Source organism: Bacillus sp. FJAT-49711, from assembly GCF_018343715.1.
Taxonomy (GTDB): Bacteria; Bacillota; Bacilli; order Bacillales; family Bacillaceae_C; genus Lederbergia.
This window is the reverse complement of sequence record NZ_JAGYPL010000001.1, coordinates 749,729-832,829: the sequence shown is the minus strand read 5'-3', so window position 1 is coordinate 832,829 and position 83,101 is coordinate 749,729. Positions and strand designations below refer to the sequence as shown.

Below are 83,101 nucleotides of genomic sequence, written 5' to 3'. Positions count from 1 at the left end.
GCCTTGGTCAAAAATGATTAAAGCAGAATGTAGCAAATAATTGAAGTAAGCCGTATTTCGATTGAAAAAATCGGGTCATACGGCTATTTGTGATGTGTACCGGATAGGTACGCTTATTTTTTATAATTCGGGCTTACGGTGATGATATAAACAATATAGGGTTTTATATGAATAAAGATGGAGAGATAGTTGGAAGTACGCTTTATTCTACATATATTTTATTAAATACTGAAACATTGCCACTTTTGGGTGAAGAGTCCAATACAACAGATGGCATATTTTATTTAGTAAAATATATAGGTGAAGCCTCTACTTTCTTGATTAAATACCTCGAAAATAAGTATGGGATATCTCCAAATATTTTCATTAATAACGTTAAGAAGATACCCTCAAATCCATATAAATGGTGAGATATTAATCATCAAAAATTATTAAATTATAAAAGTGATGCAAGTAACACATTTATTCTTAGACTGATCTTAAGCTTACAAGAAATTAATGATGCTATATGGCTAAAAGACAATTATGTATCAAAATTAATTAATCCTAATTTTTTAGATGACTATATTCTTATAAGGTTGATAACGTTAAAAACAGATGAGATTATTGATAATCTATTGAACTTAAAAACTTATTCAAAAGTTGATTTTGAAAAATAGGATAAAATAAGTAACGGGAGAGTTAACACTCTTCTAGAGGATTTTGAAAAAGATATAAAAGAAGAATGTTCAATAATGAGAAACATGATACATTACGATATTACATCAGAAGAGGAGGACAAAAACTTCTTAGGTTATTTAAATAAAGCAGTAGGTCTTAATACTAATTTCATACAACAATTAACTAATAACATAGTTACTAACTACCTTAAACCTATTAGATCTGAGATAAATGATTATCTTCAGATTGATACCATTAAACCATATTCAGATTTAGAATTGATTATAAATCGTATTTATAAGCTTATGAGAGACAAAGGATAGTTCCATTAAAAAGTGTGAAAGACTGTATGTCCTTCACATTTTTTAACGCACTCATTAGTCTATTTATTAGCATATTTAATGTCGTCTCTTATTTCGTTTTTTATGTCTTTTTTTCTTCTTGGGTTTATTTGTAGTTTTATTGCTAATCTGTTTAGGTTGTTTCTTAGATATTTCATTTACAGAAATAGGATTTTCTTTTAATGAAAAATCCATAAAGGCAATTCTTGGATCATCTTCGTCAAAAATCACTAATGGGCGCGGAACTTCTTCTAGCTTTTTATAAAAACCTTTCATTGCAACAGGTGTTTTTAAATAATCTAATAGATCTTCAATGTCAGGTTCAGTTCCTTTCCAAAGACTTTCAACAACTACATTATTTAAGGGATTATTTTCTTGGTTAGTATGTGATTTAATATTTGGATCCACAAAAAACTTTGAGAATGCTGAAAAATCAGTTATGTATACATCATTTTCAATTCTGCCTGTAAAGTCAAAAATGTTTAAACACACAATTTTAATTACTTTTTCAGGTGGATCATTAGGTAATTTGATATCGGATTGCTCTTTTATTTTATCCCATTCTCTTTTTACAATTTCTTCTCTTCGTTTTGCTTGTTTTACACCTTCAATAACATCTGCTTCCCTTTGACTTATTTCTTTTGGAGAAAATGGTCTCTTTAAACATTTAATTTCAACTATTAATATGGCATCATTAAACATACCAATAAAGTCGAATTCTACTTCTTTTCCATCTAATGCAGTAAAAGTTATAGGTTTAGAATTAACTGAAAGAAACGGGGCGAAACGAAGTAAAGAACGCATCGTGCTTTCATACTCTGTACCTTTTTTAGAAACATCAACTTCCCATTTAGAAATATGCATCTCTATTATTCTATTGTCATTCATTTGACTTATTAACTGTGGAGTAAAAATTATATGTCCTTCTCCAACATAAATTAGTGGTTGAGAGAATATATCAAAAGATGAATTAGGATAAAAAATGTATTGCTCTAGAATTTCCTGTGCTTTCTCATTTGAAAAATTATATCTTTTCGAGAAATCTTCTACTAAATCACTTATTAAGAATATAGGTGCTAGATATTTAAAGGTATTTTCATCTTTATCATTAAATTTAGTATGGGAGACGTCACGATAGACTAATGCTAATACTTTTAAATATTCCCCTCCAAATAAAATATCTTTTATTGTGATATTTTTTTTTGGACCAATCTTGATATTTTCTATAGTAGAACCCAAGTTTTCTTTCTGCATTTGATATGCAACATCAACGTATATTTTCACAAAATCAGTGTAAGTATCAAAGACTTCTTCATTAATTAGGAAAATAGAGGTAGGATCATCAAGAGATATGTCCTCATTTACACTTGTGGAATTAACCTTCTTTATAATCTCTTTTGATTTATTAATAGATTTATTTGTATATATATGATCTTTATATCGATACCTAAGAGTAGCAGCTCTTTCTTTTTTGAAATTATCTATATTTTGTGGTTTAAAGTATAATAAACTTTTTCCTTCTTCATCGTATACATCCAAATCCCAGAAACCAAATTTTATTTTTTCCCATATACGATTCAATGCAAACCGATTAGAGGTCAATAATAATAACTTTTCAATAGAGGGCAAATAGTAAGGAGATATTTGTTCGTAAACACTAAATTGTTCATCGATTTTACCTCTGTTTTTAAAGTGTAATAATTTAATTAGTGTATTTGTGTAGTCAATCATTGCTTCTAAATTATCAGCAATGGAAATTTGTTCATTTTCAGCAGGAATTTCATACTCTAAGCCAGTAATATAATCTTCTTTATAATTCTTCATAACAACATCTTGTGAATAAATAGATTGGCTTTCAATAAAGGTACAAAGCATTTGAATTTGTTTAGTAAAAGGATAATCAAGAAAGTCAATTTCAGTTAAACTTTTCATATTTTTTTTGTTATTTTCAGCAATTATATGAATAGCTACAATTAATTTATTACATACTTTCTCAAAGTCATCTGCTAGATCAGTATCTAAAACCTCTAAATTTGTTTTCGTTATTTTAACTGCCTCTATGAAAAGATTTAATTTTTTTTTGTCATAATTTCTACTTAATGGTTCAGGTAAACACCCTGTTTTAATCAAACTTTTCCGAAAACCCTCTTGATTTAAAATAAATAGTGGCCCTAAAACCTCCACTATTCTTATTAGGTCTTCTTTATTAATAGCACTTTTTAAGTCTTCAAATGTATAACTTGACATTAAGCTTTCAATCTCAGCATTCATTATCTTTACTCCATTCAATTGTTATAAAATTTCTTTATATTACTATTTATTACCTAATATTAGCATAAATGGAATTTAACTTAATTTATTTAAAGTCAAAAAGAAGGGGAAATATGAAATAAAACGTAATATTATGTTAAAATTTTTATGTGAGAGAGGAGTGTATAAAATGTTAAAACCAGACAAGTCATTACATAAATTTTTGCTTTCAACACCCGCTAGGTTTACAGGTAGATATTTGTCAGAGGATATATCTATTTCAATATCTTTTCCTACAGACGATACAGCATTAAAAGTTGATGATAATCCCTTTTCAAGAACATATCTAGTTGTAACAATTAGACAAGAGCCGGTAATAGCACCTGGCGTAATATTAATGCCAAATCAATCATTTTATGGTGAAGTATTTTGTATCTTATTATCAATCTTATACGGTAAAGAGTTCAAATTTCATGGAATGTTAGAGTCTCATGGAATAAATATGCTTCCCAATTTGAGTAATAGTCCTAATAGTTGCTATGGGCAACCTCAATATAATTCAAATCCAAGAAAAGATTTAGAAATATCTTTGTCCTTAGATCAATATGGACTTATTGAGCCACTTTTATTAGAGGAGGCAAATGTTGATGAAGAGTTCAGAAGAAGAATAATAGCAGCGGGTAAATTTTATAATAGAGCGCTAAGTATATTTCCTTCAGAGCCTGAACTTGCATATCTTGACTTAATAACCTGTGGAGAAATATTATCCAATTTTAATGAGGATAAATACACTGATGAACAATTATATGATGAAAACTTACTTAAGAATTTTGAGTTAATAAATACGTTAGAAAGAGGTTCATCAATTGTTAATGATTTAAAGAGTAGATTATATCAAGTTAAAAGAAAGTACACATACAATTTATTAGGACTTCTTAATGAAAATTTCTTTAATGGAAATGAGACTAGCCAAGATATTGGAGTATTGACTAAAGATCAATCTGAAACTATTATAAAGTCTGCTTATGATTTAAGAAGTCTATATGTCCACGAAGGTCTTGAATTTGGAAGTTATATAAGTCCTCACCGTAACTATAATAATGAAATAGTAATTGGACAACCAAGTGAAATAACGGTAGGTAAAAGAGCAGCTAAAACTATAAGTCAGTCTCCTACTTTTTTGGGGTTAGAAAGAATGATAAGGTTTGCATTATTGTCATTGTTAAATTCGAATAAGGTACCTATAAGTAAGTTATTAGATTAATTAAACCATTCCTAGCTAAGCATTTTATTATGAGTTAAAAAAGCTATTACTTATAAAAAGATAATAGCTTTTTTACTTTCTATAAACATTAAGATTGATCATATAATTTAAATCCAAAGAACCTTTTAGAATTATCATCAGTACGTTCTAATTTTGCAATAATATTACCATTCTTCTCAAAAAAATCTATGTCCTTCTTGAGAACTTCATCTTTATTAATAGTGACAAAATACTGTCCTTTACTTAATGACTTAATCTTGGTATCAACAAACTTTAGTATCTTCGCCTTTACTGAGGGGTTTGGTTTAGAATAAGAGCCATCGTGAATTAAAAAATTAATATTGTGTCCACTTTCTCCAGATAAAGAAGAAAGAAACCATGTTAGATCAAACATGTTGATCTTCATATAATTAATACCATGTGAACGGTCATCAGGAAGACTGCATTCAATAATCACTCTTCCTGTAATGGAATTTTTTCTATCGTTTACATTATTATCAAATTCTATATTTAAAATCCCATCTGTGTCATAAGCTAATTCAGATAGTGTTTGAAAAAGAGTTTCTAAACTTAGGATGTGCTGCTCATATGAAGTGAATTCATCAGTCTTTTTCTGTGTAACAAGTAATCGTTCACTTTTCAAAGAATTTATTTTATTAGTAAGATTTTTTAATCTATCGTGATTATTGATTTGAATATTAATTTCAGCAATTTTTGTATTTAAATCTTCTCTATTAGAAATCATAGAATTTATATCTTCTACAATGTTACTACTTTTAAGTATCTTGTAATCTTCTTTTAATTTTTCTTCATAACTTGCCTTTAAAGTATTAAGTTCTTCTAGGTCATTATCAATGCTTTCTATTTTTCCCTCATAAAATTTTCCTCTGTTGTCTACCATGAAATCATAGAATTTTTTTACATTCTCATAGTTATGCGATACTTCATTTGGGAATGTTCCCAAGAGCTGTTTATAAAAAGGTTCAATGTCGTTTAATCCCTTTATATCTTCTACTTTTTGTTTTAAATTCTCAATATTTTGTTGATATTGGTTTTTAACATGAAGTAATTTAAAAATCTTGTTTTGAATTTTATTCAACTCATTTTTATTTTTACTATATTCTGAGACTTTAATATTGTATTGTTTATTAATATTTATTGAATTAATATCTTTTTCCAATTTTTTAATTTGGTTTGTATATTTAGACTTTTCGGATCTTAACTCCGAAATAGTTTTACCTATTGTAGTTGAAAGTGCTTTTTTCTCATCTTTAAGTTCAGTTATTCTTTTAGTAATTTTCTTTATTTCACTTTCAGAATTATAGGGTAAGTTACATAAGAAGGCTAAAACTTTATTTTGAGTTGTGGCATTTCTGCCTGAAATACCTAAAGTATCTTTAATAAAACCATTTTGTTCATCTCTAATGATATATTCTCTGATGGAGGCAAAAGATATTTCTTCAACTTTATCACCTAATATAATCTCTTGTATTTTTGTTTTATAATCCTTATCTTCATATGGTTCCCAACAATTTAAGTCAAAATTTGCTTTTTTATCATAAAGAATATACCCTTTTTCTGGAGTGTTAAAGTAGCGGCCTAAAAAATATATTATGCCATTAGCAGAGATTTCGAGTGTAATCAAGATATTTTTGCTTATCAGTATTTTATTATTTTTATAGTATGGATGTACTTCTTCGCCCAATAAGAAAGAAAGACATTCCACCATAGTTGTTTTACCTACACCATTTGCCTCATCTGCCTCATCCTTCTTTTCTCCAAGTATGATATTTAATCCAACATCATTAAACCTATAACTATTTAACACTTTTTTCTCATTAAATGAATAAATACTTAATTCTTTTAAAATCATAATTTTACCTTCTTTATCATATTACTATCTGATGTAATCACTCCTGTTGAATATAAGAATGAAAGAGATAAAAATAAAATTCTTTCAATACTAATACTAAGTGCAATCCCTTGTTTTTGAGCAAATTCTGAGAAAAGTTCATCTATATGCTTTGATTTATTTTCTTCTAGTAAAGAATACAGAACTTTAGCATCATATAATAAATTTTCTTCTATACTTTGGTATTTGTGCATCATAAAAAAATTCATGAATTCACCTTTTTCCGCTTATCTTCATTAAAAATGTCACAACCAATAATTGTCCATGCTACTAAAATTTTGATATAAAATTTCAATAAGGCTTTGCTATATTTAATTTCATTGGAATATTCTTTATAGATCTCATCAACAGTAGCTTCAAATATACTCTCACCATTTTCATAATTATTATGAACTCTATTATAGCTAGACATTATTGTGCTAGTAATAATCGTCTTCTTGTCAAAATCCATATAGCTAGGAGACATCATAATTTCATCAATTGAAGGGAAATATGAAGAGTATCCTTCAATTTCTTTTCTAAAACTTTCACTACATACCATATTTTCATATTTATTTTCAATTTCTTCTTCATTAAGATCTGGAACAATAGATGCTCTTTTCTTATTTTTATTAAAATCTAAAATAAAACTTTTTAATTCGTCTTCGTCAATTTCAAATTCTACAGGTTTTATTTTTTTAGACTCTGTAGTCAATGTTTCGTGTAATTTATCAAGAAATGGAACTATTTCATCATAAGTATTTAAGTTAATATTTTTAACATTATATTGTGAAAAATCCTCATTATTAATAGTTATTATATAACTTTTTTCATTATATCCCTTGTATAGTTCCTTAATATATCTAAACAGGTTACTTACATAAGGGTCACTTAAGCTAAATCCTAAAAAAAGAACAGTATTATTAGTGATAATATTTTTAAATTGGGCAAGAGCAGCATTATTATGTTTATATAAGTTCTCATAATCTTCTTTTAACAATACACAATTTTCTGCATCTTCATGATCTCCGTGAATTTTTAAAATAAAAGAGTCACGATTGGAGATTTGACCCATTAAATGGTTGTTTGTGTAAATAATTTTTTCAATGATTCCCTCTCCAGCTCTTTCCAATAATTGATCATAATTTGTAGTAATAATTTTAGTTGAGATACTCAATAGTTTTTTATGTTTCTCAAGTAAAATAGTCTTTTCGGTATCAAATTTAAACTCGTTATATATTGTATCCCTAATAATCCTCTTTTCATTTTTTATGTGTTCTAAGATTTCTAATACACCTAATTTTTTACTCTCAAGAAGATCTAAAAATGGGCTATAGCTTTTATCATCATCAATAATTTTTTCTAAAATTAATTTTACTAAACCATGCCAATCAGGGAAGCCGAAATCTCTTGAAAAACCAGCCCCAATAAAGAAGACCAATTTATTATCGTTGGCATTTTTTATTAGAGATTTTGGTATGAATATATCTTTATTCATTAGATCACCTTTTTTATTCTTTATCTTTCTAGATTATCACAATGCTATTGTGAATTGGGAAAATTTGTCGAAAAAAATGGTTTTCTATTGAAATACCATACCTAGTAGCGATTGTTTTAGGTGTCAATAATCCTTCAAAGGTGAACTGATGAGCAATTTTCCTCTTATATTAATAGCTTGTTGCCTCTGCTTTTTATGTCACAACTATAACCTTTTGTCCTACATCTAACTTACAGAGAAGAAAATTATATATATCACATAATAAAATAAACCTTTATAAACCCTACTCTACCACTACCGAATGAATTAGTTATATTCTAATCAATAACCGCAGCCCTTGTTCCCTCTGTACCAAATTTTAATAAATTTAGCTTGTACGTCATCCCCAACCTATCTCAATCATTTTTTCCGAATACCCTCTTTTGTTCTGTTACTATCTACAAAGAATTATACTTAAATACCTTCAATATTCTATATAAAATACCTACGTTCGCTTCCCCTCAACGCCTAAAATATCTTTTCTTTTGACGTCATCTCCCCTATTAGTTAGCACAATTTTCTTCAGAATTAGAAAGATATATTCTGTTTTACATTCTTTGTTATTTTTTTATTTACCTTTCTTATATTGTTAATGAACATAACATTGAAAGTATGGAACAAATGAAAATACTTACTGTTACCGATGTAGCTGAACTACTCAAACTATCAAAATGCAAAGTCTATGCACTTGCTAAGAGCGGAGAAATTCTAACTGTTAAAATCGGTGGCTCAATCAGGGTTATTCAAGAAGGATTAGAGAGTTTTTAAAAAGGTGGTGAAGTCAAGTGTTAATAAAAAATTCATCTCACACTCTTACCCTCAATCAAGCTTATTGAGAAGTTTAGAATTGTTTTCACAGTAGAGGGGGTTAAGGCAAGGATACAACTGCAACAACTAACTGCCATTTCTAAGCCTTATGAGGATAGGAGATATTCAGGTTATCCCTACTTAGTTCTAATCAGTTCTTTAGTAGATTACCTGAGAGATAAAGGCTATACAGATGACTACATAAAGGACGCTTTACCTTATGGTGTTGAAATCTATTCCCCACCTATTCGGTGGATTTTTTAATGCAACAACCTTTTAGTAATCATATTTCGCATATTTTAACAGAATTATACAAGGAAATTAAGAAATTCCAAATTAAGAGATTGTAAATAAAAGTTTTTTAAAGCTTTAAATTAATGCAAAAAACCGGTCAATTAGAAAGACCAGTTTTAGTAACCCCAACAGGTTAAACTATATAGTGCAATAAAACATTTCCATATTTATCATATTTAAGTTAATAAAATATACAAACCACTAGTAAGTAATCAGTTTAAGGAGAATTTATTGTGTAAATTTAGTGTAAAATGATTTCAAATCCTATCTCAAAACAAAAAAACCATAAACATTGATATATCAACATTTGCGAGTGTTTTATCGTTTCATAAATAAACTCGTTTTTACCTAAAGATACTGGTGGACGGGGTCGATATTACAATGGGATATAATTTATTTTTCCCACTCCTAGTTGATGTTTTAACATTAAAAAAATGCAGGTGAAGAACCATTTGTCTACCCTCAAATAAACAAATCCATACCATTTTACACAGGCAATTCATGAAACATCAAAACAAATACAAATCCTACCTCTTCCATTCTTTTTCCAACATAAAAAAACACCTACAAACATTGATATATCAACATTTATAAGTGTCATATCGTAAAAAATCACATTGGGGATCGGCACCAGAATTCAAAAATAAAATCCGTGTTCCATCGATTTCGGGATGGACCATAAAAGACAGGGTCCGTAATTCTCATTTACATAAATTCCAAAACATTAAATAACTTAAAATGATGATTACCCGTATCCTTTATCTGTCGGACAAATTCGCTATCATGGTCTGAAATAAAATCGGCCAACACCTTTGAGCCGTTTGATATTGGCCGACCTTTTATTTTCTGCTAATATCCTTTATTAAACCTCCCCCTTGTCCCAATACACGATTGACTCATAAGGTCTCAACGTTATTTTGTGCAGTCTTTTGTGTGAATTAGCGTAATTTGATAGTAGGATTTGCGGGTTTTCTACGCCTTCTACAGGAAGTTCGATCGAAACTTCTTTACCATAAAAATTATTTACGACAATTAATTTTTCATTTTTCCACTCTCTTGTATAGACAAAGATTTGAGGGTCATTTTCTAAAAGCAGATGATAGTCCCCATACGTTATGATGTCATACGTTTTACGTAACTCAATTAGCTTTTGATAATGACTGAAGATCGAATTGGGGTCATTCATTGCTTTTTTAGCGTTAACTTCATTGTAATTTCGGGCTGGTTCAATCCACGGTACACCTGTTGTAAATCCAGCATTTTCTTCACTCGACCACTGCATAGGTGTTCTGGCATTATCACGTGATTTTTGCCGCAGTATATCTAGTATATCTTGCTCCGATTTTCCCTTTTGATTTAGAATCTCATATGTATTCAAAGATTCCACATCACGGTATTGAGTAATCGAGGTAAAGTTAGGGTTTGTCATCCCGATTTCTTCACCTTGGTAAATATATGGGGTTCCCTGCATCATATGGATTGTGGTTGCAAGCATTTTTGCCGATTCCTTATGATATGTTTGATCATCGCCAAATCGAGATACAGCACGTGGCTGATCATGATTGCACCAAAACAGTGCATTCCATCCCGCGCCTCTATGCATTCCAACCTGCCAATCGGAGAGGATTTTTTTTAATTCAATAAAATCAAATGGTGCCTTTGTCCATTTATCCCCATTCGGATAATCTACCTTTAGATAATGAAATTGAAAGGTCATATCCAATTCTTTTCGTTCCGGTTTTGTATAAAGGATGCAATTTTCTATTGTCGTCGAAGACATTTCACCAACTGTCATCATTTTATAAGGCGCAAAAACGGCATGATTGATTTCACGTAAATATTCATGGACTCGTGGACCATCGGTATAGAACCTTCTGCCATCACCGGTATGATCATTTGGGAAATGCTGATCCTTTGATATTAAATTGATTACATCAAGGCGAAACCCATCAATTCCTTTTTCTGCCCAGAAGCGAATCATCTCAACCAATTTCTCTCTAACCTCGTTGTTTTCCCAGTTAAGATCTGCCTGTGTTACATCAAATAAATGCAAATAATATTGACCCGTTTTCTCATCATATTGCCAAGCTGGACCACCAAATTTTGATTCCCAGTTTGTAGGCTCCTTTCCTTCAACAGCATCCTTCCATATATAAAAATCACGATACTTATTTGTTTTAGATGAGGCTGCTTGTTTAAACCATTCATGTTCCGTCGATGTATGATTAATGACTAGGTCCATAATTAGCTTCAAACCGCGTTTATGTGTTTCATCCAATAATTGCTCGAAATCAGCCATTGTCCCATACATTGGTTCAATGTCGTAATAATCGCTAATATCATACCCATTATCTTTTTGCGGTGATCTATAAATAGGTGTTAACCAAATTACGTCCACGCCTAGTTTTTTGAGATAATCTAGCTTTTGGATAATTCCCTGTATATCACCAATACCATTACCGGTTGTGTCATTAAAACTTTTTGGATAAATTTGATACACCGTTGCCTTTTTCCACCAAGCTTCACTCATTATTTTCACTCCCAGGCAATGATAATCTCCGCTTAGCAATAAAATACGTAACGATAAACGGAAAGACAATGACGATAAGCATGCCAATTAAAAACGATACCCAATTAGACGCCACAATCGATAATATCGCAGGAATGCCTCCAACACCGATTGAAGTTGCTTTTACTCCTTGGAATGTGATATATGCTGCAGCAATCGCTGTACCAGTGATTGCTGCAAAAAAAGGATATCGATACCGCAAGTTTACACCAAACATTGCAGGCTCCGTAATTCCGAGCCAGGCAGAAATACCTGATGTTCCTGCCAGCCCTTTTAACTTTTCATCTCTTGCAACAAGCATCATGGCAAATACAGCTGCACCTTGGGCAATGTTAGATAAAGCAACAATGGGCCACAAGAATGTCGTCCCCGTACTACCGATCAGTTGCAGATCTACCGCCAAAAACGTATGATGCATTCCGGTTATGACTAGTGGAGCATATACTGCACCATATACTAGTCCTCCGATGACTGGCACGACATCAAAGACGTATACCAATCCTTCTGTAATCCAATTTCCGATTTTAAATGTAACAGGACCGATTAAAACAAATGCCAAAAAGCCCGTTACCAATAACGCAACTGGTGCAACCACTAATAATTGAAGTGAATCAATGACACGTTTCCTTAGGAAAATCTCTATTTTAGCTAGTACCCATGAAGCAAATAGTACTGGAAGTACTTGTCCTTGATACCCAACCTTATTTATTTCCAACCCAAAGATATTCCAAGTAGGGATTTTACCTTCCGCAACTGCTGAGCCATATCCCCATGCATTCATTAAGTCTGGATGGACAAGAATTAAGCCAAGGACAACACCAAGTAATTCATGGCCCCCAAACCTCTTAACGGCTGACCAGCCAATTAATGAAGGTAAGAATGTGAAGGCTGTATTCGCAATGATATTAATCATATCCGCAATACCAGCCCATTGTGGGTATGTCTCGATAAGTGCAGGTGCACCTTTCCCAAAGATTCCCGGATTCGCTAATATATTATTAATACCCATTAGTAAACCAGCAGTTACAATGGCCGGTAAAATCGGAATAAAAATATCCGCCAATACTTTAATTGCTTTTTGCAGTGGATTTAGTTTTTCTCCACCTGCTGCTTTAACATCCTCCTTCGATGCTTCCGCGATACCTGTCTCGTGAACCATTGCTTTATAAACCTTATCAACAGTACCTTGACCAATCACTATTTGATATTGGCCATTTGCTGAAAACGTACCTTTTACGATTCCCATTTTATCTAGGTCCGCTTTGTTAACCTTGTCTTCATCCTTTAGCGCAAAACGCAAACGGGTCACACAATGAGTGGCTGCATTTATATTCACCACACCGCCGACTGCAGCTACAATTTCCTTAGCCTCTTTACCATACTGAATCTCATTTGTTGAGGAAGTGATTTGTTCATTATCTTTAGACTCGCCCCCTCCCTTGGGTGCTGTTCCCAAAAGAACCGAGTCTAATGCAATAACATCTTTCTCATGTGTTTTATGTAATTCTTCGAACTGGTCTCCGTTCGTAACAATAATCGGAGTGACATGACTTTTCGCATTTTCCTTAATAAAATCCAAGTCAAAAGTGACCAATGGGTCTCCGTCTTTTACATTATCTCCTTGCTTAACATGTGCTTCAAAACCTTCTCCATTTAGAGAAACGGTCTCTAGACCAATATGAATCAATAATTCAAGTCCGAAATGGCTAATAAGCCCAATGGCGTGCTTTGTTGGAAAAATTTGAATAACCTTACCATCAAATGGAGCGACCACCTTCCCATCCTTAGGTTCAATCGCAATGCCATCTCCCATCATTTTTTCAGCAAATGTCGGGTCTGGAACATCTTCTAAAGCCACGACATTCCCACTTATAGGAGCATATATTAAAATCCGATCGGCTTCTTCAATAGTTGCCATTCAATGTTACCCCTTTCATAAAAATCCTAGCTTGCTCAAATCAAAAGTCATAATATATGACTTCCCTGAAAGCCGTGGGTCAAAACAAAATATACACATGGATAAGTTTGGACAATTTATTTAAACCCACAGAAAAAAACATAAGGTTATATCTTTTGTTATATTTTTATAAAACGAATTAAATCCTACCTTTCAAACTATTTATTACAAAACAAAAACACCCTAAAAATGAATCGATAGGAAAAAGGTGCCTGACCCGCAGTACGATATCGTACCGGGGGCAGGCACCAGAATATAATATTTGAATAGGAACATTGTAAATTTAACTTAATGAATTATTTTACTGTTTAATCTTTCCTTCATTTATTAGCCTTTGTTTGTCATCTAAATTAAATAAACCTAGTGTCCAACTAGGAAGCAAGCCGTGACCACCAATGATCTTTTCTTTTTCTTCATATATGATTGCATTCAAACGTTTTCCTTCAATATCTTTTTCCTTTAATTCGTATATATATTGCGTAACTTCCTTACCTAGATATTCATTGAAAATTGTAATACTGTTTGCTTCAAAACCACTTAGAAGTTCATCTGGAGTTTCTTCTAGTATAAAGGTTTCTACTTCGATAATTCCTTTTATTTTCCACCCTTTATTTGTTAAGTATTGTTGGTGTCGTTCATTAAGACTTTTTTGACCACAACCAGAAATTATTAATATACCAACAACTATCATTATAAATTTTCTAATATTCATTACTCCCCCCCTAACCAACCTTAAACAAAAAGTTCAAAGTATTTACACTTCAGTGTGCTACCCTAGCCGTTAGTATAGGAAACTATTATGCAACCCTTTTCACACTTTAACATAAATATCCATTTCGCTTACTTATTATAGGTGAAATTTAGTGCAGGAATTAGTAGAATTTTAGCAACAGAGTTATTTATTTGATAAGATGTTGTGCCACCTAGTAATAATACCAATTAAAGATAGCTAGGTTTATATAATTGGATAACCCCTTCAAAAGTAATTTTGTGCCTTGACAAAGGATTAAATCACACGAAATAATGTAACTATTGCGACACATAAATATAGAAAGGTATTGATACAGATGGAAACACTACAAACATTTTTAAAAGATATCAATAACCAAATGCAAGTATTATATAAAGATGTAACTCAATCAAGCTGGATGGCACAAACAACTGGAGACCCTGAGTGGGCTGCTAAATTAAGTGAAGCTGAAACGAGGTACAATCTTTTATTCTCTTCAAAAGATACATATGAGAAAACCAAACAATTTTTAGTAAAGGAAAACTTAACTGAGATCGAAAAACGTCAGCTTCAACTTCTATTAAACGAAATGGAAGGTAATCAATTACCTGAAGAAGTGATTTCTGATCTATCTAAACGGTCTTCTGAACTGAACTTATTGTTTAATACATACTCACCTGAAGTGGATGGCAAGAAGTATTCTGCCAATGATATTCGAGATATATTGGTTAATAGTGATGATCAAGAATTACGTAAAAAGGTATGGTTTGCAAGTAAAGAGGTTGGTAAAGTCGTAGAAAAAGACCTGCTTGAGCTTGTTAAGAAGCGCAACGCAGCTGCAAAACTACTAGGATTTGATAACCATCATCAAATGGGCTTTGCTCTTCAAGAACTTGACCGCGAAGAGGTATTCGCTATTTTCAACGAACTGATTGCTCAATCAGATGAGGCCTACCGTTCAATGAAGAAAGAACTAGATGAACGCTTAGCTGCTAGATTTGGAATTAATCGAGAGGATATACGCCCATGGCATTATATCGATCCCTTTTTCCAGGAAGCACCACCATCTGATTCTACCAATCTAGATCCTTTTTACGAAGGAAAGGATATAGTTCAAATCACGACAGATACGTTTACCTCAATGGGAATCGAAATAGATGACCTATATGCAAAAAGCGATTTGTTCCCTAGAGAAAAGAAAAACCCAACAGCCTTTTGCATGGACATTGACCGCGGAGGCGACGTTCGTGTCCTTTGTAACTTAATGGAAGATTCCTATTGGATGGAAACGAACCTGCATGAGTTTGGCCATGCGGCTTATTTTAAATATGTAGATTCTAGCCTACCATTCGGATTACGTACACCAAGTCATACTTTAACAACCGAAGCAATCGCGATGCTATTTGGAAAAATGGGCAAAGATTCTCGTTGGTTAAAGCGCTTCTTACAAGTTGATGAAGAAACAGTAAATGAGCTTGCTCCTGAATTAGATAAGTACCAGCAGTTACAAATGCTTATTGCAGTAAGATGGATCATTACCTTTGTATATTTTGAAAAAGAACTGTACGAAAATCCCGATCAAGATTTAAACGCTTTATGGTGGAAAACAGTCAGTGAAGTTCAGCTAGTCACTCCTCCTGATGAAACCAATAATCCTGATTGGGCTGCAAAAATTCACTTTACACTCGCACCTGTTTATTACCAAAATTATTTACTTGGAGAATTAATGGCAGCACAGCTTCTTCGCCATATTGAAACGAAGATTTCTCCAGAATTTTTCACAAAAGAAACTGGGGAAATGCTCATCAATCAATTCTTCAAACCAGCTGCACTTTATTACTGGAATAAAAAAATTAGGCGTGTAACCGGCGAAAAATTAAACCCTGCCCACTTTGTTGATGTTTATTGCAAAACTCAAGCGAAAAGTTAATATTTTTAAAAAGGATAGCTATGACTTTGGTCAGGGCTATCCTTTCCTATTTCTATTTTTTCACTTTCTTCTGTTGACGATTATCAATCCACCAACGGTTGCAATGACACTATTCTTCATTCAATTGACACCTTACCTAGTATTATTAGTTGATATATTCTCGTTATAGTACTTAAAGCTTGTATGAATATAAAGAAATTAATAGAAAATAAGTTCTTGAAAGGATTTCATCTATGAAAAACATCAAAGAAAAAAATCAAAATGAAATATTATCTATTCTATCTAAATATCATGATGTCATCGTATCCATAGGAAATGGAGAACCTGATTTTATTTTGAACATGATTGACGAAAATCCCAACGCTTTCCCTTCCTTAAGGATTCATCAAATCTTAGAAATGAAAAATCGGCAATACATTCAAGGGGAGTTTCCAAATATCCAGTATATCTCTTACTTTATGAATGGTTTTGCTAGAAAGGCATTTTCAAATGGGAAATGTGATTTAATGCCGAATCACTTTCATCAAATGCCACAACTTTTAGAGGAAATAACAAAAAATCCAGTCATTGTTTGTCAAACATCTCCAATGGATGAAAATGGTTATTTCTCCTTAGGGACAGGGGCTGATTATACTGCTAAAGGCACCTTTTGTTATTCAAGTCAATGAACAAGTGCCACGAAGCATTGGAGAAAATAAAATTCATATTTCTCAAGTTGAGGCATTCATTCATCACAATCAGCCTCTCCATGAGCTGCCGGAAATACCCGTAAGAGATATTGACCAAAAAATTGCGGAGTATGTTGCCGAAAGAATTGATCATGGCTCTACTTTACAGGTAGGAATTGGCGGGATTCCGAATGCGGTTGTTGGATTATTAAGTAATCATCGAAACTTAGGCATCCATACGGAAATGCTAACGGATGGGATTTATCATTTAGTTCAACAAGGCGTTGTCACAGGTGCAGAAAAGAAGACGTATAAGGAAAAAATGGTAGCCACCTTTGCTTTAGGATCAAGAAATTTATACGATTTTATGGATAACAATCACAGTATCGAAATGTTAACTGTTGACAAAGTCAATAACCCAAGAATTATCGCCCAAGAAGATAATATGGTTGCCATTAATGCCACAACCGAAGTTGATTTTTATGGTCAGTGTGCTTCTGAGACAGTTGCCGGAAAATATTATAGCTCTACTGGTGGACAAGCAGATTTTGGAACAGGAGTCCGCTTTGCGAAAAACGGCAAAGGCTTCATTTGTCTCTATTCAACAGCAAAAAATGATACGATTTCTAGAATCCAGCCAATACTAGCACCAGGATCTGTCGTCACCACTTCAAAAAATGACGTTGACTACGTTGTAACAGAATATGGAATTACCCAATTAAAAGGCAAAAGCATCTATGAAAGAACAAATTCACTTATAGAAATAGCCCATCCAAAATTCAGGGATGAACTTATCTTTGAGGCTAAGAGAATGGGTTTTCTCATCTAACAATGTTAAAGCAAATGCTAATGAAGGAGCACCAAGTGCCGGTACTTTCGTGGATGTCTTTCTTAGTTTTACCGTTAGGTTAGGTAACCAGTAATATATAAAATAAGCGGAGATTTTCCGGTTAGTCCGTAGAAAAGAGCTCGGTTTTGGGGATATAAGGGTATGTTTTCCGATTAAGCAACTCAAAATTACCCATTTTGACGTTTTTCGAATCAATAGTCGGAATCATTCCGTCTATTTGATCTATTTTCTGTGCTATTTTCCTATTTAAGAGAAATTTCTCCGCTTATATATCAAAGAATGCTGATTCTCTAAAATGGATATAAAATGCTGTACAATTTGGGATGCATTTTCGATTACATTTTCGGGTTTGACGACAGGAATCGGAACCCATAAAAAAAAGTTTGTTTTCTCCACTAAAAAGCTCTTAATAGAGCTTTAGGCACAATGTTGATTGTAGCGGAAGGTGTGAGACTCCTGCGGGAATACGGAACTGGGGAGATCCCACAGGCGCTTTAGCGCCAAGGAAGCTCCCCGTACCGCCCGCGGAAAGCGAACACCTGCAGCGGAAATCAACAGTCAAGGTTAACAAGAGCATTAAAATCATGGCTCCAATTTTGTTTTTTTTACTCTTTAGTATTCATCTTTTCATATAAAGGGCTGCCTTTGACAGTTTTCCCAATATAACTAAGCACAAATTCACTAAACATCGTGTTGGACCATGCAAACCATTCACGAGTGAATTCTTCTGGATTTGATGCGTTGAATCCTTCATGCATGAATCCAGTTCCTCCATCCGTATTTAGAAGTGTATGCAAGATTTTTTCTTTTTCCGTTTCCCTCAAACTAGTCATTCCCTGAATAGAAAGAGCGATATGCCAAATATAATGATCCGGTGTATGAGGGCTGCCAATTCCTCTTGCCGATTTTCCTTCATAATAATATGGATTGTTTCTACTTAAGATAAAGTTTCTTGTATTTTGATAGACTTCATCATCAAAATCGCAGTATCCGAGATATGGTGCTGAAAGCAGGCTTGGTACGTTTGCGTCATCCATGAGTAGATAGCCGCCCATTCCATCCACTTCATACGCATACATTTTTCCATAAAACGGATGTTCAATTGTCCCGTATTCTTCAATCCCCTGACGGATTTCTTGACCAAGTATCCTGCATTCCTCCGCTAACTGTGAATCCTTTAATACTTCTTCACTAATTTCAGCTGCGTATCCCATGACAACTGAAGCAAACATATTAGCTGGCACAAGATAACCGTAAGTGCAAGCATCATCACTTGGACGGAATCCGCTCCATGTCATTCCTGTTGGTGCAACCTTTCCACCTTTTCCGTTACGTTTTAAAGTTTCAGTATGTAAGCTCGTTTCACGTTCAAAACGGTATGGTGAATTATTTTCATGGTCTTGTTCTGTTCTCCATACTTTTATGATCGTTTTTACTGCCACTTGAAACTCTTCCCCTAAATGTGTTGTTTCATCTGTTGTTTTCCAAAGCAAATAGGCAAGCTGAATTGGATAGCATAAAGAATCAACCTCATATTTGCGTTCCCAAAGCCATGGGGTCATCTCCGTTTGATCTTCATGGTATCTATCTCCGCTTGGAGAACTATTAAATGCATTCGCATATGGATCATGAAGGATAAATCGGATTTGTCTATTTACAACACCAACTAGCATCTTCTTAATCTCTTCATCTTCATTCGCCGCCAATAAATAAGGGCGAACTTGTGCAGCTGAATCACGAAGCCACATCGCGGGAATATCTCCAGTTATTACAAAGGTAGTCCCATCTTCCATTGGATGTAAAGTCGTTGAATACGTATTAACAAAGCATTGAGAAAACATATCATGTAACTTTTTTTCTCCTGGAAAAGCCACTTTAACTTCCTCAATAATATTTTGAAGTGATGCTGGCAAATTTGTCATTGTTCTTTTTCTCCTTCCATCCCTACTGTTACGATTTTATAAGCATCTACAGGAATATTTTGATATGTATTACCTGCCTCCGCTATTTTTTCTTCTATTATATTACTCTCAAAATAATGTACATTCGTCAATGAGTCAACAGTCATTGTTTTTTTCAGGTTAGAAGGATTATAAACACGGAAAAAGAGATTGTCGTTCGTTTCCCCCTTTTTCAAGCTTGAAAAAACGAGTCCGTTATTTTCCCATGCGAAAAATGATCCATTTGCCGGTAATTCACCAATATGTTCAGTTGATTGAATACATATTGCCGGGATTTGGAAATCATAGGCTGCTTCATAAGCTTTAGCTGTAATGGCATCGTCTTCATGTGGGATGACAAACCATTCCGCCGTTTGTTTCCCTTGGCATTGGGCTTCAGGTGTTTGAAAATACCCCCAGTCCCCTAGTTCAGCAACCGCCCTTAACACTGTAATGGATAAGGTCGTGTCTTTCTCAACAATTTCATATTCCTGTAAGCCTTTTGTAGCAACCGTTAAACCATTTTGTCCATCTGACAAGGACGCAAATGAATGTTGATGGTGGTCAAAGCTCGGATTCGTCCATTCTAATTCCGGCTTATTCGGTCTTTTTACTATTTCAAAAACACTTTCGGCTAAATGATGGTCTGTTGCAAAGCCAGTTGGATAAACAACTCTTAATCGATGATCTTTAGCTGTATTGTTTAGATCCAATTTTACAGCCAAACCTTTTGCATGCTGATTAAGTGTCAAGGTCGTTTTTAATTCCAGTGTTGTTAATACATCTGAACGTCTTGCCTCACGAAATTTATGCCAAACAAGCTTGTCTTTTATATTTTCCAATTCCACATGAGCTGCTTCAGGAATATCGAATTGATGAATAATTTCAATGACTCCTCTTGAGGCATTACTTTCCACTATGTTCACATGGGCTTGTAAGTCTTTTGTTGAATAAGCTTTCTCCCCTGTTGCTTTTTTAAACATATATTCATTGCCAATATCGCTTGTATCTTCATAACTGCCAATATGTTTATATTCTTTTCCAGTTGGTTTATAAAGAATGTCATACGTTCCATCCTTATGAACTGTTACACGAAGATCATCATTTTCAAGAATATGATTGTCTTTCGCAATTCCGTTAACATGATGGTTGGATTCTTTTTCTACTAGAAAGTATGTGCCATATCCGAATTCAGGCAGCTCCTCTGTTGCAAAAATGACCTTTATCTTTTTTGTATAAAAGGGTTGCCTAAATTTATTATCTGGCAAATCGTAACCAAATTCTGCACCAAGATCTTCTATTGTGGCTGACATATCTTCACCATTTGAGTTTACGATCGCAAGCTGTGGCAAGGCTTTATCCTTTAAATGTCCATGTATTTCTTGTAATGGCATTTCGCCAAAATATATCTTTTCAAAATCAACAATTTTTTCGATGACGGTATTGCGTTTGTAGCCAGATGTATTCATAACGATTAGTGGAATCGCTTTTTCATATCCCGCAGGTACGGAAGTATTGATTTTTTCTGCAAGTTTATTCGTTTGATCCTCAATCAGCATATCAGCTATTTGATCGACCTTTTTAAAACGGGTGACCATTTCTTCATGCACTTCATCTACGGAACAACCACAAATGCTGTCATGTGGATGGTTTTGCATAAGCTGCTTCCAAGCGAAATTCAAATAGTCTTCCGGATACTCTTCCCCATTCATAAAAGCAAATGCAGCAAGTGGTTCTACTAAACGTTCGAGCTTTGTTTGCGCGGAATGGTTCATTTGTTTTAAATAAATCCGAGCGGATGCCGTATTAACAAGTGTAGACCATCCATCTGTACGTTGATTGCGCAACTCTCCTTTAACGACTTGCAACTTTTCGGGAAGATTATTTCTCACATTCGCCATATATTCATCAAAATTCGAATGCTTTAATTCAATATCCGGATATAGCTCATTTGCCAATTTCAGTGCTTCTGGAAGGTCTTTTTGCAAAGGTTGATGATCACAGCCATTCATAAAAAGCAAATGCGGTGTAGAAGCATATTTTTTCGCATCTGCAAGCTTCTGTTCCCAATATTTTTCCGCTTCTTCTTGTGCAACCGGAATCTCATTTCCGTTTGAATACCAGTTGGCAAATAAAATACCTAATACACTTGAGCCATCTGGTGATTGCCACTCCAATTCTGAATACGGCGATTCAAAATTTTCCGAGTCGCTGACCGTGTTATTAAATCCAGTTGGTTTAACGCCTCTCCCAAATGCTGCTTCATTTATTCCCGCTTGATTTAATAATTGAGGTGCCTGTCCATAAATTCCAAATGTATCAGGAAAATAACCAAGCTTAGAAAAAGGTCCGAATTTTTTTGCATCTTTCATGCCAATGAGCAAATTACGTACATTCGCTTCAGCACTTGTTAGAAAAGCATCTTGCAAAATATACCAAGGGCCGATGATGATTCGTTTTTCTTCAATATATTTTTTCAATAGATTATATTTTTCAGGTTTAACTTCTAAATAGTCATCTATTATGATTGTTTGTCCATCTAGATGAAAGCTTTTATATTCAGGATCATGTTCCAATTTTTCTAGTAACGCATCCATTAGTTTTATTAAATAGTAACGATGCTTCTCAAATGGAAGATACCATTCGCGATCCCAATGTGAATGAGAAATTATATGTGCAGTCGTTTTTTCCATAGTATTCTATCCTTTCTCTTTATCTCAATGAAAAAACCCACTAATTATTTGATATTTTAGTAAAAAACAACCACCGTAATAATACCGGTGGCTGAAATTTTATGTGTGTCACTCTTACGATTTTTGGATATTTAACTATTAATTTTGTGCAAAACGATCATACGCGTCTTGATAAATTTTAACAAGCTCGTCGATTTTCATTTTATTGATCGTATCTGCGTATTTATCCCAGTTCGATAATGGCTCAACACCAGTTATGAATTTCGCTTCCATTTGCTCTACATAGGATTTTAAATCTACTTCAATTGTATTTATTTTTTCTTGTTCTTCATCAGAGAAATATACTAACGGATATGCTGTTTCTGCAACAGGATCAATTTTTGCTTTTGTTTCTTCTTCAATAAACAAATCGAAATCTGATCTTGGTGCACCTTCAACTAAATCAACAAGCATTGGTACAGCAATACCATAAGCTGGAGTTAAAGTTCCACGATAATCTTCACTGCTTGCAAATTCTTTTGGAACTTCAAGGTATTCTCTTTCGCCATTTTCGCCTTGCTTCCATAAATATCCTTCAGGGCCTTGATCAAAGAAATCTCTACCTTCTTTTGAGTATAGGTAGTCTACCCATCTAATAGATGCTTCTGGAGACTTATTATTTTTTGTAATGGCAAAAGCGCCTCTACTAATTCCAGGATTTCCAGGTAAAACAATTTCAGGTGAAATAGAGCTTGTTAAAGGTTGGAACATAGGGTTATTCATTGCCACTTCTTCTGTTTCACCAGTTGTAAAGAAGGAGAACCAATCAGGGAATAAACCAAGTCTATTTTCTTGTCCTTTAGCTTTTTTCTGTTCATCAGATTGAGAGAAAGTCTCTGGATCTAACAATTCTTCTTTAAAAAGTTTATTCATATAAGTTAAATATTCTTTGTAATTATCAGAAGTTGGTGCATATCTAACTTTTCCGTCCACTTCTTCAATGCCCCATTTTTTCATACCAAATGCTGCTAAGAACCATGTACGGCTGCTGTTCATTTTAACGTCGAGTAAAGGAATTTCATCTGCTTTGCCATTACCGTTAGGATCTTCATTTTTAAAGCGAACTAATAAATCGTATAGCTCATCTGTCGTTTTAGGAACTTCTTTCACGCCAAGAGCATCAAGCCATTTACCGTTATACCATAGTGGACCTGCTGGCCAAGCTGAAGTTGGATGCTGGTTAATGACTGGCAATGCATAAATATGACCATCTGTCGTTGTAATAGATTTTTTTATTTCAGGATTGTTTTCCATTAACGCTTTGAAATTAGGAGCATATTCATCAATTAAATCTTCTAATGGAAGCAATACGCCTTGTTTACCGTATTTTACTTCCATACCAGAAGTTAAATTGTCAGAGCCTGCAGCGAAAATAATATCAGCAACATCTCCACTCGCAAATGCAAGATTTAACTTCGTTTGGAAGTCGCTTAATGGTGGAGTATCATATTTAAAATCGATATTCGTTTTTTCGGCATACTCTTTTAGAGTTGGCATGTCTTTCCATTCCGCCATACCCGTTCCAGGCGCCATTAAAGAGAGTGTGAGTTTTTCATCAACGATTGGGAAACCTTCTTTATTTACGGTTACTTTGTTTGCTGAGGAATCTTTTCCGCCATTATTGCCATCTGAATTTTTTCCGGAGCTACAAGCACCTAGTAAAAGCATGGCTGCAATTGATATTGACAAGATCTTCGTAGTCTTTTTCATCTTTTTACCCCTTTCAAATAATGGATATGTTTAGTTAAAAGATAGTGATCCTATAAGTGTAACCACCCCCTTAAAATTATTTGCAAATACTTAACCTTTTAAGGAACCAATCATTACTCCTTTAACAAAGTAACGTTGTAAGAATGGATACACGATTATAACTGGTAATGTAGAAACAATCATTACTCCATATTTAATAATTGCTGCTAATTGTTGTTTACTATGCATCAATTGAGCCATTTCCCCTGTAATATTTGTATTGTTGGAAGACATATCTTGTAAAACAAGAATTTCCCTTAACACTAATTGCAGTGGATATAATTTTCGATCAGATAGATAGATTAACGCATTGAAATATCCATTCCAGTGGCCTACACCGTAAAATAATGCCATAACAGCGATAATTGGTGCAGACAGCGGCAAAATAATTTTAGTGAAAAGTTTTAAGTTGGATGCTCCGTCAATAATTGCTGCTTCTTCTAATCCTTTCGGTATTGTAGATTGGAAGAATACTCGAGAAATAATAATATTCCATACAGCTGCAGCATTTGGTAATACCATCGCCCAAACAGTGTTAATCATGCCTAAGTTTTTTACAACTAAATAAGTTGGAATCAAACCGCCGCTAAAGAACATTGTAAGAATGAACATACCGGTAAAAATGCCTCTACCAAAAAAGTCTTTGCGTGATAGTGCATATGCCGCTGGGATTGTGACAATTAGATTAATTAAAGTTCCCAATCCTGTATAAAAGAAAGTCATTAAATACCCTTGCCAAATTTCTTTATTATCGAAAATTAGTTTATAGCCTTCTAAAGTAATATCTTTAGGGAAAAGCCACATTTTACCGCTGTTTACGTATGATGGATTACTTATTGAAGCACTAATAATATAAATTAATGGGTACAGAACAATCAATAGCGCAAAAGTAATACATATATATACAAACACGTTAAAAAGTTTGTCTGTTCTTGTTTGAGGTATATGTGAACCCATGATTTTTCATCTCCTTACCATAGACTCGTTTCACTAGTTTTTCTAGCTATTTGATTCACTACGACTAGTAAAATTGCATTTATGACGGAATTAAATAGCCCTACGGCTGCAGCAAAGCTATACTGCGCATCTAATAAACCTGCTTGGTACACAAACGTTGCGATAACATTGGACGATTCAAGGTTCAAAGGGTTTTGTAATAGTAATATTTTCTCAAACCCTAACGCCATAATATTTCCAAGACTCATAATCAATAGGATGATCATCGTCGGAACGATAGTAGGAATATTGATATGACGGAGCCTTTGTAAACGGGTCGCACCATCCATAATTGCTGCTTCATGTTGCTCTGCATCGACACCAGAAAGTGCGGCAAGATAAATAATCGTTCCCCAACCTGTACTTTGCCATACGCCAGATAGTACATAGACAGTTTTAAACCATTTCGGATCAGTCATAAAAGATATAGGTTCAAATCCTAAAAACTGAAGAGCATGGTTAATAATACCGGTTGTTGGAGATAGGAAAGCAATGATCATTCCTGATAAAACGACTACAGAAATGAAGTGCGGTGCATATGTAACTGTTTGTACAGTTCTTTTATACAACCCATCTTTCGCCTCATTTAATAATAAAGCTAAAATAATAGGCAGCGGAAACCCAACTATTAATTCATAAACGCTTATCCCTAATGTATTTTTTAATAGATCCCAAAAATAATATGAATCAAAAAAACGTAGGAAATGTTTAAAACCGACCCACTCACTGCCAGTAAAACCTAAAGTGGGTATATAGTCTCTAAACGCTATTTGAATTCCATACATAGGAATATAGTGAAAAATAAAAAAGTATAAAAATGCAGGAAGTATAAATATGTATAGTTCCCAGTTTTGTAATATCTTTTTAACTTTCGACTTTTTCCTTTGATTAGGTAGAACTGCACCCTTGCTTTTTAGTAGAGCGGTTTCAGTATTCGCTTTCATCGATGTCCCTCCTTCGTTTGAAACTGCTTTCAGCTTATCCCTTTCATTAACCGCTATCAATATGTTGTTTTTTTCACCAGTTCTTGATGACAACCCTTACATGTAAATATCCTTTTGTATATTGTTCATGATGAAATATAACGATGTGTCATTTTTGATGCAATGTGTTTTTTATTCATTACATAAAACCTTGATAATATTAGGTAATTCACACTGTGCAAACAAAAATTTGGCAAATAAAAAAGAAGAAATGCCTGTTGCTATTTAGACAATTTCTTCTTTTTCGATATATTTAATTATGCTGCGGTTTTTCCTTTAATTTTAGTTGCTTACTATCTTCTACAGCAAGAAATGCTCGATAAGCGAACCACATGATTGGAAAAACAATTAATGAAGATCCACAATAAAAGAAAAGGATAGGGATGTAACTTAACAATATATAGAGAAGGAGTAAACAAATAAGAATGGCAATTGTTTCAAATGGCCGGGCTAGTGAAATTAGGAATGCTTGTTTAAAATATTGCCACCCTTTTAATTCATAGCGAACAAAAACAGGGAAAAAGTATAGTGCAATAAGCCCATACAAAAATATAATAATTAATAGAAAAAGGTGAAGTGGATAAGATTGAATTATATTTTTAGATATGGTTAAATCAAATCGCAAAAACACTCCAACCGCAGCTAATAGCAAACCTAATACATTGGATTTTATAAAAGATTTCTTATACATATTAAAAAAAGATTGGAAGATAGGAGCTTCTCTTTTTTTATCCATTGTTTGATGTGCGATTGAAAAAAGGGCAGTTGTTGCCGGAATCACACCTAAAACTCCAAGTCCCAGCAGAGTAAATAGAATCCATAATAAATGTAGGTACATAGCCTTTGCCAATCCATTCCCTAACTCGTACAACCATCTAAAAATACCTTGAATATGATGCATTATTATGTTTTCCTCTCTGGTGCAATAATTTTTGAAAAAATATTAATGTATTGGATGAATCACTATATGAATCACATTAACTTACTATTAAAACTGTTTCAAGTGTGTCGATGGAATTGCCTCCTACCATTATCCTTATTTGCCCACGTTCAACTATAAATTTCATTTTATTATTCCAAATGGCAAGTTCTTCTTTACTTAAATAAAGATTTACCCTTTTTTCTTCACCTGGTTCGAGCCAAATCTTTTTAAAGGCTTTTAATTCTTTCACTCTTCTTGTCACACTAGCTTCTAAATCCTTTATATATAACTGGACAACTTCTGCACCAGCTCGCGTTCCTACGTTTTTAACCATAACTGATACTTCTACAGCTTGCCCGTTATTAATCTCCTCTAAAGTCATTTCAGTTTTTTCCAAACGTAAATTACGGTAATGGAAGCCCGTATAACTCAATCCATAACCGAATGGGTATAAAGGTAATGCTGTTTCATCTATATAGTCTAGTTGTCTACCTTGATCTTTTTGATTGTAATAGACTGGTAGCTGGGCGGAAGATCGTGGTAATGAAACCGATAGTTTCCCACTGGGGTTTACTTCTCCAAAAATCATTTCCGCCAATGCTTGTCCACCTTCCTGTCCAGGATACCATCCACATATAATGGCATCGCTCTCATCGACTATATTCGTTATGGCGTGTGGTCGACCTTGAATTAAGACAGTAATGATTGGCTTTCCTGTTTCAGCAATTGTTTTTACAAGTTCTTCTTGCATTCCACCAAGTCGTAAATCTGCTAAATCAACGCCTTCTCCGCAATCCATGTCTGTTGGATTTCCTGAAATAATGGCAGCTCCATTGGAATCATATTGGATATCGAAATTGCGCATACTGCTTCCTCCGAGGACCATAACAACGACATCAGATGCTTTAGCAGCCGTTAATGCTTCGGCAAAACCATCTTTAGATTCTCCCCTTACTGAACAACCTTTAGCATAGAGGATTTCGCTTTCAGAAAATTGCTTGATGCCTTCAAGAACGGTAACCCCTTTTCCTTCATTTTGTATTGCAGTATAATCACCTAATTGATTATAAATTTGATCTGCATTTGGGCCAATCACCGCTATTTTTGTTTTTTTATTTAACGGAAGGAGTTGTTGAGAGTTCTTTAACAATACGGCTGATTCTCTCGCTACTTGTAAATTAACTTTACGAAATGATTCATTTCCCACTATTTGAAGTGACAATGTTTCATCTGTATATGGTTGATCAAATAAGCCTAATGTAAATTTAAGTCTTAGTACCCTTCGAACAGCACGGTCAATCAATGCTTCAGATGTTTTCCCTTCTTGAACTGCCCTTTCCAACGTTGTAAAAGCCGTATCCCAAAGACTCAGATCAACTCCAGACTCAAGCGCCATCGCTGCAGCACTTTCGTAATCACCGGCTAACATTCTTAAACGATCAATCGCTACACCGTCTGCCATGACGATTCCTTCGTATCCCCATTCTTCGCGGAGGATTTCGGTTAAAAGTCCAGAATTTGCGTGGCAAGGAATTCCATCAATTTCATTATAAGCTGCCATACAGCCTAAAGCTCCTGCTTTAACTCCCACTTTCATAGCTGGTAAATGAATTTCACGTAATTCCCTTTGACCAATATTGGCGGGAGCAGCATTATGACCACCTTCGCCATCCCCTTGCGCCGCAAAATGTTTTAGTACAGCAATGATTTTGTTCTGTTTATCCAGCTCCGTACCATCTCCTTGCAGTCCTTTTACGGCTGATTCCGTCATTCTAGCTGCTAAGTAAGGATCTTCGCTATAACATTCTTCGGATCTTCCCCATCTCGGTTCGCGTAAAATATCTAGAGTGGAGATTAAACCTAAATGTGCTCCTCTTGACCTTACTTCTCTTGCCACGTATGAATATGCTTCTTCAAGCAATTCCGGGTTCCATGTGCTGCCCGCTCCAATATTCGTTGGAATAATCGTACCATCTAGTGCTTGGTGGCCATGTGGACATTCTTCCGACAATAATACTGGAATACCTAGTCTCGTATGTTCTTTTATATATCGTTGAATCGTATTGGCGATATGTGCATTTTCATGAGTTGGAATACCATTTTCATATGTAACAGCAGACCAAGGGTCAGATCGAAATAGGCCATATAAGGCACCCATTCCATCTCCAAATGCAACATGATCTTTGAAAGCTTCAGTCAATTCAATGCCATTTTCCGTTTTTTTATACGCATTCCATCCGTACATTTTTTGATTCAGCTGTCCAACTTTTTCCTTAAGTGTCATTCTTGATAATAAGTCTTCTACCCTCTCATCAATCGGTAAAGAAGAATCTTTATATTTCATTTATCACACATCCATTCTTTGATGTTAAAATACCAATCCAACAAGTAGTAGTTGAATTGGTATTTCATTATATATTACAGAGTTACACGTACTGTTTTTATCTCAAATGGGTTACAATCAATATTAATTTGATTATTTTCCGCTTTCATATTGACGATCGTTTCTTCTAATAGATTTGTTTCTTCCACTGTTCCGATCGAATCCTCTAATTGAAGATTCACCTGCTCTCTTCCCCCAAAGGATTCATATAGCCTGAAAATGAATCCGGTATGATTTTCGGCATGTTTTACCGTATCGATTACAACTGATTGCGCATCTGTTTTAATAAAACTATGACAATTTGGCAAAGTGCCTGTATGCGCATGGGTCTCAAGGACACTTACTTTATGGTTTAGTTCATATCCCTCTCTCGTTACATTTGCTGCCTGCCAATTACCGCGATGTGGATATATAGAGTACGTAAATTGATGTGTACCAATATCGGCACCCGGATCTGGCCACTTTGGAGCACGTAATAACGATAATCTAAGGACATTGCCTTTTACATCATAACCGTACTTACAATCGTTCATTAAGCTTACACCATAATTGCTTTCGGATAGATCAGCGAATCGATGACCGCAAACTTCGAACTGGGCTATTTCCCAGCTTGTATTATTGTGCGTTGCCCGATCGACGGTGCCAAATGGGATTTCATATGTTGCTTTATCCGTTACAATATCAACAGGGAAGGCTACCTTTAAAAGCTTATGTTCCTCTTTCCAATCGACATTTGTTACAAAATCGATTCTTGGTGAATGATGATAGAAAACGACATCTTGCTCGATAAAGGAATGTGAAACAGACCATTTAAAGCGAAGTACATCTTTCGTTTTTCCTTTTTGAACAACTTCTACTGATTGTAGTTTCACTTGTCCAGCTAGCTGAGCTTCAAATCTCGGATCGATATCCCAAGCATCCCAATATGTTGGGCGATCATGGTAAAACTGAAGTTGATTTCCGGCTTCACCTGATTTGATTACTTCTCGTTTCGCTTTCTTATCAAATAAACGTACGATTTCGCCATTTTCATTCCATTCCACTAAATAATACTCTGTCTCCCAGCGACCATTAAAATCAATTACTTTCAGGGAACTTTCACGATGGTTGTTTCTTAGCCATATTGTGCAATAACCCATTTCGGGAATGTTTGGAACAAACACAGACATTTCTACTTTTTGGTCACCGATCATTTTTATATCACTCTCTAGCTGATTGCCGTTTTCATCATATGCTTCCATATTTACAAGATCGTTGCCACCCTTAATCGTAACAATTTCTGATCTTGCCCATGACAGACTATTAAGAATGATGATAGGTGTTCCATCCCCGTTTGTATCAATTTGTTTTTCTAATAATTGAATTGCCTCATCTTTAGCAGCATATCCTATCCTAAAGATTTCATTGTAATCGGATTCAGACTTTTCATAGACTTCTGGAATAGATGTCCCTGGGATGATGTCATGAAATTGATTAAATAATAATAATTTCCAACCCTCCTCCAAAGAATCAAATGGTTGCTGCCCATTGACCCATGAAGCAAAGCTTCTCCATATTTCGGCATCACGATATAGTATTTCGGCTTTACGATTCCAACGTTTATTTTTTGCATGTGTTGTATAAGTGCCGCGATGAAGCTCGAGATACATATCACCATGCCAAGAAGGTAATGTACGATAATTAGATTTTTTAATGCCATCAAAAAATTCATGGGCTGTACTAAATTCTGTTGTTGGTAATGCCGGCAAACTTTGGGATCGTTCCACGTATTTAACCATTTCCCTCGTAACACCGCCGCCGCCATCACCATGACCATACAGAAGCATCTGTTCCGGATGCACCGTCTTTTGTTTATAACTGTCCCAATGGTCTTTAATCTCTTTCGGATGTGTATGCTCGTTCACACCATGATTTAAGTAAGCAAGAATCGTTGTGCCATCAATTCCCACCCAATTAAATAAATCATAAGGAAATTTATTTGTATCATTCCAATTCATTTTAGTTGTCATGAAATATTCTAGACCTGCTTTTCGCAGGAGCTGAGGCAATGATGCACAATAGCCAAATGTATCAGGAAGCCATTCGATACGAGGTTTTACACCGAATTCTTCTTGATAAAACTTCATCCCATATACAAGCTGTCTTACAAGTGATTCACCAGATGGGATATTTAAATCTGGCTCTACCCACATACCGCCAACTACTTCCCATCTGCCTGAAACGATATGTTTTTTTATTCTTTCATACAGATCTGGATAATGTTTTTTAACGAAATCGTAAGCCTGTGGCTGACTTTGCGCATACATAAAATGAGGAAATTGATCCAATAATGTACTCATCGTTGAAAACGTACGACTAGATTTCCGGACCGCTTCCTTAGCAGGCCATAGCCAAGCTAAATCTATATGCGATTGTCCTACCATATGAATTTTTCCTTGAGAATAGTTTTCTAGATCTTTAAGTGAGTGTAGTAGATTCTGTTCGATTAATGATACCCATTGTTGATCTTTTAACTTATTATGATCTTCGTTTAGGAACCTATCACTCAGCTCAGTTAAGGCTTTAATAATTTGATCCTTCTTTAAATCCCCTTCAGTCAACTGTATTGCTGTTTCAAAATAAACTTTCACTGTGAACAGTAAATCTTCTACCGCTTTGTTCATACGGACCAAATTGCTTTGTAATAGTGAAAGAGGTGCCGGACTGTGTTCTGCAGGTTCATTTTGGAAGTTTAACTGATCCACTACTTGCGCCACTGGATTAAATAATTCAATTTTAATGTCATAATTAGACGTTTTTCCATGATCATCCGGGAGTGGAACTAAACTACGATTTCGATCAATTCCATGATACGGTACCCCGTTTATATATAATAGCGCTTCATGGTTTGTTTTAATTTCAGGTTGTCCAACATGAAAAACTAATCCGACAGAACTTTCATTCCATTCGGTTGGGATTGTAATAGACTTTTCTAAGAACATCGTTTCACCGGTAACAATTAAGTGATCCCCAACATTAATGGTTTCGGGATCTTGGCTTTGATTCTCATATTTTACCGGTTCAGTGTATATGGCACGTGTAGCATGCCAGTTTTCAAGTTTAATAGATTCCGATATTTGATGCCCGCTTAAATAATTTATAAAGCGATGAATTCTGTTCAAAATGAATAACTCCTTTTGTCTATTTAGATGACTTAATTAAATCGAAAAACATGTGCTATAGGTGCAGTATTTTGTTTTACCGATTCAGGCAGTCGAATAATGATTCCTTCGTCTGTTTGTGTAAACGATATTTCTTCCTGACCACCAACGAGGTCAATTCGGTTTACTTTTTCCGTATACGGAATTTTGATTTCATCATTTACTTCGCTATTCTCATCTTCGTACAGATAGAAACAATAAATGGTGTTATTTTTCTTTGTAAAACCAATGTTTTCTGTATAAAATGGCGCACACATTCTCGTACCATAAACTGCTTCACCATATATTTTCAACCAGCTGCCCATTTCTTTCATTCTTTTAATAGCTGCACGTGGAAGCCTTCCATCCGGTTGAGCTGCTACATTTAAAGCGAGGTTTCCCCCTTTTGAAATAACTTCAATTAATAAATGAATGAGCTCCCTTGTTGGTTTGTAATCATCTTCGTACCGAAATGAGAAAGCGGTTCCCATAGTAATACAGCTTTCCCATGGAACTTCCATTGGTTTTTCCGGAACTGCTTGTTCTGGAGTGATAATATTTTCAAAAGGCCCTCCAATAAGTCGATCAGCGGAAAGCAGCCATGGTTGTTTTTCACGAGCCTTATTAATTAGCTCTCCGAGTCGAATATCTTGCTTGTTTTTCGGTGATACCCAGCCTGCATCAAGCCATAGAACTTCAATTCTCCCGTATTCGGTTAATAGCTCCATCATTTGTTCATGAGTAAATTTGACGAATTTCTCCCACAATTCCGGATATTCTTCCGTATTATACGACGGGCCTCTCCACATGTTTGTCCCACGTTCCATTCCCTTCGCCCAATATGTCGGGGTATGCCAATCTGCTTTTGAAAAGTAAGCCGCAATGGGCAATCCTTTCGCTCGGAATGCATCAAACGCATGTTTGACAATATCGGCGTATTTATGTGTGTGAAAAGGACAGCTAGAATCTGTTATTTTATAATTCGTTGTTTTCGTATCCCACATACAAAAACCGTCGTGATGTTTTGTCGTAAATAAAAAATATTTAAAGCCGCCTTCGTGAGCTAGTTCCGCCCATTCATCTGGTTGAAATCGAATCGGATTAAAGCTTTTATTTAAATCAAAGTACTGTTTCTTAAATACTTCTGGGTTTTGTTCCCAATCAATATCTTCCCTAGACCAATCAGCATCTTGATCACTTAAAGCCCATGATTCAACTATCCCTAATTGAGAGTAAGGTCCCCAGTGCATCATAAATCCTAACTTTTGATCTTTAAACCATTCTATTTGCTCTAAAAGTATCGGATTATCTGGTTTGACCCATTTCTTATCATTACTAAACTGGTGGACGCCATTCATAACTTCTTTTTCTGATTGTTCCGCTTCGTGTGCAGACATATCCTTCCTCCAATGTTTTTCAGACTTTTTATACTTCCATCTTACGATTTAGTTCTTGTATTTGTATATGTGTAGAATATCAACTAGTTATGTAAGACCTTTTTATGTATGATTTCAACAAACAAATAATACATATCTATTGAAAATAATACACATCGTAAAGCGCACTCATTTAGAAGATTCGTTAACTTGACAATCTTTATATTCTTTTCTACTATTAAATTACACAATAATAAATAACTTCTAAGAGTAGTAAATTTAAAGGGCTTACAAGACAATTTTGCTAAATATCAATGTGGATATTGATATTTCATGATTTACGTTAAGTATTTTTTCACTTAGAATACTTTAAATCATGCCGCTAAAGTAAGCGGTTTTTTTCTGTTTAATTGATAAGGAAAAAAGAGAGAGACACATTTAATAGTTAGGAAAAATGTTCGAAGGAGTATAAAGCGATGAAAAAAAATTCCAGCCACAGATTATTGTTATCATACATTCTTTCATACTTATTGATTTTCCTAGTACCCTTTTCAATTATATCCACGATTTTTTACTATAACTCTGTGAAGAGTTTACGTGAAGAGACAGAATTCTCTAATATAAACAATCTCAACAACGTAAAAAATATGGTTGACGGACGAATGAGAGAATTAAATAATATAGGGGCTCTCGTTTCGATAGACTGGAAATTAACTCCTTATCGAGTCAGCCGAAATGAAACCCTTCCTGAAGCAACAGCTGAGCTTGAAAAATACAAACAAAATAGTGCAATTATTGAAGATTTATATCTTTATTATTTTCAGCAAGACACTATTTATTACGGTAAAGGGCAAATGTCCATGGAAGCTTTTTTGAAATTCAAAGCGAATCAAAAAACAATCTCGAAAGAATCATTTGTCAGCAATTTGAAAAACATTGATTATGCTGGTATATCTACTGATATTAAACCATTTGGTTCAAATCCAACTTACGTATACCCACTTCCGCCTGGGTCAGCAGGCACTTATGGTATTGTCTTTATGAAATTGGAAAATTCCTTTTTTGAGAACATGATTAATAACATTCTGGGTAGTTATGAAGGAAATGTATTTATTTATGATCAAAATAACCAACCTGTTTCTACCTTTTCAAATAACAGTACTAATTTTAATACCTCTATTATAAAGAAAATTCTTAAAAACGATTCCAGAATCCAAGATATGAATATTGATAACGTTAATTATTCCATCGTTAAAGTGAAATCAACTGTTAGCAATTGGTCTTACGTAATGGCAATGCCTACAAATCAATTTTTCAGCAAAGTGTCTAAATTTAAAACTTTTATGCTGCTAGTAGTATTATTTATTGCCATTGTTGCTTCTGGCATTACGATCTATACAGCTCTGAAAAATTTTCATCCTATCCAAAAGATGATAGATATTATAAAACGCAAGGAAACTTCTATCGAATTTAAGAGTAAAAATGATTTAGATAATTTAAGTGTGTTGATCGAGAATTTATATATTAAACACGACGACTTAAATAACAAGTATATAAGGCAGAAACCCTTAATACGCGACCAATATTTAACTACTCTTCTAAAAGGTCAAATGAAAACGATTAACAAGTCTGATGAGTTATTTGAATCTATTCAATTGGGCTTGGACGGCTCTCATTCCTTTGTCATGGTGACAGCACTATCTAAAAATCAATTAAGTAGACTTGATATGGAAGAATTGGAGGCAGCCGCGGGGAAATTATTGAATTCTGCCAATATATATGGAGTCGAATTAATCAATGATAAAATAATTGCGTACATTATTAACGGTAAACTCAACTCCAAGGCAGAGAAAAATCAGTTCCTCACTCAGTTTAGACAATTACTGACAGATGATTCATCAATGTTTATCGGGGTTGGTAAGACATATTCAGGCAAGAATTTTATCAATCGTTCATTTATAGAAGCTTCTGCGGCATTTGAATATGGCAAGACAAATCATATTCATGATATTGTTCATTTTGATGAAATAAAGGAACAACAAGAAACGGATACTATCTGGCTTCCAAAATCTCATATACTCAAGTTAACTCAGAGCTGCAAACAAGGAAATTTAGAAATTGCAGAGGAAGCAATCCATTCACTTATTATTTGGCTGCAAAATAATGAAGCTCCAAACCATTTACTCAAACATCTGAAGTACGATATTGTCAATACGTTAATGAAGATTGCGAGTGAAACAGGAATTTCGTTAAACCCAAGTACTATTTATTATCAATACGATGAAGCAAACTTACAGCAATTCCAGAAAATATTATCAGAATTAACAAAGGAAATTTGTATAAAAATCTCCGAAAAGAAAGAAGCACAAAATAATCAGTTGCAGCTTGATATTTTAGAATATATAAACACACATTTTCAAGACTATAATTTAAGTTTAGAAAACATTGCAAAAGATTTTAATTTATCGGCCTCCTATTTAAGTCGATTCATTAAAGAAGAAACGACAAAAACCTTCTCTCAATATGTATGGGAGCTGCGATTAGGAGAAGTAAAAAGACAGTTAATAGAAACAGACTTGCCAATCAAGAACATTATTTCTAGCGTAGGATATATTGATGCTCCCAATTTCACAAGAAAGTTTAAAAAAACTTTAGGCTTAACTCCAACTGAATATAGGAATATCCACGCCAAAGGTTGGGGAAATGACCCTGAAAAATCATTTTAGGAATGTCTTATGCACATTCTTTACACAATAAAGAGGCTCCTTTTAGAAAAAAGCATTTTAGCTTATCATGTAAGATGATAGCTACTATGCTTTTTTCTATGGCTACTCACCTCCCTAAGAACATAGCTGAACTCCCTCCATCCGTTTCCTTTTTATCGCATTGCCCGCCTAATAACCATTACTTTAATCATATTTATGGTTCTAAAATCTTTTTAAGCATCTGGAGAATGTTTACCTCGTTTTTTAGTCCCAATATAAAGGATAAGAATCAAAAAAACACATGGCACGATACAGTACCATGTGTTGAAATATTTAAAATTAGTTTATAAATTTTGCTTAACCTTTCACTGAGCCTTGAGTTGCCCCTTCTACAATATACTTTTGGAAAAAGGCAAACAGGACGAGTGTAGGTATAACGGATATAATTGTGGCGGCAGACATGGCCCCCCAGTCGATATCAAATTTTGTTATAAATGAGTTCATTGCAACCGGTATGGTTTTAGCTGATTCATCATCAATAAACATAATAGCCAGGAACAATTCATTCCAACATTGTACAAATGCAAATATGAAAGTAGCCGCTATTCCTGGCAGCATAACCGGAATAATAACTTTGAATAAAGCTTGTAGCTTATTACATCCGTCAATCATTGCTGCTTCTTCTAAACTGGCTGGAATTCTTTCAAAGAATCCCCTCATCATAATGGTACAAAACGGAATCATCATTACCGTATAAATTAATAGCAAAGAAGTCAATTTATTTAATAAATGCATCTTTGACATTAATGAATAAAGTGGCGCAAGTGCTATAAATATAGGAATCATTTGAGTAACAAAAAACGCTAAAATGACTTGGCTTTTTCCTTTAAATTGGTATCTTGCCAAAACATAGCCGCTAAAAATGGAAATAACAAGCGTAAAAAATCCTGCGACAACCGACACTACTAAACTATTAATAATATAGACTTGAAAATTTGAAAACTCAAACATGTTAATATAATTTTCAAACGAAATATTTTCTGGCCAATACTGGATCGGAACAGTAAAAATATCCTTTTGTGATTTTAATGAAGTGATAAAAATCCAGTATAAAGGAAATACAGTAATGATTAGAAATATCCCTAGAAAAATGACCTTTGTCGTAAGCCAAGAGATTCGTTGTATTTTTCTACTCACTTAAAAATCCCCCGCTTTCCGATAATTTGTCACAAGAAGGAAAAACACAGCAAACATAAGAAGTAGACCAATTATTATTACTCCTACAGCTCCTGCTTGTCCATAATCTTGAGCATAAATTACTTTTTCAATCATGAATGTGGACAGTATATGTGTAGAACCGGCTGGTCCGCCATTTGTCATTGAATAGATCAAATCAGGGAAGTTCAAAATCCATATAACTCTCAATAGAATTGTAGACAATAAGGTCGGCATAATATAAGGAATGGTAATTTTCACTAGCTGCTGGACTTTATTTGCTCCATCCATATCTGATGCTTCATATAGTTCTTCAGGTATTGATTGCAGTGCAGCCATAATCATAATGGCAAAAAATGTAACTCCATACCAAATATTCGCAATAATGACGGATGCCATTGCCCATTTTGGATCCGATAGAAATGGGATTTGTTGATCAATTAATCCTACTTTAAGCAGTAAGTCATTGATCACACCGTTTTGACCGTTAAACATCCATCTCCATATTAAACCAATTAAAAATCCTGACATCGCCCATGGAAAAAATACAAATGCTTGATATATTCCTCGTCCACGAAAAGACTTTCGCAAAAATAGTGCCAAAGTAAATCCGATTGTTAACTGAAAGAATAAGGAAACTACTACCCAAATCAAACTGTTCCACAAAATTTCCTTGAAATCTGGAGACGTAAAAATTTCCTTGAAATTTTTAAAACCAATAAAATCGGTATTACTCATATCAAACAATGTATAATTTTGAAATGCCATTATTACTCCTCGAAACAGCGGGTAGTATATAAAAGCGGTAACTAGAATAATAGCGGGGAGTAAGCAGAGTAAGATAAACTTTCCTTGTTTAGAAAAACTAAAAAATGGCTTATGTGATCCATTGAGATTTTGCAATGTTGGTACCTCCTTTGGGTAAGGGCAGCCTTTAAGCTGCCCTCATTGTTACTTATTCTTTTTCTCTTCATCCCAATATTTGGACCATTTATTTAAAAAGTCATCTACTGACGTTTTACCTAACAAAAATGATTGGATATCTTTGTCAGACTGGCCTTTATATTCACCCCATCCTTTATAATCAAGCGGGCGATCTACTGCTCTAAATTTATCAGTTTCACTGTTCATCGTAATATAAGATTTAAAATAACCTTCATTAAAGAATGGATCATCTGCAGCGGTTGTATGAATTGGAATTAGAGAATTATTTTTTGCGAAATAAAGATTTTCCTCTGGGTTAGACAAAAATTCAACTAATTTCCATGCTTCTTCTTTATGTTTTGAGAACGATGTGATTCCCCATCCTGCAGCTCCAGCAGTTTGTTGAGCAATTCCTGTTGGGCCAAGTGGTAATGGAGCAGTATCCCATGTCCCTTCTTCCATACTTTCATCAGCAGTTACAATTACTTCAGGGTCTTGGATCAGCATAGCTGTTACTCCAGATGTAAATCCTTGAACCATTTCTGGATAGCTCCAGCTAATAGAATCTGGAGGAGAAATATCTTTATAAAGTTTTACAAACATATTTAAAGCTTCTTTTGCTTCGGGAGTGGAGAACATTGATTTTGCATCAGTTGTAAAATATCCATCATCCGGTTGAATTTTTTCAGCTACATATGCCCATGTCATAAACTCAACATAGTCTGAAGTTCCGGCTCCCCCTCTAAAGCTATAGCCAAAACGGTTTTTTGAAGGATCTGTAAGTTTTTTTCCAGCCTCATAAAGTTCATCCCATGTTTTTGGCACTTCGATACCAGCTTCTTCAAACCAGTCTTTGCGATAGAAAAGCGTTTTTTGATACAAACCATACGGAATGTAATAAGCCTTGTCATCTACATACATTGCATTTCTCTTTGCATTATCGTTCACTGTGTCCCAATGTTCCCATTTGTCAGTATAAGGCGTAAGGTCTTCAATGTAGTTGTTAGATGTAAATTGCTTCAATGTATAGTCCCTTACTTCTAAAACATCAATATTTTCTTTCGCTTGGAGCATTTGTGTTATTTTTTGATCGGCACTTTGCAGTGGCGGTGAAATAAGTTCAACTTTAATTCCTGGATTTTTTTCCTCAAACTTTGCTAGCATATCTTTTAATAGTTTTGTTCTTGCAGGACTAGTGATGCTTTCAATCATTTTTATAGTAACTTGCTTGTCCTTCTCTTTGCCGCCGCTAGAATTACTTTCGTTGCTATTGCAACCAGCAAGTAAACCTAAAACGAGTACAAATGCTGCCATAATTACTGTTAATTTTTTCACGAAATGACTCCCCTTTGTTTTTTCTTTATTCAGTCAATTTTCCTTACAAAGCTTGATCAAGATCTTCTATTAATTCTTCTGTACTTTCCAAACCAACTGAAATACGAATTAATCCAGGATCCAGCCCCTCTTTTGCAAGTAAATCTTCGTTATGACCATGATTAGGTGATAATACTAAACTTTCATATCCTCCCCATGAAACACCAATATTAAATAGTTTTAGTGAATCTATTACATTTTTAACATCTGAAAACTTATTGTTCTTTATTTCGAAGCTAAGCAATCCACTATAGCCAGTAAGCATTTTCTTCCCTAACTGATAGTCGGGATGACTTTCTAGCCCAGGATAATTTACTTTTTTAATTGCAGGATGTTTTTCTAAAAACTGTGCAATTTGTTTTGCACTTTCTTCATGTGCTTTCATCCTAATAGGTAATGTTCGCAGCCCTCTAAGCAATAACCAAGCTTCAAATGGCGGCATTACTCCACCTAATAAATGGTATTCATTATAAAATATCTTTTTCATGATGTCCTTATTTGTAATAAGTGCACCGCCTATAATGTCACTATGACCGCCTAAATATTTTGAAGCTGAATGTACAACTACATCAATTCCAAATTGAAGCGGTTTTTGAAATATTGGCGTCGACCATGTATTGTCAATGATCGTAGTAATCCCTTTTGACTTTGCCAATTTTGCTACTGCAGATAAATCGACAAGATTAAAGGTCATCGTCGTTGGACTTTCTAAATAAACGATTTTTGTGTTCGGTTGTATAGCAGCTTCTATATCGGATAGGTCCGTAGACTGCACTAGAGATGACTGTACATCAAACTTACTCAAATACCCTAAAAATTTCTTTGTAGGACCATAAATATTACTAACACAAACAACATGATCTCCTGAAGAAAGAAAGGTTAAGAGAGCTGATGAGATTGCCGCCATTCCTGATGAAAATAATTTACACTTTTCGCCGCCTTCAAGGGCTGCTATTTTATTTTCTGCGATCTCAACAGTTGGATTCATTCCTCTTGAATACACATAATTTCCTTGCTCATCTTTCATCGCTTCGATAAATGATTCGAAATCCTTATATATAAATAAGGAATTTTCGTGAATCGGCGGAACAACAGCACCATTGAATTTTTCGTAAATATCTCCTAGATGGGTACATATATTCTCTGCTGTTTTCAATTCATTCAAGGTTGTATCTCCCCTTCAATAAATACGTTTCGGATTGTGTTCTCGACTGAATCCATTAATGAATCAAAATGTCTTCTAGCTTCTTTTTTATCATTGTTTTTTATAGCGTCTAACAACAACACATGAATTGGATAGGTATCGTCGAAAATCGTTTCGATCCCAAAGGGTTTCTCCCAGAACTTTATGAAGGCATCCGACATCGAGTAGATTACTTTTTCTAATATTGGGTTGTGAGCAGCCTCGTAAATGGTTTTGTGAAAACCTAAGTCCGCATTTGATTTATCTTCACCCAACTCTCGAAGTCTATCGTATTCGATTAAATACGCTTCCATCTTATGTATTTGTTCTGGAGTAGCTCTTTCGACTGCCAATTCAACTGCCATGCCTTCAAGAGCCCGCCTTACTTCACACATTTCAAGCAGAAACTTTTTCTCGTGTTCTACTTCGATATTTGTCAAGATTTTAAAAGGCTCAATTTCTTTAACAAATATTCCTTTGCCATTCTTTACTTCTATCTCACCTATTGCTTCCAAAAACCTTAAGGCTTCCCGTACAGAGGCTATACTGACACCATATGTTTTAGCTAAATTACCTGCTGAAGGGAGCTTTTCTCCATTTTTGAGTTCTTTCAATTTTATGTGCTGTCTAATCTCCTCTGCAACAAGCTCATGTAACAATACTTTTCGTATTTGTTTCAAAACTTTCTCCTTCCTTTTCAAATTAATATGCTATCTTGCTACTGAGCTATCAACCTATCATATAGGTATTCTATTTCAAATGTTTAAATAAATCAATATAATATGTCGATTTTTTCCCTTCAAAATTTTGTATTCAATTCAAAAAAATAAAATTAGTCATAATAAAAGCATTAATTCTCGAAGAATCAATGCTAATAATTGGGCTTTAAGTGGAATACTCTTAATATTTTTGGATCAGAAGCTACATTCAACTACCTTTTATAAAAAATATCTCTATTATTGTAAAAAACTGTTGAAAAAATATCTTTTAATTACTTTCTTAACAAGTTGCATCTCCATATTTGCACCTTAGGAAAATCTTCTTCGTTCTCTAGCTCAAGTCCTAAAGCAAATTCCTCTGAATATAAACATCTGGACAATGTCGTAACTTTTCCTTTAGCAGTATCCAGTTTATGCCACCTTTTTTCTTCTTCTATCCAGATCATCGCTTGTCCTGATCCAGCTAAGATAAAATCCGTTTCCGAGACACATAGTATTTTTGGCGAGGAATAGGGCCGTACATCCGTCAAACTCGTATTGAATTCTGTCGTATCGAGATTTATATTCAGAATGGAGTGATTAAATAAAAGTGCAATGAATCTATTGTTATAAACATCCCAAGCTACAACGTGTTTAACGACTAATGTTACTTCAGAATTATCTTCAGTCCATTGATAAATATTTCCGGAATTCGTTTGGAATAATAGATTTTTCCCAACATCTCTTATATTGATAATTTCTTCTTTTAAAGAGATAAAAGGTTCGATAGACCCGTCTACATGTATATAAATACTCTTACCTGAACAGATCCATATCCCTCCTTTGCTGCGAGGAGTAATAGCATGAATTTCATGCGGCATTTCCGTTACATTCGCTGGCAATTCATCCGATTTTCTGCGAACGAAGCTGGATGGTGTGTTTGCAGGTAAACCAATAAAATAGCGATCCCACGCCTTCCAAATGGTTTCATCCGAATAGGCAATACTTGTCAGACTTTCTCCAATATGATAAGTCCCTAAAACACCATTCACATCGGTATCCAAATCCCACAAAAAACCATCTTTTGTAGCGACTAATAAATGGTTTCTTTTAAATGGAATCATTTTTAATGGACTGCCATTTTTATCCCCAACAGAACAACTACTTATGAGAGAGACGGGTGTTTGGTGCTCAGTAGTAGGATGTACGTGTGATAACTTTTCAAGATTATTCTTTTTTTGGTGGACAAGCTGTTGCCACGAACCGTCAAATGACCAGTCGTGTTGATCTAAGATTCTTTTATTATTATGATCCAGCGTTGAAACGGAAATTTTCCCTGCCTCTAAATCTATTATTCTTGATTGTCGCTTCATGTCCCTTGTGGCGCTGCCATGCACTCCAGTCGTAAAAAATGTTGTCCCGTAATTTTCCACATGGGAATCTTTATACTGGTGACTGAGGTGAAAGTGAGCGGAAAACCACATGACGATTTGAGGATTAGATTTTATTAAATCTATCCAGCGATATGGATCATGATTTTGATCTAAAAATGCATTTGTTGCCCTTACATGAACACCTGGAACCGTTCTCAATCCCGAGCCGATCGGAGGAGCATGAGTGAACATTATGACCGGAATATTCGGCCTTTTAGACAAAATATCAACCAACCAATTATATTGTTCATCGGAAACATAGCATTCTTGTATTTCATAGCAGGAATGCTTTGGTTGGGGGTCAGTACTAATAAAAATGAGCCTAAAATCATTGAATTCTAACACACCATATGTATTTTCAAGATTATATAACTTTTTAAATTCTCGCTGTATGATTCCTTGTTCACTTTCCTCTTTACCGGACTCTCTTTCGAGATCATGATTCCCCAATATCGGCCTGATCTTTTTATTTAAAATAGAAAAATATTCAAATGATTGTATGAGTCCTTCAGGCGATCCAATATTTTCATAGCTGCCAAAATCTCCTAAAGGAATTATAAGATCAGGTGAACAATTCGCAATATCCTCTATGGCCTGTTTTGTTAAGTCAAGCTCATTACTCTTAATATGAAAATCCCCAACTACCACTATCCTCATAATCCATTTCCCCTTCCCTTTATAAATTTGAATTATTAACTATTCGACTTCTTAACTTCTCATCAATAAATCTCCCTCTTCGATACTGAAAAGGGAGATCTGACAAGTTACTATATAACAAACTGCATATTATACAATTGAGCATATGTCCTATCTAAAGCGAGCAATTCTTCATGTGTACCTTCTTCACTGATCCCGTTGTCTGTTAAAACGATAATCCGCTCGGCATTTCTTATTGTCGATAAACGATGGGCAATGACGATCGTTGTGCGATTTTTGGCCAATATTTCAAGTGATTCTTTAACTATTTTTTCACTTTCATTATCTAGTGCGCTTGTTGCTTCATCAAATATTAAAACAGGAGGATTTTTTAAGAATACACGCGCAATGCTTAACCTTTGCTTTTGCCCCCCTGATAATTTGACACCGCGTTGACCGATATCGGTGTCGTATCCATTTGGAAGTCTCATAATAAATTCATGCGCATTGGCATTTTTAGCTGCCTCAATAATTTCCTCCCTCGTTGCAGAGGGTTTTCCGTAGCGAATATTTTCGATTACGGTACCGGCGAAAAGATAAACATCTTGCTGAACAACTCCGACATTTCTTCTTAACGAATCTAGACTCATATCCTTTACGTTCACACCATCTAGCAAAATTTCCCCTTCATCAACATCATAAAAACGGGAAATTAATGAACATAGTGTAGTTTTTCCTATCCCTGAAGGCCCAACTAGAGCAATATAATCACCAGAGCCGATATGAAAAGAAATATTATTTAAAACACGTCTGTCATTTTCATTATAACGAAAACTAACATTATTAAACTCGATATTCCCTTGTACATTATTCAAATCAATTGCATTAGCTTTATCTTTAATATCAGGATCTATTTCCATGATTTCCATAAAGCGATCAAACCCAGTAATGCCATCTTGAAATTGCATTGTCACATGAGCAAGCTTTTGGATTGGCTCAATCAAAAACGCAATATATAGCAAAAATGTAATTAAATCTGGCAGATCTAATGAAGCGTGGACAATATTAATACTGCCAAATACGATGACTGTGATTGTAATAAGTTGTACGAAAATATCCATTCCTGTAGAGAAATACGCTTCACTTTTATAACCGTTTTTTCTACTCTCAAGAAAACGATTATTTTCAACATTGAATTTTTCTACTTCAAATTCCTCATTCGCAAATGACTTAACAACTCTTACGCCTGAAAGACTATCTTCTACTTGAGCATTGATGTCAGCAATACGATCCTTATTTCTTCGAAGTGCAATATTTACTTTTTTATTAAAATAAAGCGCAAACAAAACCATGAATGGCAAAAAGAGAAAGATAGCTAACGTTAATTTAGCATTGATCCAAAACAAAATAACGAAAGCACCAACAAATTTAATAAAATACTTCATATAATCTTCAGGTCCATGGTGGTACAGCTCTGACAAGAGCAATAAATCATTCGTAACTCTAGACATTAATTGCCCCGTTTTTTGTGTATCATAAAAATTGAACGATAGTTTTTGATAATGCTCAAATAATTCTTTTCGCATATCGCTTTCCATCATTGCACCCATTTTATGACCATGATAATCCACAACAAACTGACATAGATTTTGAATGATCACCAAGACAAGCATGATTCCGCAAACAATATAAATTTGGCTTAATGAGTTTGAAAGATTATTTTCTAAAATATCCTTTGTGATGTATCTTGTTAACAGAGGATACAAAAGCGCAATGCCAGAACCGACTAAAGCACAAGTCATTAAAGTATAAAATAACTTCAAATACGGTTTGTAATAAGATAAAAATTTCTTAATTCTATTATTCACGAATTTACCCCTCTAATGTTAGATTTCTTAAATGCAATCTAAACATATAAGGGGAGTACATTAATGATTAACTTAATGTTTCACCCCTATATGTTATTCCTAAGGTTGTTTGATTTCTCATTGATATGTCCTCCTTCAAGTTTCGTTGGGTAAATTATACAAAATAAAGCCAATATTTAAAAGATAAAAAACTCCTTTATAAAAATTCCCCTCAGGAAACACAAAGATAAAAGCCCAATTTCTCGACAAACAAATTGAGAAATGGACTTTACTCTGAGACATTATAGTCTAAATACTTGGCGCTATAATTCAAAAAACGAAACTTATCAACTTATTGTATTAAAAAGATCGTGTCATTCAGGATTGTTCATAAATTGAATGATTTCAAACACTGCCTGTTCAGCTGATTGCAGCGCACCTTCGAGATGTCCGCCAAAATGTGGACTAGCCTCCGTGCCAGCAAAAAAGATTTTATTTTCCCATCCACCTGTTATTTGCGGTTGACCATAGCTCGGAAAATCTTTAAGCAGATCGAAATCTTCTTCAACAGCTGTTTCAGAATCTCTTGACCAATCCTTATAAAGAACAGCATTTACGTTTTTAGCTGAGTGCCCAAAGAGTCTAACTAATTGATCAATGACCAATTTTAAAAGTTTATCCTCGCCTAGCTCCGTGCGTGTTTTTGCTGGTATTCCGAAAAAACCAAATAATGCGCCTGAACCTGTTTCTGGAGATGCATCATGGATTTCTTGCAAAGGACCGACCCAGCTCGTTGCAAATCCAGAAAGTTCCGATTCCCTCCAAAAAGGTCGATCATAAATGGCAACTGCCTTCGCATGTCCCGCCATCCACGTAGGCTTGTTCATAAGGTTAGTAATAAGATTTGGCTGTAGAGAAGGAGAGAATTCAATATGACGTGCTACAATACGAGGTGGCAATGCAAGGATAACGGCACTTGCAGAAATCATTTTTCTCTCACCATTAGCAGAGTTTGCTTCAAGCGTTATTGTACCAGCTTTATCTAGCCGAATGGCTGTAACACGCATTTCTAAATCTATCTCTTCTGTGGGAATCGTATCTGCTAGGGCATTAATAAGGGACTGCACACCTCCTCTGAATCGAACCGAACCTACATTGGCATTTTCCGGTAGCATATAACGTTTTGGTGGTTCGTTTTGTAATCTTTCTACAAGCATTGCCCCTTTCGTGTATTGGTCAAAAATTTCTAAATTCAGTTCTTTAACAAGATTAGCAATTGTACTCTCATACTGCGGCCAAAACCATGTCGGTCCAAGGTCAAAAATTTCTAGGTTGGGGCTGTTTGGATCAGAAGTGCTCAAGACTCTGCCGCCTATCCTGTTTCTAGCTTCTAGAACCTTGCATTTGATGCCATGTGCATTAAGCAGCGTTGCAGCCCGAAGGCCACTTAAGCCAGCTCCAACAATGACAATTGGTTTATTCATATCTCTTCCTCTTTCATTAAGCATGTTTGCTGTCTGATAGAATAAATCTCCCTAAGTAAAAAATGCCTCTTTGATACGTTCTTATGTTTTTCAACCTTTGTACATGCCTATCATATAGAAGCATTTTTTATAAAGCAAAAGTCATTCATATCCACAACAGGCTTGTTAACATAATAGCGATCACCATTATAAATATATCTGTCATATGGTAAGAGGTAAAACCTTCATTTATCATTTTTTCGCAGTTATGATGAAAAACACAGTACTTCCTTCGACTATGCTACTACTTCTTTAACTTTAGGTAATTGTTGAAGAAATAAATCCATCCATAATGCTCACTTATCCTAAAGAAAACCTCTATTGTCTGTATTCCAGTAATATTAGAATTCTGATCATTAAGTGCTTTTATTTATACCTGCCCAAAAGATAATTGGAATAAGAAGTAATGAAAGGACAGCACCAGCTAAGGACAGGATTCCATAACTGGATTGTGCTACAACGATTCCAGATAGACCTCCCCCTAGTGCTCCAGATAAAGCAATCCAAACATCAATCGAACCTTGCGTCTTAGCCCGAGTAGAAGCGTGAGTTGCATCTACAAGGATTGCTGTGCCACTAATTAAACCAAAATTCCAGCCAAGTCCTAGTAAAACAAGTGCCGTAATGAGTACTGTCATTGAATCAGCAGACCCCATAGCAGCTACTATGCCAGAAGCTATTAATGTCACAACAGAAGCAATGACCATTACAGCGCGGCCAATTTTATCAACAAGAAAACCAGTTACTAATGAAGGCAAAAACATAGCACCTATATGAAATCCAATGACAAGCCCTACTGCATTCAAACCATGTCCATGGTGTCCCATATGTATGGGTGTCATCGTCATAATGGCCGTCATCACAAATTGAGTAAGAATCATTACCATAGCTCCTGCAAAAATACCGCGCCTATTTATAGATAATGAGGTAGCATTTTCGTCTGAAGATAATTTACTAGTTGCTCTTTTAGCATCTGATATTGCTTTTGCAACAATATAAGGATCTGGCCTAAGAAAAAATAAAAGAACCAAACCAGCAAGTATGTAAGCTGCAGCAGCTAATATAAATGGTCCAGCTAAAGCAGGAACACTTATAGATATAGCGAACTTCCCCATAACATCCACCAAGTTTGGACCAGCTACGGCACCGAATGTTGTAGAAACCATAGCCATACTAACAGCTTTTGCTCTTTGGGTTGGACTTGCTAAATCTGTTCCCGCATAGCGCGCTTGTAAATTTGTCGCCGATCCTGCACCATAGACAAGCAGTGAAACAAATAAAAGTGGAATGCTATTCAAGATTGCCGAAATAACTACTCCAATAGCGCCGATGCCTCCAGCTACAAAGCCGGTTGCAAGTCCAGTGCGCCGGCCAAACGCTTGAGAGGATCGTCCCACAAGCAGTGCAGCTGCTGCTGAACCTAATGTAAATAACGCTGTCGGTATTCCAGTTACACTATCTGCACCTAACATGTTTTGCGCAAGTAGCGCACCTACAGTTACGCCTGCTGCAAGTCCAGCTCCGCCAAAAATTTGGGATATAACAATTACGATTAATGTTCTTTTATATAAGTGTTGTTGTTTTTCTGAAGAAATAATGTAGCTTTGCATCCAAGCTGATTGAGTGTCTGACAATTTCACATTATCCTTAGCTAACATTATTTAACCTCCCTTTCTAGAAAACTATTTCTTTTACTATATTGCAACTAGATTTAAATCATCATAGCACGCACTAAAAAACCATACAATGTTATAATTGTATGGCGAACAATGTTAATTAATATCGTTTAGCAAACGGTTAAGAATAATCATTCCTTGCTCAACCTCCTCAAGAGTTTCTGGAGCACAAACAGCAATTCTCACTGCCCGATCTGGACAACTATTTCCAACTACAAAACGTTCAGCTGCATACACTTGCACTCCTTGCTTTGCAGCTAACGTTTCAAATTCAGCCCCTGTTATCTTTCCAGGTAATAGCAGCCAACGAAAAATACCTGTATCATCACCTAAACACATATAGTCTGTTAAATATTGATTGATAACCTTGTTTCTGAGAATGTTTTGTTCCCGATGCCTCTCGATTAAAACTTCGAATTGATTCGATACAATCGTACGTGCTGCTAGTTCTGCTAGTAATGGAGAAACGGATACATTTAAATTATATAGTGCCCTTGATATTGACTCTTTATATTGTCTCGGAACTGATACATAGGCTAGCCGTAGTCCTGGTGCAATTGATTTAGATAAACTTGCAATGTATATAACCTGTTCTGGTGCAAATGATGCAACTGCTCGAAGAGGATTTTCGTGGAGGAGATGATATGACGCATCTTCAATAATGAACTGATTATACTTTTTAGCAATTTCTGCAATCACTTTTCGCTTCTTGACAGACATAAAGGAAGCTGTCGGATTATGATAATCTGGGATCAAGTAAATGCCTTTAATGTTTTCATTTTTACATGCTTCTTCAAAGGCAGATGGACTCATCTCATAGTTCTCCGATTTTATCGGTATTATTTGCACACTGAGCATCGCTGCAACAGTTTTTAAGCCTGGGTATGTATGTTGATCAACACCAATGCGATCACCAGGTTTACAAAGACTTGCCAGTGTAGCAGCAATCGCATTTTGACCACCGTTTGCAAATAAAATGTGATCAACGGATGTTTCGAATCCACCTCTACGAATTAGCTTTATAGCAGCATCCTTTTGCCAAAGGCTTCCGCCTGCTCGACCATATGAAAACCATTTTTCATAATCTGTATCTTGAATCATACTTTTCAGTTGAAGTAGCAGTGGCTCGTAAGAAGCATTATCTGGCAGGGTTGCTCCCATTTCAATTAAATGCTTTGGTTTTGTATCTTCAAGTAAATAAGCATTCGATAATGCATCATACGATACAAATGTTCCGCTTCCAACGATCGCACTTAATAAGCCCTTTAACTCACAAGCTTTAAATGCTTTTGAAATCGTACTCAAGTTTAAATCTAAATAATCAGCCAATTCTCTCTGCGGAGGAAGCTTTGTTCCGGGTAATAACAATCCATTTAATATATCCTGTTCTAATTTCCTTGAGAGCTCCTTGTAAATAGGCTTTTTAGTTTTATCAATTGATGGCTTCCAGCTCATTGGATAGTTTTCAAAAGAATTAATTGGCATAATACGCATCCTTTTCACACTACATTTTATTAACAATGTATATCTTCTTTTTATATAAATACCCGAATTTTTCTATTGACAGTTATTTAATGGGATATCGTCACTTATCGTTTTAACAACTATAATAAACGAATGAGGCTACTGTCAAAAGGTGCTCTTTTCCTTTGTTAAACAGTTCACTAATATATTATTTGTAAGAGATTTTGAATGGTGCTGCTACAATTAAAGCTTGTCGATGCACACGTTTCTGGTATATCTTCATTGTTAAGCAAATTGAATATGATTTCAACCTGCCGCAGTATCAGACAATGCTAATCATATTTGTGTGATTATAAGTTATACATTAAAAAGGATTTTACTAGCTTTATACGAATATATAAGAAGAGTGTGATTTCCAAACAAATGAGGTGAAAAAATGTCTATAAATATCAAGACATTGTTTTTAATCGATCAAAAGGATGATTTGAGCGCAGAATTTAGTAAACTAGTTTCAATGATGAACTATACAAGAGTGATGACGCTTGAAGAAGTAAAGGAATTAAGTGTAGAGGAACTGGATTTCCTTTATGATGAGGAAAACGCTAATTCAATTGGGATGTTGCTTGCACATATGGCAGCAGTAGAAAAAGCATATCAAATAGAAACCTTCCAAAATCGTGAGTTAACAGAAGCTGAAATAAATAGTCTGAATCCAGCTTTGGATTTAGGGAGCATAGCACGCGAACAGATTAATGGTCATAGTATAGACTTTTATTTAAAAGAGCTTGCTTATATCCGACATCAAACAATCGAAACATTTAAAACACTCGAAGATGAATGGTTGTTTAAACAAACTCCATTTTGGTTTGGCGAGCAAGCCAACAATTATTTTAAATGGTTTCATGTATTCGAGGACGAATTAAATCATCGAGGACAAATAAGAATAATTAAAAAGATGATTGCGAAGAAGATGCACGCTTAGCACAATAAACAATAGAGCCCCACTTTTGTTTAAGTGGGGAAGGATTAGCTTTACATAAAAAGATCATTCACAAACTGATTACTATCAATTTTCCATCCACTATCAGGAGCAAAACGAATGAGATGGATCGTACCATTAAAGATATGACGTTTTGAATGTTTATCAATCCATTCAATTTCGACCGGCACTTCAAGAAACAATTCGTCTTTTCTATATGGCTTTACATATATTTGTCTTGGCTTTATATTTTCAACTTTATTGAATTCCTTCTTCCAATTTACTTTCTGGACCGAAGCGGCCGAAACGATTCGCTTATCTTTTTGTTTTATGCCCGCAACATATGCTTGGATGAGTTCCTCTGCCTGTAAGCTGTTAAGGTGTTCGTTTAATTTGCCTGCTGATTTCATGATCATAAGTTGATGAGAAAGATCCACAGATTTTCTTCTATGCGTTGTACTGTCTTTAAAATGAACGCAAAAATGACCACGAAAATTATTGTCCAACTTCCCAGCGCCATGTGGCATGCCGTGCATCGAAGCAGCAATCCATTGATCATTATGAATGACAATGATCGCTCTTCTCTTCCAACTCCATTTTCCGCTATAAATATCGTTCATTATCTTTGTATCTTTTTTAGTCAACGGCTGAACATCCGCATGTCCACTTCCCGCTCTCCTCTGTACATTAAATCTTTTCCCCGTCTCAACATCCAAAATCGTAAACTTGCTATACCTTGGCAAGATTTCATTGACCTCATCCCAAGGCAGCATTTCCACCGAAATTCCGATTCCTTCATTCTTTGCCAAGGCAAATTGTCCATTAAACAAAATGGCAGAAGCTAATAAAATAATCGAAAATAAATAACGCATGCACACACTCATTTCTAGATTTTTAAAAAAAGTTTTCCAAAAATGTGTGGAACCTATTCATGATTTAATAATTAAAAATAGGTAAAAATAAATTGAAAATGGTCGGGAGGGATGACTAAATGGGTGCGATTGAAAGAGATGGATATATATTTGAGCCGGAATATAGTGTTATTGAACAAAATGGAGCGATTCATGTATATCATAATGGAGAGTTTCTAGAAGAACTAAAATTTACGTTTCATGGAAAATATCCGGAAATAGATCAAATCGAACAGCTTGTTGCGGATTATTGCAGAACAAATGGAATTTAAAAAGCACCACTACTAAATCGTGGTGTAGCATTAAGGAGCAAAATGGGCAAAAAATCTAAATATGATAACCGTTAATGCAAAGAATGATATCGTGCATATACAAGCTAAGTGCAGGAGAATGTATATAACTTTTCGTTTCCCTTTAATAAAAAAAGAATATATAAAACCAAATATTGGGTTGAGCATAAGGAAAATTAAAGATATCGGCCCCAACACTTTATCCACTATCGTTGGTATCAATAGCTGTAAAATAAAAACACCGATAGTAGCTTCTAAAGAAATAAGTGATACTTTAGAAGGGTTTCGAAAAAATTTCTTCATACTTTTCTCCTTATGGTGTTTTTATAAAATATATTCAAATTCTCAAGGTCTATTCCCTTATAGAACATCTATATTGCTTTTCAAATACTGGAACTTTGTTTTTTGTCATTCCGTATTTGACACAACCCTTATCCCATCACCCTGAAGGAGTAAATCATATCGCGATGGGCTTTTTTGTTTGGTAAATTTGCATTCGAACTTAGACTATCCCTCAACTTGGAAATTCAAATTTAAAAAACTGCTCCAATTTATTCAGCACTTTCTATTTGTTCCTTTATTAAGTTCAATACTTTTTCCCATAATTCCTTCATTTCTTCTCTTACACTTTCATCCGAAAGGTGTTCCTGGTGAAAACTAATCGTTGTTTTATTTTCCTCTTTGTGTAAAATCCTTATTTGAACGGTTGAAGTTTTCTCCCATTTTTCCTTCTGCCAAGTAAGCCGAATTTGTTGTAAAGGCTTAATGACTCGGATTTCTCCTTTCCCCATTTCTGAGCTGAACGTTTCACCTTTTTGTAATGGAAAACTTTTAACATTTCCCAACCATAATGATAAAACTTCCTTTGAAGTAATAAGTTTCCATGCTTCTTTATGTGAAATTGGAAAAGTTCTCCTAACACCTATTTGAAATCCAACTGCTTTTGTTTGTCCTACTACATTCTCTCTCAAAAATACTACCTCCATTTTTGCTTTCCAGCATGTATAATAAAATAAATATTTAATCTATTTTCTAGGAGAATAAAAATGCGCATTAAAAAGATAAATAAAGAAAATGCAAAGAAAATTATAAATTGGAAATACGAACCGCCATACGATTTTTATAATATGGATGATACAGATGAATCATTGCAAGAGTTGATACAATATAAAGGAATTTTTGATGATGAAGAGCTTATTGGCTTTTATTGCGTTGGATCATTTGCTCAAGTGCCCTTCGGTCGAGAAATTGGGTCATATCCAGAAGTAGAAGGATTATTAGATTTAGGTTTCAGTATGAAGCCAAAGTTAACAGGTCAAGGTTTTGGTTACCCATTTATTAGCTTTATCATGGATGAGGTAGAACAAAAGTATAACTTAAACATAATCCGTTTAACGGTTGCTGAATTTAACAAAAGAGCTATTGCAGCTTATAAGAAATTAGGCTTCGCAACGCAAACATCTTTCATAGCAAACGATACCGCTTTTTTAGTAATGGTAAAAAATTTATGATGTAAAAACCTTTTCTAAGTCAAAACGAAAGCGGTCAGACTGCGAACATTCATCTAATGTCTTTTTAAGTAGTTTAAGCGTTAAGTCTTTTGATTTAACAAGGCCTTCAAAGCGCAAATCAATAACCCATTCCCAAATATCTTCTAATTTTCTTTTAAGGAAATAAAATTCGAATGCATCTATTTCAGGAGTGGTATATTCCATATGCTTTTTGTACTCTTGTAAAAACTGCTTGGCATACGGCTCCAATATCGGCATAATAAGATCTTGTTCTTGCGGCGCAAGTTTTACACACTCCCAATCAATGAGCATTAATGTTTCACCTTGCATGATATTCCAATTATGAGCATCAGCATGGCACAATACATAGTTGAGTGGTCTACTTTTTAAGTTTTTAGACAAATATTCCATTCTTTCAATCTTTTCAAATAAAATACTAGAATATGGTTTAATAATTTCTAATACTTCATCTTTCTCTTTGTTAAGCTCATGTTGAATAAATGAAGACAAAAAATGACAATAAACAATATCGAAGGAATCAACAGCCTGCAGTTCTTTTAAATCAGATGGAACTTCTGATGTGCTTTTATGGAGTAAACCGATAATTCTTGCTAGTTCATTAATCTGATTAGAACAAAGCGTTGCCTCAGCGATTGTCTCACCTTCTATAAACTCGGAAAGTAAGTAAACATATCTTTCGTCTTCACATTTAGTGCTTTCATTCATCGCAAAGATTGGGCTGACTATATGATTTTCTAATTCCGTCTTATCATTCAGCCACTTAACTAAAGGGATGTATCTGTCGATAGCATCTATCCACTGAATGATAGATGACCTTCTTTTGCTATACACTTTTAAAAAATAGTTTCTGTTCCGACCCTCAATGAAAAAAGCTAACGCAGACCATCCGCCTGTTCGTTGTTCTATCCTAGCCGCGTCTATATTGTAGTACTCTTTTAAAATTTTTGTTATTCGCTTATTCATTTCCATTATGTCCCCGCCTTTAGCTACCTTTTCAACCATATTAGACTAGTATCTGTTGAAAAATTCACCACATTATAAAGAAATAGCACTTCTTTAACACTATTTTCCCATATGAAGTCATTAATATCATGATGAAAATAGCGTAAATCAATCACATATATTTCTTCAAAGTGATTGGCCAAAAAAGGAATAAATACATGAGCATATGAATCTTTCATAACGGCTAATTTCCGGCCATTTTTTACACTTGATTTTATTGTCACTAAACTATGATTGCCATTTAAAAAGAAGGAATATTGATCCTTTTTCTTTAAAAAAGACCTCGCAAATAATGAGTTTGATATCTCATTTTTATCATTAAATTGTACACTGTAAGTTGTATGTTTCAAGGGTTCAAACATTTCAATTTTGTCAGGCTCTACACGATGTCCAACCACTTTTGAGGCAAATGTTCCATAAAAATCATTGGATAACATTTCAATATTAAAATCATCAATAGAATAAGGCTCGAATCCAAATGTTTGCGCCGCCTGGGTATATGCGTAATACGCTCCCTGCATGGTCCAATGGTGATCTGTTTTAAAATAAATTGGTTCGTTTTTATGGTCTATTAGCGCATCTGTTACAGTAATGAACTCAATAGAATGTAAGAGCTTTTTTTGTATATCGTCCAACACTTCTTTTTGAGAGTATGACTGGCCAAAAATAGGCAGTTTTTCCTTGTAAATTTCAACTGATGTCGGTGCGAGCAACATATAGTAATCAAGATGCTTATTTTTTTCTGCAAAATTACTGATATACTCGATGTTTTTATTCAATTGATCCTGTGGTTCTTTAAATCTTTCAAATAAAAAACCGTCTTTACCGAAGTAAATTCCATTTGATTCTTGCTTTAACATCGCCTTCTCAGAAACAGCTTTTATTTGCAGCCAGCTCTTTTTCCATGCAAATTGATCCGATATATATAATTCATATTGATCCATAAATTTGCCGGTAAGAACATTTTTCAGTGATAACGTTGGCTTTTTTTCCAATATACGATTTTCCTGTTCTGAAAAGGTGGTATCGCGAGTCATCATATGTAAAATACAGATCATCCCTAGAAAGCATACGAACATAGTGACTATAATTTTATCAGTAATACGCATGTTCTTCCCTCATTAGAAGCGAAAATATAAAAATGGATTATACGATTCATTTACTAGAAAAGCTGTCGATAGCAACAGAATAGCAAAATAAACAATTGGCGAAAGTAATGGTATAAATCTACTATTTTTAAATAGATTAATAATCGGCAGGGCTGCAATAATTGCAATAATAAACATAACACCATGTGTATAAAGCTCATAAAGAGTTTGTTCATTTAAAATAGGGTTTTTTGTCAGTCCAAGCATGATCATCAAATATTGTAATCCTTCATAAAGATCTTCAAAAACAAATAATACCCATCCAATTAAAATAAAGAAAATGAAATATAAATGTTGCCATACAGGATGAAGTTGTATTAATAGTTGTTTCAATCCTGCCTTTTCCACCGCAATGAATACTCCAAAATAAAGTCCCCACACTACAAAATTCCAAGTTGCCCCATGCCAAAAGCCAGTTAATCCCCAAACAATGAAGAGGTTTACGTAAAGCTTAAGCTTCCCTTCCCTGCTTCCGCCAAGTGGAATATATACATAATCTCTAAACCATCCACCCAATGTCATGTGCCATCTTCGCCAAAACTCTGTAATGCTTCTTGAAATGTATGGATACTGGAAATTGATCGGGAAGTTAAAACCAAACATTCTTCCTAAACCTCTTGCCATATCGGAATATCCACTAAAATCGAAATAGATTTGCAGTGCAAATGCGATGATTCCGAGCCATGATTCAATAACTGTCAGCTCTGAAAGGCTCTGCCCCTCTATAGTGTTCCATAGCAGACCTATATTATTGGCAAGCAACACTTTTTTGCCTAGCCCAATGATAAATAAGCGGACTCCTTCTGCAAATTGATGTAAAGAAACACGGCGATGAATCAACTTTTTTTCAATCGATTCATAACGGACAATTGGACCTGCAATTAACTGTGGAAATAAACAAATATACATAGCTAAAGCAATTGGATTTTTTTGCGGCTGCACCCTTCCTCTATATACATCAATCGTATAGCTCATCGATTGGAACGTGTAAAATGAAATTCCAATTGGGAGCGGCAATTTCAAAGATTCAAAATCTGTTCCTATTAACATATTCACATTTCCAATGAAAAAATCCGCATATTTAAAGAAGGCAAGGATGCCGATGTTAATAATTATTGACGACAATAGAAATAATTTCGAACCAATTCTTCCCTTATACTTAGCGATCAATAATCCGTGTATATAATCTATCATCGCTGAAAAAAGCATCAATAAAATGTAAATAGGCTCCCCCCATGCATAAAAAATTAAACTAAGTATGAGGAGGAGCAAATTTTTTAATTTCATTGGACTGATACTATAGAGTACTAATGTAATAGGCAAGAATACAAAAAGAAAAACTAAACTGCTAAAAACCATTTAACCACACCTAATCAACCAAAATCATTTAAGTTTATCATCAAATATTTTTTCTAATTTTTCAGGGTGTTCATACGTAATGTAGATTAAGTAAGATCCTTTTACCTTAATAATATTATTATTTACTTTTTCAAACTGATCAGGTAAATATTGTTCCCATGTGTTAGTTTGTGCTTCCTTTTCTTTTTTTAACGCCTCGATCAATCCATCCACTTTGGATTCATCTTTAGCCTTTAATATAATAATTTCGTCAGAATTAACGTTCATCATCGCTGCGATAATATAACCTTCCTCTAAATCATTCGCGTTTATTGCCAATTTTTCTATTAGAAAATCACTATCCGGATTATTCTCATCCTTCTTAACAAGGTCACTTTCTATGTATGATTGTAAAACTCCATCTTTCAGCGCATCAGCAACCCCCACTGCTGATAAATCTTCCCCAATTTGTTCTTTTATACTACGTGCGATTTCTTCAATAGATACACCCGAAGCACCCGCTTTATTATTTGCTTCACCGCTGCATCCAATAAGTGTTAAAAGTATAATTGCAATCATTCCGGTTAAACCCATTGCTTTTTTCATGTTAGCACCTCGATTTTGATATTGTTCTCCATAATCTTTGACGAAAGTTTTATGATTTTGTTTCGTTTCATAAGATATTTTTTTTTCATGTGATAAGGATACGGTTCAAAATATAGATGCAAGTATGTTCACAATTTGTCAAACCTTATAAGCTATTTAACTTTGTAATATGGGTATGATAATTAAAAGAAGAAATCCTTTTTCTTACAAGGGGAGTTGGAATATGTATAAAAAACATGAAAAAGGTCTTATTTGGCTCGCTTTTGGTGTTGCAGCGATCATGTTCGTATCCATACTTGGTAGGATCTTTGGTGGATAAGGGGAGGTAAAGTAGTTGGTAAATGAAGATGCTTTATTTTACAGTCGAATTTTAACGGAGCTTACACTTTCTTTCCATATCATATACGCCACGATTGGTGTTGGAATTCCACTCATGATTATGATTGCTCAATGGGTAGGAATTAAGAAGAATGATGAGCATTATATTCTTCTGGCAAGAAGATGGACGCGTGGTTTTGTTATCACTGTTGCAGTTGGAGTTGTCACTGGAACCGCCATCGGGCTGCAGTTATCGTTATTATGGCCTAATTTTATGGAGCTTGCGGGAAATGTCATTGCTCTCCCCCTTTTCATGGAAACTTTCGCTTTTTTCTTTGAAGCTATTTTCTTAGGTATTTATTTATACACATGGGATCGATTTGAAAACCAGAGAAAACATTTACTGCTGCTTATTCCAGTTGCTATTGGCGCTTCTTTTTCAGCAATCTTTATTACAATGGTCAATGCATTTATGAACGCACCACAAGGATTTGAACTAGTAGATGGCCAGCTCATTAATATTAATCCTATTTTGGCCATGTTCAACCCAGCCATGCCAACAAAAGTGGCGCATGTTGTTGTGACGGCTTACATGACTTCAGCTTTTGTCCTTGCATCAATTGCAGCTTTCCGATTATTAAAAGGCTCTAATCATGTTTATCATAAAAAAGCATTGGGTTTAACTATGAAGCTCGGCCTTATCTTTGCAATCGGAGCTGCAATCATTGGAGATTTTTCAGGTAAATATTTAGCGGAATACCAGCCCGAAAAATTAGCAGCTGCTGAATGGCATTTTGAAACTGAAGGTAAAGCACCGCTTATTTTGTACGGAATATTAGATGATGGAGAAGTGAAATATGCAATTAAGCTTCCTTTTGCACTAAGTGTATTAGCACATAGTGATCCTACTGCCGAAGTACTCGGATTGGATCAGTTTCCAAAGGATGAAATCCCCCCTCTCCATATCCATTATCTATTCGACATTATGGTCACAATTGGAATGTGGATGGTTGTCTTATCCTTTGTATTTTGGATAGGCATAAAAAGGAGATGGCCAATTGTTGAGACAAAGTGGTTCAGATGGTTGATTGTATTAGGTGGCCCCCTCTCTATTCTTGCAATCGAGGCAGGTTGGTGGATGGCGGAAGTTGGTAGACAGCCATGGGTGCTCCGAGGTTTGATGCGTACCGCCGATGCGTCAACATCAAGCAACCAAGTAGATCTTATGCTTATCCTTTTTGCTGGCTTATATGTCATTTTGGCAATTGGAACGATTGTCGTTCTAAGCAGGATGTTCAGAAAAAATCCTGTTGAACGTGAATTGGAAGACAGAGCTGCTGAAAAAGGTGGTGCGTCATCATGAATTTAGAAATACTCGGGATTTTAGTTCTTTGGACTTTCCTATATGGATATGTCATCGTTGCGTCCATTGATTTTGGAGCCGGATTTTTCAATGCGTATAGCGTGTATGCAGGAAAAAAGCATATATTAACGAATATCATTCAAAGATATTTATCTCCTGTTTGGGAAGTGACAAACGTTTTTCTTGTGTTCTTTTTTGTCGGAATGGTTGGCTTTTTTCCAAAAACAGCTTTTTACTACGGAACGATCCTTTTAGTTCCTGCCAGTATTTCAATTTTATTGCTTGCGATACGCGGATCTTATTACGCATTTGAAACATACGGTTCAAGAGGGCATAAAGGATATGCGTTTATGTATGGATTATCTGGATTATTTATTCCTGCTTCTTTATCCATTGTACTCACTATTTCTGAAGGTGGATTTGTCTCGATCGTTGACGGTAACCCCGTATTAAATTACTGGGAATTATTCTCAAGCCCGCTTACATGGAGTATTGTTGTGTTAAGTCTTGCGGCTGTTTTATATATTTCTGCAGTCTTTCTAACTTGGTATGCCCATAAAGCGAGAGATACGAAGGCAACTGAGCTAATGAGGAAATACGCGTTGCTCTGGGCATTTCCAACGATTGTAACAGCAGGCGGCATTATCGTTGAGCTGCGTTTCCACAATCCTGAACATTATGGAAGAATTTTGAATTTGTGGTGGATGTTCGCCTTATCCTTTCTAATGTTTATCGGTACTGTTTGGCTTATTTGGAATCGAAAACATTACGGACGCGCTTTCGGATTGCTTACAGGTCAATTTGCACTAGCGTTTTATGCTTATGGATTTTCCCATTTTCCTTACTTACTCTATCCCCATTTAACGATTTATGATAGCTTTACAAACAAAGCAATGGCGATTTCACTTATAGCTGCTTTTATCGCAGGGCTTTGCTTATTAATCCCCTCATTATATTTGTTATTACGATTGTTTTTATTTGATAAAAAGTATGTCGAAGGAAAATCGGATTATCATCCTTAAGGAGTGTGCATAACATGACAAGTTTCTTTATATTTGCAGCACCTTTTATTGTGCTGGCGTTATCGATTGGTGCAGCATTTTGGGCGGCATTGAGAGAAGAACCTTATATAGATGAATAGTGTTATTAAGAAAGCAGCCTTAATCGATAGGCTGTCTTTTTTTAAAACTCATCTTGTACGTACCTGTTAAAACGAAATTATGACCAGGTGCTAACACCACTACTTCTGTTTAAGGCTTAGTCATAAACAACATCGAATTTTGTTTTAGCAAGATAATATATCAGCATAATGTTAAATGCAAAAAAAACAAGCATCCATCGAATGCTTGTTTTTCATTATGCATTTTAATACGTATTATATACATTCTCACACTCTGTACCAGTCGGCTCATAAAAACAGTGCAGCTTAAAGCGACCTACAAATGGTTGATTATACCATGTCGAAGGACAATCTCCTTCTGGTCTGAAATACCACAAACTATATTTGGATGGCCAAAGCCTATGTCCATTGATTGATTTTCTAGCTAGAGTTTTTTCTGCCTCCCTAGCCCTCTGGTAAAAATAACCGTGGATCACTGCTTCAAATGCGTGAGGCTGGTAAATCATTTGTGGGATTGTGCGAATACCTTTAAAATCGGAACAATTAGCCCTGATCCGGTTGATGCCTACATTCCCAATCATGAGCATTCCTTGTGTTCCTTCCCCTTCACCTTCAGCTCTTAAGAGTCTTGCCAACAAATCTATATCTGCTTCCCTGGCTTTTACAACAGCCATACCTCCACCTCCATCAATCATTACATATTCATCATATTTTAAGATGACATGTTTGTTGACGGAGGTTTTCGATTAAAAATGTGTTCTTGCCAATTCCGCTACTTTTTCAGGTTCTTTATAAGTTAGAGATTCTTGATGAATCGCTTGAAAAAAGCTAACATCACTCGTCCCTAGATTACCAATTATAAGGCGCGGAATAAGACGGGCATGTATAGGCTGCGTACATGAAAAATCCGATGATAATTGCATGGATAGGTTAAAGCTGGCAAAGCCTTGTTCTAATAGCGCAGCGAAAATAGATCTTAAACCTTTAGCAAAATCATTCAAATCATGTTCTGTAATGTCATGGACTGACGTTGATTTAGTAAATATCCCAATAAAATCATTATGACTCTTTGGCGAAAATGCATGGAGCCAGCCTACATTTCCATTTTCTCCAATCCATCTTTCTCCTTTATCCTTTTCTGTTTTATAAAGTTCTGTAAAATAATCATTGCCGGTTGCAAGTTTGAAACGATTACCATTCTCATTAACATCATTCTGATAGTTTGTCGGTGATTCAGAAATAATCACGTGTAAATGAGGATGTAAGATGCTTCCACCTGAATAAGGTAGATAGTTCCAATTTATTGAAAAATTTGTTGCTTGTTTATCTGTTTCTGCTACCTTTTTAATATAGTTTAATGCAGCCATAAAAGCATTTTTAATCATTGGTTGAGAGAATTCTTCTAAACGTACATAATGTTGATTTGAAAAAACGACTACTCCATTATGCTTACTATATGGGAAAAGGTTAGGAAACACGATCGCTTCACCATGGAAAATCCTGCCTTCCTCCGCAATTTCGTATGGAAACACAGGAGTCATCTTTAAAATATTTTCAGAACAAAAAGGACAATTTTTTCCAGCTGTTTGTTCAGCTGCTTCCGTATAATCAGGTGGTGTCGGAACTAAACCAGGATCAAAAACAAGTCTAGATGTTTCACCGGTTAAAGGATCGAAACGAATTTCAGTTTTTCTTTCAAGCTTATTTCCCTTGCTATCAAAAAATGTAAAGCATTCTTCTTTTTTATTGAATGTAATTGTCACGACCAATCCCTCCTACATTTAATTTTTTATGAAATATTTTTTCCCATACCTTCCATGGAATCATATTTTTCATGATTAGTGATGCCTTAACCCCTTTTCCAATTGGATATCGGAGCTTTGATAGCTCTTTTCGAGAACATAAATCAACGATGAGTTGAGCTACATCTTGTGGGTTTCCATAGTTTGATGTTCCTGACTCTAATTCCTTTTCTATCGCTTTCAAATAAAAAGAGTAAGGGGAAGTATCAAGCATCGAGTTTTTAGCAATTCTTTTACCCTTCGTCCATATGTTCGTCTTATATGAACCTGGTTCTATGAGAGCTACATCTATTCCAAATGGTTTAACCTCAAGACGCAAACATTCGGACCACCCTTCAAGGGCATGCTTAGAGGCAACATATGGAGATAATCCTGGAAACCCCATTTTTCCTGAAATACTGCTAATATTGATGATCTTCCCTCTTCGTTGTTTTCTCATATAAGGAAGTACTGCTTGCGTCACCTCGATTAAGCCAAAGAAGTTTGTATTAAATTGTTCTTTATATTCTAAGATACTCGTTTCCTCACAAAAACCACCAAACGCGAATCCTGCATTATTGATTAAGACGTTTATAGACGATAGTTGTGATAATTGACTAGAGAAATGTTCAATCGATTGTTGATCGGTAACATCGAGCTGGATGAAGCTAATTTTTGATGTAATCGACTCTTGTTTACATAACTCTATTATAGTATCCTTATTTTGCATATTTCTCATTGTGGCGATAACCGAAAAACCTTTTTTAGCTAACTCAACTGTCGCCAGCATTCCAAATCCGCTTGAAGCTCCTGTAATGATAGCTGTTTTATTCATTGATCTCTAACATCACTGGACAGTGATCGCTCCCCATCACATTACAATGAATCTGTGAATCTACTAATCTTCCGGCTATTTTTTCTGAAACAATGAAATAATCAATTCGCCATCCGATATTACGCTCCCTTACTTTGTTCATATATGACCACCATGTATAGGCTCCTTCTTCGTTTGGATAAAAATGACGGTAAGAATCAATAAAGCCATTTTCAAGTAGTGTCGTAAACTTCCCTCTCTCTTCAAAAGTAAAACCAGAATTCCCGGCATTTGATTTTGGATTTCGTAAATCAATCTCTTTATGAGCAACGTTCAGATCGCCGCAAAGGATAACAGGTTTGACCTTGTCCAATTCCTTCAAATATTTAAACATTCGATCTTCCCAAGACAAGCGATAATCGAGTCTCGCCAAATCCCTTTGAGAATTCGGGGTATAAACATTAACTAAAAAGAAATCTTCATATTCTAATGTAAGGAGCCTTCCTTCAGGTTCTTCTTCCTCTTCCCCCAATCCATACGCCACGTTTAAAGGTTGTTTTTTTGAAAAAACTGCTGTTCCAGAGTATCCTTTTTTCTGAGCATAATTCCAGTATTGAAAGTACCCTTCTAGTTCCAGTTCGATTTGGCCAGCCTGCAGTTTTGTTTCCTGAAGGCAAAAAATATCTGCATTTACTTCATTAAAATAATCTAAAAATCCTTTTTTAACACAGGCTCTAATACCATTAACATTCCATGATACAAGTTTCATCTAGTTATTCCCCTCTATTTCCGGTATAAAATTGAATCCATGATCGGTTCATAGCCGATTTCCATATAGATTTTGTTGGATGTTGGATTATCCAAGTCTGTATATAAACTCGTTGTTTTATAGCCTTTTTCTAACATTAAACTAGAAAGGGCAGAAACACAGCTTGAAGCATAGCCTTTTTTTCGATTTTCTATCGGTGTAAAGACTAAACTTATACAAATATTACTTCTTGTCGGTCGACTTATGCTAGCCATTGCTACAAGCTTTCTATTAATCTCCCAAGCGTATATTCTTTCACTTTTAATAAAAGCAAGTGCTTTTTCTTCAGATTCCTCCCAATTTATACTCTCACCTATTTCGTCGCAAAACATAAATACCCAATTTTTCACAACAGGAAGATCAACCATATTTACAAGTCGTAGTTTTCCGTTTGAAGCTGGTTCCTTTTTAATTTCAGTTAATTTATAAATTCTTTGATTCATTTGAACGTAGTACTGTGGATTAATATAATTGGCTAGTTTTTCAGTGAAATTTCTTTCACCAATCAATCCCGGAATCCCATTTATTTGTTCACTTAATAGCTTTGCAATCTCTGAAATCTCTTTATCAGAAAATCGTGGTGGCTTCGAAATAATAATTTGCTGTGGGTGAGTTTGCAATAATACTACTAATAATTCATCTTCTTTTGTAATTGTAGCCATTAGGTATATAGTTGATTCTGCGGTTAAAGAGTTAAGAACACCAATAGGAAGATTATTTTCAACTTCATTTTTTTCGAGATGCGACAATACGTCTGACCTAAACTTTTCGTGATCATCATACTTCCTCAATGTTATCATTTATTCAACTCCTCTTTAATATCATTAAGAACTTTAGCTATGTCTTTGTGTGGGATGGGCAAATAAGGCTGCAATTCTTCCCAAGCGTGTTCATTTTCTTCATTTCCTGTCGATCCAAAGAAAATTTGCGAACCAAAATCAGCTATTTCTTGGAGAGCCCAACGATATAAATAAAATTCAAATACTTCTACATGTAGTTTTGCATACGGATGAAATTTATAATATTCAAATAAAAATGAATGGAAAAATTCGTTTCCGGTAAATGCCATAATATCTCTTTCTATCGGACCATATGCTAATTCACCAAAATCAATTAAGTGAAGATTTCCTTTCAAATCTCGCATAATATTGGCGTAATTTGGATCTCCGTGCGTAATACTGAAGCTTAATGGCAAGGCTTGTAGCTCAGTTTGCATTTTCTTCATCTTGTTCAAGGTTGTAAGTATATCCTCTTGTTCTTGAACAAATAAATCCTTTGCCCTGCGTCGATAAAAAGTATCAGCTTTCCCTGTATGTAAAATTTTAAATATATCTTTCTCAAAAGGATTGTCAAATTGTTCACATGGAAGCCCCTCGAAGCGATTTTTATCATATTGATGTAAATCGGCCATCATTGAAGCAATTTGTTCTGTGTCTAACAAGGTAAGACTCCCTTCATATATAGATACTCCTTGAATAAATGGAAAAATTGATATTTGGTACGGACCAAAATAAACTACGACATCACCATTTTTTGTTGGAATGGGCGGGAGCAAATACGCTTTTTTATCGTGATTATACAAAGTATGTATCGCTGATAAAGCTGGGAACAAATCTCTTTCTGTTTTAATAGCTTTTACAAAATATGTTTTTTCCATTTCAGTTTGAAGAGTGTAGCAATATCCTTCCTCTCCTTTTGGAATAAAATCTATCGTTATTCCTCTTTCAATTTTAAAAGAATGATTGATAAATTCCAATAAACTAGCCGTATGAATCGTACTATTATCTACTTTCACAAGTCTGCCTCCTTCAACTATCTATATAAAAAACTTATGGGCCGATTTGGTCCATAAGTTTTTTTAGCTCCATTCAAATGGTGTTTCTTGATAAACATAATAATTAAGCCAATTAGAAAATAATAAATGGCTATGAGATCGCCACGTATTAAGTGGTTGTTTTGTATGATCATCGTTTGGAAAATAATTTTCTGGGGGATTAATACCAATCCCTTTATTTAGATCGCGCTTATACTCATCAGCCAAGGTTGTCGTATCATATTCCAGATGGCCGGTTATCATAAGATTCTTTTCATCTTTTGAAAGGATGATGAATGGACCTGCTTCGCCATTTGATAGAAGCAATAATTCTGGATGAGCTTTAATTTCTTCGCTTTGCACACTCGTATTTCGTGAATGCGGAGCAAAAAACACATCATCAAATCCCCTGAATAACTTTACAGTAGGATCGGTAATCCTGTGCTGATATATTCCGGAACATTTTTCGGATAGCTCATATTTATTAATATCATAATGATAAAATAAAGCTGCTTGGGCCCCCCAACAAATATGCATCGTTGAAGTGACATGCTCTTTTGTCCAGTCCATTATTTGTTTTAGCTCTTCCCAATACGTTACTTCATCAAAAGGTAAATGTTCAATTGGTGCACCAGTAATAATCATCCCATCAAAATACTTGGTTTTTATAGCAGAAAATGTTGTATAAAATTGGTCCAGGTGAGACTTGCTGACCGTCTTTGATTGATGTGTCTCCATATGAAGAAATGAAATATTCACTTGTAATGGCGAATTGCCAAGAAGACGTAATAATTGAACCTCTGTCTTTTGTTTTTCGGGCATTAAATTTAATATCAAGATATTCAAAGGACGAATGTCTTGAGTTGTAGCTCGTTCTTCGTCCATGACAAAGATTTTCTCTTTTTCTAATATTTCTCTTGCCGGCATTTTTAATGGTATATTTATCGGCACTTTAACTCCCCCCTCGCTAATAAAGCGCAAGCGCCTCACTCATCGACGCACAGGCATAAAAACTGTGGATATGTCAACGCTGCCACAAGACCTTGCTGTATTTAGTTCGTATTCTTCTTTCGGCTTTTAACCTGATAAAGGAAACGCGATATACAACTGAAAGCGGAAGATGCCTTTCAAGGTGAGATTGTTGTTCACTTATCGTATAAAGAAGGAAATCGTTTACTAATCGATAGACGCTATAGCTGGAAAACAAAAAAGCTAATAAACACAATTATAAAGTTGATTGACAATTTCATCAATAGTGACTTAGTTTTAATTCGATTTATCCTCGTAAAAAACGATTCGATTATAAAAAGGGTCACCCACTTTAATTTCAAGGGTATTCCAAGGCGTTTCTTCAACTCCCGGACGAGCAAACTTATAATTCTTCGAAATAAGTTTTTCATGCAGGCGCTTAATATTACCCACTTTTATTCGAATAGAGGAGCCTGGTGCCGCATCTCCATAGTGTTCTGATAGATGAATGATACATTGATCGGATGATATTTGCATGTATAAAGGTGCATTTTCATCAAAGCGATGCGTCCAATCTATCTTAAACTCTAAAAAATCTAAGTAAAATTCCTTTGCTTTTTCCTCATCGTATATTCTTAATATCGGTATTGAGCTATACATTAAGTTATGACTTGAATTCATTTTTCATCCTCCTCTAATCATCTATGTCAATCATAGAATAAATATAGATATTTTACGAGTGAAATAAGTCTTCATTTTTATAAGTATTAAATTGTCTCATACATAGTTATTATGGTATATATAAAGCAAGTTCATCTGAAAGGAGAATTCATTTTTGAAAAATTGGAAACGACTTATTACGATCCTTTTTCTGTCACTTTTAATAGGTACTGCATGCAGTAATGAAACTTCTGTTCTGCCTAAGGATCAAAAAAAAGATGAACGTATTCATAATAAACAAGACTCAGTTAGCAAGTATACTAGTTTAGCAGATAAAAAAAATAAAGACATTGAACGTAAACGAATTAAACTTACAAGCTATGCTGATGTGGTGGGTGCTTCTCTAGCTGAACCACTTTATGAATTATTGGATGTTGACAAAGAACTTACAATTTCAGGAAACATTAGGGACTTTAAACTGTTAAAAGGAAATTATGTCTGGATTAAAATGAACCATATAGACGAAAATGAATCATTTGAATATTATACACCGATAAAAAATGGTGATTACTCGCAATTAATTCATTTTTTTAATGGAGAAGGAAAATATTCAGTACAGATTCTTTTGCCTAGTACAGAGAAAGAAAATTATTATTCCGAATTTGCAGCATTTGAAGTGATAAATACCAATTCAGAAATGATTCGCGACATCACATATACCCCTTATGGATTAGATGCAGGGCTACATATTAACGAACCCGTATCAGGGCTAGTTGAAGAAAGCGAAAATGTGAATGTATCGGGTAAAGTGACAGAAAGTTCAGTTATGCTTCAAGTAGAGAAGGAAACGGATACATGGCAGCATATTATTCCCGTCAGTAATGGAAGTTTTTCGTTTGAACTTCCTCTCTTCTTCGGAGAAGGAATTCATGATGTCCACGTTCTGTTACCAGACAAGAACTTGGAGAATCGCTATCAATATGGCAGTACCTTTAAAGTTAAAAATACATCATCGAAACAAATGAAACCGATTGAATATCACCGTGGTTATGAAGAAAAAGGGATTGTACTGGACACTCCAAAATACGGTGGGTATGAGATTGATTTATTAATGCCGATTAAGGGATCTGTTGATCCTAGTGCTATAAACGCAGATAAACTAACACATTTATATATTAAATCAAAAAAAGGTCAGAATGAGGCTTTGGATGTTATACCGATTCAGAATTATCATTTTGACGAATCTATTTATTTACGATTTGGTCCAGGTGAATATGAAATTACGATAAATGTTCCTGAATTAAATCCTGAAAATAAATCGTACTTTAGTTTTTCTTCCATTGCTGCCTTAACAGTTACTAATATTGCGGTAGGAGATAATCGAGATTTGCTTCCGTCAAGAGGCATCCAATCAGAAGCACCAGAAATCGTAGCCCTTGCCCATGAAATTACAAAGAATGCTAAAGGTGATAGACAAATAGCAAAAGCAATTTATGATTATGTAGCAAAAAATATTTCCTATGATGTAGAAAAATATAATAATAGTGAATTTGAATGGGATGATAATGCTCTTAAAACACTGTCCAATAAAAAAGGTGTTTGCCAAGATTACGTATACCTAACTGTCGCACTGTTAAGGGCCAGTAACATTGAAGCTAGATTCGTATCTGGCGATGCCGGAACAGGTGCATCAAAAGAAAATCATGCTTGGATTGAAGCATATGTAGATGGAAAGTGGCTAATTATGGATCCAACGTGGGGTTCAGGCTATCTTGAAGGCGATCGCTTTGTAGCGAAATATACTGATAAATATTTTGATCCGGACAAGTCTAACTTTAATAAAACACATATTAGAGAAAACGTGGAGTATTAATAAAAAAATCCCGGCATTCACATAAAATGAAATGCCGGGATTTTTTTTGTTTAGGTCAGTCTTTATCATCTGACACTATGGATAAACTTCTAGGAGGCAGCTTCCGTCTAGCCCCAGCGCCTAGCAAACTTTCGGTTTCTTCCTAAGATTAGAAAACTTCAGCTCGCCTTTTACAGCTGCTGGCGCCAGCCCCTCGAGGTCATAAACCAGCGGCAATAAAAGTCTAAAACACGACTTTTTTGTCTCAGAACATTTACTAGTCGGCGGCCCACAGAATGTGATTAGGAAGGCGTTCCGACGTCCACGGATGTACTACTAGTGCAGGCGAGAAGCGAAAAGTCGTCGCTGTCTGAGCCTGCAACAGGACGTTTCGCACTTTTAGCCTTCCTTCAACTTCGGGCGCCTTGCGCTTTTGTTTATTAAGATCCAACCTCCTGCTTCAATTGGCTGTTGAACAAGCTATAATAAAATCCTCTATTTTTCAATAATGATTCGTGATTCCCGCTTTCGAGCAATTGACCATTATCTAAAACAAGTATTTGGTCTGCATTTTGAATTGTGTTTAACCGATGAGCAATAACCACACTCGTTCGTCCTTTCATTAATCGATACAAGGCTTCCTGGATCTTCATTTCTGTAATTGTATCAATATTACTTGTTGCTTCATCAAGAATGAGCAGCGAAGGATTTGATAGCATCGCTCTTGCAATGGATAAAAGCTGGCGCTGGCCTTGGCTTATACCACTTCCATCCTGCTTCAAAACAGTGTCGTATTGATTTGGAAGCTTCATAATGAATGAATGAGCATTCGCCATTTTTGCTGCCTTTTCCACTTCAATATCAGATGCATCTAATTTTCCATAACGAATATTTTCACGAATCGTTCCTTGGAATAAATAAGAATCTTGAAGAACGAAACCCATTTTACTTCGAAGATTATTTCGCTTTATGCTTTGCGCATTATGGCCATCGATTAAAATTTCACCTTCAGTTGGTTCGTAAAAACGCGCGAGCAAATTAATGATGGTTGTTTTTCCTGCCCCAGTCGGCCCAACAAGTGCAATTGTTTCACCTGGCTTTGCAAGGAAGCTAACATTTTTTATTGTTTGATCTTCTTCACCATAGGAAAAGGAAACATTTCTAAATTCAACTTCTCCATCCACATTTTTCAAAGTCACACTAGCTGCACGGTCCTTCTCTTCATCTTCATCCAATATTTCAAAGACCCTCTCTGCTCCTGCAATTGCCGATAATAGCGTGTTAAATTGGTTGGCTAAATCATTTAAAGGACGCGTAAACTGACGCGAGTATTCCGTGAATACGATAATGGTCCCGATTGTAATATGCCCAGTGACAGCTAACCACCCTCCAGCTCCTGCAATAATGGCAAAACTTAAGTTATTTAACACGTTCATAAGTTTTGGAATAAAACCAGAATATGTCTGGGCCCAATAACCTGCTTTTCTCAGTCTTTCATTTTTTTCCATAAATTCATCGATCATCTTTTGTTCTTGAGAAAATGTTTTGACGATCGTTTGTCCAGAGATTGTTTCTTGGATAAATCCATTCAGATCCCCTAAATATTTTTGCTGTTCCTTAAATAATTTACCCGTACGATTTGTTATCCATTTCATTCCATAAAACATGAGCGGGATGATGGTCATCGTGATAAGTGTTAGTAAAGGGCTAAGTACGAGCATTACTGTAACGGTTCCAACAAGGGTTAAAACACTAGAAAATACTTGAATGACGGAACTATTTAATGTTTGACTCACATTATCTATATCATTCGTCAATCTACTCATTAATTCTCCATGCTGTCTTTTATCAAAAAATTTAATTGGCAGACGATGGAGCTGACTAAATAATTGACTTCTCATTGAAAAAACAGTTTTTTGACCAATTCCGATCATCCAATAGTTTTGTAGAAAACTTGATAGAGAGAAGCAAAAATAGACGGCGGCAATTATAATAAGAACAAGGACAAGTGTATTCCCACTATGTTTTGCAATATATTCATCTACCGTTCTACCAATTAAATAAGGTCCTAGTAATCCTAAACCGGAGCTTAAAAGCACCATAAACAATACGAGGAACAGCTGGCTTCTATAAAAGTCCAAATACTTCCAAATTCTTATTAACGTCGACTTCCAATTTCTTACTTTTCCTATTTGTTTCTTATTGGACATCCGCCAACACCTCCTTCGCAAATTGAGATTTGTAAATATCCCTATATAATGCAGAGGATTTTATTAAGCTTTCATGCTTGCCGCTTGCTATTAACTTACCATCATCAAGCAGCAATATTTGGTCAGCCTTTCTCGCAGTACTGATCTTTTGGGTAATGATAAATGTAGTACAATCGTAATTTCGTAAAGAAGCCAATAATTTTGCTTCCGTCTTTAAATCAAGTGCACTTGTGCTGTCGTCTAAAAAGAGTAGTTTTGGTTTTCTAATAAGTGCGCGGGCAATTGATATTCTTTGCTTCTGTCCACCAGATAAGTTAACACCTTTTTGGCCAATTTTCGTTTCATACATATCCGGCAGCTTTTGAATGGTCTCATGAATTTGTGCATCTTTTGTGCTTTTAATGATATCTTCCATAGTAGCTTCTTCTTTTCCCCAACCAATATTGTTCTTCACAGAACCTGTAAATAAAATTGATTCTTGTGGAACAAAACCAATTTGTTTCCGCAGCGATGTTAAATCCATATTTTTAATATTAATGCCATCTATTTCAATTTCACCGCTCGTTACATCATATAATCTTGGGACAAGTTGAAACAATGCAGATTTTCCTGAACCAGTAGCTCCCATGATGGCAATTGTTTCCCCCGCTTTAGCAATAAATGAAATATCTGATAAAACATACGTATCAGTCCCTGGATATTTGAAATTAACATGATTAAACTCTACTTTGCCAAAGCCAATATGTTCGACTGAACCTTTTGCTGTATTCTCAAAATCTTCCGATGTAACAAGAACTTCCGAAATCCGGTCTGAAGATGCCTTTCCTCTTGAAAAAGCCATAATAATCCATGAAAGCATTGAAAGCGCCATCGTAATACGGAAACCGTAATTAACGATAGCCACTACTTCGCCAACATTGACTTTACTTTGATTAACTTCAATTGCTCCAAACCAAAGAATTAATAAAATTCCGACATTCATAACAAATAAAAGAATTGGGCCAATTAATTCAACAAGGCGCAATGCTTTGACAGTTTGATCACGCAATTGTTCATTGGCATTTCCAAAACGCTTTTCCTCAAATTTCTTTCTAATAAATGCTTTAATCAAACGCATTCCAGTAAGGTTTTCTTGCATGACATTATTTACTTTATCTAATTTTTCTTGGACAAATCGAAACAATCTGCCGCTTTTCTTCATCATCCATACTAATAATATAACGAGTATAGGTATCGGGAATATTAAGAATAAAGCAAGTTTCACATTAACAAAAAGTGCCATAGTAGCTCCGCCAATGATCAATAACGGTGCCCGCAGCGCGATTCTCAAACTCATAAAAACAGTATTTTGAACTTGAGTAATATCATTTGTTAGCCGTGTAATGAGTGATGATGACTGAAAGATTGCCAGGTTATGGAATGAAAACGATTGAATTTTTTTAAACAGTGCAGCCCTAAGATTGTACCCAAACCCTTGACTAACATAAGAGGAGAAAAAAGAATTTGTGATGCCCGCTAAGAAACTCAGCAATGACATTCCTACCATCACACCCCCCAACTTCATTACCACACTCAGATCTTCTTTAAGGATTCCTTCATCAATAATTTTTGCCATAAACATCGGATGCCATAGTTCAACGATCAGCTCTGTTAACATGAGCATCCAGGCGATTGTCATCGTAAGCCGATACGGCTTTAAATAGAAAAGAACTTTCCCCATTTTATTTACCCCCAAACCAAACAAAAAACATTTAGTAACCCGTAATTTATTATAATCATAAATCACAAAAATTAAAATGTCATGCAAATCGTTTTAATATTTTGAAATCAAAAATTTCTTTCTAACATAATTATTTAAAAGCTGCCCCAATTTTGGGGCAGCAAATTATAATTGTTAGTTATTTAGTTGGTTCATGTACTCATCTATTTTTTGTCGACTATTCATATTTTTGGCAGTATTTTGTTGGCTAGTACTTCCTTGAGTGTTTTGTTTGGCATTATTTTCAACGGTGCTTTGCTGAGCTGAACTTCCTGTCGTATTTTGTTGAGATTGATTCGCAGCAGTATTTTGCTGTGAACTTCCGGAAGTATTTAAATTAGAAAGTTCTTGAGAAAACTCAGTAAGCGGATTGCTTGTTGCTCCTGATAATACACTCTGAACTCCTGTGTTTTGGAATTTGTTCATAAAGTTTTGGATTGGGTTCATCCATTTTCCATTTTTATATTTGCGCAGGCCGTACATGGCAGCGCTAATACCAACGGTAGTTAAGAGCGGCACCCACATCTTGTTTGATTTATTTTCAGTCGATTTTCTTGTAGGAAACACTGAGTTTTTTTTCACAGACAAGGCTCCTTTTATTCGCATTGTCCAGTATTGGACAATATTATTGTCTGTATTAAATTATCCTTTATTACTGCCAACATTTGTATGAACTATCGTAATTTATACTCTACATGGTATTATATAATCTATAGATAATTAGAAAGAGGCGTTGTACTAATGAAAAAGAATTTACATATAGCTACTTTTGCTGGAGGCTGCTTTTGGTGCATGGTTAAACCATTTGACCAATGGGATGGAATAGAAAGTGTTACTTCCGGCTATGCGGGCGGCCATCTTGAAAACCCTACATATGAAGATGTAAAAAAAGGAAATTCGGGTCATTATGAGGTCGTTCAAATCACATATGATCCCGATATTTTTTCTTATGAACAATTGCTAGAAATATTTTGGCAGCAAATTGATCCGACTGATGCAGGCGGTCAATTTCAAGATCGCGGTTCTTCTTACCGTTCCGCTATTTTTTATCACAATAATGACCAAAAGACTGCGGCTGAACTTTCCAAATCACAGCTGGCATCAAGCGGCAAATTTCAAAAACCGATTGTAACTGAAATATTACCTGTTGGTACGTTTTATGAGGCAGAAGATTATCACCAAGATTTTTATAAGAAAAATGAAGCTGAGTATTTAGAAGATCGCCAAAAATCGGGTAGAGATGAGTTTATACGTAAACATTGGTGATAGGAAAAGCGTCAGCGCCTTACGATTTGAGGAACAAGCTTTGGACCAAAACTTGTGATAAAGGAAGCATGGCGATGTTAGAAAAGCTGAAGCTGCCCGGAGCGCCCCATCCTGTTGCCACACCTTCTTGACCAGCATCCTGCTGTTCTCCGGCAAGCAAAAAATCCGAGTCAAATAATTGACTCGGATTTTTTGACCTCAAAAGGCTGAAGACTAGACCAAGGCGGAGTGCTAGTCGATGGGTGCTGTAGCTTGACATAATAATTAAATTTTTTTTTTTATAAACTTAGTCCACCATTTATATGCAGCTCTGTACCAGTCACTTGTTTGGACTCATCGGCTAATAAATATACAACACCGTAAGCCATATCTTCTTCCGTTTGCATCTCACCAGTTGGAATTACACTTTCTGCCCATTTTTTAAGTTCTTCCTCGCTTGTTCCCATGCTTTCATGAAGCTCAATTTCCCCTTCAGATGCTACCCAACCGACAGTAATCCAATTGGATCTAATTTTATGTTTGGCATAATGTGAGGCAATACTCTTATTAAGTGTGCGCATTGCTCCTTTTGAACAAGAATAGGCAACTAGATTTTCCATTCCACTATATGCATTTGTAGAACCTATTTGTACAATAGATCCTCCTCCGGACTGGAGCATTTCATTAATTGCATATTTTGAGCAAAAAAATGGGCCTTTCATATTTACATCAAAAATCGTATCAAACAGCTCCTCTGTTGTTTCTAAAATGGTACCCCTTGGAAAAATACCAGCATTGTTGACAAGACCGTCGATTCGGCCAAAATGGGCAACAGATTGCTCAATTAATTCGCGACATCCTGTTTCAGATGAAATATCTTTTTGGATGAAAATTGCTTCAGTTCCGTATTTTTGATTAATTTCTCCCGCAACTATTTCACCTGCTTCTTTATTTCTTCCATTTACTACAACATTTGCTCCTTCCTTTGCACAAATATAGGCAATCCCTTTTCCAATCCCTTTTGTTGCACCTGTAATAACAATCACTTTCCCTTGAAGGCGTCCAGTCACTTTATTGCCACTTCCTTTTTGTCATCTTTTCGGATTTAAAACTACTCACTAACTATTAGTACGACATTAAACAATGTGTTTCCTGTTTTTTTCTTAATTCATTTGTTTTCGATCTGGGCATAATTGCTAGTAAGCGTGGAAGATACTTGATTTCCGAATAGATTCTGGCAAGAGACATATAGGGAAATGAAAATCGATTTGCGTCTTGATACGGCGGCAATCTCGACGAAGATGAAAGAGTCGTATAAAATCAATCTCAATTAATAAAGGCTGTTACTGCAATCAGTTTCCACCGATAGACAGAACAGCCTTTTTCGATTAAGAAGTTGTATAATCAATGCTCTCCGGATCAATTCTTTTAAGCGGTCTTTCTGCAGGGCCTTCTATAACATCCCCTTCAACTGAGAATCTTGAGCCATGACATGGACAATCCCATGTTTGGTCTCCACTATTCCAATTGACTTCACATCCCATATGAGTACATTTCGTATCTACTACGAATAATTGACCCTCAGTTGACTTAAAGGCACCGGCACGACCACCCTTTATTGTTACTGCGGCCCCTTCTCCTTCTTTAATATCCTTTAATTCTTTATCAGGGCGTTCAAATTTGCCGCTGATAAGATTTGCAGCTACATTTACATTTTGCTTTACCATCGTTTTTATTCCCGGATTAGCAGTGAATCTTGCAGGAGAATATAGCTCTTCATATCGATTTTCTTTCCCAATTAAAATATCCCTCATAAGGAGAGCGGCAACCATACTCGTTGTCATTCCCCACTTTCGAAATCCGGTCGCAACGAGCACTCGTTTATCTCCTTCATTATTACAACCGATAAATGGAACTTTATCTTCAGTGACAAGATCTTGGGCAGACCATCGATATAAAATTTCGTTTGCTCCAAATTCATCCTTTGCAAATTTTTCTAATGCTTCGTAATGTTCTTTTTCAGGTTCTCCTTGACCAGTTTTATGACCATCTCCGCTAAATAATAATATATTGTTTCCTTCGACCGTCACAGACCGTATAGATCTTTTGGGTTTTTCAGCATTAATATACATGCCACCTGGAAACTTTTTTTCCGGTCTTGCCGCAACAACATACGATCGTTCAGGGTGGAGCCGTGCAAAATAACCTCTATTATCATGAAATGGAAAATGAGATGCTGATATAACATGTTGAGCTTTTACTTTTGCACCATTTCTTAAATGGATAATGGGTTTGTCGTCAATGTCCATATGAGTGGCCACGGATTGTTCGTATATTTCTCCTCCGCTCTCTTTTATATATTCTACAAGATGTGACAAATAATGAAGTGGGTGGAACTGAGCTTGATTTTTCATGATGACGGCTCCCTTAATATTTCCACCCAATGGAATAGTTTCAGTGTATTCACCTTCTATTCCTAATCTTTTATATGCTTCATATTCTTTTTTTAGTTTTTGTACATTGTCACTGGAATTTGTATAAACATAAGCGTCTTCTTTTTTAAAATCACAATCAATTCCATGTAAGTTAATGATCTCGACAATTTGTTCAGCTGCTTCTTTATTGGCCTCGTAATAAAGCCGCGCCTTGTCTTCTCCAAAATGTTGAATAAATTCATCGTAAATTAAGCTATGCTGGGCTGTAACTTTTGCCGTAGTATGCCCTGTAGTTCCATTTATAATTTTGCTCGCTTCAATTACTGCTACATGAAAGCCTTCTTTTACTAGCATATATGCTGTTGTGATTCCTGTAATTCCACCACCTACTATCGCTACATCCACATTTAAGTCTTTTTCTATAGACGGAAATGACGGAAGGTCTGTAGATTTAATCCAGTACGATGAAAGTACTTCCTCTCCATTATTTGGAATGCTCATGTGCGGTCCTCCCTTTTTATTCTCTACTACTTGATATCCCCCATTTCTATAAAAACATGTACAAAAAAGAAAAAAAGCGGGCATTTGCCCGTTTACAGAACTATAGAAAAACTCGACTGAAGATGAATTTGTCTTAGTGTAGGTATTAAAACATTCGAATATGGTGTATGGCATTGCTATCATTATCATCGAATATTTATTTTATATTTAATTCATCGGAAATAAAGCTAAAATCAACATGATCATTTATTCGATGCAAAAAAATGAAGCTTAAGAGCGATCATATCTCATATCGTAAAGCACTTTATAGGAACTTAGTTTTAATGATTCTTGTGATTGCTATATAGAATCCGCCACTTTTATAATAGATATCTCTATTATTAACTGTTTTCCGATGATAGTTGGTTTCGAACAAAGAAATACACAGAAGCTGTGCTGCCCGAATATACGTATACTCCTGTGGGAAATTCGAGATAGGCAAGACCCACGCAAGGCGCAGCCTGATGAGGCTTGCCATCCGCCCGCGGAAAGCGAAGTATATTTGGGCTGCAAACTTAGCCAAATATAAAATCGTAAAATAGATTACTAACCAATCGGTAATTAATCTCTATCTCACTATATAAACTGGATCAGCAACAAGTAGGCTCGCAAAACGCACCCGGAAAGCAAGCGCCTGAAGCGATCTACGCCTCATACTACCGTTTCCTTTCAAAATTACAAAAAACATCGAGAGGAGTACTCTCGATGTCTTTTTCCGACAATCCGCAACCGAACATTAGCTGGTTAATTATATTATTTTGGAATAATATCACCTTTATTAGAAATTTCAACATCAATTGAGATGGATTGCAAATACTGAAGAAAATAATCTCTTTCTTCATTCTCTCCAGGGATGATTTGGCCTTTTGAAATAATAAACGGGTCAAAATTCAACGAGATTTGATTGCCTTTAAATGTTACGTTCAATAATCCAGTTTGTGCCGATTTATTTTTTACATAAGGCGGAAATAAAAAATTACCGAGCGAATATGCTACAGGCATTCCATTATAATATTGGAAGCCTTGAAGCCAGTGGGGATGAGAACCAACAATCAAATCAACACCAAGCTTTTGTAGTTCTTTCACATATTCATATTGATAGTCAGCTTGATTATTTCGTTTCTCTATTCCCCAATGAAAATAGACAATTGTGTAATCAGCGTCCCCTTTTTGATCCATAATCGTTTTTTTAACGAGCTCGAGATCATACCCACTAGGAATACCTGATCGATCATTTTGGGCAATCCACCCAACATCCGGAAGGAAGCGAACAAATGAGAAAAATCGGAACTTTTTTCCTTTTATTTCGATTTCTTTAGAGGAATACGCTTCTTCAGCGTTTCTACCAGCTCCGATATAATCAAAATCATATTGCTCTACATATTTTAGCGTATCATCCAGTCCATTCCTCAAATAATCCAAAGTATGATTGTTTCCTAAATTCAACATATCAAAACCAGTATTCTTCAATGCTTGAAGACCTCTAGGATCTGATTTTATCCAAAATAATTGGTTAGGATCTTTTGCAGATTTATCTGTAAAAACTGTTTCCGCATTTACAAATGCATAGTCTGCCTTTTGAACCTTTTTTGAAACATGCACAAAAGGAAAATCGTAACCATTAGCCGCAAGGATAGGACGTAGATCCCAATCAAACATTGTATCACCAGCAAAAATGATATGGATTTCGGCATCATCTTATGGAGGTTCCTCTATAGGAGCAGAATGTTTGTTTTCCACCTCTTCTTCTTTGGAGGATGTTTGGATGCTTGAATTCTTTTTACTATTTTCCTTGAGGGCTGGGATTGGTGTATCTATATGATGTTTTGAGGATTTTATGATATAGCCGAGAACACTTGTGATTTCAATCATGAGATGAATCGGCTTCGAATCGGGCGTGATTTCATATCACGTTAACGATTCGACATATGCCAAAATACAGATTGCATATAGACTCTGGATAATCGTAACTCAATCACAAAAAGGTGCTAACATATGGTACATTGATATTTAAAGAGTTCCCTGAGTTAAAAGGGACACTCTGGGGTGGTCATCTCTGGAACCCTTCTTATTTTGTCGCAACCGTTAGCGAACAGACAAAGACCCAGATTTGTCAATACATTCAAAATCAGAAGGGAAGGTGAGCATCCCTTGATCGTGAACAAAGCCTATAAGTTCAGAATCTATCCCACTAAAACACAAGAAGTCCTAATCGCCAAAACCATCGGTTGTTGCCGTTTTGTTTACAATTATTTTGTAGGAAAACAAAAAGGGAAAGACGCCTATTGGCATATGGTTGCGGAAATGGTTCAAAACGGACAACTCCCTAGGAAAAACTGGAAAGGGGAATTTTTCCATAAGAATAAGTCGATTAAAGCTCTTCCAGAGTTGAAGAAACACTATCCATTCTTGAAAGTATCGCCTGCAAAAATCGGTTGAAATCGTCCATGAAGCCTATAGAAGATATTACAAGAAGCAAAATGATGAGCCTCGCTTTAAGTCAAAAAGAAATCCTGTTCAATCCTACACAACGAAATATGTAAATGGAAATATTGCCGTGCTGGGCAAACATATAAAACTCCCAAAACTGGGACTTGTACGCTTTGCGAAAAGTCGAGAAGTTCATGGGCGAATGATCAATGCCACCATTCGGCGGAACCCTGCTGGTAAATATTTTGTTTCCATTCTTGTTGAAGTGGATATACAGCCCCTACCCAAAACAGGTTCATCCATAGGGGTCGATGTTGGATTAAAAGATTTTGCCACTCTATCGGATGGAACCGTATACAAAAATCCAACGTTTTTTCGCGCGTTAGAGGAAAAGTTAGCCAACGCCCAACGCGTCCTATCCAGGCGACAAGCAGGCTCCGCCAATTGGCATAAACAACGAGTGAAAGTCGCCAAGATCCATGAAAAAATCACGAATTCACGGCAGGATATACTGAATAAAATCTCCACCCATCTTGTCAAAAACCACGACTTGATTGGGATGGAAGATTTAGCTGTAAAAAAGATGCTTAAAAATGTCCATCTTGCAAAGGCCATCAGTGAAGTATCGTGGTCACAATTCAGAACGATGTTGGAATATAAAGCAAAATGGTACGGAAAACAAGTCGTCCTTGTTGCAAGGAATTTTGCTTCCAGTCAATTTTGTTCTCGTTGTGGTCATAAACATAAAGCCGTTAAGGATCTTGCGTTGCGTGAGTGGACTTGCCCATCATGCGAATGCCTTCATCAACGTGATCTTAACGCAAGTATCAATCTTCGCAATGAAGCATTGCGATTAACCGCAGGAACTGTGGGGATAGCCTAATCCATTAGAAGCCAAGGGGTTTCTGTACCTAGGAATCTTACGGCTTTAGCCGTGAGAGGTTCAAAGATTCATAACCTTGCCACTGTACTAGCAAAATAAGCAAACAAGAAAATAGAAAAGTTAATAATCCAATAAAGAGATGTCGATTTCTTTTCCGACGTCTCATTCTTCTATATTTTGATTTTCTATCCAATACTTTTCTCCCCCTGAAAATTATAGTATTATAATTTTCTAGAGGGAAATAATAAATTTCATTTACAAAATAAGCCAATTTTCAGCATTTTTTTGCAGGATGAGTTTACATAAAAAAGACCAACTTATTAAAGTCGGTCTTTACAAACATTTTAGCTAATTACGGGCAATATTCTTGTTTCTTTTTCCATCTCCGATTTACAGATCGGACAAACGGTTTTTTCATCTGAAGAAAAGGCATCCCTCATCCAACATGAACAATCTTCATTCGTGCATGACCAAACTACTGTTTCCTCTTCAGGGATAGGTTCCTGAGGTCCCCTTCTATAAGCCATGGCAAGATCCCCCTTCTTATTGATATTTATATTATACGCTAACATTCAATATAAACCAAATCGGTTTCCACGATTTGCTTGAACCCTTTTATTTACTAGGATTACGATAAGAAAACGTGCTATAATGTTTTGGAATATGTATTAATTGGAGGAATGGATGTACCTTGATTACTGTATCTAATGTTGGTCTCCGATACGGCGACCGTAAATTATTTGACGATATAAATTTAAAATTCACACCTGGAAACTGTTACGGCCTTATTGGGGCAAACGGTGCGGGTAAGTCAACTTTCGTTAAAATTCTATCAGGTGAAATTGAACCACAAACAGGATCTGTTGCAATCACATCCGGTGAACGTTTAGCTGTACTGAAACAAGATCACTTCCAATATGAAGATGAAGAAGTAATTAAAGTTGTTATTATGGGGCACACTCGGCTTTACGAAATTATGCAAGAAAAAGATGCCATTTATATGAAAGCCGACTTTTCTGAAGCTGATGGAATGAGAGCTGCGGAACTTGAAGGAGAGTTTGCAGAATTAAATGGATGGGAGGCAGAATCTGAAGCCGCTATATTGCTAAAAGGTCTAGGCATTCAGGAAAACGTGCATTCTAAAAAAATGGCCGAACTTTCAGGTTCTGAAAAAGTAAAGGTTCTCCTCGCTCAAGCATTATTTGGGAAACCGGATATTCTTCTACTTGACGAGCCGACGAACCATCTTGATATTAAAGCCATTCAGTGGCTTGAAGAGTTTTTGATCAACTTTGAAAATACTGTCATTGTCGTTTCCCATGACCGCCACTTTTTGAATAAAGTGTGTACTCATATTGCTGATCTTGACTTCGGTAAAATTCAAATTTATGTCGGAAACTATGATTTCTGGTATGAATCAAGTCAGCTGGCACAAAGAATGGCTCAAGATGCAAATAAGAAAAAAGAAGAGAAAATCAAAGAATTACAAGCTTTTATCGCAAGGTTTAGTGCAAATGCATCAAAATCAAAACAAGCAACATCAAGAAAAAAATTGCTGGATAAGATTACACTTGATGATATTCAGCCTTCTTCCCGTAGATATCCATTT

65 protein-coding genes and 3 pseudogenes (1 of these 68 only partly in view) are annotated in these 83,101 nt (G+C 35.2%); 19 read left to right on the top strand and 49 right to left on the bottom strand.

The genetic code is table 11. The features are described from left to right. Positions 1-167: 167 nt before the first annotated feature. The gene (locus KHA96_RS04100; RefSeq protein WP_213128002.1) at positions 168-410 is read left to right on the top strand and encodes a hypothetical protein; all 243 of its coding nucleotides are present in this window, start codon (positions 168-170) and stop codon (positions 408-410) included. Positions 411-1,058: 648 nt separating this feature from the next. Here the strand turns inward: KHA96_RS04100 and KHA96_RS04095 are convergent. Then, on the bottom strand, positions 1,059-3,272 hold the full coding sequence (locus tag KHA96_RS04095; RefSeq protein WP_213128001.1) for a hypothetical protein: 2,214 nt from the start codon (positions 3,270-3,272) through the stop codon (positions 1,059-1,061). Between the two features lie 169 nt (positions 3,273-3,441). Between KHA96_RS04095 and KHA96_RS04090 the strand changes: the two genes are divergently transcribed. Then, positions 3,442-4,515, top strand: coding sequence for a HEPN domain-containing protein (locus KHA96_RS04090; protein ID WP_213128000.1), 1,074 nt, complete (start codon positions 3,442-3,444; stop codon positions 4,513-4,515). Positions 4,516-4,603: 88 nt separating this feature from the next. On the opposite strand, the gene KHA96_RS04085 is transcribed toward KHA96_RS04090, so the two are convergent. Genes KHA96_RS04085 through KHA96_RS04075 form a run of 3 tightly spaced genes read right to left on the bottom strand, consistent with a single transcriptional unit; the run spans position 4,604 to position 7,904 of the window. Continuing rightward, positions 4,604-6,388 (bottom strand): DUF2326 domain-containing protein, encoded by a 1,785-nt coding sequence (locus tag KHA96_RS04085; protein WP_213127999.1) that lies wholly within the window; start codon positions 6,386-6,388, stop codon positions 4,604-4,606. Then, positions 6,385-6,636, bottom strand: coding sequence for an ABC-three component system middle component 6 (locus tag KHA96_RS04080; RefSeq protein WP_213127998.1), 252 nt, complete (start codon positions 6,634-6,636; stop codon positions 6,385-6,387). The genes KHA96_RS04085 and KHA96_RS04080 overlap by 4 nt, the downstream gene beginning before the upstream one ends. Next, entirely contained in the window at positions 6,633-7,904 is a 1,272-nt protein-coding gene (locus tag KHA96_RS04075) for an SIR2 family protein (RefSeq protein ID WP_213127997.1), read from the bottom strand. Before KHA96_RS04075 ends, KHA96_RS04080 begins: the two co-directional genes overlap by 4 nt. A gap of 651 nt (positions 7,905-8,555) precedes the next feature. On the opposite strand from KHA96_RS04075, the gene KHA96_RS04070 reads away from it, so the two are divergent. Then, positions 8,556-8,711, top strand: coding sequence for a helix-turn-helix domain-containing protein (locus tag KHA96_RS04070; protein WP_349305662.1), 156 nt, complete (start codon positions 8,556-8,558; stop codon positions 8,709-8,711). A 1,195-nt stretch (positions 8,712-9,906) separates the two neighbouring features. Here KHA96_RS04070 and treC read toward each other — a convergent pair. From treC to KHA96_RS04055, 3 genes are all read right to left on the bottom strand, one after another. Then, positions 9,907-11,574 (bottom strand): alpha,alpha-phosphotrehalase, encoded by a 1,668-nt coding sequence (gene treC, locus KHA96_RS04065; protein ID WP_213127995.1) that lies wholly within the window; start codon positions 11,572-11,574, stop codon positions 9,907-9,909. After that, positions 11,567-13,531 carry a PTS system trehalose-specific EIIBC component gene (gene treP / locus KHA96_RS04060; RefSeq protein WP_213127994.1) on the bottom strand — a complete coding sequence of 655 codons (1,965 nt, stop codon included), beginning with the start codon at positions 13,529-13,531 and terminating at the stop codon, positions 11,567-11,569. Before treP ends, treC begins: the two co-directional genes overlap by 8 nt. 340 nt (positions 13,532-13,871) lie before the next feature. Continuing rightward, positions 13,872-14,282 (bottom strand): DUF4830 domain-containing protein, encoded by a 411-nt coding sequence (locus tag KHA96_RS04055; protein WP_213127993.1) that lies wholly within the window; start codon positions 14,280-14,282, stop codon positions 13,872-13,874. A 355-nt stretch (positions 14,283-14,637) separates the two neighbouring features. Here KHA96_RS04055 and KHA96_RS04050 point away from each other — a divergent pair, with 355 nt between their 5' ends. The 3 genes from KHA96_RS04050 to KHA96_RS04045 all read left to right on the top strand — a co-directional run bounded on the left by KHA96_RS04050 (position 14,638) and on the right by KHA96_RS04045 (position 17,727). Further along, entirely contained in the window at positions 14,638-16,230 is a 1,593-nt protein-coding gene (locus tag KHA96_RS04050; protein ID WP_213127992.1) for a M2 family metallopeptidase, read from the top strand. A gap of 233 nt (positions 16,231-16,463) precedes the next feature. Further along, positions 16,464-16,898, top strand: a complete 435-nt coding sequence (locus KHA96_RS23340; RefSeq protein WP_349305660.1) for a hypothetical protein — start codon at positions 16,464-16,466, stop codon at positions 16,896-16,898. Between the two features lie 4 nt (positions 16,899-16,902). Then, positions 16,903-17,727, top strand: a complete 825-nt coding sequence (locus tag KHA96_RS04045; protein WP_349305658.1) for an acetyl-CoA hydrolase/transferase family protein — start codon at positions 16,903-16,905, stop codon at positions 17,725-17,727. A gap of 626 nt (positions 17,728-18,353) precedes the next feature. Here the strand turns inward: KHA96_RS04045 and KHA96_RS04040 are convergent. The 9 genes from KHA96_RS04040 to KHA96_RS04000 form a co-directional block, all read right to left on the bottom strand. Continuing rightward, positions 18,354-19,670 carry a glycoside hydrolase family 125 protein gene (locus KHA96_RS04040; RefSeq protein WP_213127991.1) on the bottom strand — a complete coding sequence of 439 codons (1,317 nt, stop codon included), beginning with the start codon at positions 19,668-19,670 and terminating at the stop codon, positions 18,354-18,356. Then, on the bottom strand, positions 19,667-22,381 hold the full coding sequence (locus KHA96_RS04035) for an alpha-mannosidase (RefSeq protein WP_213127990.1): 2,715 nt from the start codon (positions 22,379-22,381) through the stop codon (positions 19,667-19,669). The genes KHA96_RS04040 and KHA96_RS04035 overlap by 4 nt, the downstream gene beginning before the upstream one ends. 138 nt (positions 22,382-22,519) lie before the next feature. Then, positions 22,520-24,130: an extracellular solute-binding protein gene (locus KHA96_RS04030; RefSeq protein ID WP_213127989.1), complete on the bottom strand. Its 1,611-nt coding sequence runs from the start codon at positions 24,128-24,130 to the stop codon at positions 22,520-22,522. Between the two features lie 90 nt (positions 24,131-24,220). Beyond that, complete coding sequence (locus tag KHA96_RS04025; RefSeq protein WP_213127988.1) at positions 24,221-25,126, bottom strand: carbohydrate ABC transporter permease; 906 nt, start codon at positions 25,124-25,126, stop codon at positions 24,221-24,223. A 14-nt stretch (positions 25,127-25,140) separates the two neighbouring features. Continuing rightward, positions 25,141-26,109, bottom strand: coding sequence for an ABC transporter permease (locus KHA96_RS04020; protein WP_213127987.1), 969 nt, complete (start codon positions 26,107-26,109; stop codon positions 25,141-25,143). A 292-nt stretch (positions 26,110-26,401) separates the two neighbouring features. Continuing rightward, the gene (locus KHA96_RS04015; RefSeq protein WP_213127986.1) at positions 26,402-27,049 is read right to left on the bottom strand and encodes a YesL family protein; all 648 of its coding nucleotides are present in this window, start codon (positions 27,047-27,049) and stop codon (positions 26,402-26,404) included. Between the two features lie 76 nt (positions 27,050-27,125). Next, a complete protein-coding gene (locus KHA96_RS04010) occupies positions 27,126-29,414 on the bottom strand; it encodes a glycoside hydrolase family 3 N-terminal domain-containing protein (RefSeq protein ID WP_213127985.1) in 2,289 nt (762 codons plus the stop codon). 74 nt (positions 29,415-29,488) lie between these two features. Further along, a complete protein-coding gene (locus KHA96_RS04005; protein ID WP_213127984.1) occupies positions 29,489-32,614 on the bottom strand; it encodes an alpha-mannosidase in 3,126 nt (1,041 codons plus the stop codon). 32 nt (positions 32,615-32,646) lie between these two features. Next, positions 32,647-34,029, bottom strand: coding sequence for an alpha-L-fucosidase (locus KHA96_RS04000; protein ID WP_213127983.1), 1,383 nt, complete (start codon positions 34,027-34,029; stop codon positions 32,647-32,649). Positions 34,030-34,670: 641 nt separating this feature from the next. Between KHA96_RS04000 and KHA96_RS03995 the strand changes: the two genes are divergently transcribed. Beyond that, positions 34,671-36,734 (top strand): helix-turn-helix domain-containing protein, encoded by a 2,064-nt coding sequence (locus KHA96_RS03995; protein WP_213127982.1) that lies wholly within the window; start codon positions 34,671-34,673, stop codon positions 36,732-36,734. Between the two features lie 336 nt (positions 36,735-37,070). Here the strand turns inward: KHA96_RS03995 and KHA96_RS03990 are convergent, their stop codons facing one another. The 10 genes from KHA96_RS03990 to KHA96_RS03945 all read right to left on the bottom strand — a co-directional run bounded on the left by KHA96_RS03990 (position 37,071) and on the right by KHA96_RS03945 (position 50,707). Next, positions 37,071-37,910 carry a carbohydrate ABC transporter permease gene (locus tag KHA96_RS03990; RefSeq protein ID WP_213127981.1) on the bottom strand — a complete coding sequence of 280 codons (840 nt, stop codon included), beginning with the start codon at positions 37,908-37,910 and terminating at the stop codon, positions 37,071-37,073. Further along, a complete protein-coding gene (locus KHA96_RS03985; protein WP_213127980.1) occupies positions 37,911-38,831 on the bottom strand; it encodes a carbohydrate ABC transporter permease in 921 nt (306 codons plus the stop codon). A gap of 48 nt (positions 38,832-38,879) precedes the next feature. After that, positions 38,880-40,187, bottom strand: coding sequence for an ABC transporter substrate-binding protein (locus KHA96_RS03980; RefSeq protein ID WP_349305657.1), 1,308 nt, complete (start codon positions 40,185-40,187; stop codon positions 38,880-38,882). A gap of 43 nt (positions 40,188-40,230) precedes the next feature. Next, positions 40,231-41,391, bottom strand: a complete 1,161-nt coding sequence (locus KHA96_RS03975; protein WP_213127979.1) for a trans-sulfuration enzyme family protein — start codon at positions 41,389-41,391, stop codon at positions 40,231-40,233. Further along, entirely contained in the window at positions 41,388-42,089 is a 702-nt protein-coding gene (locus KHA96_RS03970; protein WP_213127978.1) for a FadR/GntR family transcriptional regulator, read from the bottom strand. The genes KHA96_RS03975 and KHA96_RS03970 overlap by 4 nt, the downstream gene beginning before the upstream one ends. Before the next feature lie 311 nt (positions 42,090-42,400). Then, positions 42,401-44,197, bottom strand: a complete 1,797-nt coding sequence (locus KHA96_RS03965; protein WP_213127977.1) for a metallophosphoesterase family protein — start codon at positions 44,195-44,197, stop codon at positions 42,401-42,403. A 110-nt stretch (positions 44,198-44,307) separates the two neighbouring features. Next, positions 44,308-46,044 (bottom strand): ABC transporter ATP-binding protein, encoded by a 1,737-nt coding sequence (locus KHA96_RS03960; RefSeq protein WP_213127976.1) that lies wholly within the window; start codon positions 46,042-46,044, stop codon positions 44,308-44,310. A 353-nt stretch (positions 46,045-46,397) separates the two neighbouring features. Next, on the bottom strand, positions 46,398-47,507 hold the full coding sequence (locus KHA96_RS03955; RefSeq protein ID WP_213127975.1) for a flavin monoamine oxidase family protein: 1,110 nt from the start codon (positions 47,505-47,507) through the stop codon (positions 46,398-46,400). Positions 47,508-47,902: 395 nt separating this feature from the next. After that, complete coding sequence (locus KHA96_RS03950; RefSeq protein WP_213127974.1) at positions 47,903-49,204, bottom strand: MFS transporter; 1,302 nt, start codon at positions 49,202-49,204, stop codon at positions 47,903-47,905. 114 nt (positions 49,205-49,318) lie between these two features. Next, complete coding sequence (locus KHA96_RS03945) at positions 49,319-50,707, bottom strand: aminotransferase-like domain-containing protein (protein ID WP_213127973.1); 1,389 nt, start codon at positions 50,705-50,707, stop codon at positions 49,319-49,321. 415 nt (positions 50,708-51,122) lie between these two features. On the opposite strand from KHA96_RS03945, the gene KHA96_RS03940 reads away from it, so the two are divergent. Beyond that, on the top strand, positions 51,123-51,668 hold the full coding sequence (locus KHA96_RS03940) for a DinB family protein (RefSeq protein WP_213127972.1): 546 nt from the start codon (positions 51,123-51,125) through the stop codon (positions 51,666-51,668). A gap of 50 nt (positions 51,669-51,718) precedes the next feature. On the opposite strand, the gene KHA96_RS03935 is transcribed toward KHA96_RS03940, so the two are convergent. Then, positions 51,719-52,537, bottom strand: a complete 819-nt coding sequence (locus tag KHA96_RS03935) for a hypothetical protein (protein WP_213127971.1) — start codon at positions 52,535-52,537, stop codon at positions 51,719-51,721. A 119-nt stretch (positions 52,538-52,656) separates the two neighbouring features. Here KHA96_RS03935 and KHA96_RS03930 point away from each other — a divergent pair, with 119 nt between their 5' ends. Next, positions 52,657-52,848: a YbxH family protein gene (locus KHA96_RS03930; protein ID WP_213127970.1), complete on the top strand. Its 192-nt coding sequence runs from the start codon at positions 52,657-52,659 to the stop codon at positions 52,846-52,848. 30 nt (positions 52,849-52,878) lie between these two features. Here KHA96_RS03930 and KHA96_RS03925 read toward each other — a convergent pair whose 3' ends face one another. Both KHA96_RS03925 and KHA96_RS03920 read right to left on the bottom strand, forming a co-directional pair. After that, positions 52,879-53,169 (bottom strand): hypothetical protein, encoded by a 291-nt coding sequence (locus KHA96_RS03925; RefSeq protein WP_213127969.1) that lies wholly within the window; start codon positions 53,167-53,169, stop codon positions 52,879-52,881. A gap of 248 nt (positions 53,170-53,417) precedes the next feature. Further along, positions 53,418-53,837, bottom strand: a complete 420-nt coding sequence (locus KHA96_RS03920; protein WP_349305656.1) for an SRPBCC family protein — start codon at positions 53,835-53,837, stop codon at positions 53,418-53,420. 75 nt (positions 53,838-53,912) lie between these two features. Between KHA96_RS03920 and KHA96_RS03915 the strand changes: the two genes are divergently transcribed. Continuing rightward, complete coding sequence (locus KHA96_RS03915) at positions 53,913-54,377, top strand: GNAT family N-acetyltransferase (protein WP_249315256.1); 465 nt, start codon at positions 53,913-53,915, stop codon at positions 54,375-54,377. Here the strand turns inward: KHA96_RS03915 and KHA96_RS03910 are convergent. From KHA96_RS03910 to KHA96_RS03895, 4 genes are read right to left on the bottom strand one after another with little or no spacing between them, the layout of a single operon-like run. Continuing rightward, positions 54,372-55,367 (bottom strand): aminoglycoside phosphotransferase family protein, encoded by a 996-nt coding sequence (locus tag KHA96_RS03910; protein ID WP_213127967.1) that lies wholly within the window; start codon positions 55,365-55,367, stop codon positions 54,372-54,374. The two genes, KHA96_RS03915 and KHA96_RS03910, sit on opposite strands and share 6 nt — an antisense overlap. Before the next feature lie 17 nt (positions 55,368-55,384). Beyond that, positions 55,385-56,509: a DHHW family protein gene (locus KHA96_RS03905; RefSeq protein ID WP_213127966.1), complete on the bottom strand. Its 1,125-nt coding sequence runs from the start codon at positions 56,507-56,509 to the stop codon at positions 55,385-55,387. 12 nt (positions 56,510-56,521) lie between these two features. After that, positions 56,522-57,907: an MBOAT family O-acyltransferase gene (locus tag KHA96_RS03900; RefSeq protein ID WP_213127965.1), complete on the bottom strand. Its 1,386-nt coding sequence runs from the start codon at positions 57,905-57,907 to the stop codon at positions 56,522-56,524. Between the two features lie 24 nt (positions 57,908-57,931). Then, entirely contained in the window at positions 57,932-58,492 is a 561-nt protein-coding gene (locus tag KHA96_RS03895; RefSeq protein WP_213127964.1) for a DUF4358 domain-containing protein, read from the bottom strand. Between the two features lie 334 nt (positions 58,493-58,826). Here KHA96_RS03895 and KHA96_RS03890 point away from each other — a divergent pair, with 334 nt between their 5' ends. The 3 genes from KHA96_RS03890 to cydS are packed head-to-tail and all read left to right on the top strand — an operon-like array spanning position 58,827 to position 61,314. Continuing rightward, entirely contained in the window at positions 58,827-60,173 is a 1,347-nt protein-coding gene (locus tag KHA96_RS03890; protein ID WP_213127963.1) for a cytochrome ubiquinol oxidase subunit I, read from the top strand. Further along, positions 60,170-61,195, top strand: coding sequence for a cytochrome d ubiquinol oxidase subunit II (locus KHA96_RS03885; RefSeq protein ID WP_213127962.1), 1,026 nt, complete (start codon positions 60,170-60,172; stop codon positions 61,193-61,195). Before KHA96_RS03890 ends, KHA96_RS03885 begins: the two co-directional genes overlap by 4 nt. 14 nt (positions 61,196-61,209) lie before the next feature. Then, on the top strand, positions 61,210-61,314 hold the full coding sequence (gene cydS / locus KHA96_RS23460) for a cytochrome bd oxidase small subunit CydS family protein (RefSeq protein WP_481748203.1): 105 nt from the start codon (positions 61,210-61,212) through the stop codon (positions 61,312-61,314). A gap of 224 nt (positions 61,315-61,538) precedes the next feature. Here cydS and KHA96_RS03880 read toward each other — a convergent pair whose 3' ends face one another. The 8 genes from KHA96_RS03880 to KHA96_RS03845 all read right to left on the bottom strand — a co-directional run bounded on the left by KHA96_RS03880 (position 61,539) and on the right by KHA96_RS03845 (position 68,159). Then, positions 61,539-61,967: a cell wall hydrolase gene (locus tag KHA96_RS03880; RefSeq protein ID WP_213127961.1), complete on the bottom strand. Its 429-nt coding sequence runs from the start codon at positions 61,965-61,967 to the stop codon at positions 61,539-61,541. A gap of 72 nt (positions 61,968-62,039) precedes the next feature. Then, the gene (locus KHA96_RS03875; RefSeq protein WP_249315255.1) at positions 62,040-63,056 is read right to left on the bottom strand and encodes a hypothetical protein; all 1,017 of its coding nucleotides are present in this window, start codon (positions 63,054-63,056) and stop codon (positions 62,040-62,042) included. Continuing rightward, positions 63,037-63,909, bottom strand: coding sequence for an oxidoreductase (locus KHA96_RS03870; protein WP_213127960.1), 873 nt, complete (start codon positions 63,907-63,909; stop codon positions 63,037-63,039). Before KHA96_RS03870 ends, KHA96_RS03875 begins: the two co-directional genes overlap by 20 nt. Then, complete coding sequence (locus tag KHA96_RS03865) at positions 63,902-64,657, bottom strand: exodeoxyribonuclease III (protein ID WP_213127959.1); 756 nt, start codon at positions 64,655-64,657, stop codon at positions 63,902-63,904. Before KHA96_RS03865 ends, KHA96_RS03870 begins: the two co-directional genes overlap by 8 nt. A gap of 14 nt (positions 64,658-64,671) precedes the next feature. Beyond that, positions 64,672-65,496: a GNAT family N-acetyltransferase gene (locus tag KHA96_RS03860; protein WP_213127958.1), complete on the bottom strand. Its 825-nt coding sequence runs from the start codon at positions 65,494-65,496 to the stop codon at positions 64,672-64,674. Further along, positions 65,493-66,491 (bottom strand): phosphotransferase, encoded by a 999-nt coding sequence (locus KHA96_RS03855; RefSeq protein ID WP_213127957.1) that lies wholly within the window; start codon positions 66,489-66,491, stop codon positions 65,493-65,495. The genes KHA96_RS03860 and KHA96_RS03855 overlap by 4 nt, the downstream gene beginning before the upstream one ends. A gap of 63 nt (positions 66,492-66,554) precedes the next feature. Beyond that, on the bottom strand, positions 66,555-67,460 hold the full coding sequence (metA, locus tag KHA96_RS03850; RefSeq protein WP_213127956.1) for a homoserine O-acetyltransferase MetA: 906 nt from the start codon (positions 67,458-67,460) through the stop codon (positions 66,555-66,557). A gap of 315 nt (positions 67,461-67,775) precedes the next feature. Beyond that, a complete protein-coding gene (locus KHA96_RS03845; protein WP_249315253.1) occupies positions 67,776-68,159 on the bottom strand; it encodes a glyoxalase superfamily protein in 384 nt (127 codons plus the stop codon). A 154-nt stretch (positions 68,160-68,313) separates the two neighbouring features. Between KHA96_RS03845 and KHA96_RS03840 the strand changes: the two genes are divergently transcribed. Then, positions 68,314-70,011 carry a transglutaminase domain-containing protein gene (locus tag KHA96_RS03840; RefSeq protein WP_213127955.1) on the top strand — a complete coding sequence of 566 codons (1,698 nt, stop codon included), beginning with the start codon at positions 68,314-68,316 and terminating at the stop codon, positions 70,009-70,011. Positions 70,012-70,430: 419 nt separating this feature from the next. Here KHA96_RS03840 and KHA96_RS03835 read toward each other — a convergent pair whose 3' ends face one another. From KHA96_RS03835 to KHA96_RS03825, 3 genes are all read right to left on the bottom strand, one after another. Further along, positions 70,431-72,200 carry an ABC transporter ATP-binding protein gene (locus KHA96_RS03835; RefSeq protein WP_213127954.1) on the bottom strand — a complete coding sequence of 590 codons (1,770 nt, stop codon included), beginning with the start codon at positions 72,198-72,200 and terminating at the stop codon, positions 70,431-70,433. Then, positions 72,190-73,920 (bottom strand): ABC transporter ATP-binding protein, encoded by a 1,731-nt coding sequence (locus KHA96_RS03830; protein ID WP_213127953.1) that lies wholly within the window; start codon positions 73,918-73,920, stop codon positions 72,190-72,192. The genes KHA96_RS03835 and KHA96_RS03830 overlap by 11 nt, the downstream gene beginning before the upstream one ends. Before the next feature lie 174 nt (positions 73,921-74,094). Then, positions 74,095-74,541, bottom strand: coding sequence for a hypothetical protein (locus KHA96_RS03825; protein WP_213127952.1), 447 nt, complete (start codon positions 74,539-74,541; stop codon positions 74,095-74,097). Positions 74,542-74,700: 159 nt separating this feature from the next. Here KHA96_RS03825 and msrA point away from each other — a divergent pair, with 159 nt between their 5' ends. Then, positions 74,701-75,225 carry a peptide-methionine (S)-S-oxide reductase MsrA gene (msrA, locus tag KHA96_RS03820; RefSeq protein WP_213127951.1) on the top strand — a complete coding sequence of 175 codons (525 nt, stop codon included), beginning with the start codon at positions 74,701-74,703 and terminating at the stop codon, positions 75,223-75,225. A gap of 19 nt (positions 75,226-75,244) precedes the next feature. Here the strand turns inward: msrA and KHA96_RS03815 are convergent, their stop codons facing one another. The 4 genes from KHA96_RS03815 to KHA96_RS03800 all read right to left on the bottom strand — a co-directional run bounded on the left by KHA96_RS03815 (position 75,245) and on the right by KHA96_RS03800 (position 79,856). Further along, positions 75,245-75,484 (bottom strand): hypothetical protein, encoded by a 240-nt coding sequence (locus KHA96_RS03815; RefSeq protein ID WP_213127950.1) that lies wholly within the window; start codon positions 75,482-75,484, stop codon positions 75,245-75,247. Between the two features lie 19 nt (positions 75,485-75,503). Beyond that, positions 75,504-76,274 carry an SDR family NAD(P)-dependent oxidoreductase gene (locus tag KHA96_RS03810; RefSeq protein WP_213127949.1) on the bottom strand — a complete coding sequence of 257 codons (771 nt, stop codon included), beginning with the start codon at positions 76,272-76,274 and terminating at the stop codon, positions 75,504-75,506. A 318-nt stretch (positions 76,275-76,592) separates the two neighbouring features. After that, on the bottom strand, positions 76,593-78,140 hold the full coding sequence (locus KHA96_RS03805) for an FAD-dependent oxidoreductase (protein WP_213127948.1): 1,548 nt from the start codon (positions 78,138-78,140) through the stop codon (positions 76,593-76,595). Positions 78,141-78,932: 792 nt separating this feature from the next. Next, positions 78,933-79,856 carry a CapA family protein gene (locus tag KHA96_RS03800; RefSeq protein WP_349305708.1) on the bottom strand — a complete coding sequence of 308 codons (924 nt, stop codon included), beginning with the start codon at positions 79,854-79,856 and terminating at the stop codon, positions 78,933-78,935. Between the two features lie 326 nt (positions 79,857-80,182). On the opposite strand from KHA96_RS03800, the pseudogene KHA96_RS03795 reads away from it, so the two are divergent. The 3 pseudogenes from KHA96_RS03795 to tnpB all read left to right on the top strand — a co-directional run. Further along, positions 80,183-80,323: pseudogene (locus KHA96_RS03795) on the top strand (transposase); the annotation flags it as partial. A gap of 7 nt (positions 80,324-80,330) precedes the next feature. Continuing rightward, a pseudogene (locus KHA96_RS23455) lies at positions 80,331-80,436 on the top strand (helix-turn-helix domain-containing protein); the annotation flags it as partial. Between the two features lie 195 nt (positions 80,437-80,631). Beyond that, a pseudogene (gene tnpB, locus KHA96_RS03790) lies at positions 80,632-81,492 on the top strand (IS200/IS605 family element RNA-guided endonuclease TnpB); the annotation flags it as partial. A gap of 344 nt (positions 81,493-81,836) precedes the next feature. Here tnpB and KHA96_RS03785 read toward each other — a convergent pair. Continuing rightward, entirely contained in the window at positions 81,837-82,019 is a 183-nt protein-coding gene (locus KHA96_RS03785; RefSeq protein ID WP_213127946.1) for a cold-shock protein, read from the bottom strand. A gap of 164 nt (positions 82,020-82,183) precedes the next feature. On the opposite strand from KHA96_RS03785, the gene KHA96_RS03780 reads away from it, so the two are divergent. Then, positions 82,184-83,101 carry the 5' portion of an ABC-F family ATP-binding cassette domain-containing protein gene (locus tag KHA96_RS03780; RefSeq protein ID WP_213127945.1) on the top strand. 702 nt of this gene lie beyond the right edge of the window, so the window shows 918 of its 1,620 coding nt (coding positions 1-918); the start codon lies at positions 82,184-82,186; its stop codon lies beyond the right edge, outside the window.

Coding starts and splice junctions, on each gene's coding strand:
- KHA96_RS04100 (WP_213128002.1), top strand. CDS start 168: ATGAATAAAGATGGAGAGATAGTTGGAAGTACGCTTTATTCTACATAT.
- KHA96_RS04095 (WP_213128001.1), bottom strand. CDS start 3,272: ATGAATGCTGAGATTGAAAGCTTAATGTCAAGTTATACATTTGAAGAC.
- KHA96_RS04090 (WP_213128000.1), top strand. CDS start 3,442: ATGTTAAAACCAGACAAGTCATTACATAAATTTTTGCTTTCAACACCC.
- KHA96_RS04085 (WP_213127999.1), bottom strand. CDS start 6,388: ATGATTTTAAAAGAATTAAGTATTTATTCATTTAATGAGAAAAAAGTG.
- KHA96_RS04080 (WP_213127998.1), bottom strand. CDS start 6,636: ATGAATTTTTTTATGATGCACAAATACCAAAGTATAGAAGAAAATTTA.
- KHA96_RS04075 (WP_213127997.1), bottom strand. CDS start 7,904: ATGAATAAAGATATATTCATACCAAAATCTCTAATAAAAAATGCCAAC.
- KHA96_RS04070 (WP_349305662.1), top strand. CDS start 8,556: ATGGAACAAATGAAAATACTTACTGTTACCGATGTAGCTGAACTACTC.
- treC (WP_213127995.1), bottom strand. CDS start 11,574: ATGAGTGAAGCTTGGTGGAAAAAGGCAACGGTGTATCAAATTTATCCA.
- treP (WP_213127994.1), bottom strand. CDS start 13,531: ATGGCAACTATTGAAGAAGCCGATCGGATTTTAATATATGCTCCTATA.
- KHA96_RS04055 (WP_213127993.1), bottom strand. CDS start 14,282: ATGAATATTAGAAAATTTATAATGATAGTTGTTGGTATATTAATAATT.
- KHA96_RS04050 (WP_213127992.1), top strand. CDS start 14,638: ATGGAAACACTACAAACATTTTTAAAAGATATCAATAACCAAATGCAA.
- KHA96_RS23340 (WP_349305660.1), top strand. CDS start 16,464: ATGAAAAACATCAAAGAAAAAAATCAAAATGAAATATTATCTATTCTA.
- KHA96_RS04040 (WP_213127991.1), bottom strand. CDS start 19,670: ATGACAAATTTGCCAGCATCACTTCAAAATATTATTGAGGAAGTTAAA.
- KHA96_RS04035 (WP_213127990.1), bottom strand. CDS start 22,381: ATGGAAAAAACGACTGCACATATAATTTCTCATTCACATTGGGATCGC.
- KHA96_RS04030 (WP_213127989.1), bottom strand. CDS start 24,130: ATGAAAAAGACTACGAAGATCTTGTCAATATCAATTGCAGCCATGCTT.
- KHA96_RS04025 (WP_213127988.1), bottom strand. CDS start 25,126: ATGGGTTCACATATACCTCAAACAAGAACAGACAAACTTTTTAACGTG.
- KHA96_RS04020 (WP_213127987.1), bottom strand. CDS start 26,109: ATGAAAGCGAATACTGAAACCGCTCTACTAAAAAGCAAGGGTGCAGTT.
- KHA96_RS04015 (WP_213127986.1), bottom strand. CDS start 27,049: ATGCATCATATTCAAGGTATTTTTAGATGGTTGTACGAGTTAGGGAAT.
- KHA96_RS04010 (WP_213127985.1), bottom strand. CDS start 29,414: ATGAAATATAAAGATTCTTCTTTACCGATTGATGAGAGGGTAGAAGAC.
- KHA96_RS04000 (WP_213127983.1), bottom strand. CDS start 34,029: ATGTCTGCACACGAAGCGGAACAATCAGAAAAAGAAGTTATGAATGGC.
- KHA96_RS03995 (WP_213127982.1), top strand. CDS start 34,671: ATGAGAGAATTAAATAATATAGGGGCTCTCGTTTCGATAGACTGGAAA.
- KHA96_RS03965 (WP_213127977.1), bottom strand. CDS start 44,197: ATGAGGATAGTGGTAGTTGGGGATTTTCATATTAAGAGTAATGAGCTT.
- KHA96_RS03955 (WP_213127975.1), bottom strand. CDS start 47,507: ATGAATAAACCAATTGTCATTGTTGGAGCTGGCTTAAGTGGCCTTCGG.
- KHA96_RS03950 (WP_213127974.1), bottom strand. CDS start 49,204: ATGTTAGCTAAGGATAATGTGAAATTGTCAGACACTCAATCAGCTTGG.
- KHA96_RS03945 (WP_213127973.1), bottom strand. CDS start 50,707: ATGCCAATTAATTCTTTTGAAAACTATCCAATGAGCTGGAAGCCATCA.
- KHA96_RS03940 (WP_213127972.1), top strand. CDS start 51,123: ATGTCTATAAATATCAAGACATTGTTTTTAATCGATCAAAAGGATGAT.
- KHA96_RS03935 (WP_213127971.1), bottom strand. CDS start 52,537: ATGCGTTATTTATTTTCGATTATTTTATTAGCTTCTGCCATTTTGTTT.
- KHA96_RS03930 (WP_213127970.1), top strand. CDS start 52,657: ATGGGTGCGATTGAAAGAGATGGATATATATTTGAGCCGGAATATAGT.
- KHA96_RS03925 (WP_213127969.1), bottom strand. CDS start 53,169: ATGAAGAAATTTTTTCGAAACCCTTCTAAAGTATCACTTATTTCTTTA.
- KHA96_RS03915 (WP_249315256.1), top strand. CDS start 53,913: ATGCGCATTAAAAAGATAAATAAAGAAAATGCAAAGAAAATTATAAAT.
- KHA96_RS03910 (WP_213127967.1), bottom strand. CDS start 55,367: ATGGAAATGAATAAGCGAATAACAAAAATTTTAAAAGAGTACTACAAT.
- KHA96_RS03905 (WP_213127966.1), bottom strand. CDS start 56,509: ATGCGTATTACTGATAAAATTATAGTCACTATGTTCGTATGCTTTCTA.
- KHA96_RS03900 (WP_213127965.1), bottom strand. CDS start 57,907: ATGGTTTTTAGCAGTTTAGTTTTTCTTTTTGTATTCTTGCCTATTACA.
- KHA96_RS03895 (WP_213127964.1), bottom strand. CDS start 58,492: ATGAAAAAAGCAATGGGTTTAACCGGAATGATTGCAATTATACTTTTA.
- KHA96_RS03885 (WP_213127962.1), top strand. CDS start 60,170: ATGAATTTAGAAATACTCGGGATTTTAGTTCTTTGGACTTTCCTATAT.
- cydS (WP_481748203.1), top strand. CDS start 61,210: ATGACAAGTTTCTTTATATTTGCAGCACCTTTTATTGTGCTGGCGTTA.
- KHA96_RS03880 (WP_213127961.1), bottom strand. CDS start 61,967: ATGGCTGTTGTAAAAGCCAGGGAAGCAGATATAGATTTGTTGGCAAGA.
- KHA96_RS03870 (WP_213127960.1), bottom strand. CDS start 63,909: ATGAATAAAACAGCTATCATTACAGGAGCTTCAAGCGGATTTGGAATG.
- KHA96_RS03865 (WP_213127959.1), bottom strand. CDS start 64,657: ATGAAACTTGTATCATGGAATGTTAATGGTATTAGAGCCTGTGTTAAA.
- KHA96_RS03860 (WP_213127958.1), bottom strand. CDS start 65,496: ATGATAACATTGAGGAAGTATGATGATCACGAAAAGTTTAGGTCAGAC.
- KHA96_RS03845 (WP_249315253.1), bottom strand. CDS start 68,159: ATGAATTCAAGTCATAACTTAATGTATAGCTCAATACCGATATTAAGA.
- KHA96_RS03835 (WP_213127954.1), bottom strand. CDS start 72,200: ATGTCCAATAAGAAACAAATAGGAAAAGTAAGAAATTGGAAGTCGACG.
- KHA96_RS03830 (WP_213127953.1), bottom strand. CDS start 73,920: ATGGGGAAAGTTCTTTTCTATTTAAAGCCGTATCGGCTTACGATGACA.
- msrA (WP_213127951.1), top strand. CDS start 74,701: ATGAAAAAGAATTTACATATAGCTACTTTTGCTGGAGGCTGCTTTTGG.
- KHA96_RS03815 (WP_213127950.1), bottom strand. CDS start 75,484: ATGTCAAGCTACAGCACCCATCGACTAGCACTCCGCCTTGGTCTAGTC.
- KHA96_RS03805 (WP_213127948.1), bottom strand. CDS start 78,140: ATGAGCATTCCAAATAATGGAGAGGAAGTACTTTCATCGTACTGGATT.
- KHA96_RS03785 (WP_213127946.1), bottom strand. CDS start 82,019: ATGGCTTATAGAAGGGGACCTCAGGAACCTATCCCTGAAGAGGAAACA.